General features: G+C 67.2%; 103 protein-coding genes, 2 tRNA genes and 1 pseudogene (1 of these 106 cut by a window edge). 29 read left to right on the forward strand and 77 right to left on the reverse strand.

The features are described from left to right. Positions 1-158 precede the first annotated feature (158 nt). The 6 genes from QT386_RS23435 to uvrY form a co-directional block, all read right to left on the reverse strand. Positions 159-1,256: a site-specific integrase gene (locus tag QT386_RS23435; RefSeq protein ID WP_104231543.1), complete on the reverse strand. Its 1,098-nt coding sequence runs from the start codon at positions 1,254-1,256 to the stop codon at positions 159-161. Positions 1,257-1,418: 162 nt separating this feature from the next. After that, a tRNA-Cys gene (locus QT386_RS12440) sits at positions 1,419-1,492 on the reverse strand. 74 nt (positions 1,493-1,566) lie between these two features. Next, a tRNA-Gly gene (locus QT386_RS12445) sits at positions 1,567-1,642 on the reverse strand. A gap of 81 nt (positions 1,643-1,723) precedes the next feature. After that, a complete protein-coding gene (pgsA, locus tag QT386_RS12450) occupies positions 1,724-2,299 on the reverse strand; it encodes a CDP-diacylglycerol--glycerol-3-phosphate 3-phosphatidyltransferase (protein ID WP_367401434.1) in 576 nt (191 codons plus the stop codon). A 79-nt stretch (positions 2,300-2,378) separates the two neighbouring features. After that, positions 2,379-4,196 carry an excinuclease ABC subunit UvrC gene (uvrC, locus tag QT386_RS12455; RefSeq protein WP_289274092.1) on the reverse strand — a complete coding sequence of 606 codons (1,818 nt, stop codon included), beginning with the start codon at positions 4,194-4,196 and terminating at the stop codon, positions 2,379-2,381. A gap of 18 nt (positions 4,197-4,214) precedes the next feature. After that, on the reverse strand, positions 4,215-4,883 hold the full coding sequence (uvrY, locus tag QT386_RS12460; protein ID WP_289274093.1) for a UvrY/SirA/GacA family response regulator transcription factor: 669 nt from the start codon (positions 4,881-4,883) through the stop codon (positions 4,215-4,217). 152 nt (positions 4,884-5,035) lie between these two features. Between uvrY and QT386_RS12465 the strand changes: the two genes are divergently transcribed. Continuing rightward, a complete protein-coding gene (locus QT386_RS12465) occupies positions 5,036-7,288 on the forward strand; it encodes a PhoX family phosphatase (protein ID WP_289274094.1) in 2,253 nt (750 codons plus the stop codon). Between the two features lie 215 nt (positions 7,289-7,503). Here the strand turns inward: QT386_RS12465 and QT386_RS12470 are convergent, their stop codons facing one another. The 9 genes from QT386_RS12470 to QT386_RS12510 all read right to left on the reverse strand — a co-directional run bounded on the left by QT386_RS12470 (position 7,504) and on the right by QT386_RS12510 (position 16,589). After that, a complete protein-coding gene (locus QT386_RS12470) occupies positions 7,504-7,944 on the reverse strand; it encodes a thioesterase family protein (protein WP_289274095.1) in 441 nt (146 codons plus the stop codon). Positions 7,945-7,997: 53 nt separating this feature from the next. After that, complete coding sequence (locus QT386_RS12475; RefSeq protein ID WP_289274096.1) at positions 7,998-8,201, reverse strand: DUF1289 domain-containing protein; 204 nt, start codon at positions 8,199-8,201, stop codon at positions 7,998-8,000. A 2-nt stretch (positions 8,202-8,203) separates the two neighbouring features. After that, positions 8,204-8,734, reverse strand: coding sequence for a hypothetical protein (locus tag QT386_RS12480; RefSeq protein ID WP_289274097.1), 531 nt, complete (start codon positions 8,732-8,734; stop codon positions 8,204-8,206). Continuing rightward, positions 8,731-9,810 carry a metallophosphoesterase gene (locus QT386_RS12485; RefSeq protein WP_289274098.1) on the reverse strand — a complete coding sequence of 360 codons (1,080 nt, stop codon included), beginning with the start codon at positions 9,808-9,810 and terminating at the stop codon, positions 8,731-8,733. The genes QT386_RS12480 and QT386_RS12485 overlap by 4 nt, the downstream gene beginning before the upstream one ends. Before the next feature lie 95 nt (positions 9,811-9,905). After that, positions 9,906-11,105 carry an OmpA family protein gene (locus QT386_RS12490; RefSeq protein WP_289274099.1) on the reverse strand — a complete coding sequence of 400 codons (1,200 nt, stop codon included), beginning with the start codon at positions 11,103-11,105 and terminating at the stop codon, positions 9,906-9,908. Between the two features lie 167 nt (positions 11,106-11,272). Further along, entirely contained in the window at positions 11,273-12,277 is a 1,005-nt protein-coding gene (locus tag QT386_RS12495) for a quinone-dependent dihydroorotate dehydrogenase (RefSeq protein ID WP_289274100.1), read from the reverse strand. Between the two features lie 11 nt (positions 12,278-12,288). Further along, positions 12,289-14,292, reverse strand: a complete 2,004-nt coding sequence (locus tag QT386_RS12500) for an AarF/ABC1/UbiB kinase family protein (protein WP_289274101.1) — start codon at positions 14,290-14,292, stop codon at positions 12,289-12,291. After that, positions 14,289-14,876, reverse strand: a complete 588-nt coding sequence (gene ribA, locus QT386_RS12505) for a GTP cyclohydrolase II (protein WP_289274102.1) — start codon at positions 14,874-14,876, stop codon at positions 14,289-14,291. The genes QT386_RS12500 and ribA overlap by 4 nt, the downstream gene beginning before the upstream one ends. Before the next feature lie 285 nt (positions 14,877-15,161). Next, positions 15,162-16,589, reverse strand: coding sequence for a 3-oxoacyl-ACP reductase (locus tag QT386_RS12510; RefSeq protein ID WP_289274103.1), 1,428 nt, complete (start codon positions 16,587-16,589; stop codon positions 15,162-15,164). Between the two features lie 276 nt (positions 16,590-16,865). Between QT386_RS12510 and QT386_RS12515 the strand changes: the two genes are divergently transcribed. Further along, a complete protein-coding gene (locus tag QT386_RS12515; RefSeq protein WP_289274104.1) occupies positions 16,866-17,720 on the forward strand; it encodes a hypothetical protein in 855 nt (284 codons plus the stop codon). 77 nt (positions 17,721-17,797) lie between these two features. Here the strand turns inward: QT386_RS12515 and QT386_RS12520 are convergent, their stop codons facing one another. The 3 genes from QT386_RS12520 to QT386_RS12530 form a co-directional block, all read right to left on the reverse strand. After that, positions 17,798-19,153 (reverse strand): DUF1329 domain-containing protein, encoded by a 1,356-nt coding sequence (locus tag QT386_RS12520; RefSeq protein ID WP_289274105.1) that lies wholly within the window; start codon positions 19,151-19,153, stop codon positions 17,798-17,800. Between the two features lie 116 nt (positions 19,154-19,269). After that, entirely contained in the window at positions 19,270-20,160 is an 891-nt protein-coding gene (locus QT386_RS12525) for an alpha/beta fold hydrolase (RefSeq protein ID WP_289274106.1), read from the reverse strand. Positions 20,161-20,279: 119 nt separating this feature from the next. Continuing rightward, positions 20,280-20,918, reverse strand: a complete 639-nt coding sequence (locus QT386_RS12530; RefSeq protein WP_289274107.1) for a TetR/AcrR family transcriptional regulator — start codon at positions 20,916-20,918, stop codon at positions 20,280-20,282. Positions 20,919-20,986: 68 nt separating this feature from the next. On the opposite strand from QT386_RS12530, the gene QT386_RS12535 reads away from it, so the two are divergent. Further along, complete coding sequence (locus QT386_RS12535) at positions 20,987-21,859, forward strand: alpha/beta fold hydrolase (protein ID WP_289274108.1); 873 nt, start codon at positions 20,987-20,989, stop codon at positions 21,857-21,859. A gap of 67 nt (positions 21,860-21,926) precedes the next feature. Continuing rightward, positions 21,927-23,963: an NADPH-dependent 2,4-dienoyl-CoA reductase gene (locus QT386_RS12540; RefSeq protein ID WP_289274109.1), complete on the forward strand. Its 2,037-nt coding sequence runs from the start codon at positions 21,927-21,929 to the stop codon at positions 23,961-23,963. 46 nt (positions 23,964-24,009) lie between these two features. Here the strand turns inward: QT386_RS12540 and QT386_RS12545 are convergent, their stop codons facing one another. The 9 genes from QT386_RS12545 to QT386_RS12585 all read right to left on the reverse strand — a co-directional run bounded on the left by QT386_RS12545 (position 24,010) and on the right by QT386_RS12585 (position 33,924). Continuing rightward, a complete protein-coding gene (locus QT386_RS12545) occupies positions 24,010-24,600 on the reverse strand; it encodes an NAD(P)H-dependent oxidoreductase (RefSeq protein ID WP_289274110.1) in 591 nt (196 codons plus the stop codon). Between the two features lie 54 nt (positions 24,601-24,654). Further along, the gene (locus QT386_RS12550; RefSeq protein WP_289274111.1) at positions 24,655-25,044 is read right to left on the reverse strand and encodes a MerR family transcriptional regulator; all 390 of its coding nucleotides are present in this window, start codon (positions 25,042-25,044) and stop codon (positions 24,655-24,657) included. A 77-nt stretch (positions 25,045-25,121) separates the two neighbouring features. After that, positions 25,122-25,700: a poly-beta-1,6-N-acetyl-D-glucosamine biosynthesis protein PgaD gene (pgaD, locus tag QT386_RS12555; protein WP_289274112.1), complete on the reverse strand. Its 579-nt coding sequence runs from the start codon at positions 25,698-25,700 to the stop codon at positions 25,122-25,124. Continuing rightward, the gene (pgaC, locus tag QT386_RS12560) at positions 25,693-26,970 is read right to left on the reverse strand and encodes a poly-beta-1,6-N-acetyl-D-glucosamine synthase (protein ID WP_289274113.1); all 1,278 of its coding nucleotides are present in this window, start codon (positions 26,968-26,970) and stop codon (positions 25,693-25,695) included. The genes pgaD and pgaC overlap by 8 nt, the downstream gene beginning before the upstream one ends. Positions 26,971-26,973: 3 nt before the next feature. Beyond that, positions 26,974-29,004, reverse strand: a complete 2,031-nt coding sequence (gene pgaB, locus QT386_RS12565) for a poly-beta-1,6-N-acetyl-D-glucosamine N-deacetylase PgaB (RefSeq protein WP_289274114.1) — start codon at positions 29,002-29,004, stop codon at positions 26,974-26,976. Positions 29,005-29,015: 11 nt separating this feature from the next. Beyond that, positions 29,016-31,541: a poly-beta-1,6 N-acetyl-D-glucosamine export porin PgaA gene (gene pgaA / locus QT386_RS12570; RefSeq protein ID WP_367401435.1), complete on the reverse strand. Its 2,526-nt coding sequence runs from the start codon at positions 31,539-31,541 to the stop codon at positions 29,016-29,018. A gap of 174 nt (positions 31,542-31,715) precedes the next feature. Beyond that, on the reverse strand, positions 31,716-32,000 hold the full coding sequence (locus QT386_RS12575) for a hypothetical protein (RefSeq protein WP_289274116.1): 285 nt from the start codon (positions 31,998-32,000) through the stop codon (positions 31,716-31,718). Continuing rightward, complete coding sequence (locus QT386_RS12580) at positions 31,997-33,598, reverse strand: PepSY-associated TM helix domain-containing protein (protein ID WP_289274117.1); 1,602 nt, start codon at positions 33,596-33,598, stop codon at positions 31,997-31,999. The genes QT386_RS12575 and QT386_RS12580 overlap by 4 nt, the downstream gene beginning before the upstream one ends. Next, positions 33,595-33,924 (reverse strand): hypothetical protein, encoded by a 330-nt coding sequence (locus QT386_RS12585; RefSeq protein ID WP_289274118.1) that lies wholly within the window; start codon positions 33,922-33,924, stop codon positions 33,595-33,597. Before QT386_RS12585 ends, QT386_RS12580 begins: the two co-directional genes overlap by 4 nt. Before the next feature lie 140 nt (positions 33,925-34,064). On the opposite strand from QT386_RS12585, the gene QT386_RS12590 reads away from it, so the two are divergent. From QT386_RS12590 to QT386_RS12605, 4 genes and pseudogenes are all read left to right on the forward strand, one after another. Beyond that, on the forward strand, positions 34,065-35,945 hold the full coding sequence (locus tag QT386_RS12590) for an ATP-binding cassette domain-containing protein (protein WP_289274119.1): 1,881 nt from the start codon (positions 34,065-34,067) through the stop codon (positions 35,943-35,945). Positions 35,946-35,949: 4 nt separating this feature from the next. Further along, complete coding sequence (locus tag QT386_RS12595) at positions 35,950-36,159, forward strand: hypothetical protein (protein WP_289274120.1); 210 nt, start codon at positions 35,950-35,952, stop codon at positions 36,157-36,159. A 246-nt stretch (positions 36,160-36,405) separates the two neighbouring features. After that, positions 36,406-36,585: pseudogene (locus tag QT386_RS12600) on the forward strand (M23 family peptidase); the annotation flags it as partial. 68 nt (positions 36,586-36,653) lie between these two features. Beyond that, a complete protein-coding gene (locus QT386_RS12605) occupies positions 36,654-38,081 on the forward strand; it encodes a patatin-like phospholipase family protein (protein ID WP_289274122.1) in 1,428 nt (475 codons plus the stop codon). A gap of 34 nt (positions 38,082-38,115) precedes the next feature. On the opposite strand, the gene QT386_RS12610 is transcribed toward QT386_RS12605, so the two are convergent. Continuing rightward, entirely contained in the window at positions 38,116-38,499 is a 384-nt protein-coding gene (locus QT386_RS12610; RefSeq protein ID WP_289274123.1) for a hypothetical protein, read from the reverse strand. Between the two features lie 341 nt (positions 38,500-38,840). Between QT386_RS12610 and QT386_RS12615 the strand changes: the two genes are divergently transcribed. After that, on the forward strand, positions 38,841-40,115 hold the full coding sequence (locus QT386_RS12615) for a CdaR family transcriptional regulator (RefSeq protein WP_289274124.1): 1,275 nt from the start codon (positions 38,841-38,843) through the stop codon (positions 40,113-40,115). Positions 40,116-40,124: 9 nt separating this feature from the next. Here QT386_RS12615 and QT386_RS12620 read toward each other — a convergent pair whose 3' ends face one another. Then, positions 40,125-41,276, reverse strand: a complete 1,152-nt coding sequence (locus QT386_RS12620; RefSeq protein ID WP_289274125.1) for an ankyrin repeat domain-containing protein — start codon at positions 41,274-41,276, stop codon at positions 40,125-40,127. A 245-nt stretch (positions 41,277-41,521) separates the two neighbouring features. On the opposite strand from QT386_RS12620, the gene QT386_RS12625 reads away from it, so the two are divergent. Beyond that, entirely contained in the window at positions 41,522-43,189 is a 1,668-nt protein-coding gene (locus tag QT386_RS12625; protein ID WP_289274126.1) for a hypothetical protein, read from the forward strand. A gap of 114 nt (positions 43,190-43,303) precedes the next feature. Here QT386_RS12625 and QT386_RS12630 read toward each other — a convergent pair whose 3' ends face one another. Further along, on the reverse strand, positions 43,304-43,651 hold the full coding sequence (locus QT386_RS12630) for a DUF6607 family protein (RefSeq protein WP_289274127.1): 348 nt from the start codon (positions 43,649-43,651) through the stop codon (positions 43,304-43,306). An 83-nt stretch (positions 43,652-43,734) separates the two neighbouring features. On the opposite strand from QT386_RS12630, the gene QT386_RS12635 reads away from it, so the two are divergent. After that, positions 43,735-46,179, forward strand: a complete 2,445-nt coding sequence (locus QT386_RS12635; RefSeq protein WP_289274128.1) for a TonB-dependent siderophore receptor — start codon at positions 43,735-43,737, stop codon at positions 46,177-46,179. A 131-nt stretch (positions 46,180-46,310) separates the two neighbouring features. After that, complete coding sequence (locus tag QT386_RS12640) at positions 46,311-48,575, forward strand: TonB-dependent receptor (protein ID WP_289274129.1); 2,265 nt, start codon at positions 46,311-46,313, stop codon at positions 48,573-48,575. A 126-nt stretch (positions 48,576-48,701) separates the two neighbouring features. Here QT386_RS12640 and QT386_RS12645 read toward each other — a convergent pair whose 3' ends face one another. The 5 genes from QT386_RS12645 to QT386_RS12665 form a co-directional block, all read right to left on the reverse strand. Then, positions 48,702-49,130: a 6-carboxytetrahydropterin synthase gene (locus tag QT386_RS12645; RefSeq protein ID WP_289274130.1), complete on the reverse strand. Its 429-nt coding sequence runs from the start codon at positions 49,128-49,130 to the stop codon at positions 48,702-48,704. Beyond that, positions 49,123-49,830 (reverse strand): SDR family NAD(P)-dependent oxidoreductase, encoded by a 708-nt coding sequence (locus QT386_RS12650; RefSeq protein WP_289274131.1) that lies wholly within the window; start codon positions 49,828-49,830, stop codon positions 49,123-49,125. The genes QT386_RS12645 and QT386_RS12650 overlap by 8 nt, the downstream gene beginning before the upstream one ends. Positions 49,831-50,030: 200 nt before the next feature. Then, entirely contained in the window at positions 50,031-51,257 is a 1,227-nt protein-coding gene (locus QT386_RS12655) for an ABC transporter permease (RefSeq protein ID WP_289274132.1), read from the reverse strand. Further along, positions 51,254-51,961, reverse strand: a complete 708-nt coding sequence (locus QT386_RS12660; protein WP_289274133.1) for an ABC transporter ATP-binding protein — start codon at positions 51,959-51,961, stop codon at positions 51,254-51,256. Before QT386_RS12660 ends, QT386_RS12655 begins: the two co-directional genes overlap by 4 nt. A gap of 14 nt (positions 51,962-51,975) precedes the next feature. Beyond that, the gene (locus tag QT386_RS12665; RefSeq protein WP_289274134.1) at positions 51,976-53,334 is read right to left on the reverse strand and encodes an efflux RND transporter periplasmic adaptor subunit; all 1,359 of its coding nucleotides are present in this window, start codon (positions 53,332-53,334) and stop codon (positions 51,976-51,978) included. 220 nt (positions 53,335-53,554) lie between these two features. Between QT386_RS12665 and QT386_RS12670 the strand changes: the two genes are divergently transcribed. Next, the gene (locus tag QT386_RS12670) at positions 53,555-55,591 is read left to right on the forward strand and encodes a bifunctional diguanylate cyclase/phosphodiesterase (RefSeq protein ID WP_289274135.1); all 2,037 of its coding nucleotides are present in this window, start codon (positions 53,555-53,557) and stop codon (positions 55,589-55,591) included. Between the two features lie 62 nt (positions 55,592-55,653). On the opposite strand, the gene QT386_RS12675 is transcribed toward QT386_RS12670, so the two are convergent. From QT386_RS12675 to QT386_RS12705, 7 genes are all read right to left on the reverse strand, one after another. Beyond that, a complete protein-coding gene (locus QT386_RS12675; protein WP_289274136.1) occupies positions 55,654-56,436 on the reverse strand; it encodes an SDR family NAD(P)-dependent oxidoreductase in 783 nt (260 codons plus the stop codon). Then, positions 56,433-57,671: an acyl-CoA dehydrogenase family protein gene (locus tag QT386_RS12680; protein WP_289274137.1), complete on the reverse strand. Its 1,239-nt coding sequence runs from the start codon at positions 57,669-57,671 to the stop codon at positions 56,433-56,435. Before QT386_RS12680 ends, QT386_RS12675 begins: the two co-directional genes overlap by 4 nt. Positions 57,672-57,681: 10 nt before the next feature. Further along, positions 57,682-58,806, reverse strand: coding sequence for an acyl-CoA dehydrogenase family protein (locus tag QT386_RS12685; protein WP_289274138.1), 1,125 nt, complete (start codon positions 58,804-58,806; stop codon positions 57,682-57,684). A 160-nt stretch (positions 58,807-58,966) separates the two neighbouring features. Beyond that, positions 58,967-59,887 carry a hydroxymethylglutaryl-CoA lyase gene (locus QT386_RS12690; RefSeq protein WP_289274139.1) on the reverse strand — a complete coding sequence of 307 codons (921 nt, stop codon included), beginning with the start codon at positions 59,885-59,887 and terminating at the stop codon, positions 58,967-58,969. Beyond that, the gene (locus tag QT386_RS12695) at positions 59,884-61,872 is read right to left on the reverse strand and encodes an acetyl/propionyl/methylcrotonyl-CoA carboxylase subunit alpha (protein WP_289274140.1); all 1,989 of its coding nucleotides are present in this window, start codon (positions 61,870-61,872) and stop codon (positions 59,884-59,886) included. Before QT386_RS12695 ends, QT386_RS12690 begins: the two co-directional genes overlap by 4 nt. Before the next feature lie 5 nt (positions 61,873-61,877). Next, a complete protein-coding gene (locus QT386_RS12700) occupies positions 61,878-63,485 on the reverse strand; it encodes a carboxyl transferase domain-containing protein (RefSeq protein ID WP_289274141.1) in 1,608 nt (535 codons plus the stop codon). Between the two features lie 4 nt (positions 63,486-63,489). After that, the gene (locus tag QT386_RS12705; protein ID WP_289274142.1) at positions 63,490-64,656 is read right to left on the reverse strand and encodes an isovaleryl-CoA dehydrogenase; all 1,167 of its coding nucleotides are present in this window, start codon (positions 64,654-64,656) and stop codon (positions 63,490-63,492) included. A gap of 132 nt (positions 64,657-64,788) precedes the next feature. Between QT386_RS12705 and QT386_RS12710 the strand changes: the two genes are divergently transcribed. The 5 genes from QT386_RS12710 to QT386_RS12730 all read left to right on the forward strand — a co-directional run bounded on the left by QT386_RS12710 (position 64,789) and on the right by QT386_RS12730 (position 69,565). Beyond that, on the forward strand, positions 64,789-65,433 hold the full coding sequence (locus QT386_RS12710; protein WP_289274143.1) for a TetR/AcrR family transcriptional regulator: 645 nt from the start codon (positions 64,789-64,791) through the stop codon (positions 65,431-65,433). Positions 65,434-65,494: 61 nt separating this feature from the next. Next, on the forward strand, positions 65,495-66,487 hold the full coding sequence (gene dusA / locus QT386_RS12715; protein ID WP_289274144.1) for a tRNA dihydrouridine(20/20a) synthase DusA: 993 nt from the start codon (positions 65,495-65,497) through the stop codon (positions 66,485-66,487). Between the two features lie 20 nt (positions 66,488-66,507). Continuing rightward, positions 66,508-67,056 (forward strand): peptidylprolyl isomerase, encoded by a 549-nt coding sequence (locus QT386_RS12720; RefSeq protein WP_367401436.1) that lies wholly within the window; start codon positions 66,508-66,510, stop codon positions 67,054-67,056. 24 nt (positions 67,057-67,080) lie between these two features. Continuing rightward, positions 67,081-67,797, forward strand: coding sequence for a UDP-2,3-diacylglucosamine diphosphatase (locus tag QT386_RS12725; protein WP_289274145.1), 717 nt, complete (start codon positions 67,081-67,083; stop codon positions 67,795-67,797). Positions 67,798-67,885: 88 nt separating this feature from the next. Beyond that, positions 67,886-69,565: an FMN-binding glutamate synthase family protein gene (locus tag QT386_RS12730; RefSeq protein ID WP_289274146.1), complete on the forward strand. Its 1,680-nt coding sequence runs from the start codon at positions 67,886-67,888 to the stop codon at positions 69,563-69,565. A gap of 15 nt (positions 69,566-69,580) precedes the next feature. On the opposite strand, the gene QT386_RS12735 is transcribed toward QT386_RS12730, so the two are convergent. After that, a complete protein-coding gene (locus QT386_RS12735; protein WP_289274147.1) occupies positions 69,581-70,474 on the reverse strand; it encodes an AraC family transcriptional regulator in 894 nt (297 codons plus the stop codon). A gap of 135 nt (positions 70,475-70,609) precedes the next feature. Between QT386_RS12735 and QT386_RS12740 the strand changes: the two genes are divergently transcribed. Then, on the forward strand, positions 70,610-71,452 hold the full coding sequence (locus tag QT386_RS12740; RefSeq protein ID WP_289274148.1) for an oxidoreductase: 843 nt from the start codon (positions 70,610-70,612) through the stop codon (positions 71,450-71,452). A 76-nt stretch (positions 71,453-71,528) separates the two neighbouring features. Here the strand turns inward: QT386_RS12740 and QT386_RS12745 are convergent, their stop codons facing one another. The 14 genes from QT386_RS12745 to QT386_RS12810 all read right to left on the reverse strand — a co-directional run bounded on the left by QT386_RS12745 (position 71,529) and on the right by QT386_RS12810 (position 87,035). Beyond that, positions 71,529-72,266, reverse strand: a complete 738-nt coding sequence (locus tag QT386_RS12745) for a ferritin-like domain-containing protein (RefSeq protein WP_301334299.1) — start codon at positions 72,264-72,266, stop codon at positions 71,529-71,531. A gap of 138 nt (positions 72,267-72,404) precedes the next feature. Beyond that, positions 72,405-73,598, reverse strand: a complete 1,194-nt coding sequence (locus QT386_RS12750; RefSeq protein WP_289274150.1) for an O-succinylhomoserine sulfhydrylase — start codon at positions 73,596-73,598, stop codon at positions 72,405-72,407. A gap of 174 nt (positions 73,599-73,772) precedes the next feature. Further along, positions 73,773-74,330 (reverse strand): DUF2059 domain-containing protein, encoded by a 558-nt coding sequence (locus QT386_RS12755; protein ID WP_289274151.1) that lies wholly within the window; start codon positions 74,328-74,330, stop codon positions 73,773-73,775. After that, the gene (purF, locus tag QT386_RS12760) at positions 74,327-75,841 is read right to left on the reverse strand and encodes an amidophosphoribosyltransferase (protein WP_289274152.1); all 1,515 of its coding nucleotides are present in this window, start codon (positions 75,839-75,841) and stop codon (positions 74,327-74,329) included. Before purF ends, QT386_RS12755 begins: the two co-directional genes overlap by 4 nt. Positions 75,842-75,843: 2 nt before the next feature. Continuing rightward, positions 75,844-76,365, reverse strand: a complete 522-nt coding sequence (locus QT386_RS12765; RefSeq protein ID WP_289274153.1) for a CvpA family protein — start codon at positions 76,363-76,365, stop codon at positions 75,844-75,846. A gap of 185 nt (positions 76,366-76,550) precedes the next feature. Continuing rightward, complete coding sequence (locus QT386_RS12770; protein WP_289274154.1) at positions 76,551-77,483, reverse strand: SPOR domain-containing protein; 933 nt, start codon at positions 77,481-77,483, stop codon at positions 76,551-76,553. Beyond that, the gene (gene folC / locus QT386_RS12775) at positions 77,476-78,741 is read right to left on the reverse strand and encodes a bifunctional tetrahydrofolate synthase/dihydrofolate synthase (RefSeq protein WP_289274155.1); all 1,266 of its coding nucleotides are present in this window, start codon (positions 78,739-78,741) and stop codon (positions 77,476-77,478) included. Before folC ends, QT386_RS12770 begins: the two co-directional genes overlap by 8 nt. Before the next feature lie 2 nt (positions 78,742-78,743). Next, positions 78,744-79,622 carry an acetyl-CoA carboxylase, carboxyltransferase subunit beta gene (gene accD / locus QT386_RS12780; RefSeq protein ID WP_289274156.1) on the reverse strand — a complete coding sequence of 293 codons (879 nt, stop codon included), beginning with the start codon at positions 79,620-79,622 and terminating at the stop codon, positions 78,744-78,746. Positions 79,623-79,629: 7 nt separating this feature from the next. Then, on the reverse strand, positions 79,630-80,439 hold the full coding sequence (trpA, locus tag QT386_RS12785) for a tryptophan synthase subunit alpha (protein ID WP_289274157.1): 810 nt from the start codon (positions 80,437-80,439) through the stop codon (positions 79,630-79,632). Then, positions 80,436-81,635, reverse strand: a complete 1,200-nt coding sequence (trpB, locus tag QT386_RS12790) for a tryptophan synthase subunit beta (protein ID WP_289274158.1) — start codon at positions 81,633-81,635, stop codon at positions 80,436-80,438. The genes trpA and trpB overlap by 4 nt, the downstream gene beginning before the upstream one ends. Beyond that, on the reverse strand, positions 81,632-82,264 hold the full coding sequence (locus tag QT386_RS12795; protein ID WP_289274159.1) for a phosphoribosylanthranilate isomerase: 633 nt from the start codon (positions 82,262-82,264) through the stop codon (positions 81,632-81,634). The genes trpB and QT386_RS12795 overlap by 4 nt, the downstream gene beginning before the upstream one ends. 10 nt (positions 82,265-82,274) lie before the next feature. Continuing rightward, on the reverse strand, positions 82,275-83,057 hold the full coding sequence (gene truA, locus QT386_RS12800) for a tRNA pseudouridine(38-40) synthase TruA (RefSeq protein WP_289274160.1): 783 nt from the start codon (positions 83,055-83,057) through the stop codon (positions 82,275-82,277). An 84-nt stretch (positions 83,058-83,141) separates the two neighbouring features. Further along, positions 83,142-85,922 carry a FimV/HubP family polar landmark protein gene (locus QT386_RS12805; protein WP_289274161.1) on the reverse strand — a complete coding sequence of 927 codons (2,781 nt, stop codon included), beginning with the start codon at positions 85,920-85,922 and terminating at the stop codon, positions 83,142-83,144. Positions 85,923-86,015: 93 nt separating this feature from the next. After that, a complete protein-coding gene (locus QT386_RS12810; RefSeq protein WP_289274162.1) occupies positions 86,016-87,035 on the reverse strand; it encodes an aspartate-semialdehyde dehydrogenase in 1,020 nt (339 codons plus the stop codon). 153 nt (positions 87,036-87,188) lie between these two features. On the opposite strand from QT386_RS12810, the gene QT386_RS12815 reads away from it, so the two are divergent. Further along, positions 87,189-87,662: a biliverdin-producing heme oxygenase gene (locus tag QT386_RS12815; RefSeq protein ID WP_289274163.1), complete on the forward strand. Its 474-nt coding sequence runs from the start codon at positions 87,189-87,191 to the stop codon at positions 87,660-87,662. Continuing rightward, positions 87,659-88,084: a YbaN family protein gene (locus QT386_RS12820; protein WP_289274164.1), complete on the forward strand. Its 426-nt coding sequence runs from the start codon at positions 87,659-87,661 to the stop codon at positions 88,082-88,084. The genes QT386_RS12815 and QT386_RS12820 overlap by 4 nt, the downstream gene beginning before the upstream one ends. 56 nt (positions 88,085-88,140) lie before the next feature. On the opposite strand, the gene asd (QT386_RS12825) is transcribed toward QT386_RS12820, so the two are convergent. The 5 genes from asd (QT386_RS12825) to leuC form a co-directional block, all read right to left on the reverse strand. Further along, entirely contained in the window at positions 88,141-89,253 is a 1,113-nt protein-coding gene (gene asd / locus QT386_RS12825; protein ID WP_289274165.1) for an aspartate-semialdehyde dehydrogenase, read from the reverse strand. Positions 89,254-89,393: 140 nt separating this feature from the next. After that, positions 89,394-90,470, reverse strand: a complete 1,077-nt coding sequence (gene leuB, locus QT386_RS12830) for a 3-isopropylmalate dehydrogenase (RefSeq protein WP_289274166.1) — start codon at positions 90,468-90,470, stop codon at positions 89,394-89,396. 103 nt (positions 90,471-90,573) lie between these two features. After that, positions 90,574-91,212 carry a 3-isopropylmalate dehydratase small subunit gene (leuD, locus tag QT386_RS12835; RefSeq protein WP_289274167.1) on the reverse strand — a complete coding sequence of 213 codons (639 nt, stop codon included), beginning with the start codon at positions 91,210-91,212 and terminating at the stop codon, positions 90,574-90,576. 11 nt (positions 91,213-91,223) lie between these two features. After that, complete coding sequence (locus tag QT386_RS12840) at positions 91,224-91,841, reverse strand: GNAT family N-acetyltransferase (RefSeq protein ID WP_289274168.1); 618 nt, start codon at positions 91,839-91,841, stop codon at positions 91,224-91,226. A 16-nt stretch (positions 91,842-91,857) separates the two neighbouring features. Continuing rightward, a complete protein-coding gene (leuC, locus tag QT386_RS12845) occupies positions 91,858-93,261 on the reverse strand; it encodes a 3-isopropylmalate dehydratase large subunit (protein WP_289274169.1) in 1,404 nt (467 codons plus the stop codon). Positions 93,262-93,377: 116 nt separating this feature from the next. On the opposite strand from leuC, the gene QT386_RS12850 reads away from it, so the two are divergent. The 3 genes from QT386_RS12850 to QT386_RS12860 all read left to right on the forward strand — a co-directional run bounded on the left by QT386_RS12850 (position 93,378) and on the right by QT386_RS12860 (position 96,690). After that, positions 93,378-94,265, forward strand: a complete 888-nt coding sequence (locus QT386_RS12850) for a LysR family transcriptional regulator (RefSeq protein WP_289274170.1) — start codon at positions 93,378-93,380, stop codon at positions 94,263-94,265. 93 nt (positions 94,266-94,358) lie between these two features. After that, positions 94,359-96,176, forward strand: coding sequence for an acyl-CoA dehydrogenase C-terminal domain-containing protein (locus tag QT386_RS12855; protein ID WP_289274171.1), 1,818 nt, complete (start codon positions 94,359-94,361; stop codon positions 96,174-96,176). 139 nt (positions 96,177-96,315) lie between these two features. Then, positions 96,316-96,690: a hypothetical protein gene (locus QT386_RS12860; protein ID WP_289274172.1), complete on the forward strand. Its 375-nt coding sequence runs from the start codon at positions 96,316-96,318 to the stop codon at positions 96,688-96,690. Between the two features lie 7 nt (positions 96,691-96,697). Here QT386_RS12860 and QT386_RS12865 read toward each other — a convergent pair whose 3' ends face one another. Next, the gene (locus tag QT386_RS12865; RefSeq protein WP_289274173.1) at positions 96,698-97,324 is read right to left on the reverse strand and encodes a glutathione S-transferase family protein; all 627 of its coding nucleotides are present in this window, start codon (positions 97,322-97,324) and stop codon (positions 96,698-96,700) included. A 101-nt stretch (positions 97,325-97,425) separates the two neighbouring features. Between QT386_RS12865 and QT386_RS12870 the strand changes: the two genes are divergently transcribed. Next, positions 97,426-97,794, forward strand: a complete 369-nt coding sequence (locus QT386_RS12870) for a hypothetical protein (RefSeq protein ID WP_289274174.1) — start codon at positions 97,426-97,428, stop codon at positions 97,792-97,794. Between the two features lie 6 nt (positions 97,795-97,800). Here the strand turns inward: QT386_RS12870 and QT386_RS12875 are convergent, their stop codons facing one another. The 5 genes from QT386_RS12875 to prmB form a co-directional block, all read right to left on the reverse strand. Next, positions 97,801-98,949, reverse strand: coding sequence for an MFS transporter (locus QT386_RS12875; protein WP_289274175.1), 1,149 nt, complete (start codon positions 98,947-98,949; stop codon positions 97,801-97,803). A 54-nt stretch (positions 98,950-99,003) separates the two neighbouring features. After that, on the reverse strand, positions 99,004-100,317 hold the full coding sequence (locus QT386_RS12880; protein WP_289274176.1) for a hypothetical protein: 1,314 nt from the start codon (positions 100,315-100,317) through the stop codon (positions 99,004-99,006). After that, positions 100,317-100,547 carry a hypothetical protein gene (locus QT386_RS12885; protein WP_289274177.1) on the reverse strand — a complete coding sequence of 77 codons (231 nt, stop codon included), beginning with the start codon at positions 100,545-100,547 and terminating at the stop codon, positions 100,317-100,319. Before QT386_RS12885 ends, QT386_RS12880 begins: the two co-directional genes overlap by 1 nt. Positions 100,548-100,687: 140 nt before the next feature. Continuing rightward, the gene (gene aroC, locus QT386_RS12890) at positions 100,688-101,779 is read right to left on the reverse strand and encodes a chorismate synthase (protein ID WP_289274178.1); all 1,092 of its coding nucleotides are present in this window, start codon (positions 101,777-101,779) and stop codon (positions 100,688-100,690) included. Between the two features lie 3 nt (positions 101,780-101,782). Continuing rightward, positions 101,783-102,685, reverse strand: coding sequence for a 50S ribosomal protein L3 N(5)-glutamine methyltransferase (gene prmB, locus QT386_RS12895; RefSeq protein ID WP_301334291.1), 903 nt, complete (start codon positions 102,683-102,685; stop codon positions 101,783-101,785). An 84-nt stretch (positions 102,686-102,769) separates the two neighbouring features. On the opposite strand from prmB, the gene QT386_RS12900 reads away from it, so the two are divergent. The 4 genes from QT386_RS12900 to QT386_RS12915 all read left to right on the forward strand — a co-directional run bounded on the left by QT386_RS12900 (position 102,770) and on the right by QT386_RS12915 (position 106,251). Further along, positions 102,770-103,387, forward strand: a complete 618-nt coding sequence (locus QT386_RS12900; RefSeq protein WP_289274180.1) for an SCO family protein — start codon at positions 102,770-102,772, stop codon at positions 103,385-103,387. After that, on the forward strand, positions 103,387-103,806 hold the full coding sequence (locus QT386_RS12905; protein WP_289274181.1) for a copper chaperone PCu(A)C: 420 nt from the start codon (positions 103,387-103,389) through the stop codon (positions 103,804-103,806). Before QT386_RS12900 ends, QT386_RS12905 begins: the two co-directional genes overlap by 1 nt. Next, on the forward strand, positions 103,803-104,693 hold the full coding sequence (asd, locus tag QT386_RS12910; RefSeq protein WP_289274182.1) for an archaetidylserine decarboxylase: 891 nt from the start codon (positions 103,803-103,805) through the stop codon (positions 104,691-104,693). The genes QT386_RS12905 and asd (QT386_RS12910) overlap by 4 nt, the downstream gene beginning before the upstream one ends. An 88-nt stretch (positions 104,694-104,781) precedes the next feature. Then, positions 104,782-106,251 (forward strand): M48 family metalloprotease, encoded by a 1,470-nt coding sequence (locus QT386_RS12915; protein ID WP_289274183.1) that lies wholly within the window; start codon positions 104,782-104,784, stop codon positions 106,249-106,251. Positions 106,252-106,303: 52 nt separating this feature from the next. Here QT386_RS12915 and QT386_RS12920 read toward each other — a convergent pair whose 3' ends face one another. From QT386_RS12920 to QT386_RS12960, 9 genes are all read right to left on the reverse strand, one after another. Further along, positions 106,304-106,630: a hypothetical protein gene (locus tag QT386_RS12920; protein ID WP_289274184.1), complete on the reverse strand. Its 327-nt coding sequence runs from the start codon at positions 106,628-106,630 to the stop codon at positions 106,304-106,306. A 27-nt stretch (positions 106,631-106,657) separates the two neighbouring features. Next, on the reverse strand, positions 106,658-107,656 hold the full coding sequence (locus QT386_RS12925) for an NAD-dependent epimerase/dehydratase family protein (RefSeq protein ID WP_289274185.1): 999 nt from the start codon (positions 107,654-107,656) through the stop codon (positions 106,658-106,660). Between the two features lie 261 nt (positions 107,657-107,917). After that, positions 107,918-109,081 carry a hypothetical protein gene (locus tag QT386_RS23440; RefSeq protein ID WP_289274186.1) on the reverse strand — a complete coding sequence of 388 codons (1,164 nt, stop codon included), beginning with the start codon at positions 109,079-109,081 and terminating at the stop codon, positions 107,918-107,920. 1 nt (position 109,082) lies between these two features. Next, a complete protein-coding gene (locus QT386_RS12935) occupies positions 109,083-109,427 on the reverse strand; it encodes a LapA family protein (protein ID WP_289274187.1) in 345 nt (114 codons plus the stop codon). A gap of 2 nt (positions 109,428-109,429) precedes the next feature. Further along, entirely contained in the window at positions 109,430-109,786 is a 357-nt protein-coding gene (locus tag QT386_RS12940; protein ID WP_289274188.1) for an integration host factor subunit beta, read from the reverse strand. Positions 109,787-109,987: 201 nt separating this feature from the next. Next, the gene (rpsA, locus tag QT386_RS12945; protein WP_289274189.1) at positions 109,988-111,670 is read right to left on the reverse strand and encodes a 30S ribosomal protein S1; all 1,683 of its coding nucleotides are present in this window, start codon (positions 111,668-111,670) and stop codon (positions 109,988-109,990) included. A 111-nt stretch (positions 111,671-111,781) separates the two neighbouring features. Further along, positions 111,782-112,477: a (d)CMP kinase gene (gene cmk / locus QT386_RS12950; RefSeq protein ID WP_289274190.1), complete on the reverse strand. Its 696-nt coding sequence runs from the start codon at positions 112,475-112,477 to the stop codon at positions 111,782-111,784. Positions 112,478-112,484: 7 nt separating this feature from the next. Beyond that, a complete protein-coding gene (aroA, locus tag QT386_RS12955) occupies positions 112,485-113,810 on the reverse strand; it encodes a 3-phosphoshikimate 1-carboxyvinyltransferase (protein WP_289274191.1) in 1,326 nt (441 codons plus the stop codon). Next, positions 113,807-113,938 carry the final stretch of a prephenate dehydrogenase/arogenate dehydrogenase family protein gene (locus QT386_RS12960; protein WP_289274192.1) on the reverse strand. 762 nt of this gene lie beyond the right edge of the window, so 132 of the gene's 894 nt are visible here — the last part of the coding sequence; its start codon lies off the right edge, out of view — the gene reads right to left on this strand; the stop codon is at positions 113,807-113,809. The genes aroA and QT386_RS12960 overlap by 4 nt, the downstream gene beginning before the upstream one ends.

Below are 113,938 nucleotides of genomic sequence, written 5' to 3' on the forward strand. Positions count from 1 at the left end.
TTCCACGCTAATCACTCCTGGTCATCCCTGGCGAGAAAATCGCCAGAGTACCGATTAACGTGGGTCAAATTTCAGTGCGCACTTGCCTCTTGGGTGGGTCAATTCTTACTGCGCGCCAACAACCGCCCTCTAAGACCCTACTGATTGCCGATACACAATCAGTGAACGGGCGAGCCACCCATCACTGTAGTCAATGGCAGCGGCTCCGCGGCCTCGGACGTAGCCAGCTTCATGGCCAATTTATTCGCTCGCAGGTGAGCGTATCGCTTGAGCATGCTCAGGGTCTTGTGGCCGGAGATCGCGGCGATCTCCATGTCCGAGAGGCTCGTCCTCTCAAAGAAGCGGCTGATCGCCTCGTGCCGCAAGTCGTGAAAGCGCAGCCCTTTAATGTCAGTTCGGGCCATTACCCGCGTGAACATTAGCCGAATCGATTCCGTGGGGCCGAAGACCAAACCGTCGTTCCGGCGTGCAAGTGTTGAGAGCAACCGCACAAGGTGCGGCCACAATGCCACCGTGCGCGCGCTTCCGTTCTTCGTAGCGGGAAGTAAAATGGTCGCTTGCTCTAGATCGACGTGCTTCCATTCGCATCTGCCAATCTCACTCAGCCGCATGCTGCTCCCCAGTGCAAACCGGATCACTGCGGAGATCGGAATTTCTGGCGCGCAGTCGAGTTCGTAGGACCGAGCCGCCTCAAGGAGTTTCTCCTCCTCCCCGATCTCCAGCCGCCTCTCCCTAGGCTTGTTTTCCCGGCGACGGATGCCCCGCGTGATTGGATTGACGAGGCCGACGTATTCCCACTCAGCGACGGCCACGGTGTACAGATGGCTGATGCGAGCCAACTCGCGATTCATCGTGGAGCCGGTGATCGGCTTTTCGACCGGATCGGAGGGTTTCATGCGACGTTGTACAAGCGCTTTCATGTCAGACGGCGCGATGTCGCAAAGCGGCTTCTCGCACAACACGGCTTCCCGCGCTAGAAATGCCTCGATGAGGCGCTTTTCGCTTGCAGCCGATTTTTTTTGCGGCGTGATTTCAGCCAGATAGCGCTTGAACCCGGCGCGAAGCGTTACTTCCTGGGAGGCAAGCCAAGCGTTGGCGGCATTCGCCGCATCCGCTTTCAATAACCCCTGGATCCAGGCTTCAGCTTCCCCGGCGGTCGAGAACGTCTTGCTCTTCTCCCGCCCGCCGACCGTGACCGCCGCTCGGAACTGCAGCGGCCCCCGATGCCTAATGCTTCCCGTCTTCTTTCGCGCCACGCTCGCTCTCCAATGGAAAGCGGGTATCCGCAGGGCAACGAAACGATCAAACCGGCCAAAACAGCTCGGAATAAACGGCCAGAAAGTCGACACAGTAATGGCCAGCCGATCGACGACTGAGGCCAAGTCACTGATTTAGAGAGGGAAAACGGGTAAAGGTAATGGAGGCCAGGGTCGGAATTGAACCGGCGTACGCGGATTTGCAGTCCGCTGCATAACCACTCTGCCACCTGGCCACCGGGGACGGCTGCATTCTATCAGCCGTTGAGACTAAAAAACCCCGGCATTGCTGCGGGGGTTTTCTTGAAACTGGAGCGGGAAACGAGATTCGAACTCGCGACCTCAACCTTGGCAAGGTTGCGCTCTACCAACTGAGCTATTCCCGCGTCTTGAGAGCGCGCATTTTATAGAGAAGTAAGGGCAAGTCAAGCTTTTTGCGAAGGTTTTCTGTGAAACCCGCAAATTGCTCAATTATTGTCCGACATCAGGGGCCAGGCCGCCCTCAGGTATACCACCATGCTCCAGATCGTCAGCACTGCGGCGATGAACAGCAGGCCGTAGCCAAGGTGATAGATCGGCAGATGGAAGGTGTCGATCTCCCAGATCATCATGCCGATGGCAGTCATCTGGAAGCCGGTCTTGACCTTGCCGATCCAGCTCACCGCCACATGGGTACGGGCACCCAGCTCCGCCATCCACTCGCGCAGGGCCGAGATGGTGATCTCGCGGCCGACGATCACCGCCACCAGCGCGGCGAGCACCCCGCCCGGCTGATCCTGCAGCAGCATCACCAGGCACACTGCCACCAGCAGCTTGTCCGCCACCGGATCGAGGAAGGCGCCGAACTTGCTGGTCTGGTTCCACTTGCGTGCCAGGTAGCCGTCGAGCCAGTCGGTGATGGCGGCCGCCGCGTAGATCACGGTGGCGAGCTGCCGCGATACCTCGTAGCCGGCGATGTGCACGGGAACGTAGAACAGGGCCAGCACCACCGGGATCGCGGCGACACGGCCCAGGGTCAATGCCAGAGGCAGGGTGATCTTCACGCAACCGTCCTGTTTTTCATGCTGACAGATTACCCGACTCCGGCGTCAGGTCGTCAGGCAGAGGCTGAAAAAAAGCCCATCAGTGGAAATAGGCGTAGATACGTTCCGCCAGCGTGCGCGAGATACCCTCCACCCGCGCCAGGTCGTCGATGCTGGCGCGCTTGAGCTGCGCCAGGCCGCCGAAGCTCTTCAGCAGCGCCCGCCGCCGCGTGGCCCCCAGGCCCTCGATGCTCTCCAGGCCGGAGCTCACACGCGCCTTGTCGCGCCTGCCGCGATGCCCGGTGATGGCGAAGCGATGCGCTTCGTCGCGAATGCGCTGGATCAGGTGCAGCGCCGGCGAGTCGCCCGGCAGGCGCAGCGGAAACTCCCGCTCGGGCATGATCAATTCCTCCAGCCCCGGCCGGCGTGTCGGGCCCTTGGCGATGGCGACGATGCGCAGGTCCTCGATGCCGGCCTCGTCCAGCGCCTCCAGGGCCGCATTGAGCTGGCCCTGGCCACCGTCGATGAACAGAACGTCGGGCCGCTGCACCTCGCCGCTCTTCACCCGGGCGAAGCGTCGCGCTACCGCCTGCCTGATGGCGGCGTAATCGTCGCCCGGCGTGATGCCATCAATGTTGAACTTGCGGTAGGCGGACTTCAGCGGCCCCTGGTCGTTGAATACCACGCAGGACGCCACGGCCCGCTCACCCTGGGTGTGGGAGATGTCGAAGCACTCCAGCCGCAGCGGCGGCTTGTCCAGCTCCAGCGCGCGCTGCAGTTCCAGCATGCGCTCGTCCATGCTGGCCATCTCGGTCAGGCGCGTGGTCAGGGCCTGCTGCACGGTGCTCTGGGCCATCTCCAGCAGGCGCAGCTTGAGGCCCCGCTGCGGACGGTTGATGGTGACCTTGCGGCCCGCCCGCTGAGCCAGGGCGGCCTCCAGCAGCTCCACGTCTTCCAGCTCGTGGCTGACCAGGATTTCCGGCGGCGCCGGCTGTTCCAGATAATGCTGGCTGAGGAAGCTCTCCAGCAATTCCTCCGGCTCCACCTGCGGCGGATGCCGGGGGAAGTGGCTGCTGTGGCCCAGATTGACGCCATCCCTCACGCTGACCACTGCCAGGCAGCTGCTGGAGGCATGCGGCGCCACCGCGATCACGTCCAGGTCCTCGGCGCCGCCGGTCAGGGCACGGCTCTCGCGCACCCGCTGCAGGGCCGATATCTGGTCACGCAACCTTGCGGCGCGCTCGAACTCCAGGGCCTCTGCCGCCTGCTCCATTTCTGCCCCGAGGTCCTTGGCCAGCTCGTCCGCCCGGCCCTCCAGCATGCGCTGGGCATTGGCCACGTCGCGGGCATACTCCTCCTCGCCCACCAGCCCCACGCAGGGCGCGCTGCAACGCTTGATCTGGTGCTGCAGGCAGGGGCGCTCGCGGTGGTTGTAGAAGCTGTCGCGGCAGGGCCGCAGGCGGAACAGCTTCTGCAGGGTGCCCAGGGTATCGCGCACCGAGCTGGCCGAGGGGAACGGGCCGATGTAGCGGTCTTGTCCCACCTTGGCGCCACGGTAGTAGGCAATGCGCGGAAAGCGGTGGGCGGTGAAGCGGACGTAGGGGTAGCTTTTGTCGTCGCGGTAGGAAATGTTGTAGCGCGGCGACTGTTCCTTGATCAGGTTGTTTTCCAGCAGCAGCGCCTCGTCCTCGGTGCGGGTGACCGTCACCTCGATCCGGCGTATCTGCGACACCATGCTCTCGATGCGCGGGTTGCCGCTGGCACGCAGGAAATAGCTGCCGACGCGCTTCTTCAGGTTGCGCGCCTTGCCCACGTACAGCAGCTCGCCTTCTCCGCCGTACATGCGGTAGACGCCCGGCTGGGTCGTGAGCTGCGAGAGGAAACTGCGGGAGTCGAAGGACTCCGTCTGGGGCTTCATGCCCCTATTTTAAGGCGCTCAGGCTCCGGCGGCAGGCTCGGCGGACGACTTCTCGTCCAGCAGGCCGTAGCGCATGGCCATGCGGGTCAGTTCCACGTCGTTGGTGACGTTGAGCTTCTCGAACAGGCGGTAGCGGTAGGTGCTGACCGTCTTGGGGGAGAGGTGCAGGCGGTCCGATATCTCCTGGGTGGAGTAGCCCTTGGTCACCATCAGCATGACCTGGGTCTCGCGCTGGGACAGCTGCTCGAAGGGCGAGCCGCCGTTGTTGCCCTTGACCAGGGAGGCCGCCAGGTTGCCGGCCACGTCGGCCGCCACGTAGTGCCCACCGGTGTTGACCCGGCGGATGGCCGCCACGACCTCGTCGGCCGCGGAGTCCTTGCTGATATAGCCGGCGGCGCCGGCCGCCAGCATGCGGCTGGGGTAAGGCTCCTCAAGATGCATGGACACCACGATCACGCGGGCTGCCGGCAGCTTCTGCAACAGGCGCCGGGTGGCCTCCAGTCCGCCGATGCCGGGCATGTTGATGTCCATCAGGACCACGTCCGGCGTGTGGGTGCGCAGCAGGTCCAGGGCTTCCTCGCCGCTGGACGCCTCGGCGATGACCTCCATGTCGGGCACCTCCTGCAGCACACGCTTCAGGCCCGCCCGAACCAGGCGATGGTCGTCCACCAGCATGATCTTGATCATGAATCCCTCCGTATGCGCCCATTCTAGGCTACTTAGGGATCGCTGCCTCGCCCGGGGCGTCTAAACGTAACAAAACAGTCAGACGAGCGTCACATCAGCCCCCTAGGCTCAGGCCGGTTATCCCAGCCACTACCCAGCCAAGGACCATCGCGATGAGTCATCACCACGACGTCGACGTCGTCACCAACAATTCCGACAATCCTCATATCCTCGACGTCGTCCAGGCGCGCTTCACTCGCCGCCAGACGTTGCTCGGCGGCCTTTCCGCCACGACCGCGGCTCTCTTCGGCGGCCTCACGCTGACCGGCTGCGACAGCAACGACGACAACGACTCCGACGGCAGCAGCCTCCCCGCCCCTACGCTCAACTTCAGCGCGGTCGAGAAGAACCAGCTGGACAAGATCACAGTTCCCGCCGGCTACAGCGTGGCGGTGCTCTACGCGCTGGGCGATGCCCTCGACGACGCTACCCCCGCCTGGGCCGACAACGGCACCGAAACGGCGGAGTCCTACGAAAAGCGCGCCGGCGACAACCATGACGGCATGTACTATTTCGGACTGAGCGACGCCGGCAAGTTCGACGCCAACCGCTCCGACCGTGGCCTGCTGTGCATGAACCACGAGTACAACAGCAGCCCCTACATCCACCCGAACGGCTACTCCCCGGCCCCGCGTCCTGAGGAAGAAGCCCTGAAGGAGATCAACTGTCACGGCGTCAGCGTCATCGAGGTCAAGCGCACCGGCGCTGTCGTCTCCGTGATCAAGGGCTCTGCCTTCAATCGCCGCATCACCCCGAACACGGTGATGGACATGGCTGGCCCCGTATCCGGCACTGCCTGGAACAAGACGCTGTTCGATGCCACCGGCAAGACCACCCGCGGCACCATCAACAATTGCGCCAACGGCTACACGCCCTGGGGCACGTACCTGACCTGCGAAGAGAACTGGAACGGTTTCTTCAAGCGCCCGTCGGCTGTGGACAACGCCAATCGCAGCGCGCGCGAGATCGCGATCTTCAATCGCTACAACCTCAACAACAACGCCGACAGCCAGAATTGGTCGACCGTAGTGCCGGCCGACGCCAGCACCACGGTTTTCTCCCGGTGGGATGCGACCAAGAAGGGCACCTCCACGGACGGCAGCGATGACTTCCGCCATGAGCCGCATAATTACGGCTGGATCGTGGAGATCGATCCTTTCACCAGCACCTCGCGCCCCAAGAAGCGCACCGCGCTGGGTCGCTTCGCCCACGAGGGCTGCTGGCCGGCCAAGGCCGTCGCTGGCCAGCCGCTGGTCTGGTACATGGGTGACGACAACCGCGGCGACTACATCTACAAGTTCGTCTCGAAGGCCAACTGGGATCCGGCGGATATCGGCAAGGGCCTGGCCGCCGGCGATAAGTACATGAACGAAGGCACGTTGTACGTGGCCCGCTTCAAGGCCGACGGCAGCGGCGACTGGGCTGCCCTGGCCTATGGCGCCAATGGCCTGGATGAGGGCAATGTCCTGTTCTCGTTCGCCAACCAGGCCGATATCCTGGTTGCCACCCGCATCGCTGCGGACGCGGTCGGCGCCACCAAGATGGACCGCCCGGAATGGGGCGCCGTGAACCCCGTCAACGGCGAGGTCTACATGACGCTTACCAATTCCAACACCGCCAATCGGCTGGTCACCGGCACTCCGACCGCCGGCACCCGCCAGGCCCTGACGGACGCCGCCAACCCGCGCGTGTATGAGGACAAGAAGGCCGGCTCCAACCAGAGCGGCAACGTCAACGGCCACATCATCCGCTGGCGCGAAGACGGCAGCTCGAATGCAGCCACGACCTTCAAGTGGGACGTCTACCTGTTCGGCGCCCAGGAAAAGGCAGACGCCACCGCGACGACCGATGAAGCGGCTGCGTACCAGGCCAACGTCAACGTCTCCAGCCTCAAGGCGAGCAACGACTTCTCGAGCCCGGATGGCCTCTGGTTCGATCCGCGTGGCGTGCTGTGGATCCAGACGGACGACGGCGCTTACACCGACGTCACCAATTGCATGATGCTGGCCGCGGTGCCCGGCAAAGTCGGCGACGGCAGCCGCAAGTCCATCACCTCCAAGCTGGGTGCCAACACCCGCACGGTCGAATCGCCGGTTGGCAAGGCCGCCGAGGAGACCACGCTGCGCCGCTTCCTGGTGGGACCGAAGCAGTGCGAAGTCACCGGCATTGCCATGACGCCTGACGGCAAGACGATGTTCCTCAACATCCAGCATCCGGGTGAAGAGAGCGCCGGCGGAGATATCACCTTGCCGGCTACCTACGGCAGCCACTGGCCCGATACGCAGGCCAACGCGACCAGCACCAAGCGCCCGCGCTCGGCCACCGTCGTCATCAGCAGGAACGACGGCGGCGTGATCGGCATTTGATTCATCCCACTGTACTCTCGAGCCATTCGGCCCGCGCAAGCGGGCCGTTTTCTTTGCGGCTCGTCCTTTTACAGCTCGCGGGTTGTCCCGGGGAGCCTCTGTCCGTTCGTGCTGAGCCTGTCGAAGCGCGGGCGGACTTTCCCCATGGCCGGTCCACTAGTTGCCGTTCACCCCTCGACAAGCTCAGGGCGAACGGTAACTTTTTCAGAGCTTCCCTAGCCTTCTTCCGGCGCAATCCGCTCACGCGAGCGGATGCCCTGGCGCACGTAGTCCGGGATCGGGGCCGGCTTCTGCTGGGTGTAGTCGAACCACACCAGCGTACCGCGCGTGACCGCCACCAGCTTGTCGCCGACGAACATGCCGGCCTCGGTCTTCATGCTGGAACGGCCCAGGCGCGCGATGCGGAAGCCCGCCTCTACCGTCGAGGGATGGTGCAGCTGCGCCACGAAATCGCAGCCCAGGTTGGCCAGGATCAAGCCCTCTTCCTTCCAGAAGCGCGGATTGTCGCGGCTGAACAGGCCGAAGTAGTCCAGGCGCACGGACTCGTCGAAGACGAAGAAATTGGTGTTGTTGACATGGCCCAGGGCATCCAAATCACCCCAGCGGGTGGGGATCTGCAGGAAATGGCCGTAATCGCTGCGCTGCGGGGTGCTCATGCAAAGGCTCCGGGGAATGCCCGGATTCTGCCTTGCCTGGCCGGAAATGGGGGTTATCGGCGCCAGAACGGCTTGCGCTTGCTCGCCAGCCCCGCCAGCCGAAGCTGGGCGAGCTGCAGAATCTCGCGCTTGCGCGGGTCCGTGGCGTAGGGCCATTCCGAGATTTCGTCCATGCTGCGGTGGCAACCCACGCAGACATGCTGCGGGTCCAGCTGGCAGACGCCTACGCAAGGCGACTCGATCTCGTCGTCGTCCATGCTCAAGGCGCCGGCGCCAGCCAGTGCAGGCTGTGGATCATCGCCTTGAAGTCACGGCGCAAACGGGGGAACTCGCTGACTGGTGCCGAGCCCACCAGCAGCAGGCCCTCGTGCCCACGCACCATCAGGGCTGCCAGGCTGCGCCGCGGCTCCATCTGGCCCGACAGCTCGATCTCGCGCAGATCGGCCTCCACGCCATCCAGGATCACCCGCTCCGAATGGATCACGCGGTATTCCCGGGCCTGGGCACGTCCCTGCTCTTCCTTGTAGCGGACATAGCTGTCCAGCGTTGCGGGCCGGCCGCTGGGCTGCTCCCGCATGGGGTCGCTGGCCACCAGGAAGAAGCTGCGCCCGATCACCTGCCCGCGCTCCGCCGGCAGCACGAAGTAGAGGCTGCCGGGGCTGCTGTCCGCCTGCCAGCCGGCCGGCACGTGGAGTTGCAGGCGAGCGGCCGGCACGTCCACCGGGCGTGGCGGCGGCTGAGGCTGGCAGGCCGCCAGCCCCAGCAACAATACGGCCAGCAGACGCCTCACTTGGTGTAGCTCATCTCGAAGGCCGGCTTGGGCGCACCGTTGGCATCCACGTCGGTGGCGACGCCGCCGGGGCCGACACGGTAGGCCGCACCGGTGAAGCGGTTGCCACGCAGTTCCACCCAGAAGAAGCCGTGGGTGTCGCCTACCTGGTAGTAGGCCTCGTTGCGCGCCGGGTCCTGGATGCTGCGGTGCTTGGAGGCCGCGCCAGACAGCATGTGCTGGGTCTTGCCGCAGGACGCCACCGGCTTGAGCCAGTACAGCTCGTGGTCGTGGCCATTGAAGAAGACATCCACCTTGTCGCAGATGGTCTGCTCCAGGAAGGCCTTGTAGTCGGTGCCGCGGCAGCTGGGGCTGATCAGCCCGGCCAGCGCGCAGAGATCCGGCGAAGCGCCGCCCTCGTAGTTGCCGGCGTCGCCATGCATGCCGTTGGAGACGTAAGGATGGTGCGCCAGGGCAAACTTCCAGGTCGCCTTGCTGGCCGAAAGCGCCGCCTGCATGTCAGTCTTCTGCTCGGCTATGTAGGTCTGCAGGTTGGCGCCGTTCCAGGCGGGATTCAGGTCGTTGAAGAAATGGGTGATCGGGCTGGAGTCCAGCACGAACAGTTCCACCGTCGGGTTGGCGCTGCCGCGCGGCCAGCCCTGCGTGTAGTAGCGCGCCGGCATCACCCACTTGCTGGACTTGGCGGTGTACGCCACCTCGTGGTCGCCGCGCTCGTTGGTGCCGCCGCCGCCCAGCGGCGAGTTGGAGTTGTCATGGTTGCCCAGGGCCATGAAGAACGGAAAGTCCAGGTTCTTGTAGGGCTCTTCGAAGGCTGCCTGGAAGATCGGATCGTCGGGTGAATCCGCGCCCTGGTCATAGATGTTGTCGCCCGCGCCGACGGCGAAGTCGCAACCACGCTGGGCGCAGACCTTTTCCACGATCTTGGCCACGTCGCCGGACTCCGGCGGCGCACCGGAGTCACCGAGCACGATAAAGCGGACGACACCGCCGGAAGACCCACCGGGGCCGGCCTCGTCGGAGCTGCCATGGCAACCCGAAAGGATCAGCGCAGTGGCGATGAGCAGGCGTTTGAACATGATCGTGACCCCTCTCCAGGGACTGCATAAAACGGAAGACCGCGTGCCACCCGAGGGTAGCACGCGGTCTGGTACCTACAGATGACCGAGGAGAATTACTCGACGATGATCTTGAACTCGACGCGGCGGTTGGTCTCGCGACCGGCCTCGTTCTCGTTGGACGCCACCGGCTGGAACTCGCCGTAGCCCTGGGCGGTCATGCGGCTGCTTTCGATGCCACGGCCGATCAGGTACTGGCGCACCGACTCGGCGCGCTGCTGCGAGAGCAGCAGATTGAAGGCCTCGGAGCCGTTCGAGTCGGTGTGACCGCCGATCTCGACGGCCAGGTTCTTCTGGCTGCTGAGGGTGCGGGACACGCCATCGAGGATGCCGCGGGAGTCGTTGGTCAGCTCGGCGGAGTTATTGTGGAACTTCACGCCCTGCAGCGTCATGGTCTGGCCGACCACGCAACCGGCGACGTCCACGGTCAGTCCGCGCTTGGTCTCGGGGCAGCGATCCGCCACGTCGGGAACGCCGTCACCGTCGGTGTCGGTGCCGGTGCTGGCAACCGGGCAGCCGTTGGTGTTGACCGGGGTGCCCGGGGGCGTGCCGGGGCACTGATCAACGCTGTCGAAGATGCCGTCGCCGTCCGTATCCACGGCGCAATCGCTGCGGCCGGTGACCGGATCCACCACGGAGATTTCGCACTCGCCCGGCTTGCCTACCGGCGCGCTGCGCTCGGCGAAGAACACCGTCAGCGGCACCTGCAGGCCGACGTTGAAGCGGTAGTCGATCAGGAAGTCTTCACCCGAAACCGACTCGTCGTTGTACTGGGCCTGCGCGCGGGCTTCCGTGCGGATGCCCAGGCCGTACCAAGGCAGCGGAAACAGCAGGCCCGCGCCGATGTTGAGGCCGCCGTGGACGTGGTCGTCGCCACGCACGTCCTCCTGGATCAGGTTGACGCCCGCCAGCAGGAAGGGCTTGAAGCGCGGCGCGTACTTCAGGCCGGTCTGCGGCTCGCCGTAGTGGTGCACCAGGTCCAGCGACAGGGCCGACTGGTAGTCCTTGTTGCCGTCGATGTTGCGCTCGCGGCCGACGTCGGTGAAGCTCAGTTCGAGGGCGTTGTTGCTGCCCCAGTCGATCGGCATGCCGACGGTGATCTGGAAGCCCTGGCCGTCGTCGGAGTCACGGGCGCTGTCGCCGAGCTCGTAGGAGTAGAACGCTCCGACATACGGAATCTCGTAGCCGTCCGTGGTAACCGCGTAAGCCGGGGCGACACTGAACATCGCCAAGGCCGCCGCGCTGATGGTCCGCATGCGCATCACTCTTCCCCTGTCTTGAACTCAAAAAATGAAAAAAACCAAGTACTGTCGTAACTTGGAGTGATTATTCGTCGAATATAATGTATTGCTCATGACAGCGGCAACCTTGCCCCCGCCATGGGCAATTTCTCCTAGCCGCCACCCCAAGCCGCCCCGCCGGTTCAGGCCTGGGTGCAGTCCGCTATCAGCCGCGGCCCCTGGTAGATGAAGCCGGTGTAGATCTGCAGCAGGTCGGCGCCGGCCCGGCGGCGCGCCCGGGCATCCTCGCCCGAGCAGATGCCGCCGACGCCCACCAGCGGGTAGTCCTTGCCGACGCGCGAGCGCAGCTGGCGCAGCGTCTCGCAGGCCAGGCTCTCCAGCGGCGCCCCGGACAGGCCGCCCTGCTCCTTGGCCAGCGGCTCCCGCTCCAGCCCCGGGCGCGACAGCGTGGTGTTGGTGGCGATCAGGCCGTCGATGCCCAGCTCCACTGCCAGCCGGGCGATGTGGTCCAGCTGTGCCAGGCTCACGTCCGGCGCGATCTTGACCAGCAGTGGCGTGTGCTTGCCGTGGCGCTGGGCCAGCTCCCTCTGCTCGGCCTTCAGCGCCTTCAGCAGGGCCTCCAGCTTGGCCTCGTCCTGCAGGTCGCGCAGGTTCTTGGTGTTGGGCGAGGAGATGTTGACGGTAATGTAGCTGGCGGCCTGGTAGACCTTGCGCAGGCAGATCAGGTAGTCGTCCGCGGCCCGCTCGATCGGCGTATCGGCGTTCTTGCCGATATTGATGCCGAGGATGCCGGAATAGTCGGCCTTGGCCACCTGCTGCAGCAGGTAGTCCACGCCCTTGTTGTTGAAGCCCAGGCGATTGATCAGGGCCTGCTGCTCCACCAGGCGGAACATGCGCGGCCGCGGGTTGCCCGGCTGTGGCCGCGGCGTGACCGTGCCCACCTCGATGAAGCCGAAGCCCAGGCGTGCCCAGGCCTCGATGCACTCGCCGTTCTTGTCGAGGCCGGCGGCCAGGCCCACGCGGTTGGGGAAGTTCAGGCCGAACAGCCGGACCGGGTCATCCGGCGTGCGCCCCGCGAAGGGCGCGGTGGCCAGGCGCGGCCAGTTCTTGAAGGAGGCGATCGTCAGTTCGTGCGCCTGTTCGGCGTCGAGCTGGAACAGCGCGCTGCGCGCCAGCGAGTAGAGCATGGTGTAGGGACTTAGGGTGCGTGGAGGGCCGGACGCGCGGGCGGCGCCAGGCGTTGCTTGATGATGCCGGGCAGCGGCAGCAGGCGCGCCAGGCGCAGGCGCAGGCTGCGGCTCTCTTCATGGAGCCGGTCCTGCGTGAAGGTGAGCGGCAGGCGCAGCAGCCCCCGTGCCAGGTCGGCGGCCAGCTTCTTCTTGGATTCGTTCTCGTATAGCGAGCCGAAGCTGCCGGCGGCGGCGAACAGCGCGCGCGACAGGTGCAGGTAGTCGCGCTTGAGCACCACGCCGGCATGCTGGGTATTGGACATCAGCTGCAGGATCGCCTGCCCGCGCCGATAGAGCCCGTCCACCCCTTCCCGCTTCAGCTCGGGGATGAAGCTGCCCAGGGTCAGCGGGCGGATGCCCTTCTTGGCCAGGGTCTCGTCCAGCAGCGCCTTGATCTCCGCGCGTCGCGCGGCGTTGGCTTCCGGCTGGGTGCTGACGCGGATCAGGGTATCGGCCAGCAATTCGGTGTCGGCGAGGATGGCCCCGGCCAGGTAGTCCCAGACCAGGTTCCACTTGCCATCCAACGGCACCACGTTGCCCCAGTCGATCAGGTGCAGCGAGCCGTCCGAGCCGATCATGATGTTGCCGGGGTGCAGGTCGCCGTGCATCTCGCCGTGCACCATCACGTGGTACAGCAGGGTGTACAGCAGGCGTTCCGAAATCTGGCGCTGAAAGCAACGACGCTCCGACAGCGGCATGCGGCGCAGCGCGCGCGTCAGGCTGCTGGCATCGGAGAGGTATTCCATCTCGATGATGCGCCGCGTGTGGTTGTAGATCGCGGGCACCTTCCACATGTTGGACTTGAGGCTGCGCTCGTAGAAACGCAGGTGGTGCCGCGCCTCCGACTCGAAGTCCAGCTCCTCGACGAAGCCAGCCACGAACTCATCGATCTGCTCCTGCATCGCGCGCAGGAACGGCGCCAGTTTGGTGTGCGGCGCCCAGTACTGAGAGGACATGATCGCCAGCCCCAGCACCAGCTTACCGATGATGAACTCGCGGTCGATGTTGTGGCGGCCGACCTTGATCACCACCGGCTTGAGGATTTCCTTGCCATCCTCCATGACGGGCTTCTTGGCGAAGTAGACGCTGCCGATCGAGCCTGACTTCACCGGCCGCGCCGGGTCGAAGTCCATGAACAGCTTGTGCGCGGGCTTGCCGTAGCACTCGAGGAAGGCCGTGCTCACCTCCTCCTCGGTCATCGCCGGTACGTCCTCGTGGAACACCGCCAGTTCCCTGGCGATCTCCTCGGGCAGGAAGTCGGTATTCGCCGCCGCCACCTGCGCCATCTTGATAAAGAACGGCCCGAACTCGCGCACCATGGCCGCCACGATCTGCGCCTGCGCACCGAAGTCGCGCGGGTCGGCCTGGAAAAACGGCTTGATGTGGCGCAGCGCGCGGATCTGGCGCCGCACGATGATGGCATCGTTGCGGATGATGGCGGCCCGCCGCAGGATTTCGTTGAGCTGCCACTGGTTGAAGCGGCGGCCGGCCTTGAGCAGGTTCACGATCTCCACCAGCTGCGGCTCGTAGGTGCGCAGTACCAGCCGCACCATGTCCAGCGACAGCTCCCCCAGGCCCTTCAGGTCCGGCGAGGAGAACAGCTCGTTGAAGAACAGCCAGAACTCCTGTACCAGGGCGTCCGGCACCGGCACCGGAGAGCGGGCCGTCACCTGCTCCACCAGGAAGCGGATGAGGTCCTCGGTGGATTGCTCGTTGGGGATCAGCTGCCGCATGCGCAGGTAGCTGGTGAGCTTTTCGGTCTGGCGCAGCAGCGGGTGCTGGTACAGGCCCTCGAAAGCCTTGTCGACGGCGAAGGTCAGCTCGTCGCGGGTGACGTCCGGCTCCGAGGCCAGCAGCTTCACCAGCGGTGCAAAGCCCTTGGTCAGGCGATAGGTGGACGTAGTGAACGCCCCGAGCCCGCGCAGCAGGCCGAGCTGCTTGTCAGCGAGATCGTAGGGCTCGGGCGGGTTCACGGCAGGCCCAGCAGGTGCCCCAGCTTGGCGGCCTTGGTGGCCAGGTAGGACTCGTTGTGCGGGTTGCGGCCGCTCTCCAGCGGCACCCGCTCCACGATCGTGACGCCCGCCTGCTCCAGCGCGTCGAGCTTGCGCGGATTGTTGGTCATCAGGCGGATGTGGCACAGGCCCAGCTGCTTGAGCAGGTCAATGGCCAGGCCGTACTCGCGGGCGTCGGCCGGAAAACCGAGCTGGTGATTGGCCTCCACCGTGTCCGCCCCCTTGTCCTGAAGGGCGTAGGCGCGAATCTTGTTGCCCAGGCCGATGCCCCGCCCTTCCTGGCGCAGGTACAGCACGGCGCCGCGTCCGTCCGCGGCGATCTTCTGCAGGGCCGAATTCAGCTGGGCACCGCAGTCGCAACGCAGCGAGAACAGCGCATCGCCCGTCAGGCACTCGGAGTGGATGCGGATCAACGGCGGTTCACCCGCCAGGTCACCGAGCGACACCACCACGTGTTCCTTGCCATCGTCGGACTGGAACACGGTGATGCGGAACTCGGCGAAGGGAGTCGGCAGCTTGGATTCGGCGATCCGTTGGAGAGTCATGCGCAGATTATCGGGGCTCCCGGCCTCAACCGCCCGGAATGCATTGAAGTCGTTATCTTTTTTGCCGCCCGACGAAGATGCCGGGAGGCATTCGGCGCATTGTGACCGCTTTGCAACGAAATAGGGAGGGCCTCACGGCCCTCCCTATCTTGATTGCAAGCTCTCCGAGGATGTGAAGAGGCCGTCGCGAGCGCCCCGAGGTTGCAGCGAGGAGCGGAGCCGTACTGATGTACGGCGAGCACCAGAGATGCAGGATCGGGGTGCGTAGCAGGCCTATTCACATACTCAAGCGCCCATCCAGTTCTGGCCGCAGACGCGCAGCGTGGAACCGTTGACGCCACCCGCCGCCGCCGAGGCGAAGAAGGTCACCGTCTCCGCGATGTCCTGCGGCAGGCCGGCCTGCGACAGCGAGTTGATGCGGCGGCCGACTTCGCGCGGGCCCAGCGGCATCGCGGCGGTCATGGCGGTCTCGATGAAGCCCGGCGCAACGGCGTTGATCGCACCACCCCGCTTGGCCATGGCGGCCGCCATGGCCTGGGTGTAGCCGATCACGCCGGCCTTGGTCGAGCCGTAGTTGGTCTGGCCGGCATTGCCGGCGATGCCGCCGATCGACGAGATGCAGACGATGCGGGCACCGTCCTTGAGGCCGCTCTTCAGCAGGCCTTCGTTGATGCGCAGGATGGCACCCAGGTTGATGTTCAACACCAGGTCCCACTGCTGCTGCGACATGTTGCGCAGCATCTTGTCGCGGGTCACGCCGGCGTTGTGGACGACGATGTCCAGCCCCCCGAACTTGGCCAAGGCTTCCTTGGCGATGCGCTCGGCCGCATCCGGCGCCGTCACGTCCAGGGCCAGGCCGTGGCCGCCGATGCGCGCCATGGTTTCACCCAGGCCGCCCTCGGCCGAGGGATGGTCCATGCCGATCACCGTGGCGCCTTCGCGGGCCAGGGTCTCGGCGATCGAGGCACCGATGCCGCGGGCGGCGCCGGTCACCAATGCCACTTTGCCGGCCAGCGAGCCGGCCAGGGCCAGCGGTTCGCCGCCCTGGGGGCCCTTGCCGACGCGCAGCAGCTGGCCGGTGACATAGGCCGAGTGCTCGGACAGGAAGAAGCGCAGCGGTGCAGCCAGCCACTCCGCACCGCCCTCTGCCACCTCCAGCAGGTTGGCGGTGGTGCCGTTCTTGCCCACTTCCTTGCCCAGCGAGCGCACGAAGCCGCGCAGCGCGGTCTGGGCGGTCTTCAGGCCGATCTCCTCGATCTCGTCCGGCGAGCGCGACAGCACCACGACGCGGCCGTTGGCCGGCAGGCTGCGGACCAGCGGCTGGAAGAAGTCATACAGCTCGCGTAGCTGCTCCGCGCTGGCGATACCCGAGGCATCGAACAGCACTGCGTGGCTGCGCGGAGCACTGGCGTCCGCGCCTGGGTTGCCGGTCACGGCCAGGCCCAGCTCGGCGGCGGCCTGCTTCACGGGCGTCAGGCCCGCATGCTCCGGCACGACGCGAAGCACGGCACCGGCGGCCGCCAGCGCCTCCAGCAGCGGCTTGGCCAGGATGGCGCCGTTACCGGAGCCCACAGTGACGAACTTGCCGTCGAGCGGACGATCCGCCCAGGCGGCCTTGGCGCGATTCAGGCGCGGCGGCTGCGGCAGGCCGAGCATGGTGGCCAGGCTCTTGCCGAAGGGGGTCTGGGTGAATTCCATCAAGCGATCGCTCATCGCTGCTCCTGATTGCTTTGCCGTAACGAGGGGTGGGAGCTAGAAAAGCTCCGTCAAGACAACCAAGCTAACCGATCGCCGCCACAGCGTCCTTGGCCGCACTGACACGGGTTTGCGCCGGTGAAATCAGGCGCCTCCGCCGTATCATTGACGACGCGCGGGCCACTGTCGGATAGTTTTCCGACCTGAGGGTCGTCATAATTCGCGCCCAGCCGCTCGTCGGCTGATCTACTGCGGCGCCCATAACGAAACAATATTTCTGGAGGGTTGGACCAGATGAACAAAGCCCTGACGCTAGGCGTCATTTCCGTTGCGATCACGGCCGGAACCTATTTCGTCCTGCACACCATCGCACCGCAGCGCCATGTGGAAGAGAAGCGCGAGCAGCAGGGCCCGACGGTGGACGAGGTCTTCGCCAGCGAGCTGAACCTGTCCGCAATCGATTCCGACGCCGCCCCCACCGCCGAGGCTCCTGCCGCTACGGCTCCGTCCGGCGACACGGCCGCCGCCGATGAAGCCGCCCCGGTGGACGCCTCCGCCGAACAGGCCGCCGACGAAGCCTCGCTCGACGCTTCCGCCGCCGACGCCGACGCCGGCAACGGTGACATGGGCGCTGTCGATGTCGCCACCGCCCCGGCTACCGAGCCGGCTGCGGCGGAACCGCCCCCGGCTGCCGAGCCGCCGCCGGCTGTGGAACCCGCTCCGGCCCCTCCCCCGGTTGCCGAAGCCCCCAAGCCGAAGGCCGAGGCCCCGAAACCTGCCGCCAAGCCCGCAGCCAAGCCTGCCGAGAAGAAGGCTGCGCCGGCCGCCGTCAGTCCCTGGTGGGGCGCCGGATCGCCGAACGAGCTGTCGCTGGACTATGCCGGCTCCGCCGCCTACAAGAAGGCCGTCGTACTGATGTTCAACGGCACGTTCGACAGTGCCGACAGCGCCGACAAGAACATCAAGGTCAAGGACGCCGCCGGCAATGCCGTGTCCGGCAAGTGGGAGCTGGGCCCCACCAACAAGAAGATGCTGGTGTTCCCGGTCGCCAAGAATGGCCGCTACACCGTGATCGTGGGGAACGGCCTGACGGACCGCAACAACCGCACGCTGGGCAAGAAGCTGTCGGGCCCGGTGCAGGTTCAGTAAGCGCAAGCCCCAGAAAAAAAGCGGCGGATCGTTCCGGTCCGCCGCTTTTTTCTGGGCCTGCTACAGCAGTTGGGGCTCTACTTCGCGTCCTTGAACCGCTTCTGCAAGCCCTCCGGCGTAAAGTAATCCATCGAGGGCGTCGCCCCAGCTCCCGGCGAAACCAGCCCGGACACCAGGTAGCGCCCGATATCGAACTGATACACCAGCTCGGCCGACGCAACGGTGGCCTTGAGCTGGGGGTCATAGGCCAGGTGCGCTTCCTGGAACTGGTAGGCCTGGTCGTAGACGTCCAGCAGGTCTACCGCCGCGATCTGCCAGCTGTCTTCATCGATGTAGAAGATGCGCTTGCGCACCGGGTGCGCAGAGCCCTTCTTCAGCGCCGCCTCCACCACCCAGACCCGGTGCAGCTCGTAGCGCGGCCATTCCTGGTCGATGTGCCAGGGCTTCACCAGCTTGCTGAAGTCGCCCTTGTCGGCCCCGGCGACGCTGCGCGGGCTGTTGTAGGGGATCAGCAGCTCGCGCTTGCCGGCCAGCTTCCAGCTGTAGCGATCCAGCGTGCCGTTGAACATGTCCATCTGGTCGTAGAACTGCAGACCTTCGGCGCCCGGCGTGAAATTGTCGCAGCAGGCATTGGGCTCGCGGCGCATGCGAGGCTGCTTCTGGCTGGCGATCCAGGCCATGCGCCCCTCGGTGCCGGTGCCGCTGCGCTCGCGGATCAGCAACTCCGTGCCGGCCAGGCGCGGTGGCGCCATGGTTTCGGTGGCCAGTTGCCAGAGATCGCGGCTGTTGGGGTCCAGAAGCTGTGGCCGCCCCGGATTGGCGTAGCTGAAGCGGTAGTCCTCGCGTACCCGAGTGGCCTGGAACTGCCCCTTGGGGTCCACCACGAGGTTGTTGTTGATGCGAGACAGCGCCTCGCCGCGCCAGCGCAGCTTGTGGTTCCAGATCGCCTCGGCGCCGCTCTTGGGGATCGGGAACGGGAAACCCAGCAGGCAGCCGGCGGGATCGTCGCTGCCGGCGAGCTTGCAGCGCTGCGCGTTGAGCAGGCTGGCCTTCTCGATGCCATCCGGCCAGCGTACCGTGCGGCGCGAGGGGTACACGCGCATGGAGTAGGTGTTGTACTCCTGCAGCAGCTTCATGTGCCCTTCCGTGAGCCAGTCACGGAAGCGGTTCATGTTGTCGATGGTGATGACGAACATCGGCGCGCCCGGCTCGGCATCGCCCAGCTCCATCAGCTTGCCCGAGGCCGCCGCCTGGCCGCGGTCGAGCCCCCAGGCCGGCAAGGTGCCGTCGGCATTGCCGGCGCGTTCGGCGCCCACGGGCGTCAGGGCGGCACCGAGCGCAGCGGACTCGACCGCGGGGACAGCAGCCAACAGCGGCCAGGCACCAAGGCTCAGGCCCACGGCCAGCAGGGCCCGCGGCAAGGTTCTCATCATCGTTCTCCTCCCGAGCAACCGTCGGCCCGGGCGGGCGCGCGGCGCATTCGTAGTAATGCCCGGGATTCTGCCACCAATGCACCAGTGGCCAATGGCTGGTTCGACAGCCGCGCCTGTCAGCCTTGCCGGCGACGGGGCCGGCGCTGGGGCTTGGGCGCCTCCCGGCCCTCGGCCACTTCCTTGAGGAAATCGCTGATCTGCGGCCACACCCGCTCCGGACGCAGGCGCATCTCCAGGATGTGCTTCGCCGGCAGCAGGCGTGCGCCCGGAATCTGCCGCGCCAGGGATTCGGAATCCTGGTAGCCGTGCAGTTTGTCGCCGCTGTGGCCGATCACCAGGGTCGGCACGCCGATGGACTTGCGCACCGCCACTGGCGGCGCCAGTGGCCCCACCAGCACCCCGTGCAGGATCGCCGCGACGTTACGTGGCGGCAGGCTGGCGGCACTGTGCAGCGTAGCTAGCAGGTCGTTGCGCGGACGCTTCATGGCGGCGAAGCGCCGCGCCATCCAGGCATAGGGCCGCTCGGCGTAGCGCGTGGCGATCAGCACCGGCCCCAGCAGGAATGCCGCCCAGGGCGTGGACCACTCCATCACCGGCATCTCCAGGAACAGGCCCAGCAGCCGCTCCGGCGCCTTCTGCGCGACGTGCAGCGCCGTGATGGAGCCCAGTGACATGCCGCCGACCAGGGCCTTGTCGATGCCGAAGTGATCCAGCGCCGCGATCACCTGGTCGGCGTAGAACTCGGCGCGGTGCTCCTTGGGGTCGGTGGTGCGATCGCTGCGGCCATGGCCCAGCAGGTCCAGCAGGATCACGCGGTAGCCCTCGGCGGCCATGCGCCGGGCGATGCCCCGGTTGATGCCGGCGTCGAGCAGGATGCCGTGCACCAGCAGCGCTGGCACGCCATCCGGCTCGCCCCAGGCCTCGTAGGCCAAGCGGTACTGGCCAAACGCGAAGTAACCGCTGCGCACCGGCGCCAGTGCCGGCCGGCTCGATTCCTTGCTGCTCATCTGGGCTCCCTGGCCGTTCTATGGACGGCTCATTGCAATGGATATGGCACTCAGTCTGTCGCCTCTGCCGACAGCCGGCCTTGGTGGCGGCGCCAGTGACCCGTGGCGCCGCGGCGCTGTCATTGCCGGAGCAGAAAGCTCATGCAACTGTCGGTCACGGACTCGATTGGCGCGCCGAAGCCGGTGGACACCCAACGTGTGCCGATGAACACCATCGCCCCCAGCACACCGGTAGCCACCAGGCCCTTGCTGGCCCGGCGCGGCAGGTCCCACTGCTTCTGCAACTGCAGCAGCGGAGCGAACTCCGGCCCCAGGGTCAGCATGAAACGATTGGCCAGGCGGTCCATGTCCAGGCCGATGCCGTAGATCTCGATCATCAGGATGCGCGTGACACGCGCGTCCTTGCGCAGGAACTCCAGGTAGGCCCGCACCATGCGCCGCGCCAGCTGTTCCGGGTCGTCTCGTGGCCCGGCCAGCAAGGCCGCTCGCAGATCGTCCACCAGGCGGCGTAGCAGCACGTCCACCATCGCCGCCATGAGTTCGTCGAGATCGGCGAAGGACTCGTAGAAATAGCGCGGGGTGTAGCCGGCGGCGGCGCAGACATCACGCAAGGAGACGTGGCGAATGCCGCGCGTGCCGAAGGCCTCGATGGCAGTGTCGATCAGCTTCTGCTGGCGTTCGGCGCGGCGCATTTCCTCGCTGACGCCTCGGTAGACCCGCCCTGACCCGCCGGACACCGCCTGTGTCTGCTTTGACATTGACAGCGATCACCACCAATGATTTGATAACGGACGTTATCACATTTGTCCGACATGACCAACGTCCGATGAGCATGCAGTCGTGGGGAGACTTCCAGGTGCAGGCCCTGCAGCCGCAGGCTGCGGATGGCGGCCACTGCTCCCTGCTGCGTGTGAGGCTGCCCGGGCAGTTAGCCGGCGCGCCGCTGGTGATGCTCCCCGGCATGTTCAGCAACCGCCATTTCTGGCTCTCGCCGAAGGGCGTAGGCCTGGCGGGCGCGCTGTGCCGCGCCGGCTACGAGCCCTGGCTGGTGGAGCGGCGCGGCATCGGGCTGGCCGCCGGTTCTCCCGGCCGCCGCGGCCTGCAGGAGCACGTGGTGCAGGACCTGCCGCAGGTGCAGGCCACCGTGCATGAGCACAACCCGCGTCCGGCGTTCTGGTTCGGGCACTCCTTCGGCGGTGTCATGGCCACGCTGGCGGCGGCGGAGACGCTGGATGCTGCCCTGGTGGCCGGCTTGGTGCTGTTCGCCGCCCAATGCGAGGTCGGCAAGAACGGCCTGACCCCGCCGTACAACCTGTTCACACGCGGTATTTCGCGCGTACTCGGCCGCTTTCCCGCCCGGCGCTTCGGCATGGGCCCGGAAGACGAAGACCCTGCGGCGATCGACGATGCCTGCCGTATCGTCACCGTGGCGCAGCGCAACGGCAGCATGGCCACGCGCCTCGCGCCACTGCGCTGCCCGGTGCTCGGCTTCGGCGGCGGCGCGGACCGTGTCGATCCGCCCGAAGGCTGCGAGCGCTTCATCGGACACATGAATTCGAGCGACAAGACCTGGGTGCTGCTATCGCGCGACCAGGGCTATTCGCATGACTACGATCACCCCGGCATCGTCGTCGCACGCGCGGCGCAGGACGAGGTCTGGCCGCAGGTACTGCGCTGGCTGCAGTCACGCCACCGCTAGCCACCCACGGTCCGCCATCCAGACAGCCCTACGGCCATCCAGATTTCCTTTCAAAGCGGAGTTCCCCATGTCCAATCCCTATCCTCACCTGCTGCAGCCGCTGGACCTCGGCTTCACCCAGCTGCGCAACCGCGTGCTGATGGGCTCCATGCATACCGGCCTGGAAGACGGCAAGAAGAACCTGCCGCGCATGGCGGCCTATTTCGCCGAACGCGCCCGTGGCGGCGTCGGCCTGATGGTGACCGGCGGCTACGCCCCCAACATCGAGGGCTGGCTGTATCCCTTCGCCTCCAAGATGAGCACTCGCGGCGCGGCGCGCGACCACCGCCAGGTCACCGACGCGGTGCATGCCGAGGGCGGCAAGATCGCTCTGCAGATCCTGCATGCGGGCCGCTACGGCGTGCATCCACTCAGCGTCTCGGCCTCGGCGATCAAGTCGCCGATCACCGCCATCGGCCCGCGCAAGCTGTCGTCCTCCGGCGTCGAGCGCCAGATCAAGGCCTTCGTGCGCTGCGCGGTGCTGGCACGCGAGGCCGGCTATGACGGCGTCGAGGTGATGGGCTCGGAGGGCTACTTCATCAACCAGTTCCTGGTCACGCACGTCAACAAGCGTGACGACGAATGGGGCGGCTCCTGGCAGAACCGCATGCGCCTGCCGGTGGAGATCGTCTCGCGCATGCGCGAGGCCGTGGGCCCCGACTTCATCATCGTCTACCGCCTGTCGATGCTGGACCTGATCCCCGACGGCCAGAACTGGGAAGAGGTGGTGCAACTGGCCAAGGCCATCGAACGGGCCGGCGCCACCATCATCAACACCGGCATCGGCTGGCATGAGGCCCGCATCCCCACCATCGCCACCTCGGTGCCGCGCGGCGCCTTCGCCTGGGTCACCGAGCGCATGAAGAAGGAGGTGCGCATCCCGCTGTGCACCACCAACCGCATCAACGACCCCGCTGTGGCCGAGAAGATCATCGCCTCCGGCCAGGCCGACATGATCAGCATGGCGCGTCCGCTGCTGGCGGATGCGGAGTTCGTCAACAAGGCGGCGCAGAACCGCGCGCACGAGATCAACACCTGCATCGGCTGCAACCAAGCCTGCCTGGACCACACCTTCAAGCTCAAGACCGCGTCCTGCCTGGTCAACCCGCGCGCCTGCCATGAGACCGAACTGGTCTACCGGCCGGCGGCGCAGAAGAAGCGCATCGCCGTGGTCGGCGCTGGCCCCGCGGGCCTGGCCGCCTCCACCGTGCTGGCCGAGCGCGGCCATGACGTGGACCTGTACGACGGCGCCTCGGAGATCGGTGGCCAGTTCAACATGGCCAAGCGCGTGCCGGGCAAGGAAGAGTTCTACGAAACCCTGCGCTATTTCGGCAACAAGATCGCCAGCACCGGCGTGAAGCTGCACCTGAACACGCGCGTGGATGCGGAGTTCCTGGCGGCAAAGAAGTACGACGAGGTGATCCTGGCCACCGGCATCAGCCCGCGCACGCCGAGGATTCCCGGCGTGGACAATCCCAAGGTGCTGTCCTACATCGACGTACTGCGTGACAAGAAACCGGTCGGCAAGCGCGTGGCCGTGATCGGCGCCGGCGGCATCGGCTTCGACATCTCCGAGTACCTGGTCTTCGAGGAAGGCCACTCGCCGACGATGAACCTGGAGGAGTGGAACAAGGAATGGGGCGTGGGCGACCCCACCCACTCGCGCGGTGGCGTGGTACGCCCGCAGATCACGCCCCCGGCCCGCCAGGTCACGCTGCTGCAGCGCAAGGCCGAGTCCCTCGGCAAGCGCCTGGGCAAGACCACCGGCTGGATCCACCGCGCCTCGCTGAAGATGAAGCAGGTGGAGATGATCGGCGGCGTCAACTACGAGGGAATCGACGACCGCGGCCTGCACATCACCTTCGGCGAGAAGCGCGAGAAGCCGGCGCTGATCGAGTGCGACAACATCATCCTCTGCGCCGGCCAGGAGCCACTGCGCGAACTGCAGGAGCCCCTGAAGGCTGCTGGCGTAAAGGTGCACCTCGTTGGCGGCGCCGACGTGGCGGCGGAGCTGGACGCCAAGCGCGCCATCAACCAGGCCAGCCGCCTGGCCGCGACGCTTTAAGTAAGGTGATGCAGGGGGCGCCGGTCATCGCGGCCGGCGCCCTTTTTCATGCGCGCCGCGGCAATCGCCTACCCTGCCCCTCCGCCGAATCCAGCCAGCGCTCCCGTTGCTCCGCCGTGGCGCTGCGCACCGGGCCGAAGCTCCTCACCCGCACCGGACGGACGCCGCAGAACTCCAGCACGGTGCGCCGCATCTGCTCATGCCCCGGCTGGCGGTAGAACCATCGGTAGTACCAGGGCGGCGTATCCATGGTGGTGATCAGCTGGGCACTGCGCCCGGCCAGCAGGCGGTCCCACCACACGGAGTCACGGCGATAGCGGAAGGCGAAACCCGGAAGTAGGACACGATCGAGGAAGCCCTTCAGCAACGCGGGCATCGCGCCCCACCAGATCGGATAGACGAAGACCAGGTGCTGTGCCCATAGCAGTTCCTGCTGGGCTCGCGCCAGATCAGGCTCCAGCGCCTGTGGCTCGCGATAGCCCTGTCGCAGTACAGGGTCGAAGGCCATGCGCCCCAGGTCCAGGTGGCGGACCTCCGCGCCGACTTGCCGCGCGCCCGCGGCATAGCGGGCAGCCAGCGCATGGCAGAGGCTGTCTTCGGCGGGGTGGGCCAGGATGACCAGGACTCGTGAACTCAAGGGGCAGCTCCTGCGAAGGGAGCCACAGCTTGCGGCCTGCCCCTAGGGGCAGAGTCAAGCGGCGCGGCGTACCGCGGGCACCGCACAGTCTCCCGCCGCGCTGGCGAGGCAACCGCGGGTCTCGGCTTCCACCGCCTGCAACTGCAGGTCCAGCGCCTGCAGCCGCTGGATTTCACCGGCGACCTGCTGGCGCTTCTCCACCAGCGCCTGCAGGACCCTGGCCCAGTCGGGCTCGCCATCGGCCGGATACAGGCCGCGCAGTTCCGCCAGGCGGAACCCCAGGGCCAGCGCCTGGCGGATCAGCCGTACAAACAGCAGGTCACGCTCGCAGTACTGGCGATAGCTGCCCTGCCGCGGCACCGCCGGCAGGATACCCAGCAACTCGTAGTGACGGATGGCCTTGGGCGTAGTGCCCGCTTGCCGCGCGATATCGCCGATCCGCATGTCCGCCTCCCGATGGTGGGGAAGGATTATCGCCTTGTCAGGCCATCTCGTCGCCCTGGCAAGGTGTTCCCACGCTGTTAGCCCGTCACTTGGCGAATCTCCGCTGCCGGGGCCGATGCCGCGGCCGGGGTCTCCGTCGGGCGCCCCTTGGTCCGCAGCGCCCGACGCAGGCGGCCATCGGCGTCCACCAGCACATCCACCTTCGACAGCTGGCCTTCGTCGTCGTGGTGAGCCACCAGCAGGCGCGCCTGCTGCCAGACCTCCAGCTTCTCCGGGGGGAGCTTGAGCGACTCAGCCACCGTTTCCAGGCTGACGCCCTGATCCCCTCCCCGGCGGTGATGGGCGTGACGCCGGCGGTAGATCGCCAGGTACAGCATGCATCCAGCCATCAACAGGGCCACCGAGAAGTAAAGCAGCAGCAGCCAGCGGTTCTCGATCACCATCGGCAACGAGAAGAAGTGCAAGTAGGCATACCAGCCCGCGAGCATCCAGAACAGGATCAGCAGCAGCGGCCTCAGAAAGTGCAACCAGGCAAACATCATCACCGCCTTGGGCGATGCCTTGTTGTCGAGGAAGGAACTCAGGGGAGCACGCGCAGCATCAATGATGGGCGGCTCCACTTCAAAAGCGTGCGGGTCCTGGGGCTGCTTAGGCATTGTGGGGCACTCCTCGGTCAGGGCTGGACCAGACGGCGCGACGGCCCTCCGGTCGCAGCAGTACGGCAGGTACGGCGATTACCGCAGTGATCATGTTGATCATCCAGAAAGCAGCGGGGTACCAGATGCTCCACAGGAAGTAGCGCAGCAGGTTCACGTCATAGCGGCGGTCGATCCACAGGCTCACCAGCATCTGCAGCATGCAGCTGATGCCCAGCAGCATGCCGTGCCAGGCAGGAAGGAAGCTCACCTGCCACACGCCCCCCAGGTCGAAGTAGTGCTCTGCCGCCGACAGCACCAGCACGGTGAACATGGCATAGGCCCAGAGCACGCTGGCGAAGTATTCGGCCCAGATCGGCCACATGCGCCAGTTGACGGGCTTGAGCACGGCCAGCGAGTACTGCTGCAGGGTCTGCACGCCGCCCATGGCCCAGCGCAGGCGCTGGCGAAACAGCCCGCGGACGGTTTCCGGCATCAGGATCCAGCACAGGGCCCGCGGCTCGAAGCGCAGCGCCCAGCCGGAGAGCTGCAGCTTCCAGCTGATGTCGATGTCCTCGGTCAACATGTCCGGGCTCCACATCCCGACGTCCAGCAGCGCCTCCTTGCGGAACATGACCACCACGCCCGAGACCGTGAACAAGCGGCTGAACAACTGCTGCGTGCGCTTGATCAGGCCGATGGTCGAGGAGAACTCACCTACCTGCATGCGGCCCAGCAGCGTCGTACGAGTGCGGATACGCGGATTGCCGGTGACGGCACCGACGTCCGCCGACTGCAGCATCGGCCGCAGCAGCCAGCTGATTGCATCCCGATCCAGGATGGCGTCGCCGTCCAGGCCCAGGATGAAGTCACCCTTGGCCAGCGTCGTTCCGGTGATCAGGCCGATCGCCTTGCCCTGGTTGCCATCCTGGTGGATCACGCGCAACTGCGGATGACGCAGGGCCAGGCCATCGAGAATGGTGCCGGTGTCGTCGGTACTGCCATCGTCAATCGCGATGACCTCGTAGTCCGGGTAGTTCAGCTTCAGCAGGGAATCGATCACTTCGCGGACCGCATACTCCTCGTTGTAGCAGGGCACCACGATCGAGACCTTGGGGTGGCTGCGCAGCACCGGAGGCGTACGCCGCTTGCCCGCGCCGCGCGACTCGAAGTACAGGTAGTGCGCAATGCCGCCGGCCATCCACAGGTAGGCCATAAAGAACGGATAGTAGAAGACGTAGTTGAACAGGAAGGTGGCGAAACCTGCCCAGGTGAAGCTGAAGATATCCATGGCTTAGCGCTCCCCTTCCACTGCCGGTTGCGTTGTAACGTCTGGCGCTGCTTCGTCACCGGTCTTGCCGATGGCATGCGGTATCTGACGGGTCGACAGTGCCTCCCGCGCGGCGGCCAGCGGCGGATGCCCGCTGATGAAATCATCCGGGTAGTACCCGATGTTCCGGATGCCCTTGCGCCGCAACAACTCCACCTGCTGCGCAAATTGCGCGTCTGGCACCGCCACTCCCTTGGCCCAATCGCGGGCCTGCAGTTCAAAGATGGTCCGGTCGCGGCCGCCGGGTTGTGCCAGCACACGATCCGCCAGTTCCTTCAACCAGGCCTCCGGCTGGACCGCGCCTTCCATCTGCGGCATCGCCATCAGGGCGGTGTAGTCATAGGCTTTCAGGAACGCGGGCAGGCTTTGCGCAAACCAGGCTTCCGACTCCGGCTGCAGCACCGGCCCGGCATACAGGTTGCGCGCGGTGCGCAGTTCGGGGCGGAAGCGGCGCACGGTATCGGCCAGTTCCAGCGTGAGGTCGACCAGGTAGCGGGTCTTGCCCGCCGACCAGCGAGCCGACAGTTCAGGGCTGGCCCGGATCGCCGCCAGATCGGCCGGCAGCCCCCACTCCGCATAGCGTCGCAATGCGGCGGGCCCGGCATCTTCGTCGTCGACCAGGCGAGCATCGTCGTGGAACAGCAGGCCATTGAAGATGGCGTGGCGTCCGAGATCCTCATAGATCTCCTTGATCGTGCGCCGCACCTGCGGATCGAAGGGGCTGAGACGCGGAATGCGGCCGGCCGGCGTCGAGCCGCCTTGTATCTGTACCTGCGGCAGGCCAGGAATCTCGAAAGCCGTCACCGGCATCCAGGCATAGACCTGTACGCGAGAGCGTGTACGTAACTGCCAGGCGACGCGACTGAACAGATCGGCACGGACCGGCATGTGGCGATTCGGGAAGTACAACGCCTCGGCGGCACCGTCGCCGTCGGGATCGGCGAAGGCCTGCAGATAGACGGCACTGGGGGCGATGGCCTGAACGCGATCCAGCAGCAGGGACAGGTTGGCTTCCTGCTGGATCGGATCCGGATCGTAGACGTAGTCCAGGTCCACCTGCATTACACGCTGTGAGCGGCGCGCCTGATCGGCGCCAGCCGGATCGCGCAGCAACCACACGTAGTCCGGTGCCCGCAGGTCATAGGTAGGCAAGGCGCGGCGGATGCGCTGCAGGGGAACATCCGGCGTGTTGGGGCCGCTATCGAGCGTCAGGGCGATATCCAGGCCCGCGCGCTTGGCCGCGTCGATCGCCTGGTCGTTGTACGCGCCATAGGGCCAGGTCACGGTTCGGATGCGCTTGCCGGTGTAGCGCTCCAGCAGCAGGCGGCTGCGGCGCAGGTCGCCCTCCACGCGACGGCCGTATTCGGCGTCGGATTCGTAGTGCCCCCGAGCAGGGTCGTAGCGCCGCACCGCCGCGGCCGGCAGCAGGTTGCCCTGCGGGTTGGCCTGCACACCTTGATGCATTTCGTGAGTATGGGTCGCAAACTCGACCAGGCCCGAGCCGGCCATCTCGCGAATCTCCGCCAGCGCCAGGAAGCGCTCGCGCGGCAGCCGGCGATCACCGTACTGCACCTCGGCCACATTCGGCTCCAGCCACTCGGTGGTCACCGACATCACCGCCGGATAGCGGAAGCGCCGCAGCAATGGGAAGACCTTGGTGTAGGCGCTGCGATAGCCGTCGTCGAAGCTCAGCAGGACCGCCCCGGCCGGCAACGGCTTGCCACCCGCCCGCGCCGTCACGATCTGCTGCAGGCTCACCGGCTGGTAACCGGACTGCTGCAGCCAGCTGAACAGGTTGACCAGGTCGGTCTCGCCGATCGCAGTCTCGTCGGGATCGGTCTCGAAGCTGGCCCGTAGGTCGCTGCGCACGTCATGCAGGGCCAGCGAACGGAAGGTCTGGCCGTCGGCAGGGTCCGGCGGCGGCAGGGTCTGGGCTTGCAGGCTCACGGGCACGAGCAGGATCAGCAGCAGCGTCAGGATTGCACGCGTCGTCATCGCCATCCCCCTCACTGGAACGGAACGGCCAGGCCGATGTACCCGTAGCGACGGCGTTCGCGGTCACCATCGTAGGGATGCCAGGATTGGCCAACGCCGTAGCGCAGCAGGAAGGTCTCGCCGATCGACCACAGGTGCTCGTAGCGCATGTCCCATAGCGAGCCGGAGCCGTAGCCCTGCTGGAAGTACTGCCCGCCGGTGCCCTCCAGGCGTTGCACGAAGACCCGGTCGTCACGCTTCCAGCTCAGCAGTTGGCCGCGCGCGCGCAACCACAGGGAGGTTTCCGACTCCGGCGCGTAGTAGGCCAAACCGTCATCGCTGTTGCCCGCCCAGTCACCGCCCAGGGTGGTCTCGAACTGCGTGCGCGGCGCGCTATGCCAGCGCTCGGTCCAGCTCAGACTGAGGCCATCGCGCTGGTTGCCGTCGGTGTAGTCCATGAGGCGCCAGCCCGCCTGGTAGCGACGGGACTCGTCGACGATGTAGTCGACGCCAAGGCCATATTCCGTACCGTTGATGCCGGCGATGTAGGCCTTCCACGGTACCTCGTTGCTGTTGGTGTCCACGCTGCCGGAGAGGCGCCAGTGGTCGCTGGCCCGGTAGGCCAGGCTGGCCGCCGCGCCGGTGCGATGTGGTCCGCCGCTGGCCTGCGTGGCCTGGGCCTCGACCTCCCAGCGATCGTGACGCCAGGACATGCCCACGCCCGAGCGGTTTCGGGAGTGGTCACCGATGTCGGTCTCGCCATGTCCGTAGAAATGCTCGAAGAACGCGCGCCAGCGGCCTTCGATCAGGGCCGACTCCAGGCGCGTCAGGATGCGCCAGTCACGGTCGGCAATGGTGCCGTTGCCCTCTCCGAAGCTGGCATCGATCCGCAGGTTGGACGCGAACAGCTCGCGCTGCACACGCGAGGCATAGCGGGCCGGAGCCTTCTCAGGATGCTCAGGCCCCAGGCGCTGCGCCGTAGCCCCGCCCTCGCGCAGGCGCCCGGCTCCCATCTGGGCAACGGAATACCCCGCCTGCACGTCGATGTCTTCCGGGTGATCGGCCAGAATCTGCTCGTAGCGCTCCAGCGACTGCTCCGGATGCTCGCGCAACTGCGCAGTGCGTGCCTGGCCAGCCCGCACGCTGGCATTGAAGGGAGCCAGTTCGCTGAGTTGCAGGAAGCGGCGCTCCGCCTGTTTCGGCCGGTCCGTGTAGAGATCGATCAGCGCCCGTAGCTGGCGAATCTCTCCGAACTGCGGATTCGGGCGCCCACGTTCCGGCGACTGCCGGATCATCGGCGGACTCGCCGCCTCCAACTGGTCCAGCAGCCGGTCCGCATCCTCGAAGCGACCGACGTCGACATAGCCGTACACCAGCCCGACGTGCGTCTGGCTCGGCACGGGAGTATTGCTGCCGCCCTCACGCAGCGCCTGTTCGTACAGCGGCACTGCCAACTCCGACTTCCGTTGTGCCTGGTAAGCGCCTGCTACCTCCGACAGTGCGTAGTAAGGCAGCTGGATGTTGTGGCGCTGCGTCTTCTCGTAGAGCTCGGTGACATCGCGATAGCGCGCCCGCGCATTCAGGGCGACGATGCGGTCCGACCACAGCCGCAGACGCAGGTCGTCACGATCCTGCTGCGGCATGGCCAGGCCACCGGTGTCCAGCGCCGTAAGTTGCGCCTGGTTATCCGCCAGCACGGCATCGATCGCCTCGAAACGGCGCGCGGACTTGTCCTGGTCGCGGGCCGCGACGGCCCAGCCGATACGCTGGCCCGCTGCCTGCTGCCGCAACCCGGCGCGCTCGCCGTCGCTCAGTACGCCTTGGGGAAGATCGTCGATAGCCGATGGCGCGCCGCCGTTGCGCGCCAGGATCAGCGCACGCTCACGCTGGGCCTCCACATCCTTCGGCTCCAGCTCCAGGATCGATTCGGCCGCGGCCAGCTCAGCCTGCCAGTCCCCGCGCGCATGGGCCAAGGCCAGGCGGGCACGCAGCACGCCCAGGCGCAGCACGCGATCTCGAATCTGCGCCGTCTCCAATGCCTGCAGCCTCTCATCCGCTTGCACCAGCCGGCCCGCATCCATCAGCCAGTAGACCTCGCGCAGGCGCGCCTCGCGGCTGCGCGGCGCGCGGCGCAGCATCTCCGCTACCAATGCCGCTTCAGCCTCCAGATCCGGAAGGCTACGAGCCGCGGCGAATGCGGACTGCAGCGCGTAGTCCGGCAACTGCTTGAGGTCTGCCTCGCCGGCCACGGCCAGCGTCTCGCGCGGTCTGCCGGCGCGCTCAAGCAGCACCACCAGGTCTGCACGCACTCGCAGACGTTGTGGATCGCTCAGGCGAGCGCCATTCCACGCCTGCAGTTGCGTGATGGCTTCTTGCACGGGCTGCGTTCCGGCGCCGGAGGCGTTGCGGATCGCAGCGTCGTGAGCAGCGCTCGAATAATTCGGGAGGGCGCCTGCAAAGGCGGCATGCGAGGCCAGCAGCACTGCGGGCAGCAGCGGTGCGCAAAGCCGGAGGTTTGTTCTTGTTGTCGGCATGCACTGGCACAGTGCACAGCACATGCCAGGCAAAAAACCTTTCAGATCAATGAGCCCAGGCTCATCATTCTTGGAAATTCGCAAGCTGCATGGGTATTCACTTTGCAGCCTGCAATTCTGGAAGGCACGATGCCAGCCTCGATGCAAAAAAAGGCCCTGCTTTGCAGGGCCCGTGCATGCTGACGATAACCGCCCGGCTTATGGAGATTGCGCTCTGCCCTGCCAGGCCAATCCATTGACCAGCAACCAGCCCACGGTGGTCACCACCCCCAGCCAGACCAGGAAGGCGGGCCACTGCCCCATCACGACCAAGGCAACACCCGGCAGCAGCGTGCCCCAACCCAGCAGCTTCCGTTCGACACCGGGCTTGGGCGCCGCCCGGCGCAGGCTGCGCAGACGCTTGGGATCGCGCAGTGCGATGGGCAACAGCAGCAGCAGGCTGACCAGGCTGGCCAAGCCCGCAAGACTGTAGGTGGCGCTCATGCCTCAACCGCCTTATCAAGATCGGAGTCCGCGGAAGCCGCGGCCGGAACCGGGGGACGCCGCAATGCCGAGATCAGGCACAGCAGGCCGCCAACGGCGAAAGCGATATCCAGCGCCAGCACCGTGTGCAGCCCTGCTTCAAACGCCTGGCCCCAACCCACGCCGCCGGCCAGCAGGCGAACCAGCGGCAGCAGCAGCAGCGACAGGCCACTGAGGCCCAGCAGCACGCGGCGCGCCAGCGTCAGGCTGCGCAGGCCCCAGGCCACGGCCGCCGCCGCCAGAGACACCAGCAGGAAGGTCGTCATCATCGGTCCGTGCACCATGGCTCCCGCCTCACGCAACGGGAAGTAGGCAAAGGCCGGCGCCACCAGCGCCAGCGGCAGGCCGTAACCCACCCAGACCGTGGCACGCGCCAAGTGCCGCCAGCCGCGCTCCTCGCGGCGACGCAGCGTCCACAGCATCAGGCCGGTGATCGTGACGTAGGCACCGGCGAAGCCCAGCGCGAACCACGCGGACTTGGAGAACACACCAGCGAAGTTGCCGAAGTGCAGCGGCGCCATCAGTTCGAACAGCGCGCCGCCGGTAGAGGGCTGCAGGCCGAGATTGGGCTTGGCGTAACGGAATTCGCCGGTCGCGCCGCCGTAGACATAGGTCGGCCCCATCAGCTTGTCTTCCGGATAGTGCATGAACATCGTCACCAAAGAATCCGCACGCCCCCAGTGCTGCACAGTGACGAACCCGAGCGTCGCATCCGAGCGGCCACGCACGTCGGCGATCATGCGATCAAGGTCGGCCATGGGCGCCGGCGTCTTGTCCTCCTTGGGAGGATTGCCGATCACCGTCTCGATCATCTTCTCCTGGTCGCCGCCGAACACCACCATCGCCACCGCCGGGATACCGAAGGCACTGCCGAAGCTGAAGTAGCTGCCGGTGAAGGCCAGGATGAAGGCAAACGGCAGGTTCCAGGTGCCGGCGATCACGTGCGTGTCACGCACCGACAGCAGCTTCTCCTTGTGCCGGCGCAACGTGAACAGTTCCTTGATCAGGTGACGGTGCACCAAGAAGCCGGTGATCGCCGCCACCAGCATCGCCAGGCCCAGCACGCCGGTCAGCAGCAGTCCCCAGGGGTTCGGCAGGTGCAGGCGCACATGCAGTTCCACCATGAAGTCGCCCAGCGCATTGGCGCGGTCGCCGGCATCGACCTCCTCGTCCGTGCCTTCGCGGCGCTCGATTTCCGTCTGCGTCAGCGGATCGAACTCGGCAGCGACGCCGCGCTCACGCGGCTTGCCCTTCTCGTCGGTCTCGTGCTTGTGGAAAAACGCATAGAGGCGGTCGCCGGCACGGGGGAAGAAGAAGAATTCCTCGTGATACTGTGGATCCACGCTGGCGGCGAACTCGCGCATCATGCGGTCAGTGCCCGGCCTGAAGGGGTCCGTCACCGGCTCCGACAGCGGGCTGGACCAGTCACCCAGTTCCTTGGCGAAGACCGAGGCCACGCCGGTGAGGATCACGGCGTACAGCAGCAGCCCCAGGAACACGGCTGACCAGCCGTGCACCGCCAGCAACGACTTGTTGCGCTCTTGCGACAGCTTGATCACGAGCCACCCGCCCCTGCGGCCTTGGCCGCTTGCATGGTTTGCATGACATACACCCCGATCACGACGAGGTGGACCAGCGACAGGCCGCCGATCACCGCCCAGGCCCGCACCAGGCTGCGGTCCAGGTAGGCATAGAAGAACAGCGCCGCCCAGATCGCCGGGAACAGCACGATCGGCAGCACCAGGTTATCGATCTGGGCCGGCCCCTCGGGCAGCCACAGCGCACCGCCGCACATGACCAAGGCGGCGCAGAGGAAGACGACAGGACCCGCGAGGGCAAAGCGGGACCAGAAGCGCCAGCGCGCGGCCAGCTCGGAAGTGGACAAGGCAATACTCAAGGCTGCGTACGATTGAAGGAGACCCGATTGTAGATGCGAATCATTACCGAGTGAATCCTTCAGAGCTTCCCCCAAGCCCGTGGCGGTAATGCGACAATCCGCCCCCGAATTTCGCCTCGTTTCCTCAAATGCTTCTCGGCCTCAAAAACGTCAGCCTGCGCATCGGCAACACCGTGCTGTTCGACGGCACCGATTTCTCCATAGAGTCCCGCGAGCGCGTCTGCCTCGTCGGCCGCAACGGCGCCGGCAAGTCCACCCTGTTCCGCATCATCGCCGGCAGCCAGGCAGTGGACGCCGGCGAAGTCATCCGCCAGCAAGGCCTGCGCGTGGCGCAGCTGGTGCAGGACGTCCCGCCCGGCACCGCCGGCACGGTCTATGACGTGGTCGCCGAGGGCCTGGGCGAGCTGGGCCGCAAGATCGCCGAGTTCCACCACCTGTCGATGGAAGCCCATACCGAGGCTGAGCTGGAAAAACTGGGGCGCCTGCAGTCGCAGATCGAGGCGCAGGACGGCTGGTCGCTCGAAAGCCGAGTGCAATCCGTCATCACCAAGCTGGACCTGCCGGCCGACGCCCCATTCGCGGCCCAGTCCGGCGGTCTCAAGCGCCGCGTGCTGCTGGCCCAGGCCTTGGTCAGCGAGCCCGACATCCTGCTGCTGGACGAGCCCACCAACCATCTCGATATTCCCAGCATCGCGCAGCTCGAGGAATTCCTGCTGTCCTTCCGCGGGGCGCTGCTGTTCATCAGCCATGACCGCGCCTTCGTGCGCAAGCTCGCCACCCGCGTCTGCGACCTGGACCGTGGCAAACTCAGCAGCTGGCAGGGCGGCTACGACGCCTACCTCACCGGCAAGGCCGAAGCCCTGCATGCCGAGGAGCGCCAGAACGCGTTGTTCGACAAGAAGCTGGCCCAGGAAGAAGTCTGGATCCGCAAGGGCGTGGAAGCGCGGCGTACGCGCAGCGCGGGCCGCGTCAAGGCACTGATGGAACTGCGCAACACCTTCGCCAATCGACGCAACCGCGAGGGCACCGCCAACATCGTCGTGCAGGAGGCCGAGCGCTCCGGCAAGCTGGTGGCGGAACTGAAGAACGTCACGCACTCCTACAACGGCCGCAAGATCATCCATAACCTGTCCACCGTGGTGATCCGCGGCGACAAGGTCGGCATCATCGGCCCCAACGGCGCCGGCAAGACCACATTGCTCAACATCATCCTCGGCAAGCTCAAGCCGGACAGCGGTGAAATGCGTGAGGGCACCAAACTGGAGATCGCCTATTTCGACCAGCTGCGCAGTCCGCTGCTGGATGAGGAGAAGACCGCCATCGACGCGATCGGCGACGGCAAGGAGTTCGTGGAGATTGCCGGCGTCCGCAAGCACGTCTACACCTACCTGCAGGACTTCCTGTTCACGCCCGACCGGGCGCGCTGCCCGGTGCGCGTGCTGTCCGGCGGTGAGCGCTCGCGCCTGCTGCTGGCGCAGCTGTTCTCGCGGCCTTCCAACCTGCTGGTGCTGGACGAACCCACCAACGATCTCGATATGGAGACGCTGGACCTGCTCGAAGAGCGGCTGGTGGAGTACTCCGGCACCGTGCTGATGGTCAGCCATGACCGCGAGTTCCTGAACAACGTCGTCACACGTAGCTTGGTATACGAAGGCGGCGGCCGCGTCGGCGACTACATCGGCGGCTACGACGACTGGCTGCGCCAGCGCCAGCACCAGGCGCCCACGCAGACCCCGCCCAAGCCCACCGCCGCGCCCTCGCCCGCCCCGGCCGCCGCAGCGCCGGCTTCGCGACTCAACAGCAAGGACAAGCGCGAGCTCGACCAGTTGCCGGGCCGCATCGAGAAGCTGGAAGCCGAGCAAACCAAGCTCGCGGCCGAGATCAGCGCCCCCGGTTTCTACCAGCAGCCGCGCGAGGCGATCGCCAAGGTGGAACTGGCGCTGGCCAAGACGCAGAAGGAACTGGGCACGGCCTACGCGCGCTGGGAGGAGCTGGAGGCCCAGCGCTGAAGCCATGAGCGAGCAGACCGTCGTCACGCACTGGTTCGGCCCCGCCTTCGGCGATCTGCATCCGCTACGGCAGGACCTGCATCGCCAGGGCGGCGCGCTGCGCGACGAGATCGATATCCGTGTCGGGCACGGCCTGGCCGGCTCTGGATGGGGCGGCGCCTGGCGAAGTCCGTGGGCATTCCCGTGGACCCGCCGCGGCGCGGCTTCGAAGTGACGATCCGCCACACCCTCACTGTCTTGGAGTGGACACGCCGCTTCGACAATGGCGCCGTGATGCGCTCGCTTTTCCGGCAGGTGGGGACACGCCTGTCCGGCTAGTGGGTGGAGGACACCGGGCCGGTCGAGCTGCACCTGACGGTGGACGCGGAGCGCGGCGCCTGGATATGGCGCGCGCTGCGGGCACGCCTGCGCGGCATCCGCATTCCCCTGCTCCGCCACACCCCTGGCACTGGTGAAGCCGGGCACGCGCCTGGGCAGCAACGGCACCAGCGGTAACGCAGCCGGCAAGCCGCCGCACCTGCATTACGCCGTTCTCTCCTTGCTGCCTCGGCCCTGGAACTACGCCAAGTGCACCCAGGGCTGGAAGCGCATGTTCTTCGTCGATCCCGGCAAGCTCCTGGTGCCGGCAGGCACGCACTGAAGACCACCCGCCAGCCGCTGATGGCATCATACGGCGCATTCAAATAACAACGAGGAGTCTTGCCGCCCATGGCCGACCCGGTCACCAAGGCCCTGCTGAAGCTGCAGCGGATGGAAATGGCCGCAATCCGCGCGGTACTGGCGCAGCCACGCTTCCTGCTGCCCGCCGAATACCAGCGCCTGCGCTACGTACTGGGCCTGGCGCGCCTGCAACGCTTCGCGCCCGGCGCGGCCCTGGGCCTGCCCTGGCGGCCCGAGGTGGAGCCGGATCCCGCCATCGTCGAGCCGCTGCGCGAGCTGGTGCTGCGCGAGTGGTATAAGCCGCTGCGGCATGAGGACTCGCCCCGCGCGCGCCTGGCTGGCTGCATGGTGTCGCTGGACGCCCTGCATGCCGCGGCAAAGCTGACGCGCACCAACCTGCTGGTCCGCCACGCCGACCAGTTCACGGAGCAGGAGCTCGACGCCGAGGTCGGCCGCAAGGCACTGGTCACGGTGGCGGGCGGCGGCGGTGGAGCGGGCTATGTCTATGTCGGTGCTGCCGCGCGCCTGCGCGCCGAGGGGCGCTCCTCCGACTACCTGGTGGGTTCGTCCATCGGCTCCCTGATCGGCGCCTTCCTGGCGCGCTCGCGGCAGACCGACATCGAAGCCCTGATGGCCTGGGCCAAGTCGCTGCGAGTGCGTGACATCTTCAGCCGCCCCCACATCGGCGCCACGCACACCCTGCCCGGCATCACGCGGCTGCACCTGCACAGCATGCACCGCATCATGACCCTGCCCGATGGCAGCCCGATGCGCCTGGAAGACCTGGAGATTCCCTACGATTCGGTGGTCGCCGGCGTGCATGCCCGCGCCTATGAGCACCTGCCCTCCGGCCTGCGCGACTTCACCTCGCCCATGGCCAGCGGCAAGCGCTTCTCCAAGCTGGTGGCGGAGCGCATGCTGCTGCTGGCAGCCATGGTCAGCCCCAGCGTGGTGAAGCCGATCGTGCTGGGCGGCGATGCACTGACGCGCCGCATCCGCGCCGTCGACGCCGTGGGCCTGTCCGCCGCGATTCCCGCCGTGCTGCAGTACGAGCCGCCAACGCGTGACCCCGAAAGCGACGCCATCCTCGCCACGCTGCGCCAGCAGCACGACGTGGCGCTATTCGTCGACGGCGGAGTCGCCTCCAACGTGCCGGCACGCATCGCCTGGGAACGCGTGCAGGCCGGCCGCATCGGCACGCGCAACGCCTTCTACCTGGCGCTGGATTGCTTCCACCCGCAGTGGGACCCGCGCCACATCTGGCTCTGGCCAGTCACGCAGGCCGTGCAACTGCAGATGGCCTCGCAGAAGCCATACTTCGACTGGCTGCTGCGCTTCGAGCCGACGCTGTCGCCGATCAACCTGCTGCCGACGGCGCAGGACTTCGACCGTGCCTTCCAGTGGGGCTGGAACCAGGCCGACGTGATGCTGCCCTTCCTGCTCAAGGCACTGGAGCCGGTGGACTGGGTGCCTTGAAACGACGGCCTCGCGGCCACCGCGTGGGCCCTGCTCAGCGTGTACGGCGCAGCCAGTCCCAGAACAGCAGCGCGAATAGCAGGTCGCCGCAGGCCAGCAGCGGCAGTTCCCAGCCGATGTAGCCCATGGCCCAGGGGATGCCCGCGGCCGGCAGCACCAGCATCTTGCCGATGGCACCCAGCTCCACGTAGACGCGGTAGCGCTGCGGGTCCATGGCGACTCGCGCATAGGCATAGGCGAAGAGGCCCACGAAGGCGCCGGAGAGATTCGACAGCACTACGCTGCCCGCCGTAGCCGGCCCCAGGTTCAGCAGCGCGCCGATCTGGGCGCTGGCCGTCAGCAGGCCCAGTGCCACGGCGAGATTGAACAAGGCCGCGAAACTGAACAGCAACCGCGTGTAAGAAGAATCTGCCTGCATGCTGCTCCCCCGGTGTTTGCCCGAGCATAGCAAGTGCGGCGCCCAGCCATCCTGACCTGCCGGCATGCAGGCAAAAAGGGATTCATGGCCGGCTGCAACGAGGCCGGCCATGAATCCCAATCCCGGCGGCGGAAGGCCCCGGGGATCCCCACGAAAGGATGACGGCACCGGCGACCGCACGACACGGTCGCCGGCCAGGCCTGCATCTTCGCGGCAGGCACCCCACTCGCGCATTGGCAGGTTCACCAGCGCTTTTGTGATTCAGCACAAAGGGCTCCCAGCCTCCCAGCCGATGTCGCGTGCTATACAGGCGCCCGGGATATCTGCAGGAGCAGCAAGCGATGGGCAAGGCAACCCGGCCGCGCGACGGCGCGGCCGTACCGGTGGTGTCGCGGCGCATGGCGTCGGAAGTGCGAGCCCTGTCCCAGCATGCCGAGGCCATCGTCCAGCGGGTTTTCGCCACGGTGCGTGAAGACGTGCCGGAGTACGCGGCGATCCGCGATGCTGCCGTGGTGCGGGAGGTCGAGACCATGATCCGCATCAACGTCGATATCTGGTTCCGCGCCCTGCTGGGTGGGCGCTCACCCGACGCCGAGATGCTCAAGCCGGTGGCCGACTTCGCCCGGCGCCGCTTCCATCAGGGCATCGCCATGACCGGGCTGCTGCATTCCTTCCGCGTCGGCAGCACCGTGCTATGGCAGGCCTTCCTCGACGGCGTGCAGCATCGCCACGAACTGCGCGACGAGGTGCTGCTCAAGCTGTCGCCCTACATGATGTACCACACCGACCTGCTGGGGCAGACCATCAGCCACGCCTACATCGACGAGCAGCGTCGCGGAGAGCGCTGGCAGAGCCGCCTGCAGCACGAACTCTGCTCCATCGTCTTCGACCGGCCCGATGACACCGAGGGCTTCCGCGAGCGTGCGCTGGCGCTGGGCGCCGATCCCCTGGGCCGCCGCATGGCGCTGGCCTTCGCGGCCACCTCACATGGCAACAGCCGCAGTGCCGCCGAGGACGAGCTGGAATCGCTGTTGGGCGCCCTGACCCAGCGCGACGAGCCGCGCCCCATCGGCACCCTGTGGCGCGAGCATGCGGTGATCTGGATGGCGGTCCCTGGCGGCGAGAACGCGATCCGGCACGAGCGGCGCCTGGCCACGCAACTGGCGCAGTCGCCGGCGTTGCGCGGGCGCACCCAGCCGGTGGGCATCGGCCTGGCGGGCACCGGTGCCCGCGGCTGGCATCTCAGCGCGGAGCAGGCCGCGCGTGCCCTGGACATCGGCCGGCGCCTGGCGACACGCGGCCGGCAGTTCCGCTACTCCGACTACGTGCTGGACGACACCGCCCTGCAGTCGCGCAATGTCGCCGGCTATCTCGAAGGCCTGCTGGAGCTGATCGCCCCGGAGCCGCACCTGCTGGAAACGCTGGACAGCTACTTCCTGCAGCGCCAGCAGCGCAAGACCGTCGCCGCCACGCTGGAGATCCACCCCAACACGCTGAGCTACCGCCTGAAGCGCATCGAGACCCTACTGAAGGCGGACCTGGACGATCTGTCCTGGCAGTCCCGCCTCAGCGCCGCGCTGCTGATGCGACGCATGGGTCGCGCCGACAGCGCCTAGGCGCCCGCTTCAGAACATCATCGTCTCGGCAAAGGGATCGACCGGCGGGCGCCTGCCGTCGCCGTGCCGGCGCAGGCGCTCCAGCACTGCGGCATGCCCCGCCCGCTGGGCCAGCATCGCCGGCGTCGCACCGTTGTCTGCACGCAACCCCGGATCGGCGCCGGCCTGCAGCAGCACGTCCACCGCCTCCAGGAAACCGCGACCGGCCGCCTGGTGCAATGCGGTGTGCCCGGATACCTGCGCGGCGTTGGGCTGTGCTCCCGCGCGCAGCAGCCGGTGCACGATGCCCAGGGCGCATTCCTGCGAGGTCTGCGTCAGGGCACTGTTGAGCGGATGCGAGCGCATGTTGTTGCGCGACACCGCGTTGACGTCGGCACCCGCCTGCAGCAGCCGGTCCACGCAGTCGCCGTGCCCGAAGAAGCAGGCCAGCCCCAGCGGCAGGAAGCCGTCGGCCCCGGGCAGGTTCACGCGCTCGGGGGCGCGGCGCAGCAACAGTGCCAGTGGCTCTATGGCGCCCATTGCGGCGGCCTCGCAGAGCGTCAGGTCATCGCGCAGCGCCAGCAGGTAGGCGGCGATGCGCTCCTGCCGCTTGTAGGCGGCCACCAGAAGCACCGAGGCGCCCGTGCCATCCACGGTATCGATCAGGTCATGGTCCAGGGCCAGCAGTTCCTTCATCCGCGAAAACTCGCCGCCCTTCACCGCATTCAGGAAATCCTGCCGCAGCAGCAACACGCCCTGCTGTGGCGCCGCGACCACCTCCTTGCTGCGGAAGGCGGGCACCGGCGCACCCCATTGCATGGTGTGCGCATCGACCATCGCCAGGCGATTGCCCCAGGGGTCGGTCATGCACAGCCCGGCCTCGCCGCCGGGCATGCGCCGCGGCTCGTGGTCCACCTCGGTGGCGCCCATCTGCACGGCGCGCATGCGCAGCTGCATCAGGTTCTCGTCCACGCCGATATAAATCAGTTGCGGCGAGGGCGGTAGCGGCGTCTCGCCGTCGACGCGTGCGTCATAGCAGGTCAGCAGCGCCTGCCCGAGGGGAAAGTTGTGGATCGCCGGAGGCACGCGGAACCCGTCCACCAGCAACAGGCTGCTGTAGAAGCGCACGGCCCGGTCCAGCCCCGACACCGGGATCACGATCCGGAAAAGCTTGGCACCCATGAATTTCCCCAAAACCTGGACCGCTCGGCTGCGGGATCGAGCCCCGCCGGCCTTTTCATGTCCTCAACCCGTCACGATGCACGAAAGCCCGCCCGCTGCCAAATGAAGGGCGCTTTTGTGCTCGGGCACAAAAGCACCTGTGACACGGCCAATGGCGGGCGGCTCCTGCTGGCCTCACACTGGCGAATCACAGATGGACCCGCCGGCTCCGCAACGGCCAGCCGGACAGGTCCCGAGGAGAACACATGAGCGTTTCCATGCGTCTGGCCCGCCGGGCCGGCCTTGCACTGGCCGTCGCCGGCCTGACCCTGGCCGCTGGTTGCGGCAGCAGCCGTCCGGTCGATGGCGCCTCCGGCGGCACCCCGGGCCTCGACCACAGCCGCGAATTCGATGCCGCGCTGATGCCGAGCCTGGCCCAGGTGCGAGGCTGGCAGTACGAGATCGACAGCTTCGACAGCGGCTTCCGGCCCGCCGGCAGCGTGGCCGAAATCGCCTATGCACAGCGACTGGCCAGCCAGCTGCGCGCCATGGGCGTGCCGGACGTGCGCCTGGAACCCTATCCGGTGGACCGCTGGATCGCGCAGAGGGCGCAGTTGCAGCTGCTTGCGGGCGACAGCGCGGAGGACATCCAACTGGTGTCCTACATCCCCTTCTCCGGCAACACCGGCCCCGGGGGCCTGGAAGGCCCACTGGTCTACGTGCCAGGGCTGGCCGCCGTGGACCTGACCGACGTCGTGGTGCGCATGCTCGACAGCGGCGCACTGGCCGGCGGTGTCCTGGGCCTGGTGCAGTCGTTGGTGGGCCTGCTCGGCGACACCGCCAGCGGCCTGTCGTCCATCGTCTCCCTGCTCACCGCGGCGGACGTGCGCGGCAAGATCGTGGTCTACGACCTGCCGCGGCTGACCATTCCCATCGGCGTGCTCAGCAGCCTGGCCCTGCACGTCACCGACGACGCCGGCACCATGGGCTTCACCACGCCCTTCTCGCGCCCCTTCCTGGACATGGTGGTGGCCCAGGTTGTCACCACCGCGCTGAAGGCTGCCGGCGCCGCTGGCGCGGTTGGCATCGTCGACTATCCGCAGGAAGCCGCACAGGGTTCCTATTACCCGTTCTTCGCTCGCTTCCTGCCCGCCTCGCCCACGGTCTACCTGGACCGCGACACCGGCGCCGCGCTGAAGCAGCGCCTGCTGGCCAACCCGCTGTCCGCCAAGCCGGCGCGGCTGACGCTGCACGCGCTGGAGGAAAGCGTGGAGGCTTACAACGTGGTCGCCGTGCTGCCGGGCGCGAGCCCTCTCGAGATCGTGCTCAGCTCGCATACCGACGGCACCAACTCCATCGAGGACAACGGCCCGGCCGCGATCCTGGGCATCATGCGCTACTTCACGCGCATCCCCCAGTCGCAGCGCAAGCGCAGCCTGCGCGTGGTGTTCAGCGGCGGGCACTTCGGCGGCGGCGGCCTGGGGCACTATATCGAAGAGAACCACGACGAGCTGCAGGAGAAGGTCCTGGCCGCGATCGAGGTCGAGCACGTTGGCGCCCGCGAATGGCTGGAGATCGCCCCCGGCGTCATGGGCCTCACCGGCCTCAACGAGCCGCAGGTGATCATGACGCCGCTCGGCGAAGTATTCGAGCGCGAGAGCATCCTGCTGTCGCAGCAGTTCGACCGCAGCATCGTGATGCCGCCGCTGCTGCCCTTCGGCGAGGGCCAGGCCTATCGCAACGAGGGCGGCCTGCCGGTCATCCAGTACATCACCGGGCCGGTCTACCTGCTCAACTTCGGCATCCCCAAGGTCACCAGCGAGTTCACCGACTACCCGCTGATGCACGCACAGGTCGGCGCCTTCGTGCGCATGATCCTCAACCTGGGCAACGAGCCGGCCAGCGCCCTGCGCTCCGGCATCGAGGAACGCTAGAAATGCGCTGAATAAGTCCGCCCGTGCCAATCCTGTCGAAGCATGGGGCGGACTTCCCGCCGGTCGGTCAATCCGTTGCCGCCCACCCTTCGATCCTTCGACAGGCTCAACACTTCAAGGCGAACGGCAACTCAAGCGGAGATTCGCCAGGGCTCGTCCACCAACAGGTAGGTGCTGCAGCACCTCGCTCACGGCCGCACGCCACTGTTCGTCGGACAGCGGCTTGTTGACCAGGTCGTTGGCCTGCGCCATCACCGCCATGTAGTGCGGCATCCCGTCCACCTCCTCGCGCAAGACCACGCGCGGATGCTGCAACAGCAGTTCGGCCCAGACCGCGCGCACCGCGCTCCAGTGGGCGCGGATCTTGCGCCAGTACTCCCGCCCGGGCCCGAAGTCGTAGCCCTGGACTCCGGTGTAGGTGTTGAGCTCGCGCTCGCGCGCCCGTGGGCGCCTCGCGGTCAAACACTTCCCTATTTAAATGAGAATTACTATTATTCGCAAACTGCGGGCAGGGGCCGCGGACTCAAATTCTCCCGGGGAAGTACATGGATCAGCTGGCATCGCTGCAGATCGCCATGGCCGCTATTGCCTTGCATCACCTGCTGGCCCGCCGCACGGAACCATCGGATCGCTGTGAATGGATGCTGTCGCTGGCGCTGCTCAACGCGGCCGCGCTGGCGCTCTGGAGCAGCGCCCACGCTCCCGCCGAACTGGGCGGCCTGTGGCTGCGGCACGCCATGGCGTCGGTAGCCGCCGTGGCCGCCCTGCGCCTGCGCCTGGGCCTGACCCTGCACCGCCAGCAGCCGCAGCTGCTGCGCCGTTTCCTGGCACCGGTGTCCTATGTCGCGGTCACCCTCGCCGCCACGCTGCTGTCGCCGCCCGCGCTGGCGCAGGAAGACGCCCTGCCGCTCGACACGATCCCGGTCGAGCCCTCCTCGCCGCCCAAGACCGACGAACAGATCATGCTCAAGCCTGTGGAGGTCCACGCACAGCGCGGCTACATAATGGACAGCGCCAGCAGCGGCACCAAGACCGACGCCGCGCTGATGGAGACCCCGGTCTCGATCTCGGCCATCCCGCGCCAGCGCTTCGAGGACCAGGGCGCGCAGACCGTGCAGGACGTGCTGCGCTACAGCACCGGCACGCGCACGGATGCCTACGGCTTCGACACGCGTGGCGACTGGGCCATGATCCGCGGCAGCAGCGCCATGTACTACCTCGACGGCCTGCGCATGCTGTTCGAGTCCTACAACACCGTGCGTCCCGATCCGTGGACGCTGGACAGCGTCGAGATCCTGCGCGGCCCGGCCTCCGTGCTCTATGGCCAAGGCCCCAGCGGTGGCATCGTCAACCTCAACTCCAAGCTGCCGCAGGCCACGCCGGAGCACCAGTTGCGGGCCGAGTTCGGCAGCTACGACCGCCGGCAGTATGCGCTGGACAGCACCGGCAGCCTCACCGCCGACAACAGCCTGAGCTACCGCCTGGTGGCACTGCAGCGCGACTCCGACACGCAGGTGGACTACGTCGAGGATGATCGCTGGCTGGTCTCGCCCTCGCTGAGTTGGGCTCCCAGCCACTGGCTGCGCTGGACCGTGCTCGGTCGCCTGCAGAAAGACGAGAGCGGCACCAGCGTGGGCTTCCTGCCCTGGGAAGGCACCGTGCTGCCGAACCCCAACGGCCCCATACCGACCAACCGCTTCGTCAGCGAGCCGGATTTCGACCGCTACGACATGGAGCAGTCCGCCGTCACTTCGATCCTGGAACTGCAGCTGGGCGAAAACTGGAGCCTGCGCCAGAACCTGCGCTGGTCGGACAGCAGCGGCCACTACCGCACGCTGTACCCTAACGCCTTCGTTGGCCCGCCGTTCCTGCTCGACCCGCAGATGCGCAAGGTACTGCGCATCTCCAGCATCAGCGACACCGATACCAGCACCCTGACGCTGGACCAGCAGCTGCAGGGCCGTTTCCGCACCGGGCCAATGGAACACCTGTTGCTGGCCGGCTACGACTACTCGAGAGCCAATATCGACGAGGTTTACGGCGACCTGTCCTCCAACCTGCTGCTGGTGGCGCTGCAGGGCCGCTTCGACCTCTACGATCCGCAATACGGCCGCTACATCGCGCCGCAGACCTCGCAGCAGCCGCGCGCCCATCTGCGCCAGTCCGGCTTCTACCTGCAGGACCAGGTGCACATCGGCGAGCACTGGATCGCCCTGTTCGGCGCCCGCCACGACCAGGCCACCGCCAGCAGCGGCAGCACCGACAGCGACGACTCGGAAACCTCTCTGCGCGCCGGCCTGCTGTACCGCTTCGACGCCGGCTTCTCGCTGTACCTCAGCTACTCCGAGTCGTTCCAGCCGGTGGCCGGCCTGGACCAGAACAGCCAGGCCTACAAGCCGGTGCGCGGCAAATCGCGCGAGATCGGACTCAAGTACCAGCCGCCGGGCTCTGCCAGCCTGCTGACCCTGGCCACCTTCGAGACCCGCGAGGAGAACCGCCTGGCACCCGGCAGCAACCCGCGCTTCCAGGTGCAGCTGGGCGAGGCCGACATCCGCGGCATCGAGTTCGAGGCCCTGACCACCCTGTTCTCGCAGTTGGACCTCACCGCCAACTACACCTGGCTGGACGCCGAGAGCAACCAGGGGCCCAGCGCCGCGGCCGGCCAGCGCTACAAATCGCTGGCCACCATCGCCGAACACACCGGCTCGCTATGGGCCCGCCTGCGCTTCGCCATCGCCGGAGTGCCCGGCTTCTCCGTCGGCGGCGGCTTCCGCTATATCGGAGAGACCACCGACGAAGGTCGCGAGGTCACCGTGCCGTCGATCAAGCTGTTCGACGCCATGGCCGCCTGGGAGAACCCGCACTGGCGCCTGGCCATCAACGCCAGCAACCTCGAGGACGACGCCTACGTCGCCTCCTGCCTGGAGCGCGGCGACTGCTACTACGGCCTGCGCCGCAGCGTCGTCGGCAGCATTGCCTACAAGTTATGAAAAAAGCACCGGCGCCCAGACAACCATGCCCGCCACTGCTTCATACCGGGACTCGGAGTGCCCGAACCTGCGACACTGTTGGGCTACGGCGAACCCCGCGTGCTCGGACTGCAACTGGAAATCTTCCTCCCATGAACAAGCCCCCCTTCGCCCTGCTGGCCGGCCTGCTGCCCCTGGCGGCCGTCGCCCAGCCCGAGGCGCCCGCTGCCGAAGCCGCCGTGCCGGTCATCGAAGTCGTGCGGACGCCGCAAGCCACGCCGGCACTGGCTGAAACGGACGAGCCGGTGAAGCTCGCGCCCGTCGTGGTCACCGGCGAAAAGCTGGGCCGCTCGCTGGCCGAGACCAACAGCAGCGTCGCCATTGTCACGCGCGAGGATCTCAAGGCTGGCAGCGATGCCTCGATGAAGGACATCGTCACCCAGTTCGCCAACGTGGTCTCGGCCGACGGCGACCGCGAGATCGCCATCCGCGGCGTGCCGCAGGGCGGCATCGGCGGCCAGGGCGACACCATCAGCGTCTACCTCGACGGGGTGGCCCTGCCCTCGCGTGCCGGCGCCTTCGCCGGCCCGCTGTCGGCCTGGGACCTGGAGCAGGTCGAGGTCCTGCGCGGCGCCCAGTCCACCAACCAGGGCCGCAACAGTCTGGCGGGTTCCGTGGTGCTGCGCTCGATAGAGCCCACCGCGGAGTGGGACGCGCGCCTGCGCGCAGGCATCATGAGCCGCGACGGCCATGACTACGCCTTCGCCGGTGGCGGCCCCATCACCGACGCCCTGCGCTTTCGTATCGCCGCCCAGGACCGCTACGACAATGGCGACGTGGTCAACACCACCCGCAACGAGGACGACGCCCAGCGCGAACGCACGCGCAACGTCCGTACCCGCCTGGCCTGGACCCCGCAGGCCCTGCCCGGCTACAAGGCCCTCTACGGCTACACCGAGTCGGACAACGAATACGGCGACCCCTTCCACGACTCCTCGGGCGGCGAGCGCACGGAAACCTCCAACGTCCGCCCCAACGAAGACGTGACCACCAAGCTGCACAGCCTGGAGCAGGGCTACGCCTTCAACCCGCGCTGGAGCCTGGACGCGATCAGCGGCTGGTCGGAGCTGTCCAATCTCTACACCATCGACTACGACCGCAGCGCGGCGGATGGCGGCTACTCGGACAACACCGAGGACGAAGACATCCTCAGCCAGGAACTGCGCCTGCGCTACTCGAGCCCACGTTTCAAGGCGATCACCGGTCTCTACTACGCCGACTCGGACGTGGTGAAGAAGACCATCGGCTACGACGTGGCGGCCGCCGGCGGCGTCGCCCTGCTCAACGGCACCATCGACTCCGAAGCCAACACCCGCACGGCGGCCCTGTTCGCCGAAGCCGACTGGGACTTCGCCGATGCCTGGCGGCTGACTGCCGGCCTGCGCCTCAACCAGGAACGTGCGCGCCGCCATGACGTCAGCAACCTTGACCTGAGCGTCACCACGCCGCCGCAGCTGCCCCTGCCGATCCCCGTGGTACTGCCGTTGCCCGATCCGCTGTCCGACCTGCTGTCGACCATCGCCTCCGGCACCGTGCCGCCCGACTACGACAAGCAGGACCGCACCCGCTACACCGACCTGCTGCCCAAGGCCGGCCTGACCTGGTTCGTCACGGACAACAGCTCCCTAGGCCTGACCTACCAGGAGGGCTACCGTTCCGGCGGCACCAGCATCTCCTTCTTCGGCGGTGCCGTGAGCCCCTATGAGCCCGAGTACACCAAGACGGTCGAACTGTCGCTGCGCTCGCGCTGGCTGGACGAGCGCCTCACCTTCAACGCCAACCTGTTCTACACCCGCTGGCGCGACCAGCAGGTGACCATCGGCGAAACCTCCGGCTTTTCCACCTACACGGAGAACGCCGGCCGCTCCCATTACTACGGCCTGGAGACCGAGCTGCTGTGGAAGTTCCAGGGACCGCTGGAAGCTTTCCTGACTTTCGGCCTGCTGCGCAGCGAGTTCGACGAGTTCGGCAACGACCTCAACGGCAATGGCGCCACCACCGATCCGGAGGACGAGGACTACAAGGGCAACGAGTTCCCCTACGCCCCGCGCCAGACCGCCGGAATCGGCCTGACGCTGAAGGAGTGGCACCGCATCAGCGGCCAGGTAGCCGCCAACTATGTCGGCTCCTTCTACAGTGACCCGGACAACGATCCGCAGTCGCGCGCCGACGCGCGCGTTCTGGTCAACGCCAAGCTGGGCTACGCACTGCCGGCCGGCTTCAGCCTGGCAGTCTACGGCCGCAACCTGACCGACGAGCTGAACGACCAGGGAGCCCTGGTGGCCGGCACGCGCCTGGCTAGCCGCTACGGCGAGCCGCGCAGCTTCGGGGCGGTGCTGGAATGGCAGATGGAGTAATCAGGTCTCGATGGAGTTGCCGTTCGCCCTGAGCCTGTCGAAGTGTGAAAGGCAACCGGGTAGCGGCAGATGAAAAGTCGCAGTAGCCCGGCTTGCCTTCGGCAACCCGGGCTACGCTTCTGGGGATTACGTCAACTCGCCCCGATAGCAGACGATATTGTCAGGCGTCTCCTCGACGCGCACCTCGGACAGCAGCGCGCCAAAGCGCGCATGGCAGACCTTCCAGAACACCAGCGCCACGTTCTCGGAGGTCGGATTCACGTCGCGGAACATCTCCACATCGTGGTTCAGGTGGTAATGATCCACGCGCGCAATGATCTCCTCGCGCAGGAAGTTCTTCAGGTCCGCCAGGTTCACCACCATGCCGCTGGCCGGGTCGACGCCGCCTCGCAGCGTCACCTGCAGCACATAGTTATGGCCGTGGCCGTTGTCGCGGGCGCACTTGCCGTACAGCGCAAAGTTCTCCTCTCGCGACAGCGTCGGCTCCCACAGGCGGTGCGAGGCGCAGAACGACTCGCGGCGGCTCAGGGTGACGATCGGCCGGGAATCAGCCATTGCAGAACACCTCCAGGGTCGTGCCGGTGGTCGCGCCGGACTGGGCGCGATCCAGCAGGTATGCCACGCTTGGCGCCACCTCGTCCGGCAGCGCGCCGCCGTACAGGCCATAGCGCGCGTTCATTTCGGTTTTCATGTAGCCCGGCGCCACCGCGTTGACGCGGATGTTGAACTCGCGGCCGTCGAAGGCCAGGGACTCCGTCAGCCCCGTTACGGCATGCTTGCTGGGCGCGTAGACGCTCTTGCCCGGCGCAATCTGCAGGCCGCGGATGCCCGACAGCGACGACACCAGCACGATGTCGCCACCGCCGCGCTTGCTCATCGTGCGGAAGGCGTGCTGGCACAGGTACCAGAGGCCGCGCACGTTGACGTCCATGACCTGGTCGTACTCGTCCAGGCTGGTTTCCATGAAAGGCTTGATCAGCAACTGTGCGGCGCTGCCGACGATGCCGTCGGGCGGCGCATCGCCGAAACCGGCATAGAGCGCGTCCAGCGCCGCCGTGTCGCCGAGATCGCAGGCCTGGGCGCGCACGTCCGCTCCCTGGGCCCGCAGCGGCGCGGCCACCTGCTCCAGGGCCTCGGCCCGGCGGCCCAGCAGGGTCAGGCGATGGCCCTGGCCGGCCAGCAGGCGCGCGGTGGCGCCTCCGAGGCCGGAGCCTCCGCCCGTAACGAGGATATGACGCTGTTTCTGCTGGGTCATCAGGAGCTTGGACCTTGGGGGGGATGTAAATGATGCACCGGTTTGCAGCATGACCGAAACCACCCCCGGCGCATCCCCCCTTTGCGGCATGTCCCTTGACCATGCAGGCAGAAGTACGATCGCCAGCACGCCGACCCCTATGTTTCCTCCTGTAGGATCCAGCTTGCTGGCGACCGGATCAGCCCTGGAAGCGCCTCATGCTACTCGTAACGCAGGGCCTCGATCGGATCGAGCTGTGAGGCCTTGCGTGCCGGGTACAGGCCGAACACCACGCCCACCGCGGCACTGACCGCCACCGACAGCAGCACGACGTCCACCCGGATCAGCAGCGGCCAGCCGAACGAGGACGACAGCTGCTGGGCGATCGTCACGCCCAGGACCACGCCGGTCAGGCCGCCGATCAGGGCCAGCACCAGGGCCTCCACCAGGAACTGCAGCAGGATGTCGCGCGGGCGCGCGCCCACCGCCATGCGCACGCCGATCTCGCGGGTGCGTTCGGTAACCGACACCAGCATGATGTTCATCACACCGATGCCGCCCACCAGCAGCGATACCGCCGCGATCGCCGCCAGCAGCGTGGTCAGCGTCTTGGTACTCTCCTCCTGTGCGCTGGCAATCTCAGCGAGATTGCGCACGTTGAAGTCGTCTTCTCCGCCCACGCGGATGCGGTGACGGTCGCGCAGCAGGTTGTTGAGGTCGCTCTCGGCCTTGGAGGTCGGCACGCCCGTGGCGGAGCTGACGTAGATCGTACCGGCGATGAATTTCTTCAGGCCACCCTGCAGCTTCTCGGCATAGGCACGCACCGGCACCAGCGCGGTGTCGTCGTAGTCGTCGCCCATCGGCGACTGGCCCTTGGCCTCCAGCACGCCGGCCACCTCGAAGGGCACGTTGCGGATACGCACGATCTGCCCCACCGGATCGGAGTAGGCACCGAACAGCTTTTCCACCACCGTCTTGCCCAGCACCACCACCTTGGCGTTGGAATCCGGGTCCTCCGGCAGGCCGCTGCCGCTAGCGATGCGCCAGTTGCGCAGCAGCAGGTAATCCGGCGTCACGCCGGCTACGCGCGTGGTCCAGTTCTGCTCCTCGGAGATCAGGGGCTGGCTGCCGCGCAGCTCCGGCGCCGCATACTTCACCGAGGACAGCTCGGTCTGTATCGCCTTGAGGTCGTCCCAGGTCAGCGTCGGCTGGCTACCGAAGCCACCGCGTGCGCCACCCATCTGGCTGGAGCCGGAGCGCACCACCAGCAGGTTGGTGCCCATGGCGGCAAAGCTCTGCTCCACGCGCGACTTGGCGCCCTCGCCGATCGACACCATCGCGATCACCGCCGCCACGCCGATGATGATGCCCAGCGCGGTGAGGAAGGAGCGCAGGTGGTTGCGCAGCAGCGCGCGGATCGCCACTCGGATCACGGCCAGCAGGTTCATGCCGGCACCTCCGCCAACACCGGTTCACGACGGATGTCGCTGATCACCTGTCCATCCTTCATGACGATGTTTCGTGCCGCGTACTCGGCAATATCCAGCTCGTGCGTCACCAGGATCACCGTGATACCGGCGCGGCCCAACGCCTGCAACAGGGCCATGACCTCAACGCTGGTGGCGGAGTCGAGGTTGCCGGTGGGTTCGTCGGCCAGGATCACGCGCGGCTCGCCCACCAGGGCGCGGGCAATGGCCACGCGCTGCTGCTGGCCGCCGGACAGCTGGCTCGGCGTATGGTCCAGGCGCTTGCCCAGGCCCACGCGTTCCAGCGCGGCGGCGGCCCGGGCATGGCGCTCGGCGGCCGGCACGCCGGCGTACAGCAAGGGCAGTTCCACGTTCTCCAGCGCGCTGGTGCGCGCCAGCAGGTTGAAGTTCTGGAACACGAAGCCCAGCGTGCGGTTGCGGATCTCCGCCAGCTCGTCGCGCCCGAGGGTCGAGACCTCACGCCCGTCCAGCCGGTAATGTCCCGAGGTCGGCCGGTCCAGGCAGCCCAGGGTATTCATCAGCGTGGACTTGCCGGAGCCCGAGGTGCCCATGATGGCCACGAACTCGCCGGCCTCGATGTCCAGGGTCACGCCGCGCAGCGCGCGCACCTCGACGTCGCCCATGTGGTACTCGCGGGTGACCTCGCGCAGTTCGATCAGTGCCATGTTGGTGGACCGCCTCAGAACATGCGCATGCCGGGACCGCTGGCGCGCGGCTTGTCGCCTTCCGCCGAGGGCATATCCGTGATCAGCTCGTCGCCTTCCTGCAGCGCGCCCTCCACCACCTCGGTGTAGCTGCCGTCGCTGATGCCGGTCTTGATCTCCACCGACTGGGCCTGGCCGTCGCGCAGCACGTAGACCGTGCGCGGACCGCCAGCGGCGCCCTCACCGCCACGCTGGCGCCGCTGCCGGCGCTCGCCGTTGCCGCCCTCGGCGCCCGCCGCAGGCTGGCGGAGCGCCGCGCCCTGGCCGTCCTGCGCCGGCGGCTGGCCCTGGCCCTGCGACCGGGCCGCGCCGGTCGCCCTGCCGGCCTCGCGCCCGCCAGCCGGGGTCGGCATGCGGAAACGCAGCGCCGCATTGGGCACCTTCAGCACGTCCTCGCGCCGCGCATAAACGAAGGTCACGTTCGCGGTCATGCCGGGCTTGAGCTTCAGCTCCTCGTTGGTCACGTCGAGCACGGCGTCATAGGTCACCACGTTCTGGGTAGTGGTGGCGGAGTCGCGCACTTGGCGCACCTCGCCACGGAAACGCTCGCCCGGATAGGCGTCCACCGTGAAGTTGGCCTTCATGCCGGCCTGCAGCTTGCCCACGTCGGACTCCGCCACGCTGGTATTGACCTGCATCTGGCGCAGGTCCTGGGCAATGGTGAACAGCACCGGCGCCTGCAGCGAGGCCGCCACCGTCTGGCCAACATCAACGCTGCGCGAGATCACCACGCCGTCGGTCGGGGAGATGATGTCGGTGTAGTTCAGGTTCACCTGGGCGCGGTTCAGCGCCGCGCGAGCCTGGGCCAGCGCCGCCTGCGACGAGACTACCGAGGCATCGGCGGCGTCAGCGGTGGCCTGCGCCGTGTCGCGCTCACTCTGCGAGATCAGCCCGCGCGGGGACAGCTCGTCGGCGCGGCGCGCCTGGCGCCGGGCATCCTGGGCCTGGACCTTGGCACGCGTCAGGTTGGCCTCGGCCGCCATCACGTTGGCGCGCTGCTGCTCGACCTCCGCCAGGAACAGGCGGGGGTCGATCTTGGCGATCAGCTGCCCCTTCTTAACCTGGGAGTTGAAGTCCACCGACAGGTCCTGGATGCGGCCGCTGACCTGGCTGCCCACCTGGACCGTCACCAGCGCCGACAGGGTGCCGGTGGCGGTGACCTTGGCGACCACCTCGCCGCGCTCCGCGGGCACCGTGGTGAATGCGGGCGGCTCCTCACCTTTCAGCCAGCCCCGGCCCCACCAGAGGACGACGGCGATCACCAGCACGGCGGTGGCCCACAGGCCCCAGCGCCGGGCCGGGCGACCGGAGCGCAGATTGTTGTTCGAATTCATGGAGTACGGGATCGGCAGGGTCTGTGGAACGAGCGGGGGGTCGGAAAGCCTAGCAGCAATATTGTGTCATCCATCAGATGAAACGCGGTGATCCTGAGAGCGTTGACATGATGTGGAATTCCCTTCTCCTTGCGGCATGACAAATGCCAGAATGCGTCCATCGCATGAACGCCATCGAAAAAGAGCGCAAACAGGGCCCGGACCGCTGCCGGGAGCTCCATTGACGCCCGGGAGCCTGATCCTCGGCACGCCCTACCCGGACGCGATTGCCGGGGTCCACGTCGGCTTCCTGCTGGCGATCGGCGTCCTGGGCCTGGCCATCTACGCCCGCTACCGCGACGAGCCCTCCATGCCCTGGCTCTCGCTGAGCGCCCTGCTCTCGCTGATCTGGCTGCTGGCCTGGCGCGGCCAGATTCCGGGGCCGGCCAGGCTCCTGCCCCATGCCATGCCCTTGTCCGGCGCGCTGTTCAGCGCCGTGGTGCTGCGCTACGGCCGCCTGACCCTGGACAGCCGAAACCGCCTCCCCGACCTGGACCGGGCCCTGCGCGGCCTCAACGGCCTGCTGCTGCTGGCCGCCGGCGCCGCCCTGCTGCTGCCCCCGGCCTGGTCATTGCCCCTGCTCGCTCCCCTGGCCGCGCTGACGGCGCTGGGGCTGGTGGTCGCCGCCTGGCAGCGGCTGCGCCAGGGCCATTGGGTGGCGGTAGGCCTGCTGTCCGGCGCGCTGCTGCTGCTGGCCGTGCTGCTGCCCAACGGCCTGCTGTGGATCGGCTACACGCTGCCCGGCACCCCGGCCTCCTGGATGAACGCCTTCCAGGTCGGCAGTGGCCTGGCTCTGCTGAGCTTCAGCCTCGGTACCATCGCCTCGCTGCACCGCCTGAGCGAAGGCCGCGTCTCCGAGCTCAAACTGGCACTGGACGGCCAGCGCGTGGCCCTCAACAAGGCCAGCATCGACGACGTCACCCGCCTGCCCGACCGCAAGCTGTTCCGCGAGCTGCTGCGCAAGCGCGTGCAGGACGCCCACGAGCTGCAGCAGCGCCTGGCCATAGTCAGTATCAGCCTGTCGTCCTACCGCACCCTGCGCCATGGCATCGACGGCAACGCCGCCGACTCTGGCCTCTCCGAGATCGCCCTGCGCCTCCGCCAGTCCGTGGGCTCCGGCGACCTGCTGACCCGCATGGGCAGCGACGGCTTCATCTGGATCACCCAGATTCACGCTGGCGGCGAACTGCTGGACCTGCAGGGCCGCTGCCTCGGCCTGCGTCGCGACATCGGCGCACCGCTGGCCAACGCCGGCGGCGTCATGGTGAGCTGCGACATCGGCGTATCCATCTATCCCGACCACGGCGGCGACATCGACCTGCTGCTGCGCCGCAGCGACGAAGCCCTCTACCGCACCGAGCAGGCCGGCCTGGGCGAGGTCATGGTGTTCCGTCCGGAGCTGCAGCAGCAGTCGCACCAGCACCTGCGCCTGGCCAAGCAGCTGCGCCAGGCCCTGATCCGCAACGAGCTGGTACTGCACTACCAGCCCCTGGTCGGCCTGGAAAACGGCGAGCTGCGGGGCGCCGAGGCCCTGATCCGCTGGCCGCGCGACGGCGTAATGATCCCGCCGGGCGAATTCATCCCGGTGGCCGAATCCAGCGGCCTGATCGTGCAGCTCGGCGAGTGGGTCATGCAGCAGGCATGCCGCCAGATCGCCGACTGGCAGTCGCGCGGGCTGGACCTGCCCTACGTCGCCGTCAACGTCTCGGCGCACCAGTTCCGCCATCCCGAGTTCATCCGCCACGTCGAGAAGGCCCTGATCGCCTCGCCACTGTCGCGCGACCGGCTGATGCTGGAGATTACCGAGAACATCGTGCTGGACGACATCGACCGCACTAGCGCCCTGCTGCAGCAGCTGCTGATGCGCGGCGTCAGCGCCGCGGTGGACGACTTCGGCGTCGGCTACTCCTCGCTCAACTACCTTCGCAAGCTGCCGGTGCAGGCCATCAAGATCGACCGCAGCTTCCTCCAGGGCATCCCCGAGGAGCAGGAAGCCATGTCGGTGATGAGCACCATCATCACCCTGGGCCACGACCTGGGCCTGCGCGTGGTCGCGGAGGGCGTCGAGACCGTCGAGCAGCAGATGTTCCTGTCACGCAAGGGCGTCAACTGCGGACAGGGCTGGCTGTTCAGCAAAGCCATGGCCGCCCCCGACTTCGAGGCCTGGATGATCAAGAACCAGCAGCGCCTCGGCCGCGCGCAGGCGCTGGTCGGCTAAGGCAGCGCTGGTCCGATTGCCGTTCGCCCTGAGCCTGTCGAAGGGCGAGCGGCAACTGATCCTCAGAAGTTGTGATAACCGCCATCGATGGTGAAGCAGTCACCCGTGTGATGAGCACTGGCGCCCGACATCAGGTACACCGCAATCCCCGCAAAGTCCCGCGGCTTGCCGAAGCGCCGCTGCGGGATGCGTGCCTTCACCGCCGCCACGAACTTGTCGCTGGCCAGCAGCGGCCCGGTCATCGCCGTCTCGATCCAGCCCGGCACGATGGAATTGGCGGTGACGCCATGGCGCGCGTATTCCACGCAAAGCCCGCGCATCACCGACAGCAGCGCGCCCTTGGTGGCCGCGTAATCCTCGCCGCGAGCCAGGCCTGAGACCGCCGACAAGCTGCTGGTGGCCACCAGGCGGCCGAAGGCATCGCCTGCCTCGGCGCGCTGCTTCATGTGCCGCGCCGCGCACTGCAGCGTGAACAGCGCACCCTTGAGGTTCACGCCGAAGGTGCGATCCAGGTCGGCCTCGGTCATCTCATGGAACGGCAGCTGCACGCTCATCACGCCGGCATTGGCGAAGCAGCCGTCTACGCGTCCGAACTGCTCCAGCGTGGCCGCGAAACTGTGCTCCACCGCTGCCCGGTCCGACACATCACAGCGCAGAGCCGCCACGCGGGTGCCGTGCTGGCGCAGCTGTTCCAGCGCCTCGGCGTTGCGAGCCTCGTTGGTGCCCCAGATGCAGACATCCGCGCCGGCCTGCGCCAAGCCCTCGGCCATGCCCAGGCCAATGCCGGCGTTGCCGCCGGTGATCAGGGCGACGCGGCCCGACAGGTCGAAAGGAGCGTAGCTCATCCCCGCACTCCCGCCGCGCTCAGCACGTGCCGCGCCAGCAGGTTGCGCTGGATCTCGTTGGTCCCGGCATAGATCGAGGTCTTGCGGTAGTTGAAGTAAAGCGGCGTCACCGCCGCGGCGTGGTCCGGAACCGGCCGCACCGGCGGCGCCCGGCCACGAACCTCGGCGAAGCTGTCCTGCACGAAGGGCAGCGCATCCGGCCCCAGGGCCTCCACGGCGAACTCGCTCAGCGCCTGCTGTAGCTCCGTGCCCACCAGCTTGAACATGCTGGACATCGCGCCGATGGCCGTGCCCGACTCCACGCTGGAGAAGAAGCGCAACTCGGCGGCGTCCACAGCCTCCACCCGCACCGCCAGCTCGGCATAGCGGCGGCGGAAGTCCGGATCGTCGATCAGCAGGCCGCCACCGTTAGCCGGCTGTTCCCGCGCGATGCGGCGGATCTTGGCCAGCAGGTAGCGCAGCAATGAACCGTAGGCCGTGCCGCGCTCGAACTGCAGCAGGTACTTGGCATAGGTCCAGCCCAGACCTTCCTCGCCGATACGGTTCTCCACCGGCACGCGCACGTTCTCGAAGAACAGCTGGTTGACCTCTTGCTCGCCGTCGATCGGCCCGTCCAGCGACGGCAGCGGGCGGATGCTGATGCCCGGCGTGCGCATGTCGGCCAGCAGGAACGTGATGCCGCTCTGCGCCTTGGCCTCGCGGTTGGTGCGCACCAGGCAGAATATCCAGTCGGCCCACTGCGCATGCGTGGTCCAGATCTTGGAGCCATTGAGTACGTAGTGATCGCCGTCGCGCACAGCGCTCATCTGCAGCGAGGCCAGGTCGGAACCAGAACCCGGCTCGGAGTAGCCCTGGCACCAGCACTCGTCGGTGTTGAGGATCTTCGGCAGGAAACGCTGCTTCTGCACCTCGGAGCCATACTCCATGATCACGTAGGCCACCATCGCGATGCCCATGGGCGAGACGATCGGACAGCCCGCGGCCGCCGTCTCGCTCTGGAAGATGTAGCGCTGCGTCGGCGTCCAGTCCGGGCCACCGTACTGCACCGGCCAGCCGGGCGCCGCCCAGCCCTTTGCCGCCAGCTTCTTCTGCCACTTCACCTGCCCGGCCTTGTCGAGGTAGCCGTTCTTGCTCTGCGACATCAGCTGCTTCAATTCGGCATCGTAGGCCTGCTTGATCCAGGCGCGGACCTCGTCGCGGAACGCCAGTTCGTCCGGGGTGTAATCGAGATTCATGATCGGCTCCTCAGGCAGCGGCCAGCGACAGGTCGGCGTAGCGCCGCAGGTGGAAGTCGGCATTGCCGAACTGCGCCGCGATGGCGGTGCAGCGGCGGAAGTAATGACCCAGCGACAGCTCCTCGGTAATTCCCATTCCGCCATGGATCTGCACCGCCGACTCACCGACGAACTTCGCCGCCTTGTCCACCTGCGCCTTGGCTGCGCTGGCGGCCAGCGCACGCTCGGCGGCCGGACGGTCCAGCTTCATCGTCGCCACCAGCGTCAGCGCCGCGGACTGCTCCAGCGCGGTATACATGTCGGCCATGCGGTGCTGCAGCACCTGGAAGCTCGCCAGCGGCGCGCCGAACTGCTTGCGCTGGCTGGCATAGATCACCGTCTCGGCCAGCATCCGGCGCATGGCACCCACCGCCTCTGCGCAAAGCGCGCAGACGGCCTCGTCGGCCACGCGCTCCACCAGCGGCAGCGCCCCGCCCTCGGCGCCCAGCAATCGATCCGCCGGCACCAGGACCTGCTCGAACACGAGGTCCGAGGCGCGGCCGCCATCGATGGTCGGGTAGTCGCTGCGAGTAAGGCCCTGGGCCTGGGCGTCGACCAGCAGCAGGCTCAGGCCCGCGCCGCTCCTCGCCGTGACCAGCAGATGGCTGGCCCAGGGCCCGCCGGTGACGCCGGCCTTGCGGCCGTCGAGCACATAGCCGCCGTCACGCAGGGTCGCGGTGGTGGCCACCTGCCCCAGGTCATAGCGCACCTGGCGCTCCGCACCGGCGAAGGCCAGTACCACGTCGCCCGCGATCACACGCGGCAGCCATTGCGCCGCCAGTGCACCACCCGCCTGCTTGAGCAGGCCACCGCCGATCACCACGGTGCCCAGGTAGGGCTCCACGACCAGCGCCTTGCCCAGTTCCTCCATGACGATCCCGTTCTCGACCGCACCACCGCCGAGCCCACCGAGTTCCTCGGGAAACGGCGCACCCAGCAGGTTCAGGCGTTCCGCCAGGTCCACCCAGACCTTGGGGCGCCAGCCAGCCGGCGCCGCAACGGCCGCCCGCCGGGTCTCGAAGTCATAGTGATCGGCCAGGTAGCTGGCCAGCGTGTCGCGCAGCAGGTTCTGCTCGACGCTGTAGTCGAAATCCATGTTCCGCGGTCTCCTCCGGGGTGCTTTCGCAGGATATTAGCCCCGTTGGCGGCAAACGCCCTCGTTCGCCACCAACAGGTTTCCATCCTGCCGCAGTCACCCGCGGAGGGGATTGTCCGAAAGGGCCGCGGATTGAACCCCGACGGAAGACGCGGTGGGCTCAGCCCGCCGTCTTGGCGGCCTTGCTTGCCAGCGCCAGCGCCACGCGGGAGCGCGTCGGCCGGCCGAGCGCCTGGCTGATGTAGTCGCCGGCCGCGGCCAGCGCCTTCAGGTCCACACCGGTTTCGATGCCCATGCCCTGCAGCATGTACACCAGGTCCTCGCTCGCCACGTTGCCGGAAGCACCGGCGGCATAGGGGCAGCCGCCGAGGCCCGCCACCGAGCTGTCGAACACCGTCACGCCGCTTTCCAGCGAGGCCAGCACGTTGGCCAGCGCCTGGCCGTAGGTATCGTGGAAATGCCCGGCCAGCCGCTCCAGCGGCACGCGCCGGGCCACCGCCTCGATCATGCGCCGCGTTGCCAGCGGCGTACCCACGCCGATGGTGTCGCCCAGCGAGATCTCGTGGCAGCCCATGTCGTAGATCTCGCCCGCCACCTCGGCCACCTTCTCCGGGGCCACGTCGCCCTGGTAGGGGCAACCCAGCGCGGTGGAGACGTAGGCGCGCACGGGGATGCCCTGCTGCTTCGCCGCCAGCACCACGTCCTCGAAGCGCTTCAGGCTCTCGGCAATGGAGCAATTGATGTTCTTCTGCGTGAAGGCCTCGGACGCGGCGCCAAACACCGCCACCTCCTGCGCCCCCGCCGCCACCGCCGCCTCGAAACCCTTGGGGTTGGGTGCCAGCACCGAGTAGGTCATACCCGCGCGACGCGGCGCAGCGCGCATCACCGCGTCGTGGTCCGCCATCTGCGGCACCCACTTGGGCGAGACGAAGGCCGTAGCCTCGATGTTACGCAGGCCGGCATCGGCCAGCCGCGTGATCAGCCCCAGCTTGATCTCGGTGGGCACCACGCCCGGCTCGTTCTGCAGGCCGTCGCGAACACCGACCTCGACCAGCTTGACCCGCTGCGGCAGCCGACTCACGAGGCCACCTTGAAGTCGACCAGTTCCATACCGTCCTTGACCTGCTCGCCCACCGCGGCCAGGAAGGCCTGCACCACGCCGTTGGCGGGAGCGCAGAGCGTGTGCTCCATCTTCATCGCCTCCATCACCAGCAGCGGCGCGCCCTTCTCCACTTCGGCGCCCGGTTCCACCAGCAGCGCCACGATCTTGCCAGGCATCGGCGCCGCCAGGCCGCCATGCGCATCCTGCTCCTCACCGGCATGCGCCAGCGGGTCCTTCAGGTTCATCGCCCAGTGGCGACCACCCAGGAATACGTGCAACTGCTCGCCCAGCGCCACCACCGTGGCCTCAGCCTTGCGATCGCCCACGGCGTAGCACAGGGCGCCATTCGCCGAGGTGGCGACTCGCACCGCCTCGCCATCGATAGCCAGGCCCTGCGCGCCGTACTGCAGGTTCAGTTCGCGGCGCTGCTCGCCCGCGCTGAACTCCATGCGTCGCGAAAGATGGGCGTTGATGCGCCAGCCGTCGGCTTGCCCCCAAGGGGAATGCAGATCCAGCGACGCCGCGGACTGCTCGCGCAGGCGCTGCTGCTCCTGCGTCGCGGTCCACAGCGCCGCCGCTTCCACCGCAGCCACCGGCAGCGAGGCATCGCCGGTCAGCAGCGCATCGCCCTCACGGGCGATCAGGCCGGTGTCCACGGTGCCCGCACGGAATTCGGCGTGGCCGACCAGGCGCGACAGGAAGGCGATGTTGTTGCCCACGCCGACGATCTGGAACTGCGACAGCGCCGCCAGCATGCGCTCAGTAGCGCGCTCGCGGTTCTCGTCCCAGACGATCAGCTTGGCGATCATCGGGTCGTAGTGCGGGCTGATCTCGTCGCCCTGCTCTACGCCGGTGTCGATACGCACGTTGGCCGAGGCCGCCGGCGGCGCGCAATGCACCAGGCGGCCGATCGACGGCAGAAAGCCCTTCTCGGGCTCCTCGGCGTAGACACGCACCTCGATCGAGTGCCCACGCAGCGGCACCTGGTCCTGCGTCAGCGGCAGCGGCTGGCCGGCGGCCACGCGCAGCTGCCATTCCACCAGGTCCTGCCCCGTGATCATCTCGGTGACCGGATGCTCCACCTGCAGGCGGGTGTTCATCTCCATGAAGTAGAACGAACCACTCTGGTCCGCAATGAACTCCACGGTGCCGGCACCGACATATCCCACGGCCCTTGCGGCATCGCAGGCCGCCTTGCCCATGGCCGCGCGGCGCTCCGCGCTCATGCCCGGGGCCGGGGCTTCCTCCACCACCTTCTGGTGGCGGCGCTGCGCCGAGCAGTCACGCTCGTGCAGATGGATCACGTTGCCCTTGGTGTCGCCGAACACCTGGATCTCGATGTGGCGCGGGCGCCCCAGGTACTTCTCGATCAGCACGCGGTCGTCGCCGAAGCTGGCGCGGGCCTCGCGCTGGCAGGACGCCAGGGCCGCTTCAAAATCTTCGCTGCGCTCGACCACGCGCATGCCCTTGCCGCCACCGCCGGCAGAAGCCTTGATCAGCACCGGGTAGCCAATCTTGTCGGCCTGCTGGCGCAGGAAGGCCGGCTCCTGCTGGTCGCCGTGGTAACCCGGCACCAGCGGCACGCCGGCCTTCTCCATCAGCGCCTTGGCGGCGGACTTGGAGCCCATGGCATGGATGGCACTCACCGGCGGGCCGATGAATACGACACCGGCCGCGGCGCAGGCCTCGGCGAAGCCCTCATTCTCCGACAGGAAGCCATAGCCCGGGTGCACCGCCTGGGCGCCGCTCTGCCTGGCGACCTCCAGGATGCGGTCGGCGCGCAGGTAGCTTTCACGCGAGGCGGCGGGGCCCACGCAGTAGGCCTCGTCGGCGAGGCGCACGTGGCGCGAGCCGGCATCCGCCTCGGAGTACACCGCCACGGTGCGGATGCCCAGGCGGCGGCAGGTGGCGATGACGCGGCAGGCGATCTCGCCGCGGTTGGCAATGAGGATTTTCGTGAACATGGCGATCACATGCGGAAGACGCCGAACCGCGTCTGCGGAATCGGAGCGTTGAGCGAGGCCGACAGGCCCAGAGCCAGCAGGCGGCGGGTCTGCGCGGGATCGACGATGCCGTCGTCCCAGAGGCGCGCGCTGGCGTAGTACGGGCTACCCTGCAGTTCGAACTGCGCACGAGTCGGGGCCTTGAACTTCTCCTCCTCCTCCATGCTCCAGGTCTTGCCCTGGGCTTCCAGGCCGTCACGGCGCACCGTGGCGAGCACCGAGGCCGCCTGTTCGCCGCCCATCACGGAGATGCGCGAATTCGGCCAGGTCCACAGGAAACGCGGCGAGTAGGCACGGCCGCACATGCCGTAGTTGCCGGCACCAAAGGAGCCACCGATCAGCACGGTGAGCTTCGGCACCTGGGCGGTGGCGACGGCCGTTACCAGCTTGGCGCCGTCCTTGGCGATACCTGCGTTCTCGTATTTGCGGCCGACCATGAAGCCGGTGATGTTCTGCAGAAAGAGCAGCGGGATGCCACGCTGCGCGCAGAGCTCGATGAAGTGCGCGCCCTTCTGGGCCGACTCCGAGAACAGGATGCCGTTGTTGGCGACGATCCCCACCGGGTAGCCGTGGATGTGGGCGAAGCCGGTGACCAGCGTGCTGCCGTAGCGCGCCTTGAACTCGTCCAGGCGCGAGCCGTCGACGATGCGGGCAATGACCTCGCGCACGTCATAGGGCTTGCGCGTGTCAGCCGGGATGATGCCGTAGATCTCTTCCGGGTCGTACAGCGGCGCTTCCGGCGTCTGGATGTCCACGCCCGGCTGCTTGCGGATGTTGAGGTTGCCGACGATGCGGCGCACCAGCGACAGCGCGTGGTGGTCGTTCTCGGCAAAGTGATCGGCCACACCGGAGATGCGCGTGTGCACGTCCGCGCCGCCCAGGTCCTCGGCGCTCACCACCTCGCCCGTCGCCGCCTTCACCAGCGGCGGGCCGCCGAGGAAGATCGTGCCCTGGTTCTTGACGATGACGGTCTCGTCCGACATCGCCGGCACATAGGCACCGCCGGCGGTGCAGGAGCCCATCACGCAGGCGATCTGCGGAATGCCCTGAGCCGACAGGTTGGCCTGGTTGTAGAAGATGCGGCCGAAATGGTCGCGATCCGGGAAGACCTCGTCCTGCATCGGCAGGAAGGCGCCACCCGAGTCCACCAGATACACGCAGGGCAGCCGATTCTCGCGGGCGATCTCTTGCGCGCGCAGATGCTTCTTCACCGTGACCGGGTAGTAGGTACCGCCCTTCACCGTAGCGTCATTGGCCACGATCATGCACTCGCGACCGTTGATGCTGCCGATGCCGGCGACCACGCCCGCGCAAGGCACCTCGCCGTTGTACATGCCGTTGCCGGCCAGCGCAGAGATCTCGAGGAAGGCCGAGCCCGGGTCGAGCAGGCCGTCGATGCGGTCACGCGGCAGCAGCTTGCCGCGCGCGGTGTGCTTCTGGCGGGCGCTCTCGGAACCGCCGCGTGCGGCTTCGGCGGTCCTGGCGCGGAGCTCCTCGACCTGCGCGCGCATCTGCGCGGCATTGGCCTGGAACTCGGCGGAGTTCGTGCGGATCTTGGATTTGATGGCGCTCATAGGATCAGTGCTTGGATTCGCCGAACAGCTCGCGGCCGATCAACATGCGGCGGATTTCCGAGGTGCCGGCGCCGATCTCGTACAGCTTGGCGTCGCGCCATAGGCGGCCGGTGGGGAATTCGTTGATGTAGCCGTTGCCACCCAGGGCCTGGATCGCCTGCCCGGCCATCCAGGTGGCCTTCTCGGCGGAGTACAGGATCGCGCCGGCGGCGTCCTTGCGCGCGGTCTCGCCGCGGTCGCAGGCGCGGGCCACGGCGTAGACATAGGCGCGGCAGGCCGCCAGGCCCACATACATATCGGCCAGCTTGCCCTGCATCAGCTGGAACTCGCCGATCGACTGGCCGAACTGCTTGCGGTCGTGGATGTACGGCACCACCACGTCGAGGCAGGCCTGCATGATGCCCAGCGGGCCGCCGGAGAGCACCACGCGCTCGTAGTCCAGGCCTGACATCAGCACGTTGACGCCGCGGCCCACCGCGCCGAGCACGTTCTCTTCCGGCACCTCGCAGTCCGTGAACACCAGCTCGCAAGTGTTGGAGCCACGCATGCCGAGCTTGTCCAGCTTCTGCGCCGTGCTGAAGCCCTTGAAGGTCTTCTCGACGATGAACGCCGTCATGCCGCGCGAGCCGGCGGCCATGTCGGTCTTGGCATAGATGATCAGGGTGTTGGCGTCAGGGCCGTTGGTGATCCACATCTTGTTGCCGTTGAGCACATAGCGGTCGCCCCTCTTGTCGGCGCGCAGCTTCATGCTGACCACGTCGGAGCCGGCGCCCGGCTCGCTCATCGCCAGCGCGCCGATATGCTCGCCGCTGACCAGCTTGGGCAGGTACTTCTGCTTCTGTGCCTCGTTACCGTTCTTGCGCAACTGGTTCACGCAGAGGTTGGAGTGCGCGCCGTAGGACAGGCCGATCGCCGAGCAGGCACGGGAGATCTCCTCCATCGCCACCACGTGGGCCAGGTAGCCCATGTTGGTGCCGCCGTACTCCTCCTCCACCGTCAGGCCCAGCAGGCCCAGCTCGCCGAACTTGCGCCAGAGCTGGTTGGGGAAGGCGTTCTCGTGGTCGGCCTGCGCCGCCAGCGGGGCGACCTCGCCCGCGGCGAAGCGCTGGGTGGCCTCGCGCAGCTGGTCGATGTCTTCACCCAGGTCGAAATTGAGGCTCTTGTAGGTCATGGTCTGGCTGCCTGCTGGAAACGGTGGACGACGGGGTCCGGGACCCCCGGAAGGCCTGCATCCTAAGCCTCCCCTGGAAAAAAGTGAAGTCACTTTCACAAATTTAACCAGGATTCATTTTATACTCGCAACATGGCCTACCAGCGCTCCGCCCTGATGCAGGAACGCCTCGCGGAAAACCGCGAGCGGATCCTGCGTGCGGCCCGCACCCTGGTCGCCCAGGGCGGCTTCCGCGATGCCTCGATCAACGCTGTGGCGGCCGCCGCCGGCCTGTCCACCGGCGCCCTGTATCGCTACTTCCCCTCCAAGGCGGACCTGTTCGTGGAGGTACTGACCGAGGCCGTGCGGCGCGAATGCGCCATTCTGCGCGAGATCATCGCCAAGCCCGGCACGGCGGATCAGCGCCTGCGCGCCGCCGTCGAGTCCTTCGCCCGCCGCGCCCTGGAAGGCCCGCACCTCGCCTACGCCTTCATCGCCGAGCCGATCGACCCCGAGGTCGATGCCGCCCGTATCCTCTGCCGCCAGGAGTTCAGCGACGTGTTCAAGACCGTCCTGGGCCAGGGTGTGGCCTCCGGAGAGTTCCCCCCGCAGTCCGTGGACGTGGCCGCCGCCTGCATCGTCGGCGCCTTCACCGAGGCCCTGGTGCGCCCGGTGGCCCCGACCACCCCGCGCAGCAAGGACGAGAAGCTGGTCACCGCCATCGTCGATTTCTGCGCCCGCGCCGTGGCTGGCATCCCCGTCGCCCCTGCGAAACAGCCCAAGCGCCAACGCGTCTAGCGGCTTAAAATGTGCGACAAAATCCTTGTCGTGCCGAACGCCGCCTCAAGTCATTTGTCAAGTGACTGATATAGAACGTAAATTTTGCGTCGCCCCCATGATGGACTGGACCGACCGGCACTGCCGGTTCTTCCTGCGCCTCATGTCCCGCCGCGCCTGGCTCTACACCGAGATGGTCACCACCGGCGCCATCATCCATGGCGACCGCGAGCGCCACCTGCGCTTCCACCCCGGCGAACACCCCGTGGCCCTGCAGCTCGGCGGCTCCGAACCGGAGGACCTGGCCCGCTGCGCCGAGATCGGCACGGCCTATGGCTACGACGAGATCAACCTCAACTGCGGCTGCCCTTCCGACCGTGTGCAGGAAGGCCGCTTCGGCGCCTGCCTGATGAAGGAGCCGGAGCGCGTCGCCGCCGCCGTGGCCGCCATGCGCCGCGCCACCCACCTGCCGGTCACGGTCAAGACCCGTATCGGCGTGGACGAGTCCGAGGACTACGTCTTCCTCAAGCAGTTCATCGAGACCGTCGCCGCCGCCGGCTGCACGATCTTCGTGGTCCACGCGCGCAAGGCCTGGCTCAAGGGCCTTTCGCCCAAGGAGAACCGCGAGATCCCGCCGCTGCAGTACGAGGTGGTGCACCGCCTCAAGCGCGAATTCCCGCAGCTCACCATCGTGCTCAACGGCGGCCTCAAGACGCTGGATGCCTGCGCCGATCAGATGCAGGAGCTGGACGGCGTCATGCTCGGCCGCGAGGTCTACGAGAACCCTTACCTGATGTCCCAGGTGGATTCGCGCATCTACGGCGAGCCCGCCGTGGAACTGACGCGCCCGGCCGTGATCGAAGCGCTGCTGGACTACGTAGACCGCGAGCTGGCGGCCGGTGCCCATCTCAACCACATCAGCCGCCACATCCTCGGCCTGTTCCGTGGCCAGCCCGGCGGACGAGCATTCCGCCGCGTGATCTCGCAGAATGCCACCCGGCCCGGTGCCGGCTCGGACGTGATCCGTGCCGCATTGGCCGAGGTGGAGGCCGCCACCCTGCGACCCGCTGCCTGAACTCATTGAAGGACAAAAACATGAAACAATTGCTGCTCTCTCTAGCCCTGGGACTCACCATGTCGATTGCAAATGCCGCACCCGTGAAGGTGCTGATGGAAACCACCGAAGGCAACATCACGCTGGAGCTCGACTCCGCCAAGGCGCCCAAGTCGGTCGCCAACTTCGTCCAGTACGCCAAGGACGGTCACTACGACGGTCTGGTATTCCACCGCGTGATCAAGGGCTTCATGATCCAGGGCGGCGGCATGGACGAGCAGGGCAACCAGCGCAAGACCCGCGCCTCGATCGAGAACGAGGCCAAGAACGGCTTGAGGAACGACCGCGGCACCATTGCCATGGCCCGCACGTCGGTGCCGCACTCGGCCAGCTCGCAGTTCTTCATCAATCACAAAGACAACGACTTCCTCAACTACCCGGGCCAGGACGGCTGGGGCTACGCCGTGTTCGGCAAGGTCACAGAGGGCATGGAAGTGGTGGACAAGATCGCCGTGACCCGTACCGGCCCTGGCGACGTGCCCGTCACCCCGATCGTGATCACCAAGGTCACGGTCGTCGAAGGCAAGTAAGACCGCAATGCAGGTCCGACTAGCGTGACCCCGCGCACGCTGTTCCTGTCCGACCTGCACCTGCCGCCGGGGCCCTCGCCTTTCCGCGAGGGTTTCCGGCGGTTCCTCGAAGGACCCGCCCGCGACGCCGAGGCGGTCTACATCCTCGGGGACCTCTTCCAGTACTGGATCGGCGATGATCTCGGCATGCAGGAATACGCCGCCGAGGTGGCTCTGCTCGCCACGCTGTCGCAGCAGGGCGTGAAGCTCTACTTCCAGCGCGGCAACCGTGACTTCCTGATCGGCGAGGACTTCTGCGCCCTCAGCGGCATGGAGCTGCTGCGCGACCCCGCCGTCATCGAGCTCTACGGCAGCATCATCGTCCTGTCGCATGGGGACCTGCTGTGCACCGACGACATCGGCTACCAGCGCTGGCGCCGCTTCGCCCACAACCCCACCGCACAACGCATCTTCCGCGCCATGCCCCGCGTCTGGCGCGAGCGCATCGCCCAGCGCGTGCGCCAGCGCAGCAACACCGGCAAACGCTATAAGCCGGAAGACATCATGGACGTCAACGCCACCGCCGTGGAGGCCTTCTTCAAGCTCTCCGGCGCCCACCAGCTGATCCATGGCCACACCCACCGCCCCGCCCAGCACGACCTGGCCGAAGGCATGCAGCGCATCGTGCTGGCCGACTGGCGGCCCGAGCGCATGGAATACCTCGCCATGACCCGCGAGGGGATGTTCCGGCTGACGGTCTGACGCCGGGCGGCTGCCTTGCACGCAGCCGTCATCCGCCAGCGCCTATACTGGTGACCGGGCGGTGCCACCGCTCGTGAAGGAGGAAACGATGACGGTATGGCCATCCTGGCTGCCGGCGCGCTTTTTCGCATTCGCAGCCGCCTGCCTGTTGACCCTGCTGAGCCTTGCGGCCGGCTTCGTCCAGCCCGGCTGGTGGCTGGTGGCCGCCGTGGCCGGCTTCTTCGTATTCGTCGGCGTCTGGGACCTGGCGCAGGGCAAGCAGTCCATCCGCCGCAACTACCCGATCCTGGCGCACCTGCGCTTCATCCTGGAATTCATCCGCCCCGAGATTCGCCAGTACTTCCTGGAGTCGGACACCGAGCCCATTCCCTTCTCGCGTGCGCAGCGCTCCCTGGTCTACCAGCGTGCCAAGAGCCAGATCGACCTGCGCCCCTTCGGCACGCAGCACAACGTCTATGCCAACGACTACGAGTGGATCAACCACTCGATGATGCCGCTGCGCATCGCCGACACCAATTTCCGCGTGACCATCGGCGAGAAGAACTGCGCCCAGCCCTACAACGCCTCCGTGTTCAACATCTCGGCGATGAGCTTCGGCGCGCTGTCGGCCAACGCCGTACTGGCTCTGAACAAGGGCGCGCAACTCGGCGGCTTCGCCCATGACACCGGCGAGGGCTCCATCAGCCGCTACCACCGCGAGCACGGCGGCGACCTGATCTGGGAGATCGGCAGCGGCTACTTCGGCTGCTGCGACAGCCAGGGCCGCTTCGACGCCGACCTCTTCGCCCGCAACGCGCGCGATCCGCAGGTCAAGATGATCGAGATCAAGCTGTCGCAGGGCGCCAAGCCCGGCCACGGCGGCGTGCTGCCCGCCGCCAAGGTCACGCCGGAGATCGCCGAGGCGCGAGGAGTACCCATGGGCGTGGACTGCATCTCGCCGCCGCGTCACTCCGCCTTCACCACGCCGATCGAGCTGATGCAGTTCATCGCGCGCCTGCGCGAGCTCTCCGGCGGCAAGCCCGTCGGCTTCAAGTTCGCCCTCGGCCACCCCTGGGAATTCTTCGCCATCTGCAAGGCCATGCTGGAGACCGACATCACGCCGGACTTCATCGTGGTGGACGGCGGCGAGGGCGGAACCGGCGCCGCCCCGGTGGAGTTCAGCGACCACGTCGGCACACCGCTGCAGGAAGCCCTGCTGCTGGTGCGAAACACCCTGGTGGGCCTGAACCTCAAGGACCGCGTCAGCATCGGCGCCAGCGGCAAGATCATCTCGGCATTCGACATGGCGCGCTACATGGCGCTGGGCGCGGACTGGTGCAACAGCGGCCGCGGCTTCATGTTCGCGCTCGGCTGCCTGCAGGCCCAGACCTGCCACACCGGCCACTGTCCCACCGGCGTAACCGCCCAGGACAAGCTGCGCCAACGCGCCTTGGTGCCCGCCGACAAGGCCGTGCGCGTACACCAGTTTCACCACCATACCCTGCACGCCCTGGGCGAGCTGGTGGGCGCGGCCGGCATGCAGCATCCCTCAGAGCTGCAGCCGCGCCATATCGTGCGGCGCGTCTCCGCCAACGACGTGCGCCTGGTCTCCAACCTGATCACCTGGCTCAACCCCGGCGACCTGCTGGAGAACCGCGCCAACCACCCGGTGTACCAGTATTTCTGGCACATGGCGGCGGCGCATACCTTCGAGGCCCAGGTGCCGGCGGACAAGGAACTGCCGCCGCCGAAATTCAACGGCATCAAAACCTCCCAGATGGCGCACTGAGCGCCGCCGGCGGTATCAGCCCGCCGCGACCGCCTCCATCCGCCAGCGCCGCGCCGCCTGTGCCGGCGGATGGCCGAACAGGCGCCGGAACTCGCGGCTGAACTGCGAAGGGCTCTCGTAGCCCACCGCATAGGCCACCTCGGCCGCGTCGGCGGATTCGCTCATCAACCGCTCGCGCGCCGCCTGCAGCCGCAAATGCTTCTGGTACTGCAAGGGGCTTAGGCGCGTCGCCGCCTTGAAATGCCGGTGCAGCGACGACGGGCTAAGCGCCACCTGCGTCGCCAGCGCCTCGACCCGCAGCGGGCGGTCGTAGTGCTCGCGGATCCAGGCGATGGCCTGCTGCACCTGTCCCAACCGACCCTCGCCGCGTGCGATCTGGCGCAGCATCGGGCCATGCGGGCCGGTCAGCAAGCGATACAGCACCTCGCGCCGCAGCAGCGGCGCGAGGATCGGGATGTCAGCCGGCGCATCCAGCAGCTCCGCCAGTCGCTGGCAGGCGCTGACCAGCTGCGGCGACAGCGGCGTGACCTCCAGCCCGGCGAAGTCCTGCACTGGTGGCGGTGAGGACGGCATCTGCAGCAGCAACGCCGCCAGTTCCACGCGATCCAGCCGTAGCGACAGCGACAGGTACGGCATCTCCCGCGTGGCCTCGCAGACCACGCCCACTACCGGCAGGTCCAGGGACGCCACCAGGCTATGGGCCGCGTCGTAGTGGCAGACCGTATCGCCCAGCGTAACCCGCTTGCGCCCCTGCACGATCACGCAAAGCATCGGCTCGTACACCACCGGCATCGGCAGGCTCACGGTATCCGAGCGATACAGCGTCAAGCCGGGCACCGAGGTCGGCGTGGTCGCCGCCACCGCATGCCGCAGCACCAGGTCCCGCAGTTCCGGAAGGATGCTCGTCATGGGAACGACCATAGCAGAGAGCCTATCCATACCGCTCGGCTTTGGCAGGATCGGGCAAGCATTGGGCAGGAATGCGTTCACGGTCCTCCCAGCGGTGGGAGCAGCATGAGCTCCCCAATGAGCAGGAGCCTCCACATGTCCACCAACCCCGCCTGGTTCATCACCGGCGCCAGCCGCGGCATCGGCCTGGAACTCGCCCGCGCCGCCCTGGCCGCCGGCCGCCGCGTGGCTGCCACCTCCCGACGCGCCGTCGACGTCACCGCAGCCCTCGGCCCGCACGACTCCCTGCTGGCCCTGGACCTCGACGTCACCCAGCCGGCGCAGATCACCGCCGCGGTCGCTGCCGCGCAGGCCCGCTTCGGCGCCATCGACGTGCTGGTCAACAACGCCGGCTACGGCCACCTCAGCCTGTTCGAGGAAAGCAGCGACGCCGACGCGCGCGCCCAGTTCGACACAAACGTCTTCGGCCTGTTCGACGTCACGCGCGCCGTGCTGCCCGGCATGCGCGCCCGCCGCAGCGGCCACATCATCAACGTCTCATCCGTGGGAGGCATCATCGGCGCCGTGTCCGCCAGCCTGTACTGCGCCAGCAAGTTCGCAGTGGAGGGCTTTTCACTCTCGCTGGCGGACGAGGTCAAGGCGCTGGGCATACATGTGAGCATCGTCGGTCCCGGCTACATCCGCACCGACTTCCTCGACCCGCGCTCGGTGCGCTACGCCGACTCCACGATCCCGGACTACGCCGAGCTTTCCACGCAGTTGCGTAGCTTCTACGAACAGCGCAGCCACCAGCAGCCCGGCGACCCGGTGCACCTGGCCCAGGCCATGCTCAAGCTCGCTGCCATGGAGAATCCGCCGCTGCGCTTCTCCGCCGGCAGCGATTCGCTGGAAATGGTCGAGGCGCGCCTTGCTCAGGTCCATGCGGAGATGGATACACATCGCGAGCTATCTCGCTCGGTGGATGGACAGTGGGACTGATCGCAACCCGCCCGACAACCCATACTTAGTGGCGGCTTTGCCAACATGGCGAGCACCCCTGAGGGCAGAAAAGCCCTTAGCGCGGGGCCGCCAGCAACGCGTCCATCTCATCCTCGGCAAAGCCCGCCCTGACCCGCGCCTCGCGGTTCAGCGGCGGCGCCACGCGCACGCGGTGCTCGGCCAGCAGCCTGGCGAAGGTGGGCTGCGGTTCCAGCCCACGCTGCCCGCAGAGGAACTCGAACCAGCGCGTGCCGATCGCCACGTGGCGCACTTCCTCGTCGAGGATCACGCGCAGGATCGCCACCGTCTCGGCGTCGCCCACTTCAGTCAGCCGCCCGATCATCCCCGGCGTCACGTCCAGGCCGCGAGCCTCCAGCACCCGCGGCACCAGCGCCATGCGCAGCAGCGGATCGGTGGCCGTCTTCTCCGCGGCTTCCCACAGCCCGTTGTGCGCTGGCAGCTCGCCATAGGCAGCGCCGAGCTGGGCCAGGCGCGCCGACAGCAGCGAGAAATGCCGCGCCTCGTCCTGGGCCACGCTGAGCCAGTCGCGGTAGTAGTCGGCCGGCATGCCGCGAAAGCGCCAGCAGGCATCCAGCGCCAGGTTGATCGCATTGAACTCGATATGCGCCACCGCATGCAGCAGGGCCACGCGCCCGGCGACGCTGCCCAGGCCACGGTGCGGCACGTCACGCGGGCGGATCAGCGCCGGGCGCTCGGGACGGCCCGGAACCCCGGCGCCATCCTCGGCCACCGGCGGCGCGCCGAAATCACCTTCCGGCAGCACCAGCGCCGCCACCCACCCACACTTGACCATCGGATCGCGCTCCGCCAGCGCGTCATATATCGCGGCAAAGGCAACCACGTCTTCACTCCTCTCTCCCGCTTGCGGGAGAGAGGCCGGGAGAGAGGGTTTCTGTAACTCCCGCAGAGTCATCCGTGCGCCGCCTGGAACTCAGGCCAGCCCGCGCTCCAGGTCGCGGATGATGTCCTCGATGTCCTCCAGGCCCACCGAGATGCGCAGCAGGCTCTCGGTGATGCCGGCCTGCTCACGCGCCTCCGGCGTCACGCGCGCATGCGTGGTGGTCGCCGGGTGCGTGATCGTGCTGCGCGTATCGCCGAGATTGGCGGTGATCGACAACATCCTGGTGCTGTCCACCAGCTTCCAGGCCGCCTCGCGGCCGCCCTCCACTTCGAAGCTGACGATGCCGCCGAAGCCGCTCTGCTGCTTCTTGGCCAACTCGTGCTGCGGATGCTCCGGCAGGCCCGGGTAGAACACACGTTTCACGCGCGGCTGCGTCTTCAGCCACTGCGCCAGCTTCAGCGCGCTGTCGCTGTGCGCGCGCATGCGCAGAGCCAGCGTCTCCAGGCCCTTCAGGAAGACCCAGGCATTGAACGGCGACAGGCAGGGCCCGGCCGTCCTCATGTAGCTGTAGATGTCCTTGCCCACCCGCTGCGCATCGCCAACGATGGCGCCGCCGATACAGCGCCCCTGGCCGTCGATGTACTTGGTGCCCGAGTGGATCACGAAGTCGGCCCCCAGCTTCAGCGGCTGGCTCAGCACCGGCGTCAGGAAGCAGTTGTCCACTGCCAGCAGTGCGCCATGCGCATGGGCGATATCCGCCAGCGCGCGGATGTCCGCCAGCTCCATCAGCGGGTTCGACGGCGTCTCCACGAAGAACAGCTTCGTGTTCGGCCGCACTGCCGCCTCCCAGGCCGCAGGATCGGTCGGGTCGACCCAGGTCGTCTCCAGGCCGAAGCGCGACAGGATGTTGTTGAACAGGTTGATGCTGGCGCCGAACAGCCCACGCGAGGCGAGGATATGGTCACCCGCCTTCAGCAGGGCCAGGCACAGGGTCTGGATCGCCACCATGCCGCTGGCCGTGGCGATGCAGGCCTCCCCGCCCTCCAGCGCCGCCAGGCGCTTCTCGAAGGCCTCTACCGTGGGGTTGGAAAAGCGCGCATAGATATAGCCCGGCTGCTGCCCGCTGAACACCGCGGCAGCCTCGGCCGCGCTGCGGTACACGTGCGAGGAGGTCAGCGAGACCGAAGCGGAGTGCTCCATGTTCTCCGTGCGCGGCTCGGCGGCACGGATGCCCAGGGTGGCATAGCCCCATTCAGGGTCGAAATACTCGGTCTTGTCGGTCACCGCCCTGCACTCCTGCGGGCAATGAAAAAGCCCGTCGGTCAAAAACCAAACGGGCTTCCAGCCCCGTTTAGCGATATTTATTGGGCTTTCCCGGGGGAAGGCCCGCGCCTGCAAGCTGGGATCAAAGTAGCGCGCTGCGAACTCTACTGCCTAACGGCGGCCTTCTCAAGCGGCTCAAGGCGCTGGTATGGGCGTCAGCGCGGGTGCCGGTGCCGCTGCCGGCTCCGAAAGCGACTGCTGCAGCTCGGCCTGCATCTCTTCGGCCAGGACCTGCATCTGCGGCTCCATCGAGCGCACCCATTCCAGGCTCAGCTGCATGGACTGCTGGGTGATCTGCGGCATCTTGCGCATCATCGAGCGGCCGCTGGCCGACTCGTAGAACGCGATGATGTCCTTCACCTCGCGGGCGCTGAGCTGGTCGGTATAGACCTTCGAGACGATACCGGTAACCTGGGCCACGCTCTGCTCGGAGAACATCAGCTGGGCCATGCGATCCATGTACGTCTGCAGGATCGCCTGCTGGGGCGCGCTGAGCCTGCCACCGCCGGCAGCCAGCGCGGACTGGGTCATGCTCTCCCCGATCTGCTCGCGCATACCCGCGAACATGCGGTCTACCTGCATCAGCTGCATCAGGCGGGCGACATCCTCGGGCTTGGCCCTGGCCTCCGCCGCCTGCGCACCGCCGCCGAGCGCCAGCGCCAGCAGCGCGGCAGCCAGCACCCCGGCCTTCATGCGTTCTGTATCTCGATGATGGTGGGCGCCGCGCGCTTGCGCGCCGCCTTCGCCGCGTCGGACCGGAACAACTCCAGCTGGTTGAGGTACTCGGTGGTGATGTCCTGAGTGATGTACTCACCAGTGAACACCGAGGTGTCGAAGCGGGTGATGCGCGGGTTGCCGGCACGCACCGCCTCGATCAGGTCGTTGAGATCCTGGTAGATCAGCTTGTCGGCGCCGAGCATGCGCTCCAGCTCCTCCACCGTATGGCCATGCGCCACCAGCTCCGAGGCCGTCGGCATGTCGATGCCGTAGACGTTCGGGTAGCGCACCGGCGGCGACGCCGAGGCGAAGTAGACCTTCACCGCGCCGGCCTCGCGGGCCATCTGGATGATCTCCTTGGAGGTGGTACCGCGCACGATGGAATCGTCCACCAGCAGCACGTTCTTGCCCTTGAACTCCAGGTCGATCGGGTTCAGCTTGTGGCGCACCGACTTCTTGCGCTGGGCCTGGCCCGGCATGATGAAGGTGCGGCCGATGTAGCGGTTCTTGATGAAGCCCTCGCGGTACGGCACCCCGAGGCGCGCCGCCAGCTCGGCGCCGGCCACACGGCTGGTGTCCGGGATCGGGATCACCACGTCGATATCGTGGTCCGGCCACTCCCGCAGGATCTTCTCGGCCAGCTTCACGCCCATGCGCAGGCGCGCCTTGTAGACATAGATGTTGTCCATCACCGAGTCCGGACGAGCCAGGTACACATACTCGAACAGGCAGGGCGAATACACCGGGTTGGCGGCGCACTGGCGCTTGTGCAGCTTGCCGTCGATGGTGATCAGCACCGCCTCGCCCGGCGCGATGTCGCCGATGATCTCGAAGCCCAGCGCATCCAGCGCCACCGACTCGGAGGCGATCAGGTAGTCCACGCCGTTGGGCGTGAGGCGGCGGCCGTACACCGCCGGGCGGATGCCGAAGGGATCGCGGAAGCCCACCACGCCGAAGCCGGTGATCATCGCCACGCAAGCGTAGGCGCCGCGGCAGCGCTGGTGCACGCCCGACACGGCGGCGAAGACGTCGTCCGGCGACAGGCGCAGCGCGCCGCGCGACATCAGTTCATGGGCAAAGACGTTCAGCAGCACCTCGGAGTCGGACTCCGTGTTGAGGTGGCGGCGATCCTGCAGGAACAGCTCCTGCTTCAGCTCCTCGGCATTGGTCAGGTTGCCGTTGTGCGACAGCGAGATGCCGAAGGGCGTGTTGGTGTAGAACGGCTGCGCCTCGGCCGAGGTCGAGCAGCCCGCGGTGGGATAGCGCACATGCGCCACCCCCATGTTCCCGCGCAGCATCACCATGTGCTCGTCCTTGGCGAAGACGTCGCGCACCAGGCCGTTCTCCTTGCGCAGGTACAGGCGATCGCCGTCGTTGGTGATCATGCCTGCCGCATCCTGGCCGCGATGCTGCAGCATGGTCAGGGCGTCAAAGAGCTCCGAGTTGACCCCGCTGCCCTGGGTGACGATACCGGCGATTCCGCACATGGTTAGCCTTGCTGAGTCTGAGTGGTTGTAGTGGGGTCGGGACGCAGGACTTCAAGCCAGCGTTCCGGTACCAGCGTGGCAAGCCCGTCGGCCAGCCACTCGAATTTGCCGATCAGCAGCGATTGCTGCCACCAGGATTCCGTCTTTGCGCCCATCTGGCCCGCCACCAGCACGAAGCCGGCGGTCAGCACTGCGGCGCGCGCCAGGCCGTATCCGCCGCCCACCATGCGATTGGGCAGGCTCAGGAAGCTGTCCTTGACCGCCTCCGAGACGAAATGGGTCACCAGCGCTCCTACCAGCAGGCCGCCGAGGAACAGCAGCAGGTAGGCGCAGCCGAGGCGCAGTGCGGGGTTGCTGATTTTCCCAGCCAGGGCATCGGCCAGGGTATGGCCGAGCAGCCAGGCCAGCAGCAGGGCGAAAAGCCAGGTGGCAAGTCCGAGGACTTCGCGGGTGAACCCGCGCAGCAGGCCGATGGCGACTGACAGGATGAAGACGGCAAAGATGCAGTAGTCAACCCAGATCATGCGTCCTAGCTCGGTAGCAAGACAGGGATTTTAACATCCCTTCACCGCAGTCGGGGCACTTGAAGCGACAGCCGTAGAGTCAATGGGATACAGGTGGAGAGAAGCCACTGCCCTGACTCCCTCTCCCCGCCTGCGGGGAGAGGGCAAGGGGTGAGGGGCGAACCCCGGACTCACCCCACGGACACTCAATCCGTCCGGATCGTCGCCTGGGCGAAACCCGCCTGCACCGCCTTGGCCTTGGCCGCCTGCGCCGCCGCCTCATCGGCCAGCGGCCCGACGCGCACGCGATACAGCACACCCTTGGCCGTATCCACCGGCCCGAACTGGGTCGGCAGGCCTGCGGCCTTCAGCTTGCTTTCCGCAATGCGCGCGTTCTCCAGCGCCGCATAGCTGCCCACCTGCACGCTCCAGCGCGACTTGCCGGCCGGTTTGGCCGGCTCGGCGAGCTTGGCCACGGCCACCTCCGGTTGCGGCTTCGGCGCTACGGGCACGGGTGCTGCCGGAGCCGGCTCTGGCTTGGCCACCGGCACCGCCGGCCTGGCGGCCGGAGCGTCCACCGGCGCCCGGGGCGTCGGCGGTTCGAGCTTGGGCCGCGCCGCAATCTCCGGCTTGGCCGGGGGAGGCGCTACCGGCTTGGCTGCCGGGACTGCCGCCGTCGCCGGCGCGGTCTGCGCCGGCACGGCCGGCAGGCCCTGCAGGCTATCGTCCTGCTTGAGTTGCACCGGTGGCGCCTTGCCTGGAGACGGCAGCACGCGGCCCGGGGCGGCCTGCGCCAGGGTGTCCGAAGGACGGATCGTCACCGGGGCCGCCGCCGTGCGGCTGTCCGCATCGCCACCCGCCAGTCCGGATTCGTCGATTTCCGGCTCGCCCTCCATGGGCACCGGATCCCCGGCAGGCTCGCCATCCTCGCCCGGCTCCGGCGCCGCGATCACCGGCGGCGTCACGCGGTCACCCTGGGCCACCGGGGGCGGCGTTCCGCCGTCCAGGTCGATCGTCACCCGGCGCACACCGTCGTCGCGCTCCACGTGCCCGGGCTTGGGTAGCAGGAAAGCCATCAGCAGCGCCACGGCCAGCAGGATCAGGGCGCCGATCAGGCGATGCTTGAGTTGCTCATTCATGCAGTACGTCCAGGGCCGCAGCCACGGTAACAAACGATCCGGTCACCACCACCAGGTCTTCCGGCGCCGCCTGCGCCAGCGCACGGCGCAGCGCTTCCGGTATGTCGCGGCAGGCCTCGGTTTCCATGCCCAGGCTGCGCAGGCGGGCCTGCAGGACCGGCGCGTCCAATCCTCGCGCCCCCGGCAACCCACCCAGGAAAGCCCGCGACACCAGCGGCTGCAGCAGGCGGGCAAAGGCCTCCACCGGCTTGTCCGCCAGCATGCCCAGCACCAGCAGCACACGGCCTGCCGGACGAAGGCTGCGCAGGTGCTCGGCCAGCACTTCGGCCGCCTCGGCATTGTGTCCGACATCCAGCAGGCACGCACCTACGCGCTGCAGGCGTCCAGGGAGCTGCAGCGAGCGCAGCGCCGCAGCGATGGCCGCCGGCGTCACCGGCAACTTGCCACGCAGGGTTTCCACCAGGGCCAGCACACCGCTGGCATTCTGCAACTGCATGGCGCCCGGCAAGGCCGGCAGCGGCAGCTCGTCCAGCGCGCCGGACGGTCCCTGCCAGCGCCAGGCCGCATCGCGCGGCGAGAAATCGTAGTCGCGGCCCAGGCGCAACAGCGGCACCTGCAGGTCTTCCGCGACCGCCAGCACCGACTCCGGCGGATGCCGCTCCACCAGCACGGCCGGGCAGCCCTGGCGCAGCACGCCGGCCTTCTCGCGGCCGATGCTCTCACGGTCGTCGCCCAGCCAGTCGGTGTGATCCAGCCCGATGTTGGTGATCAGCGCCGCGTCGGCATCCACGATATTGACGGCATCGAGCCGCCCACCGAGCCCCACCTCGAGCACCTGGACGCGCACGTCCGCCTCGCGGAACAGCCACAGCGCCGCCAGGGTGCCGAATTCGAAATAGGTCAGCGGCGTCGCGCCGCGTGCCTGCTCGATCGCCAGGAACGCGTGGCATAGGTCCGCGTCGGACGCCTGCACGCCATCGATCGCCACGCGCTCGTTGTAGCGCTGCAGGTGCGGCGAGGTATAGAGCCCGGTGCGATAGCCGGCCTCGCGATAGATCGACGCCGCCAGCGTCGAGCTGGAGCCCTTGCCGTTGGTCCCGGCGATGGTCAGCGTTACCGCCCGCGCCGGCAGCAGGCCGAGGCGCAGCGCGACGCTACGGACGCGCTCCAGCCCCAGCTCGATGCTCTTCGGGTGCAGTTGCTCCTGCCAGGCCAGCCACTCGGCAAGCGACCACGCCGCCGTGGGGGCTGCGGGCACGCTCAGTTCGTCTGCTCCACGACCGTGGGCGAGAAGTGCGTCAGCATCGACAGGATGCGGTACAGCTTCTCGCGCATCTCGCGGCGGTCGATGATCATGTCGATCGCGCCCTTCTCCAGCAGGAACTCGGCACGCTGGAAGCCCTCTGGGAGCTTCTGGCGCACGGTTTGCTCGATCACGCGCGGGCCGGCAAAGCCGATCAGCGCGCGCGGCTCGGCGATATTGATATCACCCAGCATCGCCAGGCTCGCCGACACGCCGCCCATGGTCGGGTGCGTCAGCACCGAGATGAACGGCAGCCCACGCTCGGACAGGCGCGCCAGCGCCGCCGAGGTCTTGGCCATCTGCATCAGCGAGAACAGCGACTCCTGCATGCGCGCGCCACCGGTGGCGGCAAAACAGATCATCGGCGTGCCGTACTCCAGCGCCTGGTCGACGCCCTGCACGAACTTCTCGCCCACCACACTGCCCATCGAGCCGCCCATGAAGCTGAACTCGAAGGCCGCCGTCACCACCGGCAGGCCCATGAGCTGGCCGCGCATGACCACGAGCGCATCCTTCTCCTGGGTCTCGGCCTGCGCTTCCTTGATGCGCTCGGTGTACTTGCGGCTGTCCTTGAACTTCAGCGGGTCGGTCGGGATCACGTTGTTGGCGATCTCGAAGCGCGGCTCCGGGTCCAGGAAATGGTTGAGGCGCTCACGCGCATCGATCGGACGGTGCGTGCTGCACTTGGGGCAGACCTCCAGGGTCCGCTCCAGCTCCGCGCGGTACAGCACGGACTGGCAACTCTCGCACTTGGTCCAGAGGCCCTCGGGGACGCTCTTGCTGCGGCGCCCGTTGGTCAGCAGCTTGGAACCTGAAATCTTGTCGAGCCAGCTCATCGGCTACTCAATTCCCTTTGTCTAGAGCCTCGCGCAGCGGCGCCAGCTTCTCGGCCAGGCGCCCAGGCAACGTTGAAGGCTCATTCTGATGCTTCTCGATTTCGGCGACCAGTGCGCTACCCACGATCACGGCATCGGCCACCGCCCCTACCGCGCGCGCCGAAGCGGCATCGCGGATCCCGAATCCAACAGCCAGCGGAAGCTTCGTAAACCGCCGGATTTCCTGCAATTTCTCGGCCACACTGGCCACATCCAGACTGACCGCGCCGGTCACGCCCTTGAGCGAAACGTAGTACAGATAGCCGCTGGCCTGGCGGGCCACTGCCTCAATGCGCTCCGCCGGGCTGGTCGGCGCCAGCAGGAAGATGCAATCCAGGCCTTGCGAGCGTAGCGCAGGCAGGTACTCGTCCGCTTCCTCCACCGCCAGGTCCACGATCAGCACCCCGTCCACCCCGGCGCGCGCCGCGCGCTCGGCGAAGGCGGCCACGCCGCGCATCTCGATCGGGTTCAGGTAGCCCATCAGCACCACCGGCGTCTCGCCATCGGTCTTCCGGAACTCCGCCACCATGTCGATGATGTCCCACAGCCCGGTACCGTGCTTCAGCGCGCGCTCGCAGGCCAGCTGGATCACCGGGCCGTCGGCCATCGGGTCCGAGAACGGCACGCCCAGCTCGATCACATCGGCGCCGGCCTTCACCAGCGCATGCATCAGGCCCACGGTGACGTCGGGCTGCGGATCGCCAGCGGTGATGTATGGGATCAGCGCCTTGCGGCCCTGGCTGCGGATGCGCTCCAGGGTGTCCTTGATACGGCTCATAGCAGCGAGATCCCTTCGAGCTTGGCGATCGTGAAGATGTCCTTGTCGCCACGGCCGGACAGGTTGATGACGATGTTCTGCTCCGCCGACAGCGTCGGCGCCAGCTTCTTGGCCTGCGCGATCGCATGCGAGGACTCCAGCGCCGGGATGATGCCCTCGCTGCGGGTCAGCTCGTGGAACGCCGCCAGTGCCTCGTCGTCATTGATCGCCGCGTACTCCACGCGGCCGATATCCTTCAGCCAGGAATGCTCCGGACCCACGCCCGGGTAATCCAGGCCGGCCGAGATCGAGTGCGTCGGCAGGATCTGGCCGTTCTCGTCGGCCATGATGTAGGTGCGGTTGCCGTGCAATACGCCTGACCGGCCCGCCGTCAGCGGCGCCGCGTGGTCCGGCGTCTGCACGCCATGGCCACCCGCCTCTACACCGATCATGCGCACGCCCTTGTGCTCGATGAACGGGTGGAACAGTCCGATCGCATTGGAGCCGCCGCCGACGCAGGCCAGCAGCACGTCCGGCAGCTGGCCCATCTGCTTGCGCGACTGCTCGATCACCTCGCGGCCGATGATGCACTGGAAGTCGCGCACCAGCATCGGGTAAGGATGCGGACCCGCGACCGTGCCGATCACGTAGAACGTATCGTCGACATTGGTCACCCAGTCGCGCATCGCCTCGTTCATGGCGTCCTTGAGCGTCTTGGTGCCGCTGTGCACCGGGCGCACTTCAGCGCCCAGCAGCTTCATGCGGTAGACGTTGGGCGACTGGCGCTCCACGTCCTCGGCGCCCATGTACACCACGCACTTCAGGCCCAGCCGCGCCGCGATGGTCGCGGACGCCACGCCGTGCTGGCCGGCGCCGGTCTCCGCGATGATCCGCGTCTTGCCCAGGTGCTTGGCCAGCAGCGCCTGGCCGATGGTGTTGTTCACCTTGTGCGCGCCGGTGTGGTTCAGGTCCTCGCGCTTGAGCCAGACCTGCGCCCCGCCCCAAGCCTTGGTCAGGCGCTCGGCCAGGTACAGCGGGCTGGGCCGGCCCACGTAGTGCGTCAGGTCGCGGTCCAGTTCCGCCAGGAACGCCGGATCGCCCTTCAGGCGCCCGTAGGCCTCGGAGAGCTGCCGCAGTGGCGACATCAGGGTCTCGGCGACGAACTGTCCGCCATAGGGGCCGAAGTGGCCTTTCTTGTCAGGAAAATCGTAGGTCATTGTTTTCGCTTGTCCGCGCGCTGCACCGCTTCGACAAAGGCACGCATCTTGTCGTGATCCTTGACGCCCGGCTTGGCCTCGATGCCGGACGACACGTCCACACCATAAGGCCTCAACTGGCGCACCGCCCTACCCACATTGCCCGGATTCAGGCCACCGGCCAGTACCAGCGGCGTCTTCACCGCCGTCACCCGGCTCCAGTCGAAGGTCTCGCCCCGCCCACCCATGCCACCCTTGCTGTGACCGTCCAGCAGCAGGCCGACCGCACCCCGGTAGCGCCGCGCCAGGGCCGCCAGGCTCTGTTTCTCGCCCATGGCCACCGCCTTCAGGTACGGCAGGCCGAAGCTGGCGCAGAAATCCGCCGGCTCCTCGCCATGGAACTGCAGCAGATCGGGTTTCAGGACATCGATGGCGTCCTGCACGAAGGCCGCATCGGCATCCTTGAGCAGCGCCACGGTGCTGATGAAGGGCGGCAGCCGGCGCCGGATGGCCGCAGCCTTGTCGGCCGTGATGTGGCGCGGGCTGGCCGGCACCAGGACGAAACCCAGGGCGTCCACGCCCAGCGAGATGGCCGCCTGGGCGTCCTTTTCTCGGGTGATACCGCAAAACTTGATACGGGTTCGGGTCAAGATCGCCTGCTCAGGCCGGGAAATAGGGTTCCGGCCGTTCGGGGAGGGCGAATTCTGCCGGATATTCGGGTCCTACGAAATACAGGCCCTCTGCAGGGCCCGTCATTCCGGCCTTGTTACGGTCGCGCCCGGCCAGGACTTCCGCCACCCAGGGCACTGGCCGCTTGCCCTGTCCCACCTCGGCCAGGGTGCCGGCGATGTTGCGGACCATGTGGTGCAGGAAGGCGTTGGCACAGACGTCCATGACCACGAAATCGCCCCGCCGGAACACATTCACGTAGCGCATGTAGCGCATCGCCGTGGGCGACTGGCACTCCGAATCGCGGAACGCCGAGAAATCCTGCTCGCCCAGCAGGGCCTGCGCGGCCTGGTGCATGGCCTGTGCATCCAGGCGCTGCGGCCACCAGGCCACGCGCCTGTGCAGCAGCGCGCTGCGAGCCCGGCAGTTGTGGAACACGTAGCGGTAGTGCCGCGCCCTCGCCGAGAAGCGCGCGTGGAAATCCTCCCGCACCGGCTGCACCCAGCACAGCGACAGGTCCTCCGGCAGGTTGGTATTGGTGCCCAGCAGCCAGGCATAGTCGCTGCGGCGCGCATCGGAATCGAAATGCACCACCTGCTGCAGCCCGTGCACGCCGGCATCGGTGCGCCCCGCGGCCGTTACCGCCACCGGGTGGTCCGCCACCTTCGACAGCGCCGCCTCCAGCGAGCTCTGCACGCAGCGCAGGTTCGTGTGGGTCTGCCAGCCGCGGAAGCCGCTACCCACGTACTCCACCCCGGCGGCCCAGCGCGTCATGCCTCGGCCCTCATTGCGGAATCGCCGGCGTAAAGAAAAAGGCCGCCGCGATAAGCGGCGGCCCGGAAGAAACCCATGGCCGGATCAGGCAAGACGCGACAGCAGGGCCTGAGCCTCTACCTTCTGCGTCTCGCTGCCCTGCTGCAGCACCTCGTTGAGCAGGTTGCGCGCCATCTCGTTGTCGCCCATGTCCACGTAGGCCCGCGCCAGGTCCAGCTTGGTGCTGGCCTCGTCGCCCGCCGAGATGCTGTCGCTGTCGCCACCCAGGTCGCCGATGTCGAAATCGTCCAACTGGATCTCGTCGACCTTGATCTCGGCCATCGCCGGCCCGGTCATCGTCGAGGAAGCGGGCGAATCGAAGCCGGAGAGGTCGAACTCCAGCGCATTGCTGTCATCCGCGCGCGACGAGACCGGGGCGGGAGCCGCCGGGGCCGGCTTGGCGCCGCCCAGGTCGAAGTCACCCAGGTCGAACTCCAGCGCATCCTCGTTCTTCAGCGTGGGCTCGCGCGACTTGGAAGCGGTCTCCATCGGCGGCAGCTCGAGCTCTTCCAGTCGGAAGTCCAGGCCGTTGCCAGCCGAGACCGGCGGCGCCTCGGCGGCGCTCGGCTCCGGCATGCTCTCGAACGACGGCGCAGATGGCTCGTCGAACGCGAGATCGAAATCGGTATCCACCGCGGTGACGTCGCCGCCCTTGAACATCTGCACGTCCGGGCACAGCTGCTGGCCCATGATGGCGATCTTCTGCCAGGCGGCATCGTCGACCCGGCCCTTCAGGCTCTCGGCGGTCTCCTGGAATTCCACCGGGCGGCCGGCGGCGAAGTAGGTCTCGGCCAGCTTGACCTTCAGCTCGGTACGCGACGGATCGCGGCCGGAAGCCTGACGCAACAGCAGGATCGCCTCGTCATAAAGCCCGTAGGCCAGGTGGAAATCGGCCTCGGCCATCGGATCGTTGGCGTCAAGGTTGATCTGCACCGTCTCGGCCGCAAACTGGCCGGTGACGTCGAAATCGATGTTGCCCGTCTCCACCGCCTTGCGGGCGAAGGCCAGATCCTCGGCGCCGAAGGCCTGCGTCGAATCGAAGGTCGGCAGCATCGCCGTATCGTCCAGCGACGGATGCACCGGAGCCGGCGGGATGATCTGCGTGGACTGCGCCTGCGGCGGAACCTGCTGGGTGCGCAGCTGCTTGGTATTGAAGTCGGCGGTTTCCTCGCCGCTCAGCGTGTCATCCAGGTTCTCCAGCTCGCGGCGCGCGGCATCCGGGGACTTCGGCGGCAGCTTGATGCCCGGCGGCGGGATGGTGCCCAGCGTGCTGCGGGCCAGGATCGGCGCCGCCGCCGGCAGCGACGGCATGCCCGGGGCCGGCGTGGCCACCGGCAGATCGGGCGCCTGCTGGGTGCGGCGCTTCTTGAGTACGTTGCGGACCAGGTAGCCGACGCCACCCAGCACCAGCAGCAGGCCCAGCACCGGCACGATGAAATCCGCGATGCCGCCGGACTCAGCCTGGGGGATCGGCTTCGGCAGCTCGGGCTTCGCCGGCGCGGGAGCCGGCTCGGGAGCCGGCTCGGCCTCGACCACCGGAGCTTCCGTGGTTACGGCAGCTTGGGCCGCAGGGGCATCGACCGGTGCCTCGCTGACCATGGGAGCGGCAGGCGCCTCCGACGCGGCAGGCGGCGGCTCCACCGGAGCGGGTGCGGGTGCGGGTGCGGGAACAGGCTCGGGTGCCGGGGCGGGCACCGGAACCGGCGCTGCAGCCTTCGGCTCGGGCTTCGCAACCGGCTTGGGCTCTGGAACCGGAGCCGGAGCCGGCATGGGCTTGGGCGCCGGCATGGGCTTGGGCGCCGGCAGCGGCTTGGCGGCCGGAGCAGGCTTTGCCGGAGACGGAGACGCCGGCACTGCCGGCGCTTCGGACACGATGGCGGGCTTCGGCGCCTTGATCGGCGGCTCGGCCGCGGCTTCCGCCGGTCGAGGCTTGGGCTTGGCCACGCCGCCACCGTTGCGCAGCGCGGTGACGCGAGTCTTGGCGGTTGCCGGGGGCACCGACCCCATCTCGGCCGCGGAAGGAATCGTCAGCTGAGAGCCGATTCGCAAGCCGTTGATGCCGCCATCGAAGGCACCGCGGTTGGCCTCATAGATCGCCAGCAGCACCTGGTCCATGGTCAGCGACGGATCCGGACGCAGCTTGGTGGCGATGCTCCAGAAAGTTTCCTTGGCCTGGACCGGACCATAGCTGTCGCCCGACGCCATGCTCAGCGGCGCCGCTGGCGCCGGAGCGGCGGCCGGGGCCGGAGTGACGGGAACCACCGGCGGTGCGGTCGGGCGGACCGGCTCGGCGGGAGCGGCCTGGGCCACCGGTGCCGGACGGCGCACGGACTCCTCGGAGGTCTCGAAGAACTCGGACGACGGGCGCTGCGGAGCAGCGGCCACGGGAGCCGTCGCGCGGGGCGCCTGGGCCACCGGCGCAGCGGGCTGCGGCAGCGACGGCGGATCGAGCAGGATCGTGTACTCGCGCAGCAGGCGGCCGCCTCGGGACTTCACCTCGACCAGGAAATTGACGAACGGCTCGCGCGCGATCTGGGCGCTGCGGACTTCGATACGGGGCTGGCCGCCATCGCTGGCGACGGTAAAGCGCAGGCTGCTGAGATAGTCGCTGCGATCCAGGCCGGCACGCTGGAACTCGGCCACGCTGGCCAGGGTCACCTGCACGCCTTCGGCCTCCTCTGGCGAGGTCGACGTGAGCGGGATGGAAGCGGCAAAACGCTGGTTGAGGCCGGATTTGACCTCGATTTCGCCCAGGCCGATGGCCGTAGCCGTGGAAAGCCACAACACGGGGCTCAGTGCTGCAAGCAGTGCCAGTTTACGCAACATATTCTCTCCGGAAGCCGTGTCCCCCAACCGGGGCTGCCTTGAGTTCACAGCAAGGGTGAACTTGCGCATGTAAGCCCTTTTATACACGACATTTTATAAATAGTCACGACTCAACAGTTCGGCGATCTGCACGGCATTGAGCGCGGCCCCTTTGCGGATATTGTCGCCGGTCAGCCACAGGTTCAATCCCCGGGGGTGCGTCGGGTCTTTTCGCAGCCGGCCGACGAACACTGCGTCCTGTCCGCTGGCCTCCGTCACGGGAGTGGGAAAGCCGTCCACGGAGGGCTCGTCCAGCAATTCCAGGCCCGGGGCCTGCTCCAGCAATTCGCGGGCCACTTCCAGGGCCAGGGGTTCGCGCGTCTCCAGGTGGACGGTGGCGCTGTGACCGTAGAACACCGGCACTCGCACTGCCGTGGCATTGACCCGCACCGACTCGCCCAGCAGGCGGGCGGTCTCGCGTACCAGGCGCAGTTCCTCGCCGGTGTGGCCGCCCTCCTCCACTTCGTCGATCCGCGGCAACACGTTGAAGGCGATCTGCCGCCCGTAGACCTCCGGCTTGATCTCGCGGAAGCTCAGCAGGTCGGCGGTCTGCCGGCCCAGTTCCTCCACTGCCTTGATGCCGCTGCCCGACACCGCCTGGTAGGTCGCCACGTTGACCCGCTCGATGCCGGCGGCATCCAGCAGCGGCTTCAGCGCCAGCGCCAGCAGCGTCACCGTGCAGGTGGGGTTGGCCACGATCCCGCGCACATCGTGCTTCGCCAAGTCCTGCGGATTGACCTCCGGCACCACCAGCGGCACCTCCGGATCGAGCCGGAACGCCGTGCTGTTGTCGATCACCACGCAACCCTCGACCGCGGCCTTGGGCGCGTACTCGGCGGCCACGGCCGGCCCGGCGGAGAACAGCGCCAGTTGCACCTGCGAGAAATCGAAGCGCGCCACATCCCCTACCGGCAGTTCGCGACGGCCAAAGCTGGCCGTGCCGCCCGCCGCCTCGCCCACGTCCAGCGGAAAGACCTTGCCCAGGGGAAAATCGCGCTCGTGCAGCAGGTCGAGCATCGCCGCGCCGACCAGGCCGCTGACCCCCACCACCGCGATATCGAACTTCCTTGTCATGGCACGCCCCTGAAAAATCGAGCGGCGGAGTTTAGAGTCATCTGGCTACAAAACCCATGGCTTGAAACGAAAAAGCACAGGTGGTCGCCCAGGAATGTCGTGACTATAATTGAGAATCAATAACAATTACAGGCTGTGCCCTAGAATCCCCGCATGGACACCTCCACGCTTACCTCCGCCGGCATCAAACCGCGCAGCGCCATCCTGAGCGCCGCCACCGACGACCTGCGCGAAGCCCTGCACGGCGTCGTTGCCGCCGCCGCGCCCTTCACCAGCCGCGAGCATTTCACCCCCTGGGTGCTGGTGCAGCACCGCTTCCAGCGCGAGATCGAGCCGCTGTACCGCATCTCCGCGCTGCAGGACTGGCTGCCGGACCTGGCCAACCGCGGCCGCCTCGCCGCCACCGAGGCCGACCTCTCCGACCTGAGCGCCGCCGTGCTGTTCAGGAAAGCCCAGACCCTGGGCCTGTCCGAGAACTTCGGCTCGCGTCATCTCGCCGCTGCCCCGGAAGGCCGCACACGCCACTGGAGACAGTTCATCGAGGCCCTGGGCCGGCTCGAGCTGGACGCAGCCGACGAGACCCGCATGCGCGAGGCGGCCCGGGACGTCTGCGCCATGCCGGCATGACCGATCCCGGCCATGCCAATCCTCGGCGCCCGCTGGCGGCGCCGCTGCGCTACCTGCTGATGGCCTTCGCCGCGCTCTGCGTGGCACTGGGCGTGATCGGCATTTTCGTGCCCGGCCTGCCTACCACGGTGTTCATCCTGATGGCCGGCTGGGCCGCCGCGCGCAGCTCGCCCCGATTCTCCGCCTGGCTGGAATCACACCGCCTGTTCGGGCCCATGCTCAAGAACTGGCGCGAGACGCGCAGCGTCAGCCGCCGCGCCAAGTGGAGCGCCACGGTGATGATGGCGTTCTGTGCCGTGATCCTGTTCCTCACCACCAGCAAGCCCTGGTTGGCCGAAGCCATCACCGCCGTCATGGCCCTGGTGCTGGCCTGGCTCTGGCACCGCCCGGAACCGATGCCCGCCCCTCGGGAAAGCACCTGAAACGACAAGGCCCCGATGGTCTGACCATCGGGGCCCTGGCTTGATCCGGCACTCCCTCAGAGCTTGCCGAGCACGATACGCAGCATGCGGCGAAGCGGCTCCGCCGCGCCCCACAGCAGCTGGTCGCCGATGACGAAGGCCGACACGTACTCGGGGCCAAGGTTGAGCTTGCGCACGCGGCCCACGCCGACCTTAAGGCCGCCGGTGATCGAAGCCGGGGTCAGCTCCTTGACGGTGACCGGCTTGTCGTTGGGCACCCACTTCACCCAGTCGTTGCCGCTCTTGATGATCGACTCGATCTCGGCCAACGGCAGGTCGCGCTTGAGCTTCAGGGTCAGCGCCAGGCTATGGCAGCGCATGGCGCCGATACGCACGCAGAGGCCGTCCACCGGGATCGGCTGGGCGTTGCCCAGGATCTTGTTGACCTCGGCCTGGCCCTTCCACTCTTCCTTGGACTGGCCGTTCTCGAGCTGCGAATCGATCCAGGGGATCAGGCCACCGGCCAGCGGCGCGCCGAAGAACTCGGTCGGCACGTCACTGCGGATCGACTGCGCCACCTTGCGGTCGATGTCCAGGATCGCCGACGACGGGGTCGCCAGCTCGTCGGACACCGCGGCGTTGATCACGCCCATCCCCTTGAGCAGCTCGCGCATGTGGTTGGCGCCGCCGCCGGAAGCCGCCTGGTAGGTCATGGAACTGACCCAGTCCACCAGCCCCTCGCGGAACAGGCCGCCCACGCCCATCAGCAGGATGCTGTTGGTGCAGTTACCGCCGATGTAGTTCTTCACGCCCTTGCCCAGCGCCGCGTCGATCACGCCGCGGTTCACCGGGTCCAGGATGATGACGGCGTCGTCCTTCATGCGCAGCGCCGAGGCCGCGTCGATCCAGTAGCCCTCCCAGCCGCTGGCGCGCAGCTTCGGGTAGATGTCGTTGGTGTAGTCGCCACCCTGGCAGGTGATGATCACATCCATCGCCTTGAGCGCGTCGATGCTGTTGGCATCCTTCAGCGGCGGCGTGTCCTTGCCACCCACCTTCGGGCCGGGGCCACCAGCGCTCGAGGTGCTGAAGAAATGCGTCTCCACCAGCGCGAAGTCGTTCTCTTCCTGCATGCGCTGCATCAGCACCGAGCCGACCATGCCGCGCCAACCCACCATACCCAGCTTCTTCATCTCGATTCCTCTTGCTCTTGTCTCCTCTCGCCCGCTCGCGGGAGAGAGGTCGGGAGAGAGGGGCTGTAAAACTCCGGAGAGTTACAGAACCCCTCTCCCCTAGCCCCTCTCCCGTAAACGGGAGAGGGGAATTAGGTCTGTTACTTCTTCAGCGCCGCCACCACCGCATCGCCCATCTCCTGCGTACCGATGATCTTCTCGCCCGGCTGCGCGATATCACCCGTACGCTTGCCTTCGCGCAATACCCTCTTCACCGCCACGTCGATGCGGTCGGCCAGGTCGGCGCGGTTGAAGGTGTAGCGGAACATCATGCCCACCGACAGGATCGTCGCCAGCGGATTGGCCTTGCCCTGCCCGGCGATGTCCGGCGCACTGCCGTGGATCGGCTCGTACAGGCCCTTGTTGTTCACGTCCAGCGAGGCCGAGGGCAGCATGCCGATGGAGCCGGCCAGCATCGAGGCCTCATCCGACAGGATGTCGCCGAAGATGTTGCCGGTGACGATCACATCGAACTGCTTGGGGTTCTTCACCAACTGCATCGCGGCGTTGTCCACGTACATGTGGCTCAGCGCAACATCCGGGTACTGCTTGCCCACCTCGATCACCACCTCGCGCCACAGGCGCGAGGTCTCCAGCACGTTCTCCTTGTCCACCGAGCAGAGGCGCTTGTTGCGCTTCTGCGCCGCCTGGAAGGCGACATGCGCGATGCGCTCCACCTCCGGACGGCTGTAGTGCATGGTGTCGTAGCCTTCCTCGGCACCCTCGGCGTTCTGCCGGCGGCCGCGCGGCTGGCCAAAATAGATGTCGCCGGTGAGCTCTCGCAGGATCAGCAGGTCCAGGCCCGCGATGACCTCGGGCTTGAACGAGGACGCGGCAGCCAGCTCTTCATAGGCCAGCGCCGGGCGCAGGTTGGCGAACAGGCCCAGATCCTTGCGGATGCCCAGGATGCCCTGCTCCGGACGCACGGCACGCGGCAGGCTGTCGTACTTCGGGCCGCCGACGGCACCCATCAGGATGGCATCGGCCTCGCGGGCCGCCTTCTGCGTGGACGGCGGGTACGGATGGCCCTCGGCGTCGTACGCGGCGCCGCCCAGGTGACCGAAGGACCACTCGATCTGCTCGCCCTCGGCCTTCAGCAGTTCCAGCACCTTCACGGCCTCGGCCATGATCTCAGTGCCGATGTAGTCGCCGGGCAGAATCAGGATTTTCTTGCTCATTTCATTCGCAACGGAAATAGGGAATGGGGAATCGGGAATCGTAGAAGCAAGAACGGGAGTGTCTTTTACGATTCCCGATTCTCCATTCCCGATTCCCATCTTTTCAGTTGAACAGCCAGGGCGCTTCCGCGCGGCGCTTCGCCTCGTAGGCTTTGATCGCATCGCCCTGCTGCAGCGTCAGTCCGATCTCGTCCAGGCCGTTGACCATGTTGTGCTTGTGGTGCGGGTTGATCTGGAACTTGAATACGCGGCCGTCCGGCAGGCGCACTTCCTGCGCCGGCAGGTCGATTACGATCTGCGCCGCCGCATCCGCATTCACGATCTCGAAGATCGCCTGCACCTCCTCGGCCTGCAGCGTCACCGGCAACACGCCGTTCTTGAAGCAGTTGGAGAAGAAAATGTCGGCGAAGCTCGGTGCGATCACGGCGCGGAAGCCGTAGTCGTCCAGCGCCCACACCGCATGCTCGCGCGAGGAACCGCAGCCGAAGTTGTCGCGCGCGATCAGCACCTGCGCGCCGGCATGCCTGGCATCATTGAGCACGAACTCCGGGTTCGGGCGGCGCGTCGCCGGGTCCACTTCCAGCGTGCCCGGGTCCAGGTAGCGCCAGTCATCGAACAGGAACGGACCAAAGCCCGTGCGCCGGATCGACTTCAGGTACTGCTTGGGAATGATCGCGTCGGTGTCCACGTTGGGACGATCCAGCGGCGTGACGTGCGAGGTGACCTGCGTGAATGCCTTCATGTCTTTCTTCCTTACAACTTCATTTCCAGGCGCCGGCAATCCGGCACCGGTGCCCGTGCCCGGTCGCCGCGGAAGCGGCGCTCGCGCACGAACCTGAATCCGATTCCCTCGTACAGCTTCTGGGCGCGCGGGTTGGTCACCGCCACGTCCAGTGCATAGGTGCCGTAGCCGCTCTTGCGCGCCTCGGCCATCTTGAAATTCAGCATCCGCGCGCCGATACCCTGGCCGCGGCATTCCGGCGCCACGCCGAAGTTCGCCACGTACAGCATGTCCGGCGTCAGCGGCTTGAGCATCGGCGCCAGTTCCAGCCCGCGACGGATCACGCCGAGGACGGCCGCCAGCGGATAGAACGACAGCACCTGCCGCATCAGCCCCAGCGTCAACTGGCCTTCCATGCGCTGGCCGTAGAAGGCACCCACGCCCACCACCACGCCGTCGCGCTCCGCCACCCAGTGGTTGCGGTAGCCCTGGAATCCGCCGCCCTGGCGGAAGGCATGGCGCAGGAAATCCAGCGCCTCGCGCCCTCCCGCACGGAACATGTAGTCGAAGGCCTCGGGCCCGGCGCTGTACACCAGCGGCGCCGCGGCATCCGCGTCCTCCGCTCGCGCCGGCCGGAATTCCAGGCTCATCGTCCTGCTCCTGCCCTTACAGCGCGCGCACGTCGACGAAGTGGCCGGCGATACCCGCCGCCGCCGCCATCGCCGGGCTCACCAGGTGGGTGCGGCCACCCTGCCCCTGGCGGCTCTCGAAGTTGCGGTTGCTGGTGGAGGCGCAACGCTCGCCTGGCTCCAGCCGGTCGGCATTCATCGCCAGGCACATCGAGCAACCCGGCTCGCGCCATTCGAAGCCGGCCTCCAGGAAGACCTTGTCCAGCCCCTCGCTCTCGGCCTGCGACTTCACCAGGCCCGAGCCCGGCACCACCATCGCTAGCTTCACGTTCGCCGCCTTCTTGCGGCCCTTCACGACCGCCGCCGCGGCACGCAGGTCCTCGATGCGCGAGTTGGTGCAGGAGCCGATGAACACCTTGTCGATGTTGATCTGCTCGATCGGCGTGTTGGCATCCAGGCCCATGTAGGCCAGCGCCTTCTCCATGCCGTTGCGCTTCACCGGATCGGCTTCCTGGGCCGGATCGGGCACGCGTGCCGAGACCGGGCCCACCATCTCGGGTGAGGTGCCCCAGGTGACCTGCGGCTCGATGTCCTTGGCATCCAGTTCCACCACGGCGTCAAACTTCGCGTCCGGGTCGCTGTGCAGCTGCTTCCAGTTGGCCACGGCCGCATCCCACTGCTCGGGCTTCGGCGAATAGGGTCGACCCTTGGCGTAGGCGATGGTCTTGTCGTCCACCGCCACCAGGCCGGCGCGCGCGCCACCCTCGATGGCCATGTTGCACAAGGTCATGCGGCCTTCCATCGACAGGTCCTGGATCGCCTCGCCGGCGTACTCCACGACGTAGCCGGTGCCGCCGGCGGTGCCGATGCGGCCAATGATCGCCAGCGTGATGTCCTTGGCCGTCACGCCGGGACCGACGTGGCCGTTGACGCGGATCAGCATGGTCTTGGCTTTCTTCAGCACCAGCGTCTGCGTGGCCAGCGTGTGCTCGACCTCGGAGGTGCCGATACCGAAGGCCAGCGCGCCGAAGGCGCCGTGCGTGGAGGTGTGCGAGTCGCCGCAGACCACGGTCATGCCCGGCAGTGTCGCACCCTGCTCCGGGCCCACCACGTGGACGATGCCCTGGCGGTGGTCGTTCATGCGGAATTCGGTAATGCCGTATTCCGCGCAGTTAGCGTCCAGCGCGTCGACCTGGGCGCGGGAGATCGGGTCCTTGATGCCATTCACGCGGTCCGGCGTGGTCGGCACGTTGTGATCCGCCACCGCCAGGTTGGCATTCAGGCGCCAGGGCTTGCGCCCGTTCATGCGCAGGCCGTCGAAGGCCTGCGGGCTGGTGACTTCATGCACCAGGTGGCGATCGATGTAGATCAGCGCGGAGCCGTCACCGTTGTCGGCGACCACGTGGGCGTCCCAGATCTTGTCATACAGAGTCTTTGCCATGGCTGGACCTCGATAATCCTGATGCTTGGTCTTGCGAATGGCGCGCATTCTAGGAGCGTGCTATTGATAACTCCAATGAATCGTTTTTATCAGGTCCATTCCAGACAGGAATTCACATGGAAACCCAGAACCTGGTCACCTTCATCGCCGTGGCCGAGGCCGGCTCCTTTACCCAGGCGGCTGAGTTGCTGCACCTGTCCCAGCCCGCCGTGAGCAAACGCATCACCGCCCTGGAGGAGCAGGTCGGCCAGCCCCTGCTGGACCGCGTCGGCCGCCAGGTGAGCCTGACCGACGCCGGCCGGACCCTGCTGCCTTACGCGAAGAAAGTGCTGCAAGACCTTGAAGATGGGAGGCGTGCGCTGTCCCACCTGCACGAGAAAGTCGCCGGGCGCCTCTCCATCGGCACCAGCCACCACATCGGCCTGCACCGCCTGCCGCCGGTGCTGCGCGCCTTCACCCAGCAGTACCCGGACGTGGACCTGGACATCCATTTCATGGACTCCGAGGTCGCCTGCCAGGCCGTGCTGGCCGGCAAGCTGGAACTAGGCATTGTCACCCTGCCCACCCAGCCCCTGCCGCAACTGCAGCAGCGCTCCGTCTGGGACGACCCCCTATCGGTGGTCGTCGCCCCCGGCCACCCCCTACTGGACCAGCCCCAGGCCCAGCTGCAGGACCTCGCCGGTCATCCCTCGGTGCTGCCGGACGAGGCCACCTACACCCACCGCATCGTCACCCGCGCCCTGCAGCAGCATGGCCTGGTGCCGCGCATCCGCCTGGCCACCAACTACCTGGAGACCCTCAAGATGCTGGTCGGCATCGGCCTGGGCTGGAGCGTGCTGCCGGATTCCATGATCGACGGCAGCATCCGCCAGTTGCCGATCCCGCAGCTGGCCCTGCATCGCGAACTGGGCGCGGTCTGGCACGAGCGCCGTACCCTGTCCGGCGCCGGTATGGCCCTGCTGGGCTGCCTCGAATCCGACATACGGCGCCGTATGGCCCGCTGAACAGTCGTTTACTGTTCCTGCGGCCAATGTCTCTGGGGTCAATGGGTGTCCAAAATACGCCCACTTATTTAGCTCCGTGACGAGGTCTTTCCCATGCCTGCCTACAAAGCTCCGCTGCGCGACATGCGCTTCCTGATGAACGAGGTGTTCGATTACCCCGCTCACTACGCCGGCCTCTCCAACGGCAAGGACGCGGACCCGGACACCTGCGAGGCGATCCTGGGTGAAGCTGCCAAGTTCTGCGAGGAGGTCCTGGCCCCCCTGAACCTCTCCGGCGACCTGGAAGGCTGCCACTTCGAGAACGGCAAGGTCACCACGCCCAAGGGCTTCAAGGAAGCCTACGAGCAGTTCGTGCAGGGCGGCTGGCAGGGTCTGTCGCACCCCACCGAGTACGGCGGCCAGGGCATGCCGATGTCGCTGGGCCTGCTCAAGTCCGAGATGATGGGCACGGCCAACTGGTCCTTCACCATGTACCCGGGCCTGTCGCTGGGTGCCATGAACACCGTCATGCAGCACGCCTCCGAAGAACTGAAGGCGATCTACATGCCGCCGCTGACCGAAGGCCGTTGGACCGGCACCATGTGCCTGACCGAGCCGCAGTGCGGCACCGACCTGGGCCAGGTCAAGACCAAGGCCGAGCCCCAGGCCGACGGCAGCTACAAGATCACCGGCACCAAGATCTTCATTTCCGCCGGCGAGCATGACCTGACCGAGAACATCGTCCACATCGTGCTGGCGCGCCTGCCGGACGCGCCTCCGGGCACCAAGGGCATCTCGCTGTTCATCGTGCCCAAGATGAATGTCAATGCCGATGGCAGCGTCGGCGAGCACAACAGCGTGGTCTGCAGCGCCATCGAGCACAAGATGGGCATCAGGGCCTCCGCCACGGCCGTGATCAACTTCGAGCAGTCCACCGGCTTCATGATCGCCAAGCCCAACAAGGGCCTGGAGGCGATGTTCACCTTCATGAACACCGCCCGCATCGGCACTGCCGTGCAGGGCATCGCCCACGCCGAGGCCTCTTTCCAGGGCGCCCTGGCCTACGCCAAGGACCGCCGCTCGATGCGCGCCCTGCGCGGCAAGCAGGAGCCGGACAAGGTCGCCGACGCGCTGATCCACCACGCCGACGTGCGCCGCATGCTGCTGACGCAGAAGTGCTTCGCCGAAGGTGGCCGCGCGATGATCTACTTCGCCGCGCAGCTGGCGGACCACATGACCAACGGCATCATCGAGAACGACCAGGCCAAGTACGAGGAATGGGACGACAAGCTCGGCTTCTTCACCCCGATCCTCAAGGGCTTCCTGACCGAGATGGGCCTGGAAGCGGCCAACCAGGGCATTCAGGTGTTCGGCGGCCACGGCTACATCAAGGAACACGGCATGGAGCAGATCGCTCGCGACGCGCGCATCTCCACGCTGTACGAAGGCACCACCGGCATCCAGGCCCTGGACCTGCTGGGCCGCAAGGTGCTGCTGCAGACCCGCGGCAAGGCCGTGCGCGAGTTCACCGGCCACATCGCCAAGTTCGCCGTGGACAACCTGCGTGACGCCCGCCTGCGCAACTTCGCCACCACCCTGGCCAAGTACGCTGCCGAGTGGAACGTGCTGACCATGCGCGTCATGCTGATGGCCCGCAAGGACCGCGAAGTGGTCAGCTCCGCCAGCCATCACTTCCTGATGTACTCGGGTTACGTGACCATGGGCTACTTCTGGGCACTTCAGGCCGCGGTGGCCAGTGAGAAGCTCGCCAAGGGCGGCTCCGAGGAGCCGGCGTTCTACAAGGCCAAGATCGCCACGGCGAAGTTCTACTTCGACCACATCCTGCCGCGCGCCAAGGGCCACGCCCACTCGATGACCAAGCCCAGCAAGTCGATGCTGCGCCTGCCGGTGGAAAGCTTCGTCTTCGAATAAGGCGAATCGAGGCTGATACTGAAAATGGGGCGCCGCAAGGCGCCCCATTTCTTTCCACAGCCTACCCCGCCATTTTCTCTATCCAGACCCTCCACAGGCCGCCGCTACCCCGGACAGATCGTTCTGGAGGGCGTAAGCCATGGATATCCGTCACAGCACCCGTCTCGCCGCCCTGGTGATCGTCACCAGCGGCCCGCTGGCGCATACCGATCATTATTCCTGGAGCCTGCTGTCGGCCAGCTGGCGCAGCACCGGCCTGCGCCAGAGCGACCTGCGCGAGGTACTGTCCTTCTGCGTCGCCGAGGGCTTGCTGGAGCTGCATGGCGACGAGCACGAGGCCAGCTACCGCATGTCCCCCGGCGGCCGCGCTGCCATCGCCGAGTTGCGCGGCTTCCCCTGGACGCGCTGGCGCGACAGCCGCACCCTGGCCCAGTTGCGCATGCGTAGCCGCATTCCATCCAAGGACGGCATCAACCGGCGCGACAACGATCCGATGCCGGCGCCCGTCCACTAGGCTCGACTCAACCGGCGCGGATCGCGGCGTCGAACTGGTCCATGCTGGCGTAACCCGGCTGCGCCGCCACCCGCGCCAGCCAGGCCTGCACGGCCGGATAGTCCGCAAGATCGAAGCCGCCCTCGTGCGCCACATGCGTGTAGGCGTACAGCGCGATGTCGGCGACGCTGTAGTGGCTCCCAACGAACCACTCGCGCTCCGCCAGGTGCCGCTCCATCACGCCCAGTGCGGCGTAGCCGCCCGGCCGGCGCTCCTGGAGGCGTGCCTCCTGCTCCGGCGGGCGGCCCAGGTAGCGGATGATGTAGCGCGAGGTGGCGATGTAGGGCTCGTGGCTGTACTGCTCGAAGAACATCCATTGCAGCACCTGCGCATGCGCGAGGCGGTCCGCCGGCAGCAGCGGCGTGCCCTCGGCCAGGTAATGCAGGATGGCGTTGGACTCGGCCAGGAAGACTCCGCCCGGCAGCTCCAGCAGTGGTACGCGGCCATTGGGGTTCATGGCCAGGAACTCCGGCGTGCGGGTCTGCTTCTTCAGGATGTCCAGGTGCACCCAGGCATGCGGCAGCCCCAGCTGCGCCAGCAGCAGCTTCTGCTTGTAGCAATTGCCCGAGTAGATGTCGCCGTAGACCTTCAGCATGCCGCTACCCCCGTTATACACCGCCGCGCGCGATATTTTGTCCCTGTTGTCACGACGATGACAGCCGTATCTTGGAATAGGCCCGCTTCCGGAGCATCGTCATGCGCATCAGCCCGACCGTCCTCAGCCTTGCCCTGGCCCGCCAACTGGCCGGGCCGCTGCGCTATACCGACGACTACTCACCCCAGGTGCTGGAGATGATCTGGCGGCGTACCGGCCTGCGCCAGCGCGACCTGGCCACGGCGCTGGAGGCGTTCTGCAAGCAGGGCTGGCTCAGGCGCTACCAGCGCGAGGGCCATGAGCGCTACCACCTGACCATCGACGGTGGCATCCGGCTGCACGGACAGCGCGAGCCCTACTGGAAGCACTGGCACGAGGACCTGATGCTGCAACGACTGCTCCAGCGCCGCCGCGATCCGGCCGCGGCCGGGCAGCCGCAGCGCCGCGCCGAGGATGCGGTGGCGGCCTGAGGCCGGCTAGATGCGAATGTCCTTGAGCCCACGCCAGGCGATCAGCCAGGCCAGCAGCGCCACGCCCGTGGAGACCAGCCACAGCAGATCCGGGTGCATCACTTCCCACAGCAGGCCGCTGCCGAAGCCGCCGATGGCACCGCCCACGCCGTAGCTGAGGCCGGTGTAGATCGCCTGTCCCCGACCCTGCATCGCGCCGGGGAACAGCTGCTGGATCAGACTGACGGCGGCGAAGTGGTAGATCGCGAAACTGACCGCATGCAGGGCCTGCACCGCCGTCATCCACGGCATGTTGTCGATGAAGGTCATCTGCAGGAACCAGCGCAGCGCGGTACCGGCCAGCGCCCACAGCATCATGCTGCGCAGGCTCCAGAAGCGGCGCAGGCGGTGGATGAAGAAGAAGATGCCGACCTCGGCGACCACGCCGAAGGCCCACAGGAAGCCGATCTCGAACTTGCTGTAGCCGTGGTCCTTCAGCCAGATGCTGAAGAAGTTGTAGTAGGGCCCGAAGCTCATCTGCGAGAGCAGGCAGGCCGCCAGCAGGGCGATGACCTCGGGCCGGCGCATCACGCCCATCACCGATTCCGAGCCGCCGGAGCGCGGCGCCGCCGGCGCCTCGGGAATGCGCAGGCCGGTCAGCCAGCACAGCGCGAACATGCCGGCGACCCACAGCGGCATGGTCTGCACGCCGATGTGCTCGAACACCGGCCCCATCGCCATCACCGTGATGACGAAGCCGATGGAGCCCCAGAGACGGATGCGGCCGTAGCGGTCGCCGTTGGCGCCCAGGTGGTTGAAGGTCACCACCTCGAACTGCGGCATGGTGCCGTTGTTGAACATGCCGTAGACGAGGAAGCACAGCGCCAGCAGCCAGAATCCCGGTGCGAACTGCGCCGCGGCGAAGGCCAGCAGGCCGGCGCCCAGGGTGATGCGGATGGCCGCCATGCGGCGCGCGTCACGGTCAGCGTACTGCCCCCAGAGATAAGGCGAGACGATGCGGGTGAGCGCCATCAGGCCGCCGATGGCGCCGATCTGCGCGGGGGTGCAGCCCCGGTCCTGCAGGAACAGGCCGGTGAAGGGCATCAGCGTGCCGATCGCGGCGAAATACCAGAAGTAGAAGCCCGCCAGCCGCTTGGCCGGTACGTGCGCGCTCATGGCAGGAAGGGGTGCATGGGGGCGGCATTGTAGCGCCGCCCCCGGTACCCAGACCTACCCTGCCGCGGCCCTGGCGGCGGCGACCAGGTCGCCCAGGCCGCGGGACTCGGCCAGGCCGGCCAGCTTGCGCACCAGTTCAGGCCGCTGGGAGGCGATGCGCCGTACCGTGTCCGCCAGCGCCGCACGCCCTTCGGCGGGAATCGCCCGGGCCACCTCGAACAGCGGCTCCCACAGGCCGGCATCGTCTACTTCCTCGGCGAAGCGCTCCTGCAACTCGGCCGGCATCGCCGCGGCGATGGTGGCCATCCAGGCGCGTTCCTCGGGGCTGAACTGGTCGACCAGGCCCAGCAGCTTGGGCACCAGGTGGGCCTGCTCCGCGGCGCGGAACAGCCGCAGCAGCTTCTCCGGCTGCGCGGCCCTGGCGGCGTCCGCCATCTCGCCCTGGGTCATGCCCGCCACCAGCGGCAGCATCAGGCGCCAGAGCTGCTCCTCTTCCGCCGTGCGGAAGATGCTCTTGAGCACCTGCGGATCGGCCAGCGCGTCCAGATGCACCAGGCGCGACTGCTTGTCCGGGCTCATCTGTGCGATCACCGGCAGGATCGAACCCCAGAGGTCCTGTTCCTGGCTGCGCTGCAGCAGGCGCGTCAGCGCTGCGTCGCCCTCGTCGGCCATCAGGTCGCCGAGCTTGCGCATCATGGCGGCATCGGCATAGGCCATCAGCGACAGCGCCTCGGCCCAGAGATTCTTGCTCTCGTCCTGCGCCAGCTTCAGGAAACGCGGGAAGCGCGCCTCCGGCACCATGTGCATCAGCTTGGGCACCTGGTCCTTGGCCTCGATGAACAGGCCGATGCGCAGCAGGTGTTCCTCGTCGGTGATCGCCGCCATCACCCGGCGGATCGCCTCGTCGGTGAGGTAGCCGACGAACAGGCCCATGGTGATGTACTCGCGGCGCCGGATCAGCTCCAGCGCCACGTCGCGCACGATCTCCACCGGCATCTGGCGGATAATGTCGCCGACGCGTCTCGGGTCCAGCTCCAGCGTGACGTCCGCCAGGAACGGAATCTCCATGCGCTGCGCGATCTCCACCGCGCGGTCCGTCGGCATCTCGCCGGCGATGCGTGCGATGAACACCGGAGCAAAGGCCTTCTGGCCGATGAAGGCCGTCAGCTTGCCCGGCAGCAGCTTGGTGGTGGCGGCCAGCTTCTGGAACAGCGAGCGTCCGCGGTTGAACAGGTACTCGTGCGTGGTCTCGCGCAGGTGGCGGATTTCGGCTGCCGGCGTGTGGGCCAGGAATTCCAGCTGCTCGGGCTTGAGGCCGAGCACGCGGGACAGCTTGATGATCTCCGCCTTGATTTCGAGCGTGCTCACTACTTGATCCCCAGTACTTTCTTCACCGGGCCGCGCAGCAGCATAGGGATATGCCCGAGCGCATCCTCGATGGCCTTGGCCAGCGCCTCGCGCTGGCGCTGCTGGGTTTGCACCACGGCATTGGCCAGCAGGTCGATCTGCGCCGGCTGCAGGCTACCCAGGGTCTGGAACTCGGCGGGCTGCCGGCCCAGCGATTCCGCCAGCCGCTGCAATGAGGCTTCAGAGGACATGATTCTCCTGCGAGGTTCTTTTCGGAATAGGCGGGATCATGCCACCGGGTGGCAAAGCGCGGCCTTGGCGCTGGCGACAGGCGAGTCGGCGCGGGCGCCAGTGGCCCAGTGCCAGCAATCGCCTCCTGCGACTCCGCTAACTACGCCGGAATGCGAGGCGTACCCGGCACCACATCCGCATTTTGCGCACGATGCCGCAGGTAATGGTCCATCAGCACCAGCGCCAGCATCGCCTCGGCGATCGGCGTGGCGCGCAGGCCCACGCAGGGGTCGTGGCGGCCGGTGGTGCGCATGTCCACGGCATTGCCCTGCTCGTCGATGGACTTGCCCGGCGTGGTGATGCTGGACGTGGGCTTGATGGCATAGCGGGCGTAGATGGTCTGGCCGGTAGAGATGCCGCCGGCGACCCCGCCCGAGTGATTGGCGAGGAAGCCCTGCGGGGTCATCTCGTCGCGGTGCTCGGTACCGCGCATGCCGGCCACGCGCATGCCGTCGCCGATCTCCACGCCCTTCACGGCGTTGATCGACATCAGCGCGAAGGCGATCTCGGCATCCAGGCGGTCATAGACCGGCTCCCCCAGGCCCGGCGGCACGCCGGTGGCCTCGACGTAGAGCTTGGCGCCGATCGAGTCACCCTCGCCGCGCAGCCCCTCCACCAACGTTTCGAGCTGCGGAATCTTGTCAGGGTCGGCGCAGAAGAAGGGGTTGTTGCCCACGGCGGACCAGTCGCGGATCTCGCAGTGGATGTCCCCCACCTGCTCGGTACAACCGCGGATCTGGATGCCCAGGCGCTGCTTCAGGTACTTCCTGGCGATGGCGCCGGCGGCCACGCGCACGGCGGTTTCGCGCGCCGAGGAGCGCCCGCCGCCGCGGTGGTCGCGGATGCCGTACTTCTGGATGTAGGCGTAGTCCGCATGGTTGGGGCGGAACACCTGCTGGATCTTGGCGTAGTCGTAAGAGCGCTGGTCGGTGTTGCGGATCAGCAGTGCGATCGGCGTGCCGGTAGTCTTGCCCTCGAAGACGCCGGACAGGATCTCGACCTTGTCCTCTTCCTTGCGCTGGGTGACGAACTTGCTGGTGCCGGGTTTGCGGCGGTCCAGCTCCGGCTGGATGTCGGCCTCGCTCAGTTCCAGGCCCGGCGGGCAGCCGTCGACCACGCAGCCGATGCCGGCGCCGTGGCTCTCGCCGAAGGAGGTGACGCTGAACAGCTTGCCGATGGTGTTTCCGGACATGACTTAAAGATGCTCGATCAGGTCTTCACGCGAAATGATGAACACGCCGTCGCCGCCGCGCTCGAACTCCACCCAGGTCACGGGCAGGCGCGGCCAGCGCGCCTCGAACTCGGGCACGCTGCCGCCGACCTCGCAGACCAGCCAGCCGCCCTCGACCAGGCGCGACGGCGCCTCGGCCAGGATGCGGGCGACCAGGTCCATGCCGTCCTTGCCGGCGGCCAGGGCCATGCGCGGCTCCTGGTGGAACTCCTGCGGCAAGGCCTTCCACTCGGCGACAGGCACGTAGGGCGGGTTGCTGACGATCAGGTCGTAGCGCATCTCGCCCAGGCCGTTGAACAGGTCGGACTTCAGCGCGCGCACCTGCTCGCCGCAATCATGGCGCTCGATGTTGGCCTTGCAGACCGCCAGCGCGCCCGGCGACAGCTCGGCCAGGTCCACCTGGGCGTCCGGGAAAGCCAGGGCGCAGGCGATGCCGATGCAGCCGCTGCCGGCGCAGAGGTCTAGGATGGTCTGCGGCTCCTGCTGCAACCAGGGCGCGAAACGGCGCTCGATCAACTCGCCGATCGGCGAGCGGGGCACCAGCACGCGCTCGTCCACCGTGAACGGCAGGCCGCAGAACTGGATCTCGCCGATCAGGTAGGCGGCCGGCTGGCGCGTCTTGATGCGCTGCTGCAGCAGCTTGATGACGGCGGCGCGCTCGGCGTCGGTCACCGCGGCCTCTAGGTAGACCGTGGGCAGGTCGGGCGTCAGGTGCAGGGCGTGCAGCACGAGGTGGAACGCCTCGTCCAGCGCGTTGTCCGTACCGTGTCCGAAGTACAGGCCGTTCGCCTTGAACTGGCTCGCCCCCCAGCGCACGAGGTCGCGGACACTGCGAAGCACGGAAGTCTGGGTGGACGGGGAAGGCATGGGCGGCGGGCTGTGGGATAATCCGGGTAGGTCGCGAATTATACGCGGCGGCTGCCTCGCTGATCCGAAAACACCCTGAAAATCATGGCCAACGCCCAGAAATCCGTTCTTTACGGCATGATCGCCGCCCTTGCCGCCGTCCTCGGCGTAGTGGTGGCCGTCACCGTCTCCCAGCCTCGCGGCTCCGCCGAGCTGCGGTCCGGCACCCTGCTGCCGCAGCCGCGCGCCCTGCCCGCCTTCACCCTGAAGGACCAGGATGGCCAGCCCTTCACCAATGCCAGCCTGAACGGCAGCTGGACCCTGCTGTTCCCCGGCTTTACCTACTGCCCCGACGTCTGCCCCACCACCCTGGCCCTGCTCAAGCAGGTCAAGGCCGGCCTGGGGCCGGACCACCCGCTGCGGGTGGTGTTCCTGTCGGTGGACCCGGAGCGCGACACCCCCGAGCGCATGAGGAGCTACCTCGGGCAGTTCGACCCCGCCTTCGTCGGCGTCTCCGTGAGCGAGCCGCAGCTGGCCGAGATCACCCGCGCGCTGGGCATCGCCTACGCCAAGGTGCCGGGCGCCAGCCCCGAGAGCTACCAGATGGATCACTCGGCCTCGATGATCCTGCTCAATCCGCAGGGCAATATCACCGCCTACCTTACGCCCCCCTTCGACCCGGCCCGGCTGGTGTCGGACCTCAAGCCCTTGGTGGGCCCCTGATGCGCGCCGCCCTGCTGGCCCTGTTGCCGCTGCTGGCCCTGGCCGCCTGCCGGCAGGCGCCGGGTGAGCTGCAGTTGAAGGACGCCTGGATCCGCGAGGCCCCGGCCGACGGCCCCATGGCCGGCTACCTGCGTATCGACAACGGCCTGCCCGAGGCCCTGCGCTGCGACAAGGCCAGCAGCCCGGACTTCGGCGCCGTGGAGATCCACCGCAGCGCACTGGAGAACGGCATGTCGCGCATGCTGCGCGACCAGGTCATCGAGGTCCCCGCCCGCGGCCAGGCCCTGCTGCAGCCCGGCGACTACCACCTGATGCTGTTCCGCCCGCAGCGTCCGCTGAAGGCCGGCGACAGCGCCTCCGTCACCCTGCTTTGCGGCAGCCGCCACGCCAGCGCCGAATTCACCGTCCGAGCCCCATGATGAAACTCCGCGGCAAACCCCACACCGACGCCAGCCAGGGCGACCTGCTGTTCGCCCGCCTGCAGCTGATTCTGCCGACGCGTTTCCTGTCCTGGCTGATCTACCTGGTGACGCGCATCGAGCAGCGCGCCTTCAAGAACATCTTCATTCGCCAGTTCATGAAGCTGTACCGCATCAACTTGGCCGAGGCCCAGCATGGTCGCGCCGAGGACTACGCCAGCTTCAACGACTTCTTTACCCGCGCCCTCAAGCCCGGCGCCCGCGTGCTGGACCCGGACCTGCAGACCCTGCTGAGCCCGGTGGACGGCACCGTCAGCCAGGCCGGCGACATCCCGGACGGCCGCATCTTCCAGGCCAAGGGCCACGAGTACAGCGCCTCCGAACTGCTCGGCAGCGAGGAACTTGCCGCCCCCTTCAAAGGCGGCAAATTCACGACGATCTACCTGGCGCCCTACAACTACCACCGCATCCACATGCCGCTGGCCGGAACACTGCGCCACTGGGTCTATGTCCCCGGGCGGCTGTTCAGCGTCAATCCCGCCACCGCGCGCGCCATGCCGGGCGTGTTCGCCCGCAACGAGCGCGTCTGCGCCGTGTTCGACAGCGAGCGCGGCCCGTTTGCGATGGTCCTGGTCGGCGCCCTGTTCGTCGGCTCCATGGAGACCGTCTGGGCCGGCCGCATCAGCCCGCCGCACAAGCGTTCCGGCATCGAGCATTTCCACCCGATCCACCCGGTCAACCTGGAGCGCGGCGCCGAGATGGGGCGCTTCAACATGGGCTCCACGGTGATCCTGCTGACCCCGCCGGGCATGCTCGACTGGCAGCCGGTGATGGCCCAGGGCAACCCGCTGCGCATGGGCCAGCGTATCGCCCGGTTCCGGAGCTGAGGCCGGGCCCGGCCGGGCGGCTGAACCAAAGCACGCGGGCCGCGTCCAAGCGGCTACACTGCCGTCATCCTCCTGGCACCGCCGCCACATGAAGAAAGCGCTCCTCAGTTGCTTCACCGCCGTCGCCATCCTGGGCGCGGCCGCCACGCAGGCGGACTCCCCGGCGGCGCTGGACCTGCCGCAGATCGGCGAGCCGGCGGACAACACCCTGTCGCCTTCCGAGGAGAAGACCCTCGGCGGCCGGGTGGTGGCACAGCTCTACGGCGCCAACTACATGCTGGAAGACCCGGAGCTGCGGGAATACATCTCGACGCTGGGCTGGCGCCTGGCATCGGCCAGCCAGACCAAGCCGCCCAGCCTGACGTTCTTCATGATCCGCGATCCACGGATCAACGCCTTCGCCCTGCCCGGCGGCTACATCGGCGTCAACGCCGGCCTGCTGCTCGCCGCAAGCAATGAAAGCGAAGTCGCCGGCGTGCTGGGCCATGAACTCGCCCACGTCACCCAGCGCCACATTGCGCGCACCCAGGAAGACACCCAGGTCGCCACCGTGGCCACCTGGCTGGCGGTGATCGCCGCCATCATCGCCGGCTCTGCCGATCCGGACGTGGTGATCGGCGCGCTGTCCGTGGGCCAGGCCATGAACTACCAGCGCCAGGTCAACTACACCCGCGCACACGAGCTCGAGGCCGACCGCATCGGCATCCAGACCATGGCGCGGGCCGGCTTCGACCCAGCCGGCATGGGCGGATTCTTCTCCAAGCTGGAGCAGCAGTCGCGCCTCTACGGCAGCGGCCTGCCGGAAATCCTGCGCACCCATCCGCTGACCACCAACCGTATCGCCGAAGCGCGTGGCCGCGCCGCGGAGATGCCCAAGGTCGTGCTGAAGGAATCGATCGAGTTCGGCTTCATGCAGGCCCGCGCCCGCGTGCTCACCGCCGAGCGCCCCAGCGAGGCGATGGACCACTACAGCAACGAGCTGGCCGCCGGCCACGACACGCCGACCAACCGCTACGGCCTGGCGCTGGCGTTGTCCGTGCAGGGCCAGGCCGACAACGCCGACCGCGTGCTCGCGCCACTGCTGGAGAAGTATCCGCGACACGTGACGCTCAACCTGCTGCAGGCCCGCATCCTGGCCTTGCAGCAGAAGAACGACGAAGCCCTGGCCGTGCTGGCCCGCACCACGCAGCTCTACCCGCGCTATGCACCGGCCCTGCTCGAATACGCCGACACGATGATGGCCGCCGGCAAGCCCGCCGAGGCCCGCCAACTGCTGATCACGCGAGAACAGACCCTGGGCACGCAGCTGGAAACCTACAACTTGCTGGCCCAGGCCGCACGCGAGCTCAATAACCTGCCCGAGGCGTCCTACCAGACCGGGGTCTACCTCTTCCTGCGAGGCGACGCCGGTAATGCCATCGCCCAGCTCGATGCGGGCCTGCGCCTGCCCGACCTCACGCCGCAGGAACGCGCACGCCTGGCTGCAAAACGCCAGGAGGTGCGTGATACCTTGCCGGAGAACTGGCGGCCGCCGCGGGAGCGGAGAGACCGGATGTAAACAAAAAAACGGACCTCCAGGGTCCGTTTTTTTTGGCGCGCCCTTCTAGCGCTTAGATTAAGCCGCGCGGCGGAGCCGCGTTGGCTTGAAGCGCTTGTTGGGCAAAGAGCGCGGAGTTGATCAACTCGAGAAGCTCCACGCAGTACTGGCCGGCCTCGTCAGTGCCGGAAACGTGGTAGCCGCTCTGTTCAACGGCTGCAGCCACACTTGCATCGCCGGCCGAAGCTCGAAATATTCCATCTGCAAGGATGGAGACAAATTCTTCTTTCATCTCCGGATAGCTGAGGATGAGGTCCACAATACGGGAGGCGGCTTCTTCCAAAGTATCCTGGGCCACATAAGCGCCGAAAATATTCTCCAAGGTCTCGGTCGTCGCCATGCTTTAGTCCGTTGCGCCCAACACTACCTAGCGCGGCGCCTTCTTCAGCAGGCCCGTCGTCAGCATCCAGTCGTAGCAATCCTTCAGCATGGCGTCCATCGGCTGCGGCTGGTAGCCGAGCTCGTTCTGCGCCTTGCGGCTGCTGCAGTAGATGTTCTGCGACAGCAGCACCACCGTATCGGCGGTGATCTCCGGCTCGCGGCGGAACAGTGGCGCGAAGACTTCCTCGAGCTTGGCGTAGCCGTGCATCAGGCGCGGGTGCAGCGGGTAGAAACGGCGACGCAGGCCCATCACGCGGCTGACGTCGCGGGCCAGGCCCAGGTAGCTGGACTGGGCGCCACCCAGCAGGTAGTTCTGCGCCACGGAGCCGCGCTCGGCGGCGGCAACATGGGCGCGGGCGACTTCGCGGGCGTGGCAGAAGCTGCCGCCGCCGGCGGGCACGCCAGGCAGGCGGCCCTGCTGGATCAGGCGAAACATGCGTGACCAGTTGGCGGTGTCGTAACGGCCCAGGATGTTCGAGGGGTTCACTACCACCGCCTGCAGGCCATTGGCGATGCCTTTGTGGACCTCGCGCTCGGCCAGGGCCTTGCTGCGGATGTAGTTGATCGGCGCGGCGCTGCCGCGGGTCGGCGTGTCCTCGGTGACGATGCCGCCGTGCAGGCCGTAGGCCACCACGCTGGAGGTATGTACGAAGCGCTTCACGCCGGAATCCAGCGACGCCTTCACCATGTTGCGGGTGCCGCGCACGTTGACCTTGATCTGCTCGGCATGCGAGCGCGACCATAAGCTGGTGTTGCCAGCCACGTGGAAGACACAGTCCACATGCCGCGGCACGAGGCCTTTGAGCGTGCGGGAATCGGTGATGTCGCCGCAGACGCGCTCGACCTGGGGATAGCGCTGCAGCGGCGAGACATCGGACTGCGGCCGATGCATGGCAATGACGTCCCAGCCCTGGTCGACCAGTTCATCGACCAGGTTCAGCCCGACGAAGCCCGTCGCGCCCGTGACGAATGCCGTCCTTGCCACCCGATCTCCTCCACGCTCTGCGGCGATGATAATCGCGCAACGGTGACAGAAGTATGAGACAGAGTCAAAAACGCCCGTTTTATTAGCAGGATACGGAAGTTACTTCGCGTGAAAACCCGACATGGGACCCATCACTCGCCGAAGTCCCGAGGAGGCCGTCGCGAGCAGGGCCGAGCTTGCAGCCGAGACGCACAGCCGTACAGAAGTACGGCGAGCATCGCGGATGCAAGATCGGCCCGCACAGCAGGCCTATTCGGGACTTCAGGACTTCAAGACGTCGTCGATGGGGGTGATGGTGGCCCACTGCTTGCAGCTGGGGCACTGCCAGAACAGCTGGCGTGGGCTGAAGCCGCAGTGGCCGCAGCGGTAGCGCGGCGTGGTTTCCATCAGTTTGCGGATGGCGCTGCGCAGGCTCGCGGCCGGCTTGTCCAGGCCCGCGGCGACCACGCCCGGCTGGTGCTCCAGCACCTCAAGGAACTCCGCCAGCACGGCGCGACCCGGACGCGTCTCCAGGCCTTGGGCCAGGTAGTCCGCCACCTCCAGGCCTTCCTGGCGCATCAGGTGCGCCTCGGCCAGGATCGGCAGGCTGCTGGGGGACATCTCCTTGGCATCCTGCAGGAACAGCAGATAGCCCTGCGCATCGCCGGTCTTCTCGGCGCAGCGACGCAACGGCTCGATCACCTCGGGCAGGAAGCGCTGATCGCGCTCGAAGGCCAGGCGGTAGTGCTTGGCGGCATCAGCCTCTTCGCCGGCAGCCTCCTGCAGCGCACCGAGCAGCAGCTGTGCGCGAATGCAGGCGGGGTCTTCGGCGGCGGCGCGCTCGGCCAGTTCCAGGGCGGCGTCGGCTTGCTTGCGCGCCCTCGCCTCCTCGGCGAGCTCGCAGTAGTACTGGGCGATCACCTCGCGCTTGGACTCACCCTTGGCGGATTCGATACGGCGCGAGATCTTGATCGCCTGCTGCCAGTCGCGGCCCTGTTCATAGATGGTGCGCACCAGCTCCAGGCACTGCACCACCTGGTGTCCCTCGGCGGCGAGCGCCAGCGAGATTTCCTCGGCACGGTCCATCAGGCCGGCCTTGTGGTAGTCCTGTGCCAGCTCGAGGCGGGTCTGGGTGCGCAGCTCCGGCGACAGGTTGGGCCGGGCCAGCAGGTCTTCGTGGATATGCAGCGCGCGATCCACTTCGCCGCGCTTGCGGAACAGGTTGCCCAACGTCAGGTGCATCTCGGCCGCGGAGCTGTCCATTTCGGCGGCTTCGCTGAGTGCCGCGAGGGTCTCGTCCGGGTTGTCGCTGACCAGGTGCGTGACCAGGCCACCGAGCTTCTCCGGCGTGATGGCACGACCCTGGTGCGGATAACCACGCGACAAGGCCCAGCCGAGGGCGAATCCCAGCGGCAGCAGCAGCCAGGAGAACAGGACATCGATCACGTCAGGGAACCTTGGGCAGCGCGGACGGCGATGCGGTCAGGGTGGGCGGCGGCGCGGACAGGGCGCGCAGGTTGCGCAGCTCGGTTTCGCTGTCGCGGAGCTGCTTGCGCAGGCGGCGGATTTCGGACTTGAGGCTCAGCACCCGCAGGAAACCCGCCCCCAGGGTCAGCAGCGCCACCAGCACGAACTCGGCGACCAGCAGCGCGATCAGCGGCAGCTCGATCATGCCGAACAAGTAGTTGAACTCGACCTTCTGGCTGTTGAAGAAGCCGATGGTGGTGCCGAGCACGAAGACCGGCAGGATCACCAGGAAGAAGACCAGCGAGGCCGGCGCCTTGAAGGCCACGATCAGCCCTGGCTATCGGCAGTGGCGGCAGCAGCCGCAGCCTTGGCCGCCGCGGCGGCGGCTTCAGCCTCGGCCTGGGCGTTGGCGTTGACGCGCTCGCGCATCTCCTTGCCCGGCTTGAAGTGCGGGACGCGCTTCGGCGGGATTTCCACCGGCTCGCCGGTCTTGGGATTGCGACCGACGCGCGCCGGACGGTGATGCAGGGCGAAGCTGCCGAAACCGCGGATTTCCACGCGGTCGTCCTTGGCCAGCGCCATGCTGATCTGGTCCAGCACCAGCTTGACCGCCAGTTCCACGTCCTTCTGCATCAGGTGGGTCTGCTTGGAGGCCAGCCGTTCGATCAGTTCGGATTTGGTCATAAGGCTCATGGATGCGGTCTAATTGATTGAACCTTATAGAAAAAAAACAGGGCATGCAAGAGTCCCCGCCGCCCCGGGGGCTGACAGGCCCGAAACAGGGGGCCAGCCGGCTGCCGGCCAGGGGATGCGGGGCGCCGTGCAAAAAGAAAGGGGCCGCATGGCGGCCCCTTTCCGATACATCCAAGTACTGCGAAGGACAGCTTAGCGGTCGTTGTTGCCGCCAATCTGTTCCTTGAGCAGGTCGCCCAGGCTGGTGCGGCCGGTGCTGGCGTTACGGTTGCCGTACTCCGCCATGACCTCCTGCTCTTCCTGGATTTCCTTCTCGCGGACCGACAGCTGCACGATGCGGTTCTTGCGGTCCAGGCCGACGTAGCGGGATTCCAGCGTGTCGCCTTCCTTGAGCACCTTGGTCGCGTCTTCAACGCGCTCACGGGCCAGGTCGTTGGCACGGATGTAACCCTCGACGCCATTGCCCAGGTCGATGAAGGCGCCGCGCGGGTCGACGGTCTTCACGATGCCCTTGACGATGGTGCCCTTGACCGTGTCGGCGATGAACTGCGACAGCGGATCCTGCTGGACCTGCTTGACGCCCAGCGAGATGCGCTCGCGCGCGCCGTCGATGGCCAAAACCACGGCGTCCAGCTCCTGGCCCTTCTGGTAGCGGCGCACGGCGGTTTCGCCGGCTTCGTTCCAGTCGAGGTCGGACAGGTGCACCAGGCCGTCGATACCGCCGTCCAGGCCGATGAAGATGCCGAAGTCGGTGATCGACTTGATGGCGCCGCGGACGCGGTCGCCCTTCTGGTGGTTCTGGGCAAACTCTTCCCAGGGGTTCGGGCGGCACTGCTTCATGCCCAGCGAGATACGGCGGCGCTCGCCGTCGATGTCGAGGATCATGACTTCGACCTCGTCGCCGACCTGCACGACCTTGCCCGGGTTGACGTTCTTGTTCGTCCAGTCCATCTCGGACACGTGCACCAGGCCCTCGACGCCCGGCTCGATCTCCACGAACGAACCGTAGTCGGTGATGTTGGTGACCTTGCCGAACAGGCGGGTCTTCTCGGGGTAGCGACGCTCGATGTCCATCCACGGATCGGCGCCCAGCTGCTTGAGGCCGAGGCTGACGCGGCGACGCTCGCGGTCGTACTTGAGGACCTTAACTTCGATTTCCTGGCCGACGGTGACGACTTCGGCCGGATCCTTGACGCGCTTCCACGTCATGTCGGTGATGTGCAGCAGGCCGTCGATGCCGCCGAGGTCGACGAACGCGCCGTACTCGACCAGGTTCTTGACCACGCCGCGGAGGACCACACCTTCCTGCAGGTTGGCCAGGAGGGTGTCACGCTCGGCGCTGTACTCGGCCTCGAGCACTTCGCGACGCGAGACCACGACGTTGTTGCGCAGCTTGTCGAGCTTGATGACCTTGAACTCGAGCGGCTTGCCCTCGAGGTAGGACGTGTCGCGCACCGGGCGGACGTCGACCAGCGAACCGGGGAGGAAGGCGCGCACGGTGCCGATGTCGACCGTGAAACCGCCCTTGACCTTGCCGGTGATGATGCCGATGACGGTTTCCTTGCCCTCGAAGGCCTTCGCGAGGCGCTCCCAGGTCTTGATCCGCTCGGCCTTCTCCTTGGAGAACTTGGTTTCGCCGAAACCGTCTTCGACGGTCTCCAGCGCCACTTCTACGTCGTCGCCGGCAGCAACCTTGATCTCGCCGTCGACCATGAATTCCTGGATGGGGATCACGCCTTCGGACTTGAGGCCCGCGTCGACGATCACGACATCCGGCTTAACAGCCAGCACCTTGGCATTGACGATGGTGCCCGACTGCATGGACTGGCCGCCCTTGAGGCTGGCCTCAAACATTTCAGCAAAACTTTCGATCATTACAAAAACACTCGTTGGTGGTGGGTGGAACATCCGCCGCGTCCCTGCGGTCGGTCCTGGTTGATAAAAGAAACGGCCCACATCCTGTGGACCGGCTGTCTGCGGGGGAAATCAGAACCCGTAGCGACGCAGCAGGGTTTCCACTTTTCCGATGACCTCGGCAGGGGAAAGTCCCGTTGTATCAACCACTTCAGCCCTTTCGGCCGGCTTGAGCGGGGCGATGGGGCGGTTGCGGTCGCGCGCGTCGCGGGCGCGGATCTCTACGCAGAGACCATCGAGCGTAGCAGGTATTCCCTTATCGCTCAACTGCTTGTAGCGGCGGGCCGCCCGTTCGTCGGGGCTCGCGTCCATGAAGATCTTGAGGGGCGCGTCGGGGAAAACCACGGTGCCCATGTCGCGGCCGTCGGCGATCAGGCCCGGCGCGCGGCGGAAGTCCTTCTGCAGTTGCAGCAGCGCAGCGCGCACTTCCGGCAGCGCGGCGATGCGCGAGGCCAGCGCCCCGGAGGTCTCGGCGCGCACGGTGTCGACCCAGTTCTCGCCGTTGACCCGGATAGCCTCGTCATGCTCGGTGTCGCCGGTGAACTCGATGGCCAGGCCCGGCACCAGGGCGGCCACGGCGGGGCCGTCGGCGTCCGGCACCCCTGCCCGCTCGGCGGCCAGGGCCAGGATGCGGTATAGCGCGCCGCTATCCAGGCGGTGCCAGCCGCCCAGGCGCTGGCTCAGCCAGCGCGTCACCAGGCCCTTGCCGACGCCGCTGGGGCCGTCGACGGTGATGACAGGCACGAGAGTGTTGTTCTGGGACGGCATGGGCGGATCAGGAGGTAGTCAACGCGGCGAGCCGCGAAAAATAGTCCGGGAAGGTCTTGGCGACACAGCCCGGGTCGTTGATGCGCACGGAAATGCCGCCGCAGGCCGCCAGCGAAAAGCTCATCGCCATGCGATGATCGTCGTAGGTGTCGATGGCCGCTGTTCGCGGCGCCGCCGGAGGCGCGACGCGCAGGTAATCGGCGCCGGCTTCCACCGTGGCGCCGAGCTTGGTCAGCTCCGCCGCCATGGCGGCGATGCGGTCGGTCTCCTTGACGCGCCAGCTGCCGATGTTGCGCAGCACGCTGGGGCCGTCGGCGAACAGCGCCACCACCGCCACGGTCATCGCCGCGTCGGGGATGTGGTTGAAGTCGGCGTCTATGGCCTTGGGCCGGAAGCCTGCGGATAGTCCAGGCGAGCGCACCTCGGTCCACTGCTCACCCTGGGTAACCTCGGCGCCCATGGCCGCCATGACCTCGGCAAAGCGCACGTCACCCTGCAGGCTGGCACTGCCCATGCCCTGCACCCGCACCGGTCCGCCGGCCAGGGCGCCCAGCGCCAGGAAGTAGGAGGCCGACGAGGCATCGCCCTCGACCGCGAACGCACCCGGCGCGCGGTAGCGCGAGCCGGCCGCGACGGTGAAGCGCGGTGTGCCGGCGGCGGTCGTGCCGCGCTGCACCTCGACGCCGAAGCGGCGCATCAGGGCGATGCTCAGCTCGATGTAGGGCTTGGAGATCAGCTCGCCCTCGACCTCGACCACCAGATCCTGCTCGCGTGCCAGTAGCGGCGCCGACTGCAGGATGCCGGTGAGAAACTGGCTGGAAGCGTCGCCGCGCACGCGCACCGGCTGCGCCGCGCGCACCTGCGCGGGCTCGATCAGCAGCGGCGGAAAGCCGTCCTTCTGCTGGTAGCCGATCCGAGCGCCCAGCGGCTGGAGGGCGTCCACCAGGTCGCCGATCGGCCGCTCATGCATGCGCGGGATGCCGGACAGTCGGTAGCGGCCATCCATGAAAGCCAGCACCGCGACCAGCGTGCGGATCGACAGCCCGGAGTTGCCGACGAAGATGTCGGCCTCGCGCAGCGGCAGCCGCGGCGCGCCCTGCACCCGCCACCCGCCCTCGCCCAGGTCCTGCAGCGGCACGCCGCAGGCCTTCAGGGCCTCGCGCATCACGCGGGTGTCGTCGGAGTCGAGCAGGCCGCTGAGGGTCGTCTCGCCCTCCGACAGCGCGGCCAGCAGCAGTGCGCGGATCGACACGCTCTTGGAGCCGGGCAGCCGCAGTTCGCCCCGCGCCGCGCGGATGGGTGCCAGGTCCAGGAAATCGGCGGAAGAACTCATGGCTTCTTCGCGGCAGCCGGCTTTTCGACCAGCTCCAGGTAACGCTCGCGGGCATCGCGGGCGCGGGTGTAGATGTCGAGGATGGCGGGACCGTCGTCCTCGGTGATGGCGTCGCGCAGCTTCTGCAG

This window comes from Solimonas sp. SE-A11 (assembly GCF_030345715.1).
Lineage (GTDB): Bacteria > Pseudomonadota > Gammaproteobacteria > Nevskiales > Nevskiaceae > Solimonas_A.

Coding starts and splice junctions, on each gene's coding strand:
- uvrC (WP_289274092.1), bottom strand. CDS start 4,196: ATGAAGCCCCAGACGGAGTCCTTCGACTCCCGCAGTTTCCTCTCGCAG.
- uvrY (WP_289274093.1), bottom strand. CDS start 4,883: ATGATCAAGATCATGCTGGTGGACGACCATCGCCTGGTTCGGGCGGGC.
- QT386_RS12465 (WP_289274094.1), top strand. CDS start 5,036: ATGAGTCATCACCACGACGTCGACGTCGTCACCAACAATTCCGACAAT.
- QT386_RS12470 (WP_289274095.1), bottom strand. CDS start 7,944: ATGAGCACCCCGCAGCGCAGCGATTACGGCCATTTCCTGCAGATCCCC.
- QT386_RS12475 (WP_289274096.1), bottom strand. CDS start 8,201: ATGGACGACGACGAGATCGAGTCGCCTTGCGTAGGCGTCTGCCAGCTG.
- QT386_RS12485 (WP_289274098.1), bottom strand. CDS start 9,810: ATGTTCAAACGCCTGCTCATCGCCACTGCGCTGATCCTTTCGGGTTGC.
- QT386_RS12490 (WP_289274099.1), bottom strand. CDS start 11,105: ATGCGGACCATCAGCGCGGCGGCCTTGGCGATGTTCAGTGTCGCCCCG.
- QT386_RS12495 (WP_289274100.1), bottom strand. CDS start 12,277: ATGCTCTACTCGCTGGCGCGCAGCGCGCTGTTCCAGCTCGACGCCGAA.
- ribA (WP_289274102.1), bottom strand. CDS start 14,876: ATGACTCTCCAACGGATCGCCGAATCCAAGCTGCCGACTCCCTTCGCC.
- QT386_RS12510 (WP_289274103.1), bottom strand. CDS start 16,589: ATGAGCGATCGCTTGATGGAATTCACCCAGACCCCCTTCGGCAAGAGC.
- QT386_RS12515 (WP_289274104.1), top strand. CDS start 16,866: ATGAACAAAGCCCTGACGCTAGGCGTCATTTCCGTTGCGATCACGGCC.
- QT386_RS12520 (WP_289274105.1), bottom strand. CDS start 19,153: ATGATGAGAACCTTGCCGCGGGCCCTGCTGGCCGTGGGCCTGAGCCTT.
- QT386_RS12525 (WP_289274106.1), bottom strand. CDS start 20,160: ATGAGCAGCAAGGAATCGAGCCGGCCGGCACTGGCGCCGGTGCGCAGC.
- QT386_RS12530 (WP_289274107.1), bottom strand. CDS start 20,918: ATGTCAAAGCAGACACAGGCGGTGTCCGGCGGGTCAGGGCGGGTCTAC.
- QT386_RS12535 (WP_289274108.1), top strand. CDS start 20,987: ATGAGCATGCAGTCGTGGGGAGACTTCCAGGTGCAGGCCCTGCAGCCG.
- QT386_RS12540 (WP_289274109.1), top strand. CDS start 21,927: ATGTCCAATCCCTATCCTCACCTGCTGCAGCCGCTGGACCTCGGCTTC.
- QT386_RS12550 (WP_289274111.1), bottom strand. CDS start 25,044: ATGCGGATCGGCGATATCGCGCGGCAAGCGGGCACTACGCCCAAGGCC.
- pgaD (WP_289274112.1), bottom strand. CDS start 25,700: ATGCCTAAGCAGCCCCAGGACCCGCACGCTTTTGAAGTGGAGCCGCCC.
- pgaC (WP_289274113.1), bottom strand. CDS start 26,970: ATGGATATCTTCAGCTTCACCTGGGCAGGTTTCGCCACCTTCCTGTTC.
- pgaB (WP_289274114.1), bottom strand. CDS start 29,004: ATGACGACGCGTGCAATCCTGACGCTGCTGCTGATCCTGCTCGTGCCC.
- pgaA (WP_367401435.1), bottom strand. CDS start 31,541: ATGTGCTGTGCACTGTGCCAGTGCATGCCGACAACAAGAACAAACCTC.
- QT386_RS12575 (WP_289274116.1), bottom strand. CDS start 32,000: ATGAGCGCCACCTACAGTCTTGCGGGCTTGGCCAGCCTGGTCAGCCTG.
- QT386_RS12590 (WP_289274119.1), top strand. CDS start 34,065: ATGCTTCTCGGCCTCAAAAACGTCAGCCTGCGCATCGGCAACACCGTG.
- QT386_RS12595 (WP_289274120.1), top strand. CDS start 35,950: ATGAGCGAGCAGACCGTCGTCACGCACTGGTTCGGCCCCGCCTTCGGC.
- QT386_RS12605 (WP_289274122.1), top strand. CDS start 36,654: ATGGCCGACCCGGTCACCAAGGCCCTGCTGAAGCTGCAGCGGATGGAA.
- QT386_RS12610 (WP_289274123.1), bottom strand. CDS start 38,499: ATGCAGGCAGATTCTTCTTACACGCGGTTGCTGTTCAGTTTCGCGGCC.
- QT386_RS12615 (WP_289274124.1), top strand. CDS start 38,841: ATGGGCAAGGCAACCCGGCCGCGCGACGGCGCGGCCGTACCGGTGGTG.
- QT386_RS12620 (WP_289274125.1), bottom strand. CDS start 41,276: ATGGGTGCCAAGCTTTTCCGGATCGTGATCCCGGTGTCGGGGCTGGAC.
- QT386_RS12625 (WP_289274126.1), top strand. CDS start 41,522: ATGAGCGTTTCCATGCGTCTGGCCCGCCGGGCCGGCCTTGCACTGGCC.
- QT386_RS12635 (WP_289274128.1), top strand. CDS start 43,735: ATGGATCAGCTGGCATCGCTGCAGATCGCCATGGCCGCTATTGCCTTG.
- QT386_RS12640 (WP_289274129.1), top strand. CDS start 46,311: ATGAACAAGCCCCCCTTCGCCCTGCTGGCCGGCCTGCTGCCCCTGGCG.
- QT386_RS12645 (WP_289274130.1), bottom strand. CDS start 49,130: ATGGCTGATTCCCGGCCGATCGTCACCCTGAGCCGCCGCGAGTCGTTC.
- QT386_RS12650 (WP_289274131.1), bottom strand. CDS start 49,830: ATGACCCAGCAGAAACAGCGTCATATCCTCGTTACGGGCGGAGGCTCC.
- QT386_RS12655 (WP_289274132.1), bottom strand. CDS start 51,257: ATGAACCTGCTGGCCGTGATCCGAGTGGCGATCCGCGCGCTGCTGCGC.
- QT386_RS12660 (WP_289274133.1), bottom strand. CDS start 51,961: ATGGCACTGATCGAACTGCGCGAGGTCACCCGCGAGTACCACATGGGC.
- QT386_RS12665 (WP_289274134.1), bottom strand. CDS start 53,334: ATGAATTCGAACAACAATCTGCGCTCCGGTCGCCCGGCCCGGCGCTGG.
- QT386_RS12675 (WP_289274136.1), bottom strand. CDS start 56,436: ATGAGCTACGCTCCTTTCGACCTGTCGGGCCGCGTCGCCCTGATCACC.
- QT386_RS12680 (WP_289274137.1), bottom strand. CDS start 57,671: ATGAATCTCGATTACACCCCGGACGAACTGGCGTTCCGCGACGAGGTC.
- QT386_RS12685 (WP_289274138.1), bottom strand. CDS start 58,806: ATGGATTTCGACTACAGCGTCGAGCAGAACCTGCTGCGCGACACGCTG.
- QT386_RS12695 (WP_289274140.1), bottom strand. CDS start 61,872: ATGTTCACGAAAATCCTCATTGCCAACCGCGGCGAGATCGCCTGCCGC.
- QT386_RS12700 (WP_289274141.1), bottom strand. CDS start 63,485: ATGAGCGCCATCAAATCCAAGATCCGCACGAACTCCGCCGAGTTCCAG.
- QT386_RS12705 (WP_289274142.1), bottom strand. CDS start 64,656: ATGACCTACAAGAGCCTCAATTTCGACCTGGGTGAAGACATCGACCAG.
- QT386_RS12710 (WP_289274143.1), top strand. CDS start 64,789: ATGGCCTACCAGCGCTCCGCCCTGATGCAGGAACGCCTCGCGGAAAAC.
- QT386_RS12720 (WP_367401436.1), top strand. CDS start 66,508: ATGAAACAATTGCTGCTCTCTCTAGCCCTGGGACTCACCATGTCGATT.
- QT386_RS12730 (WP_289274146.1), top strand. CDS start 67,886: ATGACGGTATGGCCATCCTGGCTGCCGGCGCGCTTTTTCGCATTCGCA.
- QT386_RS12735 (WP_289274147.1), bottom strand. CDS start 70,474: ATGACGAGCATCCTTCCGGAACTGCGGGACCTGGTGCTGCGGCATGCG.
- QT386_RS12740 (WP_289274148.1), top strand. CDS start 70,610: ATGTCCACCAACCCCGCCTGGTTCATCACCGGCGCCAGCCGCGGCATC.
- QT386_RS12745 (WP_301334299.1), bottom strand. CDS start 72,266: ATGGTCAAGTGTGGGTGGGTGGCGGCGCTGGTGCTGCCGGAAGGTGAT.
- QT386_RS12755 (WP_289274151.1), bottom strand. CDS start 74,330: ATGAAGGCCGGGGTGCTGGCTGCCGCGCTGCTGGCGCTGGCGCTCGGC.
- purF (WP_289274152.1), bottom strand. CDS start 75,841: ATGTGCGGAATCGCCGGTATCGTCACCCAGGGCAGCGGGGTCAACTCG.
- QT386_RS12765 (WP_289274153.1), bottom strand. CDS start 76,365: ATGATCTGGGTTGACTACTGCATCTTTGCCGTCTTCATCCTGTCAGTC.
- QT386_RS12770 (WP_289274154.1), bottom strand. CDS start 77,483: ATGAATGAGCAACTCAAGCATCGCCTGATCGGCGCCCTGATCCTGCTG.
- accD (WP_289274156.1), bottom strand. CDS start 79,622: ATGAGCTGGCTCGACAAGATTTCAGGTTCCAAGCTGCTGACCAACGGG.
- trpA (WP_289274157.1), bottom strand. CDS start 80,439: ATGAGCCGTATCAAGGACACCCTGGAGCGCATCCGCAGCCAGGGCCGC.
- trpB (WP_289274158.1), bottom strand. CDS start 81,635: ATGACCTACGATTTTCCTGACAAGAAAGGCCACTTCGGCCCCTATGGC.
- truA (WP_289274160.1), bottom strand. CDS start 83,057: ATGACGCGCTGGGCCGCCGGGGTGGAGTACGTGGGTAGCGGCTTCCGC.
- QT386_RS12805 (WP_289274161.1), bottom strand. CDS start 85,922: ATGTTGCGTAAACTGGCACTGCTTGCAGCACTGAGCCCCGTGTTGTGG.
- QT386_RS12810 (WP_289274162.1), bottom strand. CDS start 87,035: ATGACAAGGAAGTTCGATATCGCGGTGGTGGGGGTCAGCGGCCTGGTC.
- QT386_RS12815 (WP_289274163.1), top strand. CDS start 87,189: ATGGACACCTCCACGCTTACCTCCGCCGGCATCAAACCGCGCAGCGCC.
- QT386_RS12820 (WP_289274164.1), top strand. CDS start 87,659: ATGACCGATCCCGGCCATGCCAATCCTCGGCGCCCGCTGGCGGCGCCG.
- asd (WP_289274165.1), bottom strand. CDS start 89,253: ATGAAGAAGCTGGGTATGGTGGGTTGGCGCGGCATGGTCGGCTCGGTG.
- leuB (WP_289274166.1), bottom strand. CDS start 90,470: ATGAGCAAGAAAATCCTGATTCTGCCCGGCGACTACATCGGCACTGAG.
- leuD (WP_289274167.1), bottom strand. CDS start 91,212: ATGAAGGCATTCACGCAGGTCACCTCGCACGTCACGCCGCTGGATCGT.
- QT386_RS12840 (WP_289274168.1), bottom strand. CDS start 91,841: ATGAGCCTGGAATTCCGGCCGGCGCGAGCGGAGGACGCGGATGCCGCG.
- leuC (WP_289274169.1), bottom strand. CDS start 93,261: ATGGCAAAGACTCTGTATGACAAGATCTGGGACGCCCACGTGGTCGCC.
- QT386_RS12850 (WP_289274170.1), top strand. CDS start 93,378: ATGGAAACCCAGAACCTGGTCACCTTCATCGCCGTGGCCGAGGCCGGC.
- QT386_RS12855 (WP_289274171.1), top strand. CDS start 94,359: ATGCCTGCCTACAAAGCTCCGCTGCGCGACATGCGCTTCCTGATGAAC.
- QT386_RS12860 (WP_289274172.1), top strand. CDS start 96,316: ATGGATATCCGTCACAGCACCCGTCTCGCCGCCCTGGTGATCGTCACC.
- QT386_RS12865 (WP_289274173.1), bottom strand. CDS start 97,324: ATGCTGAAGGTCTACGGCGACATCTACTCGGGCAATTGCTACAAGCAG.
- QT386_RS12870 (WP_289274174.1), top strand. CDS start 97,426: ATGCGCATCAGCCCGACCGTCCTCAGCCTTGCCCTGGCCCGCCAACTG.
- QT386_RS12875 (WP_289274175.1), bottom strand. CDS start 98,949: ATGAGCGCGCACGTACCGGCCAAGCGGCTGGCGGGCTTCTACTTCTGG.
- QT386_RS12885 (WP_289274177.1), bottom strand. CDS start 100,547: ATGTCCTCTGAAGCCTCATTGCAGCGGCTGGCGGAATCGCTGGGCCGG.
- aroC (WP_289274178.1), bottom strand. CDS start 101,779: ATGTCCGGAAACACCATCGGCAAGCTGTTCAGCGTCACCTCCTTCGGC.
- prmB (WP_301334291.1), bottom strand. CDS start 102,685: ATGCCTTCCCCGTCCACCCAGACTTCCGTGCTTCGCAGTGTCCGCGAC.
- QT386_RS12900 (WP_289274180.1), top strand. CDS start 102,770: ATGGCCAACGCCCAGAAATCCGTTCTTTACGGCATGATCGCCGCCCTT.
- QT386_RS12905 (WP_289274181.1), top strand. CDS start 103,387: ATGCGCGCCGCCCTGCTGGCCCTGTTGCCGCTGCTGGCCCTGGCCGCC.
- asd (WP_289274182.1), top strand. CDS start 103,803: ATGATGAAACTCCGCGGCAAACCCCACACCGACGCCAGCCAGGGCGAC.
- QT386_RS12915 (WP_289274183.1), top strand. CDS start 104,782: ATGAAGAAAGCGCTCCTCAGTTGCTTCACCGCCGTCGCCATCCTGGGC.
- QT386_RS12920 (WP_289274184.1), bottom strand. CDS start 106,630: ATGGCGACGACCGAGACCTTGGAGAATATTTTCGGCGCTTATGTGGCC.
- QT386_RS12940 (WP_289274188.1), bottom strand. CDS start 109,786: ATGACCAAATCCGAACTGATCGAACGGCTGGCCTCCAAGCAGACCCAC.
- rpsA (WP_289274189.1), bottom strand. CDS start 111,670: ATGATCGAAAGTTTTGCTGAAATGTTTGAGGCCAGCCTCAAGGGCGGC.
- cmk (WP_289274190.1), bottom strand. CDS start 112,477: ATGCCGTCCCAGAACAACACTCTCGTGCCTGTCATCACCGTCGACGGC.
- aroA (WP_289274191.1), bottom strand. CDS start 113,810: ATGAGTTCTTCCGCCGATTTCCTGGACCTGGCACCCATCCGCGCGGCG.